The organism is Streptomyces sp. NPDC052042, from assembly GCF_044548345.1.
In the GTDB taxonomy this organism is placed as follows: Bacteria; Actinomycetota; Actinomycetes; order Streptomycetales; family Streptomycetaceae; genus Streptomyces.
In genome coordinates, this window is the sequence record NZ_JBIUBU010000011.1 from 1 (window position 1) to 114277 (window position 114277).

General features: G+C 72.0%; 99 protein-coding genes, 7 tRNA genes and 1 pseudogene (1 of these 107 cut by a window edge). 25 read left to right on the plus strand and 82 right to left on the minus strand.

The window, feature by feature from the left end; genetic code table 11:
- Positions 1–102 precede the first annotated feature (102 nt).
- The 3 genes from ACIHCL_RS19260 to ACIHCL_RS19270 all read left to right on the plus strand — a co-directional run bounded on the left by ACIHCL_RS19260 (position 103) and on the right by ACIHCL_RS19270 (position 3271).
- A complete protein-coding gene (locus ACIHCL_RS19260) occupies positions 103–1176 on the plus strand; it encodes a dihydrodipicolinate synthase family protein (RefSeq protein WP_399863228.1) in 1074 nt (357 codons plus the stop codon).
- Positions 1160–2209 carry a hydroxyacid dehydrogenase gene (locus ACIHCL_RS19265; protein ID WP_399863230.1) on the plus strand — a complete coding sequence of 350 codons (1050 nt, stop codon included), beginning with the start codon at positions 1160–1162 and terminating at the stop codon, positions 2207–2209. The genes ACIHCL_RS19260 and ACIHCL_RS19265 overlap by 17 nt, the downstream gene beginning before the upstream one ends.
- 213 nt (positions 2210–2422) lie before the next feature.
- On the plus strand, positions 2423–3271 hold the full coding sequence (locus ACIHCL_RS19270; RefSeq protein WP_399863234.1) for a fumarylacetoacetate hydrolase family protein: 849 nt from the start codon (positions 2423–2425) through the stop codon (positions 3269–3271).
- Between the two features lie 78 nt (positions 3272–3349).
- Here the strand turns inward: ACIHCL_RS19270 and ACIHCL_RS19275 are convergent, their stop codons facing one another.
- From ACIHCL_RS19275 to ACIHCL_RS19295, 5 genes are all read right to left on the minus strand, one after another.
- Positions 3350–5041, minus strand: a complete 1692-nt coding sequence (locus ACIHCL_RS19275) for a flavin monoamine oxidase family protein (protein ID WP_399863237.1) — start codon at positions 5039–5041, stop codon at positions 3350–3352.
- Between the two features lie 55 nt (positions 5042–5096).
- Positions 5097–5894 carry a carbon-nitrogen hydrolase family protein gene (locus tag ACIHCL_RS19280; RefSeq protein ID WP_399863240.1) on the minus strand — a complete coding sequence of 266 codons (798 nt, stop codon included), beginning with the start codon at positions 5892–5894 and terminating at the stop codon, positions 5097–5099.
- A gap of 200 nt (positions 5895–6094) precedes the next feature.
- A complete protein-coding gene (locus ACIHCL_RS19285; RefSeq protein ID WP_399863242.1) occupies positions 6095–6550 on the minus strand; it encodes an Lrp/AsnC family transcriptional regulator in 456 nt (151 codons plus the stop codon).
- 138 nt (positions 6551–6688) lie between these two features.
- The gene (locus tag ACIHCL_RS19290; RefSeq protein ID WP_399863245.1) at positions 6689–8146 is read right to left on the minus strand and encodes an aldehyde dehydrogenase family protein; all 1458 of its coding nucleotides are present in this window, start codon (positions 8144–8146) and stop codon (positions 6689–6691) included.
- Positions 8147–8337: 191 nt separating this feature from the next.
- Positions 8338–9804, minus strand: a complete 1467-nt coding sequence (locus ACIHCL_RS19295) for a GuaB1 family IMP dehydrogenase-related protein (protein ID WP_399863248.1) — start codon at positions 9802–9804, stop codon at positions 8338–8340.
- Between the two features lie 329 nt (positions 9805–10133).
- Between ACIHCL_RS19295 and ACIHCL_RS19300 the strand changes: the two genes are divergently transcribed.
- Positions 10134–11150: a terpene cyclase gene (locus ACIHCL_RS19300; protein WP_399863250.1), complete on the plus strand. Its 1017-nt coding sequence runs from the start codon at positions 10134–10136 to the stop codon at positions 11148–11150.
- Positions 11151–11371: 221 nt separating this feature from the next.
- Here ACIHCL_RS19300 and ACIHCL_RS19305 read toward each other — a convergent pair whose 3' ends face one another.
- From ACIHCL_RS19305 to fmt, 4 genes are all read right to left on the minus strand, one after another.
- On the minus strand, positions 11372–12388 hold the full coding sequence (locus tag ACIHCL_RS19305) for a sugar-binding transcriptional regulator (RefSeq protein WP_399863701.1): 1017 nt from the start codon (positions 12386–12388) through the stop codon (positions 11372–11374).
- Between the two features lie 161 nt (positions 12389–12549).
- Positions 12550–13233, minus strand: coding sequence for a ribulose-phosphate 3-epimerase (rpe, locus tag ACIHCL_RS19310; RefSeq protein ID WP_399863252.1), 684 nt, complete (start codon positions 13231–13233; stop codon positions 12550–12552).
- A gap of 166 nt (positions 13234–13399) precedes the next feature.
- The gene (locus ACIHCL_RS19315) at positions 13400–14833 is read right to left on the minus strand and encodes an RsmB/NOP family class I SAM-dependent RNA methyltransferase (RefSeq protein ID WP_399863254.1); all 1434 of its coding nucleotides are present in this window, start codon (positions 14831–14833) and stop codon (positions 13400–13402) included.
- A 75-nt stretch (positions 14834–14908) separates the two neighbouring features.
- Positions 14909–15841 carry a methionyl-tRNA formyltransferase gene (gene fmt, locus ACIHCL_RS19320; RefSeq protein ID WP_399863257.1) on the minus strand — a complete coding sequence of 311 codons (933 nt, stop codon included), beginning with the start codon at positions 15839–15841 and terminating at the stop codon, positions 14909–14911.
- 279 nt (positions 15842–16120) lie between these two features.
- Here fmt and ACIHCL_RS19325 point away from each other — a divergent pair, with 279 nt between their 5' ends.
- On the plus strand, positions 16121–16660 hold the full coding sequence (locus ACIHCL_RS19325; protein WP_399863260.1) for a hypothetical protein: 540 nt from the start codon (positions 16121–16123) through the stop codon (positions 16658–16660).
- A gap of 335 nt (positions 16661–16995) precedes the next feature.
- On the opposite strand, the gene ACIHCL_RS19330 is transcribed toward ACIHCL_RS19325, so the two are convergent.
- The 14 genes from ACIHCL_RS19330 to pyrR all read right to left on the minus strand — a co-directional run bounded on the left by ACIHCL_RS19330 (position 16996) and on the right by pyrR (position 34224).
- Positions 16996–19137: a primosomal protein N' gene (locus ACIHCL_RS19330; protein ID WP_399863262.1), complete on the minus strand. Its 2142-nt coding sequence runs from the start codon at positions 19135–19137 to the stop codon at positions 16996–16998.
- A 159-nt stretch (positions 19138–19296) separates the two neighbouring features.
- Positions 19297–20520, minus strand: coding sequence for a methionine adenosyltransferase (metK, locus tag ACIHCL_RS19335; RefSeq protein WP_399863264.1), 1224 nt, complete (start codon positions 20518–20520; stop codon positions 19297–19299).
- 253 nt (positions 20521–20773) lie between these two features.
- Positions 20774–21976 carry a bifunctional phosphopantothenoylcysteine decarboxylase/phosphopantothenate--cysteine ligase CoaBC gene (gene coaBC / locus ACIHCL_RS19340; RefSeq protein WP_399863266.1) on the minus strand — a complete coding sequence of 401 codons (1203 nt, stop codon included), beginning with the start codon at positions 21974–21976 and terminating at the stop codon, positions 20774–20776.
- 132 nt (positions 21977–22108) lie between these two features.
- A complete protein-coding gene (gene rpoZ / locus ACIHCL_RS19345) occupies positions 22109–22381 on the minus strand; it encodes a DNA-directed RNA polymerase subunit omega (RefSeq protein WP_018564174.1) in 273 nt (90 codons plus the stop codon).
- A 155-nt stretch (positions 22382–22536) separates the two neighbouring features.
- Positions 22537–23163 (minus strand): guanylate kinase, encoded by a 627-nt coding sequence (gene gmk, locus ACIHCL_RS19350; RefSeq protein ID WP_399863268.1) that lies wholly within the window; start codon positions 23161–23163, stop codon positions 22537–22539.
- Between the two features lie 38 nt (positions 23164–23201).
- Positions 23202–23525 (minus strand): integration host factor, encoded by a 324-nt coding sequence (locus ACIHCL_RS19355; RefSeq protein WP_014157387.1) that lies wholly within the window; start codon positions 23523–23525, stop codon positions 23202–23204.
- A 242-nt stretch (positions 23526–23767) separates the two neighbouring features.
- Positions 23768–24607 (minus strand): orotidine-5'-phosphate decarboxylase, encoded by an 840-nt coding sequence (pyrF, locus tag ACIHCL_RS19360; protein ID WP_399863271.1) that lies wholly within the window; start codon positions 24605–24607, stop codon positions 23768–23770.
- The gene (locus tag ACIHCL_RS19365) at positions 24604–25713 is read right to left on the minus strand and encodes a quinone-dependent dihydroorotate dehydrogenase (protein ID WP_399863273.1); all 1110 of its coding nucleotides are present in this window, start codon (positions 25711–25713) and stop codon (positions 24604–24606) included. Before ACIHCL_RS19365 ends, pyrF begins: the two co-directional genes overlap by 4 nt.
- A 530-nt stretch (positions 25714–26243) precedes the next feature.
- A complete protein-coding gene (gene carB / locus ACIHCL_RS19370; protein ID WP_399863276.1) occupies positions 26244–29552 on the minus strand; it encodes a carbamoyl-phosphate synthase large subunit in 3309 nt (1102 codons plus the stop codon).
- Positions 29545–30687, minus strand: coding sequence for a glutamine-hydrolyzing carbamoyl-phosphate synthase small subunit (gene carA, locus ACIHCL_RS19375; protein ID WP_399863278.1), 1143 nt, complete (start codon positions 30685–30687; stop codon positions 29545–29547). Before carA ends, carB begins: the two co-directional genes overlap by 8 nt.
- Positions 30684–31265 carry a hypothetical protein gene (locus ACIHCL_RS19380; RefSeq protein WP_399863280.1) on the minus strand — a complete coding sequence of 194 codons (582 nt, stop codon included), beginning with the start codon at positions 31263–31265 and terminating at the stop codon, positions 30684–30686. The genes carA and ACIHCL_RS19380 overlap by 4 nt, the downstream gene beginning before the upstream one ends.
- Complete coding sequence (locus tag ACIHCL_RS19385; RefSeq protein WP_399863282.1) at positions 31262–32548, minus strand: dihydroorotase; 1287 nt, start codon at positions 32546–32548, stop codon at positions 31262–31264. Before ACIHCL_RS19385 ends, ACIHCL_RS19380 begins: the two co-directional genes overlap by 4 nt.
- A gap of 2 nt (positions 32549–32550) precedes the next feature.
- On the minus strand, positions 32551–33549 hold the full coding sequence (locus ACIHCL_RS19390; protein ID WP_399863284.1) for an aspartate carbamoyltransferase catalytic subunit: 999 nt from the start codon (positions 33547–33549) through the stop codon (positions 32551–32553).
- A 90-nt stretch (positions 33550–33639) separates the two neighbouring features.
- The gene (pyrR, locus tag ACIHCL_RS19395) at positions 33640–34224 is read right to left on the minus strand and encodes a bifunctional pyr operon transcriptional regulator/uracil phosphoribosyltransferase PyrR (RefSeq protein WP_399863287.1); all 585 of its coding nucleotides are present in this window, start codon (positions 34222–34224) and stop codon (positions 33640–33642) included.
- Between the two features lie 220 nt (positions 34225–34444).
- Between pyrR and bldD the strand changes: the two genes are divergently transcribed.
- The gene (gene bldD / locus ACIHCL_RS19400) at positions 34445–34945 is read left to right on the plus strand and encodes a transcriptional regulator BldD (RefSeq protein ID WP_015032294.1); all 501 of its coding nucleotides are present in this window, start codon (positions 34445–34447) and stop codon (positions 34943–34945) included.
- 235 nt (positions 34946–35180) lie between these two features.
- On the opposite strand, the gene nusB is transcribed toward bldD, so the two are convergent.
- The 14 genes from nusB to ACIHCL_RS19470 form a co-directional block, all read right to left on the minus strand.
- Entirely contained in the window at positions 35181–35612 is a 432-nt protein-coding gene (gene nusB, locus ACIHCL_RS19405; RefSeq protein WP_399863289.1) for a transcription antitermination factor NusB, read from the minus strand.
- A gap of 2 nt (positions 35613–35614) precedes the next feature.
- Positions 35615–36181, minus strand: coding sequence for an elongation factor P (efp, locus tag ACIHCL_RS19410; RefSeq protein ID WP_399863291.1), 567 nt, complete (start codon positions 36179–36181; stop codon positions 35615–35617).
- 50 nt (positions 36182–36231) lie between these two features.
- The gene (locus tag ACIHCL_RS19415; protein ID WP_399863293.1) at positions 36232–37338 is read right to left on the minus strand and encodes an aminopeptidase P family protein; all 1107 of its coding nucleotides are present in this window, start codon (positions 37336–37338) and stop codon (positions 36232–36234) included.
- A gap of 148 nt (positions 37339–37486) precedes the next feature.
- Positions 37487–38293, minus strand: a complete 807-nt coding sequence (locus tag ACIHCL_RS19420; protein WP_399863295.1) for a Pro-rich N-terminal domain-containing protein — start codon at positions 38291–38293, stop codon at positions 37487–37489.
- 129 nt (positions 38294–38422) lie between these two features.
- Positions 38423–38863, minus strand: a complete 441-nt coding sequence (gene aroQ / locus ACIHCL_RS19425) for a type II 3-dehydroquinate dehydratase (protein WP_399863297.1) — start codon at positions 38861–38863, stop codon at positions 38423–38425.
- Entirely contained in the window at positions 38860–39951 is a 1092-nt protein-coding gene (gene aroB, locus ACIHCL_RS19430) for a 3-dehydroquinate synthase (protein WP_399863300.1), read from the minus strand. Before aroB ends, aroQ begins: the two co-directional genes overlap by 4 nt.
- 5 nt (positions 39952–39956) lie before the next feature.
- The gene (locus ACIHCL_RS19435) at positions 39957–40466 is read right to left on the minus strand and encodes a shikimate kinase (protein ID WP_399863302.1); all 510 of its coding nucleotides are present in this window, start codon (positions 40464–40466) and stop codon (positions 39957–39959) included.
- Positions 40463–41647 carry a chorismate synthase gene (gene aroC, locus ACIHCL_RS19440; RefSeq protein WP_399863304.1) on the minus strand — a complete coding sequence of 395 codons (1185 nt, stop codon included), beginning with the start codon at positions 41645–41647 and terminating at the stop codon, positions 40463–40465. Before aroC ends, ACIHCL_RS19435 begins: the two co-directional genes overlap by 4 nt.
- Before the next feature lie 145 nt (positions 41648–41792).
- Positions 41793–42626 (minus strand): shikimate dehydrogenase, encoded by an 834-nt coding sequence (locus tag ACIHCL_RS19445; RefSeq protein ID WP_399863306.1) that lies wholly within the window; start codon positions 42624–42626, stop codon positions 41793–41795.
- Complete coding sequence (gene mltG, locus ACIHCL_RS19450) at positions 42613–44418, minus strand: endolytic transglycosylase MltG (RefSeq protein WP_399863308.1); 1806 nt, start codon at positions 44416–44418, stop codon at positions 42613–42615. The genes ACIHCL_RS19445 and mltG overlap by 14 nt, the downstream gene beginning before the upstream one ends.
- Before the next feature lie 95 nt (positions 44419–44513).
- The gene (gene ruvX, locus ACIHCL_RS19455) at positions 44514–44978 is read right to left on the minus strand and encodes a Holliday junction resolvase RuvX (RefSeq protein ID WP_399863311.1); all 465 of its coding nucleotides are present in this window, start codon (positions 44976–44978) and stop codon (positions 44514–44516) included.
- Positions 44979–45004: 26 nt separating this feature from the next.
- Positions 45005–47674 carry an alanine--tRNA ligase gene (gene alaS, locus ACIHCL_RS19460; protein ID WP_399863313.1) on the minus strand — a complete coding sequence of 890 codons (2670 nt, stop codon included), beginning with the start codon at positions 47672–47674 and terminating at the stop codon, positions 45005–45007.
- Positions 47674–48054: a hypothetical protein gene (locus ACIHCL_RS19465; protein ID WP_399863316.1), complete on the minus strand. Its 381-nt coding sequence runs from the start codon at positions 48052–48054 to the stop codon at positions 47674–47676. Before ACIHCL_RS19465 ends, alaS begins: the two co-directional genes overlap by 1 nt.
- A 7-nt stretch (positions 48055–48061) precedes the next feature.
- Positions 48062–48511 carry a DUF948 domain-containing protein gene (locus tag ACIHCL_RS19470; RefSeq protein ID WP_399863319.1) on the minus strand — a complete coding sequence of 150 codons (450 nt, stop codon included), beginning with the start codon at positions 48509–48511 and terminating at the stop codon, positions 48062–48064.
- Between the two features lie 215 nt (positions 48512–48726).
- Here ACIHCL_RS19470 and ACIHCL_RS19475 point away from each other — a divergent pair, with 215 nt between their 5' ends.
- Positions 48727–50931 (plus strand): ATP-binding protein, encoded by a 2205-nt coding sequence (locus tag ACIHCL_RS19475; RefSeq protein ID WP_399863321.1) that lies wholly within the window; start codon positions 48727–48729, stop codon positions 50929–50931.
- Positions 50932–50946: 15 nt separating this feature from the next.
- Here the strand turns inward: ACIHCL_RS19475 and rpsD are convergent, their stop codons facing one another.
- On the minus strand, positions 50947–51561 hold the full coding sequence (gene rpsD / locus ACIHCL_RS19480; protein WP_399863323.1) for a 30S ribosomal protein S4: 615 nt from the start codon (positions 51559–51561) through the stop codon (positions 50947–50949).
- 188 nt (positions 51562–51749) lie between these two features.
- Here rpsD and ACIHCL_RS19485 point away from each other — a divergent pair, with 188 nt between their 5' ends.
- Positions 51750–52451 carry a DUF2470 domain-containing protein gene (locus ACIHCL_RS19485; RefSeq protein ID WP_399863325.1) on the plus strand — a complete coding sequence of 234 codons (702 nt, stop codon included), beginning with the start codon at positions 51750–51752 and terminating at the stop codon, positions 52449–52451.
- Positions 52452–52503: 52 nt separating this feature from the next.
- Here the strand turns inward: ACIHCL_RS19485 and ACIHCL_RS19490 are convergent, their stop codons facing one another.
- The 4 genes from ACIHCL_RS19490 to ACIHCL_RS19505 all read right to left on the minus strand — a co-directional run bounded on the left by ACIHCL_RS19490 (position 52504) and on the right by ACIHCL_RS19505 (position 57208).
- On the minus strand, positions 52504–53886 hold the full coding sequence (locus ACIHCL_RS19490) for a replication-associated recombination protein A (protein ID WP_399863327.1): 1383 nt from the start codon (positions 53884–53886) through the stop codon (positions 52504–52506).
- Positions 53887–53961: 75 nt separating this feature from the next.
- A complete protein-coding gene (locus ACIHCL_RS19495) occupies positions 53962–54597 on the minus strand; it encodes a vitamin K epoxide reductase family protein (RefSeq protein ID WP_399863329.1) in 636 nt (211 codons plus the stop codon).
- Positions 54598–55244: 647 nt separating this feature from the next.
- Positions 55245–56507: a histidine--tRNA ligase gene (hisS, locus tag ACIHCL_RS19500; RefSeq protein WP_399863331.1), complete on the minus strand. Its 1263-nt coding sequence runs from the start codon at positions 56505–56507 to the stop codon at positions 55245–55247.
- Between the two features lie 14 nt (positions 56508–56521).
- Complete coding sequence (locus ACIHCL_RS19505) at positions 56522–57208, minus strand: MBL fold metallo-hydrolase (RefSeq protein WP_399863333.1); 687 nt, start codon at positions 57206–57208, stop codon at positions 56522–56524.
- A gap of 148 nt (positions 57209–57356) precedes the next feature.
- On the opposite strand from ACIHCL_RS19505, the gene ACIHCL_RS19510 reads away from it, so the two are divergent.
- Positions 57357–58139 (plus strand): peptidylprolyl isomerase, encoded by a 783-nt coding sequence (locus ACIHCL_RS19510; RefSeq protein WP_399863334.1) that lies wholly within the window; start codon positions 57357–57359, stop codon positions 58137–58139.
- A gap of 200 nt (positions 58140–58339) precedes the next feature.
- Positions 58340–59569 carry a DUF349 domain-containing protein gene (locus tag ACIHCL_RS19515; protein WP_399863336.1) on the plus strand — a complete coding sequence of 410 codons (1230 nt, stop codon included), beginning with the start codon at positions 58340–58342 and terminating at the stop codon, positions 59567–59569.
- A gap of 90 nt (positions 59570–59659) precedes the next feature.
- On the opposite strand, the gene ACIHCL_RS19520 is transcribed toward ACIHCL_RS19515, so the two are convergent.
- The 15 genes from ACIHCL_RS19520 to pgsA form a co-directional block, all read right to left on the minus strand.
- On the minus strand, positions 59660–62233 hold the full coding sequence (locus tag ACIHCL_RS19520) for a RelA/SpoT family protein (protein WP_399863337.1): 2574 nt from the start codon (positions 62231–62233) through the stop codon (positions 59660–59662).
- Positions 62234–62514: 281 nt separating this feature from the next.
- Positions 62515–63069 (minus strand): adenine phosphoribosyltransferase, encoded by a 555-nt coding sequence (locus ACIHCL_RS19525; protein WP_399863339.1) that lies wholly within the window; start codon positions 63067–63069, stop codon positions 62515–62517.
- Positions 63066–64163 (minus strand): protein translocase subunit SecF, encoded by a 1098-nt coding sequence (gene secF / locus ACIHCL_RS19530; RefSeq protein ID WP_399863342.1) that lies wholly within the window; start codon positions 64161–64163, stop codon positions 63066–63068. The genes ACIHCL_RS19525 and secF overlap by 4 nt, the downstream gene beginning before the upstream one ends.
- Before the next feature lies 1 nt (position 64164).
- Complete coding sequence (gene secD, locus ACIHCL_RS19535; protein WP_399863344.1) at positions 64165–65910, minus strand: protein translocase subunit SecD; 1746 nt, start codon at positions 65908–65910, stop codon at positions 64165–64167.
- A 146-nt stretch (positions 65911–66056) separates the two neighbouring features.
- Entirely contained in the window at positions 66057–66539 is a 483-nt protein-coding gene (yajC, locus tag ACIHCL_RS19540) for a preprotein translocase subunit YajC (protein ID WP_399863346.1), read from the minus strand.
- A 164-nt stretch (positions 66540–66703) separates the two neighbouring features.
- Entirely contained in the window at positions 66704–67789 is a 1086-nt protein-coding gene (gene ruvB / locus ACIHCL_RS19545) for a Holliday junction branch migration DNA helicase RuvB (RefSeq protein WP_399863348.1), read from the minus strand.
- A gap of 79 nt (positions 67790–67868) precedes the next feature.
- Entirely contained in the window at positions 67869–68495 is a 627-nt protein-coding gene (gene ruvA, locus ACIHCL_RS19550) for a Holliday junction branch migration protein RuvA (RefSeq protein ID WP_399863351.1), read from the minus strand.
- Entirely contained in the window at positions 68492–69082 is a 591-nt protein-coding gene (gene ruvC, locus ACIHCL_RS19555; protein ID WP_399863354.1) for a crossover junction endodeoxyribonuclease RuvC, read from the minus strand. The genes ruvA and ruvC overlap by 4 nt, the downstream gene beginning before the upstream one ends.
- Before the next feature lie 144 nt (positions 69083–69226).
- Entirely contained in the window at positions 69227–69979 is a 753-nt protein-coding gene (locus ACIHCL_RS19560) for a YebC/PmpR family DNA-binding transcriptional regulator (protein WP_399863356.1), read from the minus strand.
- A gap of 62 nt (positions 69980–70041) precedes the next feature.
- Positions 70042–70635: a pyridoxal 5'-phosphate synthase glutaminase subunit PdxT gene (pdxT, locus tag ACIHCL_RS19565; protein WP_399863358.1), complete on the minus strand. Its 594-nt coding sequence runs from the start codon at positions 70633–70635 to the stop codon at positions 70042–70044.
- A 6-nt stretch (positions 70636–70641) separates the two neighbouring features.
- On the minus strand, positions 70642–71562 hold the full coding sequence (pdxS, locus tag ACIHCL_RS19570; protein ID WP_399863360.1) for a pyridoxal 5'-phosphate synthase lyase subunit PdxS: 921 nt from the start codon (positions 71560–71562) through the stop codon (positions 70642–70644).
- 169 nt (positions 71563–71731) lie between these two features.
- Positions 71732–72277, minus strand: a complete 546-nt coding sequence (locus tag ACIHCL_RS19575) for a hypothetical protein (protein ID WP_399863362.1) — start codon at positions 72275–72277, stop codon at positions 71732–71734.
- Positions 72278–72378: 101 nt separating this feature from the next.
- On the minus strand, positions 72379–73587 hold the full coding sequence (locus tag ACIHCL_RS19580; RefSeq protein ID WP_399863365.1) for a glycosyltransferase family 4 protein: 1209 nt from the start codon (positions 73585–73587) through the stop codon (positions 72379–72381).
- Positions 73584–74579 carry a phosphatidylinositol mannoside acyltransferase gene (locus ACIHCL_RS19585; RefSeq protein WP_399863367.1) on the minus strand — a complete coding sequence of 332 codons (996 nt, stop codon included), beginning with the start codon at positions 74577–74579 and terminating at the stop codon, positions 73584–73586. Before ACIHCL_RS19585 ends, ACIHCL_RS19580 begins: the two co-directional genes overlap by 4 nt.
- Entirely contained in the window at positions 74576–75244 is a 669-nt protein-coding gene (gene pgsA, locus ACIHCL_RS19590; RefSeq protein WP_399863704.1) for a phosphatidylinositol phosphate synthase, read from the minus strand. Before pgsA ends, ACIHCL_RS19585 begins: the two co-directional genes overlap by 4 nt.
- A gap of 368 nt (positions 75245–75612) precedes the next feature.
- Between pgsA and ACIHCL_RS19595 the strand changes: the two genes are divergently transcribed.
- Both ACIHCL_RS19595 and ACIHCL_RS19600 read left to right on the plus strand, forming a co-directional pair.
- Entirely contained in the window at positions 75613–77838 is a 2226-nt protein-coding gene (locus tag ACIHCL_RS19595; protein ID WP_399863706.1) for an elongation factor G-like protein EF-G2, read from the plus strand.
- 158 nt (positions 77839–77996) lie between these two features.
- Positions 77997–79667 (plus strand): hypothetical protein, encoded by a 1671-nt coding sequence (locus ACIHCL_RS19600; protein WP_399863369.1) that lies wholly within the window; start codon positions 77997–77999, stop codon positions 79665–79667.
- Between the two features lie 225 nt (positions 79668–79892).
- Here ACIHCL_RS19600 and ACIHCL_RS19605 read toward each other — a convergent pair whose 3' ends face one another.
- Together ACIHCL_RS19605 and thrS are read right to left on the minus strand one after the other, a co-directional pair.
- The gene (locus ACIHCL_RS19605; protein ID WP_399863371.1) at positions 79893–80453 is read right to left on the minus strand and encodes an HIT family protein; all 561 of its coding nucleotides are present in this window, start codon (positions 80451–80453) and stop codon (positions 79893–79895) included.
- 351 nt (positions 80454–80804) lie between these two features.
- Positions 80805–82790 (minus strand): threonine--tRNA ligase, encoded by a 1986-nt coding sequence (thrS, locus tag ACIHCL_RS19610; RefSeq protein ID WP_399863373.1) that lies wholly within the window; start codon positions 82788–82790, stop codon positions 80805–80807.
- A 488-nt stretch (positions 82791–83278) separates the two neighbouring features.
- Here thrS and ACIHCL_RS19615 point away from each other — a divergent pair, with 488 nt between their 5' ends.
- Positions 83279–83575: a hypothetical protein gene (locus ACIHCL_RS19615; protein WP_399863375.1), complete on the plus strand. Its 297-nt coding sequence runs from the start codon at positions 83279–83281 to the stop codon at positions 83573–83575.
- 49 nt (positions 83576–83624) lie between these two features.
- On the opposite strand, the gene ACIHCL_RS19620 is transcribed toward ACIHCL_RS19615, so the two are convergent.
- Together ACIHCL_RS19620 and ACIHCL_RS19625 are read right to left on the minus strand one after the other, a co-directional pair.
- Positions 83625–83696, minus strand: a tRNA-Val gene (locus tag ACIHCL_RS19620).
- Positions 83697–83735: 39 nt separating this feature from the next.
- On the minus strand, positions 83736–84182 hold the full coding sequence (locus tag ACIHCL_RS19625; protein ID WP_399863377.1) for an SRPBCC family protein: 447 nt from the start codon (positions 84180–84182) through the stop codon (positions 83736–83738).
- Between the two features lie 56 nt (positions 84183–84238).
- Here ACIHCL_RS19625 and ACIHCL_RS19630 point away from each other — a divergent pair, with 56 nt between their 5' ends.
- Positions 84239–86821: an SCO7613 C-terminal domain-containing membrane protein gene (locus tag ACIHCL_RS19630; protein ID WP_399863378.1), complete on the plus strand. Its 2583-nt coding sequence runs from the start codon at positions 84239–84241 to the stop codon at positions 86819–86821.
- A 509-nt stretch (positions 86822–87330) separates the two neighbouring features.
- Here ACIHCL_RS19630 and ACIHCL_RS19635 read toward each other — a convergent pair.
- Both ACIHCL_RS19635 and ACIHCL_RS19640 read right to left on the minus strand, forming a co-directional pair.
- Positions 87331–87402 (minus strand) — tRNA-Val (locus ACIHCL_RS19635).
- A gap of 53 nt (positions 87403–87455) precedes the next feature.
- Positions 87456–87938, minus strand: a complete 483-nt coding sequence (locus ACIHCL_RS19640) for a TIGR02611 family protein (RefSeq protein ID WP_399863381.1) — start codon at positions 87936–87938, stop codon at positions 87456–87458.
- A 191-nt stretch (positions 87939–88129) separates the two neighbouring features.
- Here ACIHCL_RS19640 and ACIHCL_RS19645 point away from each other — a divergent pair, with 191 nt between their 5' ends.
- Together ACIHCL_RS19645 and ACIHCL_RS19650 are read left to right on the plus strand one after the other, a co-directional pair.
- Complete coding sequence (locus ACIHCL_RS19645) at positions 88130–88543, plus strand: SsgA family sporulation/cell division regulator (RefSeq protein WP_003959770.1); 414 nt, start codon at positions 88130–88132, stop codon at positions 88541–88543.
- A gap of 376 nt (positions 88544–88919) precedes the next feature.
- Positions 88920–89492, plus strand: coding sequence for a CGNR zinc finger domain-containing protein (locus ACIHCL_RS19650; RefSeq protein WP_399863384.1), 573 nt, complete (start codon positions 88920–88922; stop codon positions 89490–89492).
- Positions 89493–89514: 22 nt separating this feature from the next.
- Here the strand turns inward: ACIHCL_RS19650 and ACIHCL_RS19655 are convergent, their stop codons facing one another.
- The 3 genes from ACIHCL_RS19655 to ACIHCL_RS19665 all read right to left on the minus strand — a co-directional run bounded on the left by ACIHCL_RS19655 (position 89515) and on the right by ACIHCL_RS19665 (position 91529).
- Positions 89515–89670 carry a hypothetical protein gene (locus tag ACIHCL_RS19655; RefSeq protein WP_399863386.1) on the minus strand — a complete coding sequence of 52 codons (156 nt, stop codon included), beginning with the start codon at positions 89668–89670 and terminating at the stop codon, positions 89515–89517.
- Between the two features lie 248 nt (positions 89671–89918).
- Positions 89919–90941 (minus strand): LacI family DNA-binding transcriptional regulator, encoded by a 1023-nt coding sequence (locus tag ACIHCL_RS19660; protein ID WP_399863388.1) that lies wholly within the window; start codon positions 90939–90941, stop codon positions 89919–89921.
- Between the two features lie 147 nt (positions 90942–91088).
- Entirely contained in the window at positions 91089–91529 is a 441-nt protein-coding gene (locus ACIHCL_RS19665; RefSeq protein ID WP_399863390.1) for a hypothetical protein, read from the minus strand.
- A gap of 306 nt (positions 91530–91835) precedes the next feature.
- Here ACIHCL_RS19665 and ACIHCL_RS19670 point away from each other — a divergent pair, with 306 nt between their 5' ends.
- Entirely contained in the window at positions 91836–92360 is a 525-nt protein-coding gene (locus tag ACIHCL_RS19670) for a DsbA family protein (protein ID WP_399863392.1), read from the plus strand.
- A gap of 74 nt (positions 92361–92434) precedes the next feature.
- On the opposite strand, the gene ACIHCL_RS19675 is transcribed toward ACIHCL_RS19670, so the two are convergent.
- The 3 genes from ACIHCL_RS19675 to ACIHCL_RS19685 all read right to left on the minus strand — a co-directional run bounded on the left by ACIHCL_RS19675 (position 92435) and on the right by ACIHCL_RS19685 (position 95250).
- Complete coding sequence (locus ACIHCL_RS19675; RefSeq protein WP_399863395.1) at positions 92435–93271, minus strand: GNAT family N-acetyltransferase; 837 nt, start codon at positions 93269–93271, stop codon at positions 92435–92437.
- Positions 93272–93394: 123 nt separating this feature from the next.
- A complete protein-coding gene (locus ACIHCL_RS19680) occupies positions 93395–94216 on the minus strand; it encodes an aminotransferase class IV (RefSeq protein ID WP_399863397.1) in 822 nt (273 codons plus the stop codon).
- Positions 94216–95250 (minus strand): chorismate-binding protein, encoded by a 1035-nt coding sequence (locus tag ACIHCL_RS19685; protein WP_399863709.1) that lies wholly within the window; start codon positions 95248–95250, stop codon positions 94216–94218. Before ACIHCL_RS19685 ends, ACIHCL_RS19680 begins: the two co-directional genes overlap by 1 nt.
- 325 nt (positions 95251–95575) lie before the next feature.
- On the opposite strand from ACIHCL_RS19685, the gene ACIHCL_RS19690 reads away from it, so the two are divergent.
- From ACIHCL_RS19690 to ACIHCL_RS19710, 5 genes are all read left to right on the plus strand, one after another.
- Positions 95576–95648: transfer RNA gene (locus ACIHCL_RS19690), tRNA-Gly, on the plus strand.
- Between the two features lie 38 nt (positions 95649–95686).
- Positions 95687–95760 (plus strand) — tRNA-Cys (locus ACIHCL_RS19695).
- A gap of 1 nt (position 95761) precedes the next feature.
- Positions 95762–95833, plus strand: a tRNA-Val gene (locus ACIHCL_RS19700).
- 19 nt (positions 95834–95852) lie between these two features.
- Positions 95853–95924: transfer RNA gene (locus tag ACIHCL_RS19705), tRNA-Val, on the plus strand.
- Positions 95925–95947: 23 nt separating this feature from the next.
- A tRNA-Val gene (locus ACIHCL_RS19710) sits at positions 95948–96022 on the plus strand.
- A 191-nt stretch (positions 96023–96213) separates the two neighbouring features.
- Here ACIHCL_RS19710 and ACIHCL_RS19715 read toward each other — a convergent pair.
- The 3 genes from ACIHCL_RS19715 to ACIHCL_RS19725 all read right to left on the minus strand — a co-directional run bounded on the left by ACIHCL_RS19715 (position 96214) and on the right by ACIHCL_RS19725 (position 97956).
- Entirely contained in the window at positions 96214–96486 is a 273-nt protein-coding gene (locus tag ACIHCL_RS19715; protein ID WP_399863398.1) for a zf-TFIIB domain-containing protein, read from the minus strand.
- Between the two features lie 71 nt (positions 96487–96557).
- A complete protein-coding gene (locus ACIHCL_RS19720; RefSeq protein ID WP_399863400.1) occupies positions 96558–97517 on the minus strand; it encodes a phosphotransferase in 960 nt (319 codons plus the stop codon).
- A 229-nt stretch (positions 97518–97746) separates the two neighbouring features.
- Complete coding sequence (locus ACIHCL_RS19725; protein WP_399863403.1) at positions 97747–97956, minus strand: hypothetical protein; 210 nt, start codon at positions 97954–97956, stop codon at positions 97747–97749.
- Positions 97957–98531: 575 nt separating this feature from the next.
- On the opposite strand from ACIHCL_RS19725, the gene ACIHCL_RS19730 reads away from it, so the two are divergent.
- Entirely contained in the window at positions 98532–99869 is a 1338-nt protein-coding gene (locus ACIHCL_RS19730) for a serine/threonine-protein kinase (protein ID WP_399863405.1), read from the plus strand.
- A gap of 54 nt (positions 99870–99923) precedes the next feature.
- Here the strand turns inward: ACIHCL_RS19730 and ACIHCL_RS19735 are convergent, their stop codons facing one another.
- The 8 genes from ACIHCL_RS19735 to ACIHCL_RS19770 all read right to left on the minus strand — a co-directional run bounded on the left by ACIHCL_RS19735 (position 99924) and on the right by ACIHCL_RS19770 (position 111771).
- Positions 99924–100742: a TrmH family RNA methyltransferase gene (locus ACIHCL_RS19735; RefSeq protein WP_399863407.1), complete on the minus strand. Its 819-nt coding sequence runs from the start codon at positions 100740–100742 to the stop codon at positions 99924–99926.
- Positions 100743–100841: 99 nt separating this feature from the next.
- Positions 100842–102104 carry a uroporphyrinogen-III C-methyltransferase gene (gene cobA, locus ACIHCL_RS19740; protein WP_399863409.1) on the minus strand — a complete coding sequence of 421 codons (1263 nt, stop codon included), beginning with the start codon at positions 102102–102104 and terminating at the stop codon, positions 100842–100844.
- A gap of 225 nt (positions 102105–102329) precedes the next feature.
- Positions 102330–106547: a nicotinate-nucleotide--dimethylbenzimidazole phosphoribosyltransferase gene (gene cobT, locus ACIHCL_RS19745; RefSeq protein ID WP_399863412.1), complete on the minus strand. Its 4218-nt coding sequence runs from the start codon at positions 106545–106547 to the stop codon at positions 102330–102332.
- Positions 106548–106885: 338 nt separating this feature from the next.
- Positions 106886–108133, minus strand: coding sequence for a precorrin-6y C5,15-methyltransferase (decarboxylating) subunit CbiE (cbiE, locus tag ACIHCL_RS19750; RefSeq protein WP_399863414.1), 1248 nt, complete (start codon positions 108131–108133; stop codon positions 106886–106888).
- Between the two features lie 115 nt (positions 108134–108248).
- On the minus strand, positions 108249–108926 hold the full coding sequence (locus tag ACIHCL_RS19755; RefSeq protein WP_399863416.1) for a GNAT family N-acetyltransferase: 678 nt from the start codon (positions 108924–108926) through the stop codon (positions 108249–108251).
- 154 nt (positions 108927–109080) lie between these two features.
- Complete coding sequence (locus tag ACIHCL_RS19760; RefSeq protein ID WP_399863417.1) at positions 109081–109941, minus strand: MetQ/NlpA family ABC transporter substrate-binding protein; 861 nt, start codon at positions 109939–109941, stop codon at positions 109081–109083.
- An 88-nt stretch (positions 109942–110029) separates the two neighbouring features.
- Complete coding sequence (locus ACIHCL_RS19765) at positions 110030–110701, minus strand: methionine ABC transporter permease (protein ID WP_399863420.1); 672 nt, start codon at positions 110699–110701, stop codon at positions 110030–110032.
- Positions 110698–111771, minus strand: coding sequence for a methionine ABC transporter ATP-binding protein (locus ACIHCL_RS19770; RefSeq protein ID WP_399863422.1), 1074 nt, complete (start codon positions 111769–111771; stop codon positions 110698–110700). Before ACIHCL_RS19770 ends, ACIHCL_RS19765 begins: the two co-directional genes overlap by 4 nt.
- A 641-nt stretch (positions 111772–112412) precedes the next feature.
- Between ACIHCL_RS19770 and ACIHCL_RS19775 the strand changes: the two genes are divergently transcribed.
- Entirely contained in the window at positions 112413–112772 is a 360-nt protein-coding gene (locus ACIHCL_RS19775) for a hypothetical protein (RefSeq protein ID WP_399863423.1), read from the plus strand.
- A 2-nt stretch (positions 112773–112774) separates the two neighbouring features.
- Positions 112775–113230: a hypothetical protein gene (locus tag ACIHCL_RS19780; protein WP_399863425.1), complete on the plus strand. Its 456-nt coding sequence runs from the start codon at positions 112775–112777 to the stop codon at positions 113228–113230.
- 112 nt (positions 113231–113342) lie between these two features.
- On the opposite strand, the gene ACIHCL_RS19785 is transcribed toward ACIHCL_RS19780, so the two are convergent.
- The gene (locus ACIHCL_RS19785) at positions 113343–113846 is read right to left on the minus strand and encodes a GNAT family N-acetyltransferase (RefSeq protein ID WP_399863711.1); all 504 of its coding nucleotides are present in this window, start codon (positions 113844–113846) and stop codon (positions 113343–113345) included.
- Between the two features lie 39 nt (positions 113847–113885).
- Positions 113886–114277: pseudogene (locus ACIHCL_RS19790) on the minus strand (RNA polymerase sigma factor) (its annotated part continues 151 nt past the right edge of the window); the annotation flags it as partial.

Consider the following 114277-nt stretch of genomic DNA (forward strand, 5'->3'; position numbering starts at 1 on the left):
CACCCTCATCGAATGGCAAGCCGACTGGCTGCGCCGCGGCCTGCCACTGTCCGGCAAGCCCACCAAGTTCCAGGTCCGCGACGGAAGGTTCTGATCCACCCCATGTCTCCCACTCCCCCCGCCCGGTCCGTTCCCGGCCCTTCCGCGTCCGCGCTGGAGGCACTCGCCCACGGCGCGGTGATCCCCGCCCATCCGCTGGCCCTGCACGCCGACGGTTCCTTCGACGAGCGACGGCAGCGGGCGCTCACCCGCTACTACCTGGCCTCGGGCGCGGGCGGCGTCGCCGTCGCCGTGCACACCACCCAGTTCGAGATCCGCGAACCGGAGGTCGGCCTGTTCCGGCCGGTCCTGGAGCTGGCCGCCGAGACGATCGACGCCGAGGCGGGCCGTCCGTTCGTCAAGGTGGCCGGGGCCTGCGGGTACACGGCGCAGGCCGTGGCCGAGGCCGAGACCGCCGCCGAGCTCGGCTACGACGCGGTGCTGCTCAGCCCGGCCGTGCCCGGGGCGGACGAGAAGGGCCTGCTGGACCGGGCGCGGGCGGTCGGCGAGGTGCTGCCGGTGATCGGCTTCTACCTCCAGGAGGCCGTCGGCGGCCGGTACCTGTCGCCGGGCTTCTGGTCCGCCTTCACCGACCTGCCGAACACGGCCGCGGTGAAGATCGCCCCGTTCGACCGGTACCGCACCGCCGACGTCGTACGGGCCGTCGCCGCCGCCGACCGCGCCGGCGAGGTGGCGCTGTACACCGGCAACGACGACGACATCATCGGCGACCTGCTCACCCCGTACGAGACGGCGGACGGCACCCGGCGCTGGTTCGCGGGCGGGCTGCTCGGCCAGTGGGCGGTGTGGACCACCTCCGCGGTCGCGCTCCTGGAGGACGTCCGCAGGGCGCGCGCGGGCGACCACGAGGCGATGGTGCGCTGCCTGACCCGCCGCCCGGAGCTGACCGACGCCAACAGCGCGGTCTTCGATGTGCGGGGCGCCTTCCGGGGCTGCATCGCCGGGGTCCACGAGGTCCTCCATCGCCAGGGCCTGCTGGCGAACATCCGGTGCCTGGACCCGGCCGAGACGCTCTCCCCCGGACAGGCCGAGGAGATCAGCCGGGTGGCCGCCGCCTATCCGTGGCTGACCGACGACGCGTTCGTCGCGGAGCACCTCGATGCCTGGCTGTCCTGAGCTGCCCGACCGCCCGCACCCCACCGGCGCCGGCGGCCGCGACCGGGTGGTCGTCGCCGTGCCGCCGCGCCTGCGGGAGCAGCTCTTCGCCGCGGACGTGTGGCGGGGGCTGGAGCGGGCGGCGCAGCTGACGGTCCTGGATGACCACACCGACCGGGCGGCACTCGCCGCCGCCCTGCCGGGCGCCCGCGCGCTGATCACCTCGTGGGGCGCGCCCCGGGTCGACGCCGGACTCCTGGCCTCGGCGGACCGGCTGGAGCTGGTGGCGCACACCGGTTCGGCGGTGGCCCCGTACGTCACCGAGGACGTGTTCCGGCGGGGCATCGCGGTCACCCAGGCCGGGGACGCGATGGCCCGCCCGGTCGCCGAGGTCGCGCTCGCGTTCACGCTCGCGCTGCTGCACCGCGTCCACCGCTTCGACCACGCCCTGCGCGGCGGGGCCGAGTGGGCGGCGGCGAGCGAGGCCCCGCCGCGCCACGAGATCCACGGCAGCGACATCGGGGTGATCGGCGCCTCCCGCACCGGCCGCTCCTACATCGCCCTGGTCCGGGCCATGGGGGCGCGAGTGAGCGTCACCGACCCGTACCTGTCCGAGGCGGACGCCGAGGCGCTCGGCGTCACGCCCGTCCCGCTGGAAACGCTGCTCACCCGCAGCCGTGTGGTGGCCGTGCACGCACCGGTCACCGAGGAGACCCATCGGATGATCGGCGCCGCGCAACTCGCGCTGATGCCGGACGGGGCGGGTCTGGTCAACACCGCAAGGTCGTGGCTGGTCGACGAGGACGCGCTCCTGGCCGAGCTGTCGTCGGGCCGGCTGGACGCGGCGATCGACGTCTTCGACGCGGAGCCGCTGCCCGTGGACCACCCGCTGCGCTCCCTGCCGAATGCCCTGCTGACACCGCACCAGGCGGCCGGTACCGTCGAGTGCCGTCGGCGGCTCGGTGCGAGCGCCGCCGACGAGGTGCTGCGGCTGCTCTCCGGGCGACCCCCGGAACACGCCGTCGCCGCCGACGCCCTCGCCCGCCTGCACTAGTGCCGTGACCGGCCTCGTCCGCCCGGCAGGAGCGTCGTCCGGTGCCCGCGACCGCAGGGCGGAGGACCGTCCTCGCAGTGGGCGCGCGAGGAAGACTCCGACGACGCGGCGAGCACACGCCGTCCGCCGCGCGGCGGACCGCGGTTGGAAGACACGGCCCAGGCCCCGCCTTCCGAACCCCCGACACCCCTACCCTCAGGAGAGTTCACCTCCATGCGACTGATGCGCATCGGCGAGCCGGGCCGCGAACGCCCCGTCCTCGCCCACTCCGACGGCCGTCACTACGACCTGTCCGGGATCACCGACGACATCGACGGCACGTTCCTCGCCGCGCTCGCCGACGACCCGAACCTGGTCCCCGCCGTGTCGGCGCTCCCCGAGACCGACATCAGCGGCGAGCGGATCGGCGCCCCGGTGGCCCGTCCGTCCGCGCTGCTCTGCATCGGACAGAACTACGCGGCGCACGCGGCGGAGTCCGGCAGCGAACCGCCCGAACAGCCCATCCTCTTCTACAAGTCGCCGAACACGGTCGTCGGGCCGTACGACGACGTGCTGATCCCGCGCGGTTCGAAGAAGACCGACTGGGAGGTGGAGCTGGCCGTCGTCATCGGCCGCCGCGCCTCCTACCTGGACTCCCCCGCCGACGCCGCCGCGCACATCGCGGGCTACGCGGTCAGCAACGACGTCTCCGAACGCGCCTTCCAGCTGGAGGAGTCGGGCGGCCAGTGGTCCAAGGGCAAGAGCTGCGCCACGTTCAATCCGCTGGGCCCGGTGCTGGTGACCGCCGACGAGGTCGGCGATCCGCAGCAGCTGCGGCTGCGCAGCTTCGTCAACGACGAACCGCGGCAGGATTCCAGCACCGCGGACATGATCTTCGACGTGGCGCACCTGGTGCACCATCTCTCGCAGTACCTGGTGCTGGAGCCCGGTGACATCGTCAACACCGGCACCCCGCAGGGCGTGGCGCTCTCCGGCCGCTTCCCCTACCTGGGGCCGGACGATGTGATGGAGGTCGAGATCTCGGGCCTGGGACGTCAGCGCAGCGTCTGCCGTCCCGCCTGACGCCGACCGGACACGAGCGGCCCGTCCCGCCGGGGCGGGCCGCTCCGCCCGCGGACCCCGCCCCGGTCCGGACCGGCCTCAGTCCTCGGGGAGTTCGACCGGGGCGATGTCGTCGAAGACGTCCCCGGGGCCGGGGTTCGTCGGGTCGGTCGCACCACCGAGCCGGGTCATCACACCCCAGACGGCGTTGAGCGCGGTCTGCACGGCGCCCTCGGCCCAGCCGGCCGTCCAGGAGATGTCGTCGCCCGCGAGGAAGATGCCCTGCCGGTCGGCGGGCAGCCGATCCTGCATGAAGTGGGTGAACAGCCGCCGCTGGTACCGGTAGTGGCCCGGCAGGTTGGCCTTGAACGCCCCCATGAAGTACGGCTCGTTCTCCCACGAGACGGTCGCCGGGTTGCCGATGATGTGCTTCCTGATGTCGACGTCCGGGTAGATCTCGCCGAGCGACTTCAGCATGACCTCCATGCGCTCGTTCGCGGTCAGCGGCAGCCACTTCAGGCTGTCGTCGCACCAGGTGTACGAGAGGCAGATGACGGCGGGCCCGTCGGGGCCGTTGTCCAGGAGGTACGTCCCCCGGGTCATCCGGTCGGTGAGCGTCATCGACATGCGGTCCCGCCCGGTCGTCTCGTCCTTGTCCAGCCAGAACGGCCGGTCGACGGGGACGAACAGCTTGGACGACTCCATGTAGTGGGTGCGCTCCATCGCCGTCCAGTGGTCGATCGGGAAGAGCGCGTCGTCGCAGTCGATCTTCGAGAGCAGCAGCCAGGACTGTCCGGTGAAGATGACGGCCGGGTAGGTGCGGACGTCGCCGGTGGCGTCGGTGACGGTGATCCGGTTCCCGGCGGTACGGTGCAGCCGGGTGACCGCGGGGCGCGGCTCGCCGCCGTGCAGCGAGGACAGCGAGGTACCGAGCGGCCAGTGGACGATCTTGCGCGGTTCGCGTTCCCAGAGCCGCAGCGGGAGCTGCTGGCTGCCGCCCACGATGGAGCGGTGGTGGTCGTCCGCCTCGGCGTAGACGACGCGCAGGATCTCCAGGATGGAGTTGGGGAAGTCGGTGTCCCAGCCGCCGGTGCCGAATCCGACCTGGCCGAAGATCTCGCGGTGCTTGAACGACGCGAATGCCTCGGATGCGCAGAGGAATCCGTAGAAGGTCTGGTTGTCGAGTTCGCGGACCAGCCTCGACCAGAGCTCCCGGATGCGCGGCACGTCGCGTTCCCGCATCGCGCGGTTCATGTCCGAGAAGTCGGCGTCCTCCTCCAGGCACCGGTTCCAGGCGTCCATCACGTCGCGGTACACCTGCGGCAGGTCGTCGATGGTGCGCGCGTAGTGGGACTCGCCCTTGAGATCGACGACGGTCGACGGGGTGGCCGGGGAGAGCGGGTTGGGGAACGGCCTGGTCTCCAGGCCCACCAGGTCGATGTAGTGCTGGAGCGCGGTGGAGGAGGGCGGGAAGCGCATCGCGCCCATTTCCGCGGTGAGCGCGGGGTCGCAGCCCTCGAAGCCGACCGTGCGCAGCCGCCCGCCGATCCGGTCGGCCTCGTAGACCACGGGCCGCAGGCCCATCTTCATCAGCTCGTACGCGGCGACGACGCCGGAGAGCCCGCCGCCGATGACGGCGACCTCGGAGCCGTGCTCGGTGGCCGGAATCTGCCCGATCCCCGCGGGGTGCGCCAGGTAGTCGTCGTACGCGTACGGGAAGTCCGGTCCGAACATGGTGATGGGCTCGGCCGCTTCGGTGTGCTGGGCGGCGTTGGGCACCGTGGACGTCATGGGGTACGGACTCCTTGCACGGGAACGAGAGGTGGGACGGGGAGGGGCGGCCGGCTCAGGCGAGGGTGCCGTACAGGCCGGGGCGGCGGTCGCGCAGATACGGGTTGGTCTCGCGCGAGGCGCCCAGGAGCGCGGTGTCGACGTCGCCGACGATCAGTTCCTCGCCGCGTCCGGCACGGGCGCGGACGGTGCCGTCGGGGCCGGCCAGGCAGCTCAGTCCGACGAACTCGAACGCGCCCTCCGGGCCCGTGCGGTCGGCGTAGGCCACGTACATCTGGCTCTCGAAGGCCCGGACCGGGACGAGCGATTCGGCGACGAACTGGAACGGGTGCATGAGTGCCGTGGGCACCAGCAGCAGGTCGGTGCCCGCGAGGGCGTGCGCGCGGACGTTCTCCGGGAATTCGACGTCGTAGCAGATCAGGATTCCGAGGCGGACGCCGTCCAGCTCGGCCTGGACGACGGGCTGCTCGCCCGGGGTGAACCACTCCTGCTCGAAGTCGCCGAAGAGATGGGTCTTGCGGTAGTCGGCGAGCGCGGCCCCGTCCGGGCCGACGAGCCGTGCGGTGTTGAAGACCCGCTCGCCCGAACGCTCCGGGTAGCCGTACAGGACGGCGAGCCCGTGCCGGGCGGCGATCGCGGCGACCGCGTCGGCGGAGGGTCCGTCGGCCGGCTCGGCCAGCCGGGCCACATCGGCGCCGATCGCGTAGCCGGTCAGGAACAGTTCGGGGCAGACCATCAGCCGGGCCCCGGCGTCCGCGGCGCGCCGGGCCGCGGCGTCGAGCGCCGCCAGGTTCGTGTCCACGTGCCCGGGGCGTCCGGAGCTCTGAAGCAGGGCGGTGCGCAACGACGGCATGGCTGACCTCGGGCGATGGGGCGGGACGGGACGTATCGACCGTACGGTCCGCCGCTCGGGACGGACAAGGCGCGACCGTTGCGCATCGACCCTTGATCCATTGCGCACCCGGGCGCGACTGCGGCGATTCGTTGCACGGCACGTCTTCCTGGCCCCGCCGGGTGGCGCGGGTCCCGGCCGGCGGCCCGGGCGGCACCCGCCTACTGCGGCGACCCCGACGAGTACCGTCGCAGCAGCGGCGACAGCACCAGCACGGACTTGGTGCGCTCCACGTACGGCTCGCCCGCGATCCGTTCGAGCACCTGCTCGAAGTGGCGCATGTCCGCGGCGAAGACCTGCACCAGCGCGTCGGCCTCGCCTGTCACCGTGGACGCCGACGCGACCTCCGGATAGCGCTCCAGCCCCTGCTTGATCGCCTCCGGGGAGGTGTTGCGGCTGCAGTAGATCTCGATGTAGCCCTCGGTCTCCCATCCCAGCGCCGCCGGATCGACCCGCACCGTGAAGCCGGTGATCGCCCCTTCGGCCCGCAGCCGGTCCACACGGCGTTTCACCGCGGGGGCGGAGAGGCCGACGAGCGCGCCGATGTCCGCGTAGGAGCGCCGGGCGTCTTCGGCGAGGGCGTGGACGATGCGTTCGTCGAGGTCGTTCAGGCGCACTTCGGGCGGTTCACTTCTCTGCGATGGCCGGTTCGGGGGCGGCACCGGGCCGCCCTCCGAAGTAGACCACGCCGCCGCCCCGCCGGGCGCACCCGGCGGGGCGGCGGGAACGGGTACCGCGCCGGAAGCGCGGACTCGTCAGAACGGGAACTGCGAGCGGCCGTACTGCACCGAGATCCACTTCTGGGTGGTGAACGCCTCGACCATCGAGTCGCCGTTCAAGCGGCCGAGACCGGAGCTCTTCTCCCCGCCGAACGGGACGATGGGCTCGTCGTGGACCGTGCCGTCGTTGATGTGGATCATGCCGGTGTGGACGCGCTGCCCGATCCGCACGCCGCGCTCGATGTTGCTGGTGTGCACCGCGCCGCTCAGCCCGTACGGGGTGTCGTTGGCGATGCGCACCGCCTCGTCCTCGCCGTCGAACGGCACGATGAGCGCGACCGGTCCGAACAGTTCCTGGGACAGGACGGGGGAACCGGCGGGCAGGTCGGTCAGCACGGACGGGCTCACCAGGTTGCCCTCGGCCCGGCCGTGCAGCAGGGCGGTCGCCCCGTCCTCCACCGCCTGGTCGACGAGCGAGGTGATCGCCTCGGCCTGGGTGGCGTTGATCAGCGGGCCGATCACGGTGTCCGGGGCCGCCGGGTCGCCGACCGGCAGGGACGCGACCTTGGCGACGAACTTCTCGGTGAACTCCTTCTCCACCGCCCGGTCGACGAGGATGCGGTTCGCGGCCATGCAGACCTGGCCCTGGTGCACGTAGCGGCTGAAGACGGCCGCGTCCACGGCGTAGTCCAGATCGGCGTCGTCGAGGACGATCAGCGCGCTGTTCCCGCCGAGTTCCAGCACGGCCCGCTTGAGGTGGGCCGCGCACACGGTGGCGACGTGCCGCCCCACCTTGTCGGAGCCGGTGAAGGAGATGACCTGCGGGATGGGGTGCTCCAGCAGCGTGTCGCCGATCTCGGCGATGTCGGTGACCACCACGTTGAGGAGCCCGGCCGGCAGCCCCGCGTCCTCGAACACCTTCGCCACCAGCGTGCCACCGCAGACCGGGGTGTTCTGGTGCGGTTTGAGCACCACGGCATTGCCCAGCGCCAGGGCGGGGGCGACCGACTTGAGCGACAGCAGGAACGGGAAGTTGAAGGGGCTGATCACGCCGACGACGCCGACCGGCACCCGGTAGACGCGGTTCTCCTTGCCCTCGGTCGGCGAGGGCAGGATCTGCCCGGCGGGCCGCAGCGCGAGCTGGATCGACTCCCGCAGGAACTCCTTGGCGAGATGCAGTTCGAAGGCGGCCTTGAGCCGGGTGCCGCCGAGTTCCGCGACGATCGCGTCGCTGATCTCCTCTTCGCGCTCCTCGACGATGCGCAGCGCCCGCTCCAGCACCATGCGCCGCGCGTACGGGTTGGTGTCGCCCCAGGCGCGCTGGGCGATCTCGGCGGAGCGGAACGCCTGGTCCACCTCGTCGGCCGTGGCGACCGTGATCGAGGCGAGCTTCTCCCCGTTGTACGGATTGAAGTCGATGATGTCCCAGGACCCCTTGCCCGGCCTCCACTCTCCGTCGATGTACTGGTGGGCCAGGTCAGTGAAGAAGGACATGAGATCCCTTACCGCAGAGAGGCGGACAGCTGATTACCGTTCATACTACTGAGGGGCTCGGGAAGTTGGAGCTGCCGACCACGCCACCGGGCCGCAATCGGACAACCGCGCCCGCGGTGTCCGCCGGAAGACAATCGCCCCCCACGGCGTGAACGGCCGTGAGGGGCAACGGTGTTGCAAATGACGCCTGATCAACTCCAGCTGGCGTGCAGCGGCTTGCCCTCGGCGTACCCGGCGGCGCTCTGCACCCCGACGACCGCCCTCTCGGCGAACTCCTCCAGGGACGCCGCACCGGCGTAGGTGCAGGAGGAGCGGACGCCCGCGATGATCGAGTCGATCAGGTCCTCCACGCCGGGCCGGGCCGGATCCAGGAACATCCGCGAGGTCGAGATGCCCTCCTCGAAGAGCGCCTTGCGGGCCCGGTCGTACGCCGACTCGTCCGAGGTGCGGTTCTTCACGGCGCGCGCGGAGGCCATGCCGAAGGACTCCTTGTAGAAGCGCCCGTCGGCGGACTGCTGGAGGTCGCCGGGCGATTCGTACGTCCCGGCGAACCACGAGCCGACCATCACGTTGGACGCGCCCGCCGCGAGCGCCATCGCGACATCGCGCGGGTGGCGGACGCCGCCGTCGGCCCACACGTGCTTGCCGTACTTCTTCGCCTCGGCGGCGCATTCGAGGACGGCGGAGAACTGCGGCCGGCCCACCCCGGTCATCATCCGGGTGGTGCACATGGCGCCGGGCCCCACACCGACCTTGACGATGTCCGCGCCGGCCTCGACGAGGTCGCGCACCCCCGCGGCGGCGACGACGTTGCCCGCGACGAGCGGCACCTGCGGTCCGAGCGCCCGGACCGCCCGGACCGCGTTGATCATGGACTCCTGGTGGCCGTGGGCGGTGTCCACCACAAGCGTGTCGACGCCGGCGTCGAGCAGCTGCTTGGCCTTGCCCGCGACATCGCCGTTGATCCCGACCGCGGCGGCGATCCGCAGCCGCCCGGCGGCGTCGGTGGCGGGGGTGTACAGGGTGGCACGCAGCGCGCCCTTGCGGGTGAGGATGCCGACGAGCCTGCCGTCCGCGTCGACGGCAGGGGCCAACTTGCGGTGGGCCCCGTCGAGTTCGTGGAACGCGTCGCGCGGTTCCATGTCCGCGTCGATCAGCTTCAGGTCCCTGGACATGACCTCGGAGAGCTGGGTGAAGCGGTCGACGCCACCGAGGTCGTGTTCGGTGACCACACCGACGGGCCGGTGCTCCGCATCCACGACGACACCCGCGCCGTGCGCGCGCTTGGGCAGCAGGAACAGCGCGTCGGCCACCGTCTGGCCGGGCGTCAGCACGATCGGCGTGTCGAGGACCAGGTGGCGTGTCTTCACCCAGGAGACGACATCGGTGACGACATCGATCGGGATGTCCTGCGGGACGACGACGAGTCCGCCTCGACGGGCGACCGTTTCGGCCATCCGGCGGCCCGCGATAGCCGTCATGTTCGCCACGACCAACGGGATGGTGGTGCCGGTGCCGTCGGGTGAGGAGAGGTCGACACCCTGGCGGGAACCGACCGCCGAGCGGCCCGGGACCATGAAGACGTCGTCGTAGGTGAGGTCGTACGGGACCGAGGGGGACTCTGTGTAGCGACCGGTGCCGGGCTCAAGAAAACGCATGATGCTCATTTTTTCACACGAAACGGCGCAGGTCGCCTCCCCGAAGGCACAGCAAATCACCTCCGCGCTCGTATGTTCCTCCAAAAAAAGGGGATGCGGAGGTTTCGGACGGAACGGATCCGCCCGCTCACACAGTGTGCCCGTTGGCGAGCGGATCATGCCTGGTGCTGTCCGGAATGATTCACGATCATCATCCCTGGACCTGGCGACAAGCGGTCGGGTAGCTTCAAAACCCGCAGGTCCCGTGGGTCACCACGACGCCCGGAGGAGAAGACGGAGGCGCCACAACTTCCGTCAGAGGTACGACCGGAGAGGATCAGGACCCAGCCGTGGACAGTGAACTGCCGGACATCTACTGCCCGTTCCCCCAGCGCACGAATCCGCACGTCCCACACACCCGGGCTCATCTCAACGCCTGGATCCGCAACACCGGCCTCGTGCACCGGGATTCAGCCAGGGAGCGTTTCGAGCAGGCGGACTTCGGGGCCTTCGTCGGCATGGTGTATCCGACCGCCGACGCCGAGAAACTCGACCTCGTCGCCGACTGGTTCGTGTGGCTGTTCCTCGTCGACGACCAGCTCGACGACGGCCATCTCGGCCGCAGCCCGGAGCGGGTGCGCGACGTGGTGGCCATGATGAGGTCCGTGATCGACGGCGCGGGCGCCGCGCCGTCCGGGGAGCTCCCCGCCGCCGTGGTCGCCCTGGTCGACCTGTGGGAACGTACGACTCCGCAGACCGCCGCGCACTGGCGCGCGCGGTTCTGCTGGCACCTGACCAAGTACCTCACGACCACCACCACCTGGGAAGCCGGGAACCGCGCCGCCGGTGTGGTGCCGTCCGAGGAGACCTACATCGCCCAGAGGCGCCACACCGGGGCGATCCACGTCTGCATGGACCTCATAGAGATCGTCGCCGGGATCGAGGCTCCCGAGTCGATCCACAACGACTCCCGGTTCATCACCGCGCTGGAAGCCGCGTGCAACGTCGTGTGCTGGGCCAACGACGTGTACTCGTACGAGAAGGAGCAGGTCCTCGGCGAGATCCACAACCTCGTCCACCTGGTCCGGCACCACCGCGGGTACGGCAAGCACCAGGCGCTGGAACACGTCTGCGCCGAGACCGACAGGGAGACCCGGCGGTTCCTGGCCGCGGAGGCCGAGCTGCTGAGTTCGTACCCACAGCTGTCCGGGATGCTCCTGCCGTACCTGGACGGGATGCGGAGCTGGATGCGCGGCAACCTGGACTGGTCGCGCCAGACCCCCCGCTACAACCCGGCCGACGTGGGCCAGTACGAGGCGCCGGAGCAGTACCTGGAGGCGACGGTCCTGGGCGTCGCCAAGGACTGACCTCCCCGCGGACCGCCGACCGCGTCGGTTGCTCGGCGACTTGCGGTCCGCAGGCGCGGTGGTACGGGTTCGGCGCCGACCCCACGCGGGACCGCTCCCGGCATGACCGGCCGGCCGCGCCGGGGCACCGTGCCGCTGGTGGCGCCCCGGCGGCCGGACCCCGGCCCGACCGGGCGGCACCGGTGACGATCGCCCCACCCGCGCCGTCCGGTCCGCGCCGTTCAGGCCCCGTCGGGGTCAGCCCGCTCCAGCGCCGGACGCCGCGGCGCCGCCGACTCGGTCAGCAGGTAGTCGGCCGCCGCCGTGTCCGTCACCAGGCTGGTGACCAGGCCGGAGCGCAGCACCGCCCCGATCGCGGCGGCCTTGCGCCGACCGCCCGCGATCGCCACCACCTCGGGGATCCGGCGCAGCCGGTCGGCCTCGACCGTGATGCACCGCTCCCCCAGGTCCCGGCCGACCCGGCGCCCCTCCGTGTCGAAGAGGTGGGCGGACATCTCGGCGGCGGCGCCGAGCGAGGCGTAGTGCGCGCGCTCCTCGTCCGTGAGCATGTCGTGGACGGTGGAGATGCCCGGCTCCCAGGAGCCGATGGACACCGCGGCGACCGTCACCTTGTCGAAGTACTCGAAGGCCCGGGCGATACCCGTCTGGTGGCGCAGGGCGGCGGCCGTGGCCGGGTCGGGGAGCAGCATCGGCGCGTAGATCGGATGTGCCTCGCCGCCCGCCACCTGGGCGGCCCGCCGGACCGCCTCGACCGAGCCCCGTTCGGCGGTCCCGGCGTCGTACACGCCGGTGAGCTGCACGACGGTGCACGGGGGCAGCCGGTCGAGGGCGGCGGCCATGTGGATCGTGGACCGGCCCCAGGCGAGGCCGAGCACATCGCCCTCGGTCACCAGTTCGCCGAGCAGATCGGCCGCGACCTCGCCGAGGTTCTCCGGGTCGGGTGCGTCGTCCGGCTCCTCCGCGGGCGATTCGACGACCACCGCGTGCCGCAGTCCGTAGCGGGCCCGGAGCGCATCGGAACGTTCGGCGTCCAGTTCGGCGGGGACACGGATCTCGATGCGCACGAGGTCGCGTTCGAGCGCCGTCTCCAGGACCCGGGCCACCTTGAAGCGGCTGACACCGAACTCCTCGGCGATCTGGATCTTCGACTTTCCCTCGAGGTAGAAGCGACGGGCCATGGCCGCCGCCTGCACCAGCTCCGCGGGCCCCATCCGCAGGGCGGACCGTCCCGCCGACATTGCAGACACCGCGTTCTCCTCACTGCTCTTCACTCTCTCGATACGCCGTTCATCCTGTCAGATTCGGCGATCCCTGCTCGGTCCCGTCGGACCGCGTTCATCCGCCCTTGGCCGGGCGGACTTCCGTTCGGGGCCGGAGCGTTCTCCGGCCGTGGCCCGGATCAGTGGTGGCAGGCCCAGGCGGCCGAGGCGGTGGCCGTCTCGGCCTGGGCGCGCAGGGCGCGCACGGCCTCGGCGGGGTCCTGGGCCCCGTACACCGCCGAGCCGGCGACGAAGACGTCCGCGCCCGCCTCGGCGCACCGCTCGATGGTGGATCCGGAGACGCCGCCGTCGACCTGGAGCCAGAGTTCGAGCCCGTGCTTGGAGATCAGCTCACGGGTGCGGCGGATCTTCGGCAGCATGATGTCGAGGAACGCCTGACCGCCGAAGCCCGGCTCCACGGTCATGATCAGCAGCATGTCGAGTTCGGGGAGCAGGTCCTCGTACGGCTCGATGGGCGTCGCGGGCTTGAGCGCCATGGAGGCGCGGGCGCCCTTGGCCCGGATCTCGCGCGCCAGCCGCACGGGGGCGGCGGCGGCCTCCACGTGGAAGGTGACGGAACCGGCTCCCGCCTCGACGTACTGCGGCGCCCACCGGTCGGCGTCCTCGATCATCAGATGGCAGTCCAGCGGGGTGTCCGTGGCGCGGCTGAGCGATTCCACGACCGGGACGCCGAGGGTCAGGTTGGGGACGAAGTGGTTGTCCATCACGTCGACGTGGAGCCAGTCGGCGCCTTCGACCGCCTTCGCCTCCTCGGCGAGACGGGCGAAGTCGGCGGACAGGATGCTGGGGTTGATCTGGGCCATGTGCCAAGCCTGCCATGCTCCGCGCCGGTTGCCCGCCCCTGCGCGGGCCAAAGCCTCACGGGATCGTTACGGTTCGCGGGCTCCGAGCGACACCATCCGCCCGATCCGGACGATTCGGCCTTCGGCAGCGGCCCGCCCGGGGTCCGCTGCCGACGGCCGCCGCGCATCAGCCGGTGCGCCGCAGCAGTGCCAGGTACATCGCGTCCGTGCCGTGCAGATGCGGCCACAGCTGGACATCGGGGCCCTCCCCGAGATCGGGCACCCCCGGCATCAGCGGGCGGGCGTCGATCCACTCCGCCCGGACCGGCCGGCCGCCGCGCCCCTTGAGCACGTCCTCGACGACGACCCGGGTCTCGGCGAGATGCGGCGAGCAGGTCGCGTATCCGACGACCCCGCCGACCCGTACCGCCGCCAACGCCTCGCGCAGCAGACCGCGTTGCAGCGGCGCGAAGCTCTCCAGGTCCTCCGGGCGGCGGCGCCAGCGCGCCTCCGGGCGGCGCCGCAGCGCGCCGAGGCCCGAGCACGGCACGTCCATCAGGATCCGGTCGAAGGTGCCCGGCCGCCACGGCGGGCGGGTGCCGTCGGCGACGACCACCTGGTACGGGCCGGGGTTGCCGGTCAGCGCGCGCTCGACGAGCCGGGCCCGGTGCGGCTGCTTCTCGGCGGCGACCAGGGCGGCGCCGCGTTCGGCGGCGAGCGCACCGAGCAGGGCGGCCTTGCCCCCGGGCCCCGCGCAGCCGTCGAGCCACCGGGCGTCGCGGCCCTCCAGCGGTGCGTGGGCGAGGGCGGCGGCCACCAGCTGGCTGCCCTCGTCCTGGACCCCGGCGCGGCCGTCCCGCACCGCCTCCAGGGCGCCCGGCTCCCCGCCCTCCGCCATCCGCACGGCATGGGGCGACCAGCGGCCGGGCCGGCCGTTCTCCTCCCCGAGGGCGCTGAGGAGCTCCCCGGTGGTGGCGCGGCCGGGGCGGGCGACGAGCGTGACCTCGGGCCGTTCGTTGTCCGCCTCCAGAAGGCGCTCGATCCCGGCCCGGCCGCCGCCCAGCGCGTCCCAGAGCGCGGAGACGACCCAGCGCGGATGCGAGTGCACGACCGCGAGATGGTCCTCGGGGTCCTCGTCGTAGGGCGGGGCGACGCGCGCCACCCAGCCGTCGAGGTCGTCCGCGGCGACCTTCCGCAGGACGGCGTTGACGAACTTGGCCCGCCCCTCGCCGAGCACCACCCGGGCCAGCTCGACGCTGGCGGAGACCGCGGCGTGGGTGGGGATGCGGGTGCCGAGCAGCTGGTGCACGCCCATGTCGAGCACGTCGAGGACCGGCGGGTCGACCTCGCGCAGCGGCCGGTCGATGCAGGCGGCGACGATCGCGTCGTACGTCCCCTGGCGGCGCAGCGTCCCGTAGACCAGCTCGGTCGCCAGCGCCGCGTCCCGGTCGTCGAAGCCGCCCGCGGCGCGGGCCTTCCTCAGCAGCGGGGGCAGGGCGAGGTTGGCGTACGCGTCGCGTTCGTCGACGGCCCTGAGCGCCTCGAAGGCGAGGAACCGGACGGGGTCCTTCTTCGGGCGGCGATGCGGCTTGGCGGGACGGCGACGCTGCTGGTCGTTCACGTGAAAGGTGCTCCGCTGGCGGTGAGGGGAACGAACCCTCCAAGCCTACGTCGCCGTGCCCGGCCGTCCGGTCCGTCAGGTGCCCAGCAGCTCGCCGTGGGCGATCCGCACCCCGCGGGCCCAGTCCGCGCCCCGCATCGGCTTCTTGCCCTGCGGCTGGACCCAGAGCAGTTCGACGGCGTGCGACCCGGTGCCCACGTACACGTTGTTCTTCGCCGCCGACAGTTCGCCGGGCGCCAGGTCCGCGCGGTCGATCACCGGCGTCACCTGGACCAGCTTCAGGCGCTCGCCGCGGAACACCGTCCACGCACCGGGAGCGGGGGTGCAGCCGCGCACCACCCGGTCGACCCGCAGGGCGGGCTCGGACCACCGCACCTGGGCGTTCTCGACGGTGATCTTCGGGGCGAGGCTGACGCCGCCGTCGGGCTGCGGCACGGCGTGCAGGGTGCCGTCCTCGATGCCGTCCATGGTCGCGGCGAGCAGCCCCGACCCGGCGAACGCCAGGCGGGTGAGCAGGTCGCCGCTGGTGTCGGTGGGACGCACCTCCTCGGTGAGGACCCCGTACACCGGGCCGGAGTCCAGACCCTCCTCGATCAGGAAGGTCGACGCGCCGGTCACCTCGTCCCCGGCCATGATCGCGTGCTGGACGGGGGCCGCGCCGCGCCAGGCGGGCAGCAGCGAGAAGTGCAGGTTGACCCAGCCGTGGGCGGGCACGTCGAGCGCGTCCCTGGGCAGCAGCGCCCCGTAGGCGACGACCGGGCAGCAGTCCGGTGCGATCTCCCGCAGCCGCGCCAGGAAGTCCTCGTCGCTCGGCCGGGCGGGCTTGAGCACCTCGATCCCGGCCTCCTCGGCACGCTCCGCGACGGGGCTGGCGACCAGCCTGCGGCCCCGCCCGGCCGGTGCGTCGGGCCGGGTGACGACGGCCGCCACCTCGTGCCGGTCGGAGGCGATCAGGGCGTCCAGGGCGGGAACGGCGACCTCGGGGGTGCCTGCGAAGACGAGCTTCATGGGTGGCTGACTGCCTCTCGGCCGGAACGTACGGTGAAGGTCGGTGCGTGGTCGACCGGGACCGGGGGACGGCGTCTTCCCCGCTCTCCGGTCGGGCCCTCAAGTCTATGGGCCCGGCGCTCGGGGGGCGTACGCGTGACCGTGCGCCCCTCGGGGATGCGCTCGCGCCCCTGCACGTGACCAGATCAGCGACTGCCGCGTTGGTCAAGAGAGATTGACCGAAGCGGGCCGCCACGGTGCGGCCCGATCCCTTTCAACGCCGGTTCGAGAGGCTTCTTCATGGCCGACCACGCAACCCACGACGCCCAAGCGCGGGCCAGTCTGCATCTGTTGGTGCGGGACATCGAGCGGGTCCGGCGGCAGGTGGACGCGCTGCGCACGCTCACCGCCCAACTGGGCAACGTCTACCGACCGCGCCGCTCCGGCCCGTCCACGGGCTTCGTCGTCTACGGCAGGGCCCCGGCCCCCACCGTCAGACTGGCCCAGGAACTGCGCGACAGCGTCGAGACCCTGGTCACCGCGGCGGTGGACTTCGACCGCTCACTGGGTTTCTCCTGGGACGCGGTGGGCTCCGCCCTCGGGGTCACCAAGCAGGCGGTGCACCGCCGCTACGGCGCTCGCCGCAACGCCCGGCCGACGGGGGCGGCCGAGGCCGCGGCGGACACGCCCGTGCCACGCCCGATGCCCTTGGCCCCCGGCGCGGGCGGCGCACCGTCCGTGCCCGCCGCCCGTTCCATGCCCCCGCAGCCCTCGGTGGACCGCCAGGTCCTGCGCGACGACCTGCGCCCGGGGGTCTTCCCCGGCCCGCGCAACGGCTGACCCCGTCCACTGCCCCGCCGCGCCCGACGCACGGCGGGGCAGCCGCGCGTCCACCGCCGTACGCCGCGCGCCCGGCTCCGGAATCCGCGTCGCTCGCCGGCATGGCGGGCACCGGCCCGCGGGGGTGCCGAGCGCCCGCGAGGCGTGCGGCCCGGAAGCCGTCATCGGCCGATCGTGGCGGGCACCGGCCGAGCGCCCGGAAGCCCGCCCGGCCCGGACGCCGCCGCTCCCCGGCCCGTGCCGGCTCGCGGATGGGCCCGCACTGCCCCGCGGACCGGGCGTTCCCGGACCGGCACCGTCGCGGCGCGGGCACGCCCCGCACCGGCTCCGGGCCGTCAGCCGATGTCCGGCGGGTCCACCCTGATCCGGGCCTGCTCGCCGCCCCGGGAGAGCCGGGCCGCCTGCGCGGTCTTGAACGCGGCGGCCAGGGCCGCTCCGCTCCCCGGCGGAACCCTGACCAGGGCCCGCTCCCAGTGCTCCCCCGGCGGTGCGTCCCCCGGCCTGCGCGGCCTGCCCGGCTCGGCGCGCGGGAGCGGGACCGGGCCCAGCACCTCGGCCTCGGGCGGCAGTGCGGCGGCGGCGAAGAACGCGGCGAGCACGTCAGGCGAGCCCGTCACCGAGGCCATCCGGGACACCGGCGGAAAACCCAGTTCGGCCCGCTCCGCCAGCTCGCGGCGGGCATGGCCGACCGGATCCCAGCGCACCAGCGCCTGCACGGGCCGCAGCGTCGGCTCGGCGACGATCACCACCGTGCCGCCCTCCGGCCTGCCCCGTACCAGCGAGGCGGCGGCCGTCCACCGCCGCAGCGCCTCCTCCCCGGCCCGCAGGTCGGGACGCCCGACCAGCGCCCAGCCGTCCAGCAGCAGCGCCGCCGCGTAGCCGTCTTCGGCCACGGGTTCGGCGCCGGGGGTGCTGACCACGAGCGCCGGCGCGTTGGGCACCGATTCCAGGATGTGGTCGCGGCCGGAGGTGCGGACCGGCACGGCGGGGAACGCCCGGCCGAGTTCCTCCGCGGTCCTGCGGGCGCCGACGATCTGTGCCCGCAGCCCGGTGAAGCCGCAGGCGACGCAGCGCCAGTCGGTCTCGGCGTGCCCGCACCAGGCGCATTCGAGGTCCCGCCGGTCCGGCGCCTGGAGCGGCCCGGAGCAGTGGCGGCACCGGGCCGGTTCGCGGCAGCGTTCGCAGGCCAGCCGCGGTGCGTAACCGCGGCGCGGCACCTGGACCAGCACGGGACCGCCGCGCAGCCCGTCGCGCACCGTCCGCCAGGCCAGGCTGGGGAGCCGCGCCGCCCGTGCGGCCTCGTCGTCCGCCAGTTCCCCGTCGCCCACGGTGCGGACCAGGGGCGCCGCGATCCGCAGCTGCTCGCGGTCCGCGCTCAGCGGCAGTGCCCAGCCGCTCTCCACCAACTGGGCGGCCTCCACGGTGCAGCTCGTACCCCCGAGGAGGAAGGCGCACCGGGTGTGCGCCGCTCGCAGTTCGAGCACCTCGCGGACGTGCGGGAAGGGGGCGTTGTCGTCGCTGTGGCTGGAGTCGCCGTCGTCCCAGACGGCCACCAGGCCCAGGTCAGCGACGGGGGCGAACATCGCGGCCCTCGTCCCCACGACCGCCCCGACGGAGCCGCGCCGCACCGCGAGCCACTCCCGGTAGCGCTTCTCGGGCCCGGAGTCGGCGGTCAGCAGGGCGTGGCGGCCCTCGCCGAGCAGCCCGGTGAGGGCCGCGTCCACCCGGCCCGCGCTCCGTCCGTCCGGGACGACGACGAGGGCACCCCGGCCGGAGGCGAGCGTCGCGGCCACGGCCACGGCGATCTCGCCCGGCCAGTGCGGTCCCGGCAGCGCCGTCCACACGGCCCGGGGCGCACCGCCCTCGGCCAGGGCCCGCAGGAACGCGGGCCCCTGTGCGTACCGCTCCCAGCTCCCCGGGGCCGGCGGGGGCGGCGGGGGCAGGGGGGCGGGCGAGGGCCTGGACTCGGCCCTGCCGTTGCGTGGCGGCACGGCCAGTTGCAGCACGTCGGCGAGGCTGCCCGCGTACCGGTCGGCGACGGCCCGCGCGAGTGCCAGCAGTTCCGGGCTCAGCACGGGTTCGGGGGACACCACATAGGCGAGCGCGGCGAGCGCCCCCGGGTAGTCGGATTCGGCGAGCCGCTCGACGAGGAAGCCGTCGACCAGTCCCCCGCCCTCGCGCCGGCCGCCGCGGATGTGGCGGGTCCCCGCCCCGAACCGCACCCGCACCCGCACCCCCGGCCGGGCGTCGGCGTCGAGTTCCTCGGGCACGGCGTAGTCGAAGTACTGGTCGAGGTGGAGCGCGCCCCTGTTGACCAGGACCCGGGCGACGGGCAGTTCCCTGGCGAGCGCGGCGTCGCGCCAGGTCCGCGGCTTGGCCCGCGGCACCTTCGCCTTCCGCACGGTCTCCCGGATCAGCGCCAGCTGCTCGGGGGCCCCGCGGCCGGGGTCGCCGGATCGCTCGTCGTCGCTGCTCACAGCCACATTCCTACCAGACCCCACGGACAGCGCACCCCGGCCGAATCCCGCCTCGGGCGGCGACGCACCGGGGAACGTCCGGGGAACGCGCCGGGGCCCGGCCACCGCGTGCGGTGGCCGGGCCCCGGCGTACGGACGAAGGGCTGCTCCCGGGCGCGCTTACAGCCCGGCGGCCTTCCGCAGCGCGTCCACGCGGTCCGTGCGCTCCCAGGTGAAGTCGGGGAGCTCACGGCCGAAGTGGCCGTAGGCCGCGGTCTGCGCGTAGATCGGACGCAGCAGGTTGAGGTCGCGGATGATCGCGGCCGGGCGGAGGTCGAAGACCTCGCCGATGGCGTTCTCGATCTTCTCGGTCTCGACCGTGGCGGTGCCGAAGGTCTCGACGAACAGGCCGACCGGCTCGGCCTTGCCGATGGCGTAGGCGACCTGGACCTCGCAGCGGGAGGCGAGGCCCGCGGCGACGACGTTCTTGGCGACCCAGCGCATGGCGTACGCGGCCGAGCGGTCCACCTTGGACGGGTCCTTGCCCGAGAAGGCGCCGCCGCCGTGGCGGGCCATGCCGCCGTAGGTGTCGATGATGATCTTGCGGCCGGTCAGGCCGGCGTCGCCCATCGGGCCGCCGATCTCGAAGCGGCCGGTCGGATTGACCAGCAGCCGGTAACCGTCGGTGTCCAGCTTGATGCCGTCCTCGACGACCTGCGCCAGCACGTGCTCGACGACGAACTCACGGATGTCGGGCGCCAGCAGCGAGTCGAGGTCGATGTCGCTGGCGTGCTGCGAGGACACGACGACCGTGTCGAGGCGGACCGCCTTGTCGCCGTCGTACTCGATGGTGACCTGGGTCTTGCCGTCGGGGCGCAGGTAGGGGATGGTGCCGTTCTTGCGGACCTCGGAGAGCCTGCGCGAGAGCCGGTGGGCGAGGTAGATCGGGAGCGGCATCAGCTCGGGCGTCTCGTCGCACGCGTAGCCGAACATCAGGCCCTGGTCACCGGCGCCCTGCTTGTCCAGGTCGTCGCTCTCCCCGCCCGCGGTGGAACCCTCGACCCGCGTCTCGTAGGCGGTGTCGACGCCCTGCGCGATGTCGGGCGACTGGGCGCCGATGGAGACGGAGACGCCGCAGGAAGCGCCGTCGAAGCCCTTCTTGGAGGAGTCGTAGCCGATCTCCAGGACCTTGTTGCGCACGAGCGTCGGGATGTCGGCGTAGGCCTTGGTCGTGACCTCACCCGCAACATGCACCAGACCGGTGGTGATCAGGGTCTCGACGGCGACGCGCGAGGTGGGGTCCTCGCGGAGCAGGGCGTCGAGGATGGTGTCGCTGATCTGGTCAGCGATCTTGTCGGGGTGGCCCTCGGTGACGGACTCCGAGGTGAAGAGACGGCGGGACACATCGCTCCCTGGGGTTGCAGCGGCTGCTGGCTGATCATTTGGCGGACGGCCGGGAGCTGCGCCCGGCACGGTCCGCGGACAGTTTATCGGTCACTTTCGTCCGGCGGACAGCGTGTCTCGCTCCTTGGGAGTTCCGATGTGACAGAAACGGCTCGTCAAGGGCTCGAACCAGCCTCTCCGCCATGCCATTCACGCCCGACTTTCCGGGAGTTTCGGGCGTGCGGGAGCAGCGGCGGCACATCGAACGAGATCTTCATCGCAGCCGCGGCGACACGAGGTCCCAGACCGTGTCGGCGAGGGCCTCCTTGGGTCCGTACGGCACCGGCGTCTCGGTGCCGTCGGCCGCGAGCACCACCGCCTCGTTGTCCTCGGAGCCGAAGGTCCTGCGCTCCCCCACCTCGTTGACGACGAGGAGGTCGCAGCCCTTGCGGCGGAGCTTGGCGCGGCCGTTGGCGAGGACGTCGTCGGTCTCGGCGGCGAAGCCGACGACGATCCGGTCCGGCCGGGCACGTTCGGCGGAGACCTCGGCGAGGATGTCCGGATTACGAACGAGCGCGATGGGCGCCGGCTCCTGGCCGTCCTTCTTCTTGATCTTGCCCTGCGCGTAAGCGGCGGGGCGGAAGTCGGCGACCGCGGCAGCCATCACGACCACGTCCGCGTCCGCGGCGGCCTTCAGCACCGCCTCGCGCAGCTGCACGGCGGTCCCCACCCGCACGACGTCGGCGCCCGCGGGGTCGGACAGGCCGGTGTTGGCCTCGATCAGGGTGACCCGGGCGCCGCGGGCGAGCGCGGTGCGGGCCAGGGCGTATCCCTGCTTGCCGGAGGAGCGGTTGCCGAGGTAGCGCACCGGGTCGAGGGGCTCGCGCGTGCCGCCCGCGCTGATCACGACGTGCCGGCCGGCCAGGTCCGGTTCGGCCGCGCCGCGGGCCAGCACCCGGCGGCAGACCTCGAAGATCTCCCCGGGGTCCGGCAGCCGGCCCTTGCCGGTGTCGGCTCCGGTGAGTCGGCCGATCGCGGGCTCGATCACGACGGCGCCGCGGCGGCGCAGCGTGGCGACGTTCTCGCGAGTGGCGGGGTGCTCCCACATCTCGGTGTGCATGGCGGGGGCGAAGACGACCGGACAGCGGGCGGTGAGGAGCGTGTTGGTGAGCAGGTCGTCGGCGAGACCGTGGGCGGCCCGGGCGAGTGTGTCCGCGGTGGCGGGCGCGACGACGACGAGGTCCGCGCCCTGCCCGATCCGGACGTGCGGGACCTCGTGGACGTCGTTCCAGACCTCTGTCGCGACCGGGTGGCCCGAAAGGGCCGACCAGGTGGCCGCCCCCACGAAGTTCAGCGCGGACTCGGTCGGGACGACGCGTACGTCGTGACCGGACTCCGTCAACCGGCGCAGGAGTTCGCACGCCTTGTACGCGGCGATGCCTCCGCTGACCCCAAGAACGACCTTCGGCTTGTCCACTGCGTCTCCCCGCACTCGGATTCGGACACCCCCATGCTGCCGCACCGCGGCCGGTCCGACGCCGCCGCCCCGGACACGTCACAGGCCCGGCGGCCGTGGCCGCCGGGCCTGTGACGAAGGCGCGTCTCCTGCTTACTGCACGGGGCCCTCGACGGCCTCGGAGGTGAGCAGGCCCGCGTTGATCTCGCGCAGCGCGATCGAGAGCGGCTTCTCGTGCACGTGGGTGTCGACGAGCGGACCGACGTACTCCAGGAGGCCCTCGCCGAGCTGCGAGTAGTACGCGTTGATCTGGCGGGCGCGCTTGGCCGCGTAGATCACGAGGCTGTACTTCGAGTCGGTGGCCTCGAGGAGCTCATCAATCGGCGGGTTGATGATGCCCTCGGGCGTGGTGATGGAAGAGGACACTCTCTGCCTTCCGAAGGGGGTGAGGATCAAAGAAACCTTTGACGGTGCGAGGCTCCGCGAGGGTGACGGTTTCGACGTGCCCGTCTCTCACACATGTCGCACTGTCACATGTGTCACACACGATCGTGTCGCATGCGCCACACATGTCGTGTGAGTCAGTCGCTGCCGCCCGTGCCGTGACTGCGGCCGGAAGCCTCCAGCATCAAGGCTAGCAGCTCGCGCGCCACGTCCTGGACGGAGGTGTTGACCAGCGTCGTATCGAACTCGGGTTCGGCGGCCAGCTCGACCTTGGCGGCGGCGAGCCGGCGCTCGATCACCTCGGCCGACTCCGTCCCTCGCCCGGTGAGCCGGCGGACCAGCTCCTCCCAGCTCGGCGGGGCCAGGAAGACGAGCCGGGCGTCCGGCATCGACTGCCGGACCAGCCGGGCGCCCTGGAGGTCGATCTCCAGCAGTACCGGCTCGCCGGCCTCCAGGCGTTCGAGCACGGCCCGGCGCGGTGTGCCGTACCGGTTGCCCGCGAACTCGGCCCACTCCAGCAGCTCGCCATTGGCGATCAGCTTGTCGAACCCGTCGTTGTCCACGAAGAAGTAGTGGACGCCGTCCCGCTCGCCGGGGCGCGGCTTGCGGGTCGTCGCCGAAACCGAGAGCCACACCTCGGGGTGGGCCTTGCGCATATGAGCGACGACCGTGCTCTTGCCGACCCCGGAGGGGCCGGAGAGCACGGTCAGCCGCGGACGTACGTCCGGGGGTACGGGGGACGTCCCCCGGGATGTTGCAGCCATGGAGCGATTATCCAGGTTCTCAGGGGTACCCGAGAACGTCAGGCGGCGCTGCCGCCGAACTCGCGCTCCAGGGATGCGATCTGGTTCGAGCCGAGACCCCGGACCCGGCGACTCTCGGAGATGCCGAGCCGCTCCATGATCTGCTTGGCGCGGACCTTGCCCACGCCGGGCAGGGACTCCAGGAGGGCGGAGACCTTCATCTTCCCGATGACGTCGTTCTCCTGGCCCTGCTTGATGACCTCGTGGAGGGAGGCGCCGGAGTGCTTGAGTCGATTTTTGACCTCGGCCCGCTCCCGGCGAGCCGCGGCGGCCTTTTCGAGCGCGGCTGCGCGCTGTTCAGGGGTAAGGGGCGGAAGAGCCACGCCTACGTCACCTCGGATGTCGATCTGTCGGATACGGACCGGTGAGGAAGCTGCCTCCCACACCAGGTGAGCGACGCACCACGCGTGCGCATCGGCTCTCGACGGAGACTAGCGGCCCAGGCCGCCGGAGTCAGCGAGAACCAACGAAAAGTCCTGGTCAGCCTCTACCGACCAGGACATTTCAGACAAAATATCCGAGTTTTTCGTTCAGGATTCAGCCAACGCCGTGCTGTCTGGCATGGTCATGCACTCGCAAGGGCCGTCCGGACCTCGTCCGTGAACCGCTCGGCGGCCTCCCGCAGCCCCGCCGCGTCCGGTCCCCGGCGCAGCACACCGCGGCTCACGCTGGGCAGCACATCGCCCACCGCGGCGCCGAAGACCCCGGGCAGATCCGCAGGGGTCGCGCCCTGGGCCCCGATGCCCGGCGCGAGCAGCGGGCCGTTGATCGACAGGTTCACCCCCGCGTCGCCGAGCGTGGCACCGACGACGGCGCCGACGGAACCCAACGGCTCGGCGCCCTCGTTCTCGGCGGCCAGGTGGTCGAGCATCACCTGGGCCAGCGGGCGGCCGTCGGCGACGGTGGCGCGTTGCACCTCGGCCCCCTCGGGATTGGAGGTGAGGGCGAGCACGAAGACGCCCGAGCCGGAGAGGACCGCCGCGTCGAGCGCCGGACGCAGCGAGCCGAAGCCCAGGTAGGGGGAGACGGTGACCGCGTCCGAGAACAGCGGCGACCCGGGGTCCAGGTAGGTCGCCGCGTAGGCGCCCATGGTCGAGCCGATGTCGCCGCGCTTGGCGTCCATCAGGACCAGCGCGCCCGCTGCGCGCGCCTCCTCGACGGCCTTCTCCAGCACGGCGACGCCGCGCGAGCCGAAGCGCTCGAAGAACGCGGACTGCGGCTTGAGCACGGCGACCCGGTCGGCCAGCGCCTCGACGGCGGTCCGGGTGAACCGCTCCAGGCCCGCGACGTCGTCGTTCAGTCCCCAGGCGGTGAGCAGCGAGGCGTGCGGGTCGATGCCGACGCAGAGCGGCCCGCGTGTGTCCATGGCGCGGCGCAGACGTGCGCCGAACGGTTCCGTGGTCATGCCGTGGCCTTCCTGGTCTCCGCGCCGACCGCGTCGGCGAGCGTGGCGTACGGGGAGGCGGCCAGGCGCGCGGCCAGGCCCTTGTGGATCGCCCGGGCGTAGAACGGGCCCTGGTAGATGAAGGCGCTGTAGCCCTGGACGAGGGTGGCTCCGGCGAGGACGCGCTGCCAGGCGTCCTCGGCGTCCTCCACGCCGCCGACGCCGACCAGGGTGATCCGGTCCCCCACCCGCGCGTACAGGCGGCTGAGGACCTCCAGGGAGCGCGCCTTGAGCGGGGCTCCGGACAGCCCGCCGGTCTCACCGGTGAGGGTGTGGGGGGACTTCAGGCCGAGGCCGTCCCGGGCGATGGTGGTGTTGGTCGCGATGATGCCGTCGAGCCCCAGATCGACCGCGAGATCGGCGACCGCGTCGATGTCCTCGTCGGCGAGGTCCGGGGCGATCTTCACGAGCAGCGGGACGCGCCGCCCGGTGACGGTGCGGTCGGCTGCCTCGCGCACGGCGGCCAGCAGGGGGCGCAGCGCCTCGGTGGCCTGGAGGTTGCGCAGGCCCGGGGTGTTGGGCGAGGAGACGTTGACGACGAGGTAGTCGGCGTGGGCGGCGAGCCGTTCGGTGGACTTCACGTAGTCGCCGACGGCCTCGGCCTCCGGCACGGCCTTCGTCTTGCCGATGTTGACGCCGACGGTGGTCCTGAAGACCGGTGTGCGGGCCGCGAGCCGCCGGGCCACGGCCGCCGAGCCCTCGTTGTTGAAGCCCATGCGGTTGATCAGCGCGCGGTCCGCGACGAGGCGGAAGAGGCGCTTCCTGGGGTTGCCGGGCTGCGGTTCGCCGGTGACGGTGCCGATCTCGACGTGGTCGAAGCCGAGCATCGCCATGCCGTCGATCCCGACGGCGTTCTTGTCGAAGCCGGCGGCGAGGCCGAACGGGCCGTGCATCCGCAGGCCGAACGCCTCGGTGCGCAGTTCCTTGTACCGGGGGGCGAACACGGCGGCGACGAAGGTGCGCAGCACCGGCACGCCGGCCGCGAGGCGGATCCAGCCGAAGGCGAGGTGGTGCGCCCGCTCGGTGTCCATCCGCGTGAAGAACAGTCGGAAGAAGAGTCTGTACATCGGGGTGTCCTCGGTGTGCTCACGGAGAGGGGGACACCGTTTCCGGTGTCCCCCTCTCCGCCCGCTGGTGCGGGAGGGGCACCAGGCCCCGCCCTGCGGGCGACGGCGGTGTGTGTCGGACGCGGCCTCGTGCCGTGACCGGCAAGGTCTGCCCGGCAAGGAGCGTCGTCAGGTGCTTCCGGCCGCGCGAGGCGGCCGGAAGCCCTCGGACGGGGCCCCTCCCCCGCTCGGACGAGGCCGAGCGCTCGTGGGAAGGGGCTACGTGGGCCCCTGGCCGACGCCGCGGGCGGGGCCTTCCCCACCCGGACGGAGCCGGAGGCTCGGGGAAGCGCCGGGCGCGGCGACGGGGCGGACGTTGCCGGTCATGGCACTAGGCGGCAGGCAACGTTTGCCCGTCAAGGAGCCCGTCCGGTACGTGCTCTCGGTGTGCCGGCCGGAAACCCTCGTACTGGACGTACTCGGGTTTTCGGCCGGTGCGGCGAGAGGGCGTGCCGGACGTCGCGACGGGGCGAACGTTGCCTGATGCGGCACTAGTCGCGGGCCGCGGTCAGGTACCGCGCGTGCTCCTGGAGGGAGCGGACACCGACGTCTCCGTGGGTGAGCGCGTCGATGCCCTGAACGGCGGCGGCGAGCGCCTGGACCGTCGTCAGGCACGGCACGGACCGGGCCACGGCGGCGGTACGGATCTCGTAGCCGTCGAGCCGGCCGCCGGTGCCGTACGGCGTGTTGACGATCAGGTCGACATCGCCGTCGTGGATCAGCTGGACGATGGTCCGCTCGCCGTTGGGCCCGGGGCCCTCGGACTGCTTGCGCACGACCGTGGCACTGATGCCGTTGCGCTTGAGGACCTCGGCGGTTCCGGAGGTGGCGAGCAGCTCGAAGCCGTGGGCGACGAGTTCGCGCGCCGGGAAGATCATCGAGCGCTTGTCGCGGTTGGCCACCGAGATGAACGCGCGGCCCTTGGTGGGCAGCGGTCCGTAGGCGCCGGACTGCGACTTGGCGTAGGCCGTGCCGAAGGCCGAGTCGATGCCCATGACCTCGCCGGTGGAGCGCATCTCCGGGCCGAGGACGGTGTCGACGCCGCGGCCGTGGATGTCGCGGAAGCGCGACCACGGCAGGACGGCCTCCTTGACGGAGATCGGCGCGTCGAGCGGCAGGGTGCCGCCGTCGCCGTGCGCGGGCAGCAGCCCCTCCGCGCGCAGTTCGGCGACGGTCGCGCCCAGCGAGATCCGGGCGGCGGCCTTGGCCAGCGGGACCGCGGTCGCCTTCGAGGTGAAGGGAACGGTGCGCGAGGCCCGCGGGTTGGCCTCCAGGACGTACAGGATGTCGCCGGAGAGCGCGAACTGGATGTTGATCAGTCCGCGGACGCCGACGCCCTTGGCGATGCCCTCGGTGGAGACCCGCAGCCGCTTGATGTCGAAGCCGCCGAGGGTGATCGGGGGCAGCGCGCAGGCGGAGTCGCCGGAGTGGATGCCGGCCTCCTCGATGTGCTCCATGACGCCCCCGAGGTAGAGCTCGGTGCCGTCGTAGAGGGCGTCGACATCGATCTCGATGGCGTCGTCGAGGAAGCGGTCGACCAGGACCGGCCGGGTGGGGCTGATCTCGGTGGACTCGGCGATGTACGCGGAGAGCCGGGCCTCGTCGTAGACGATCTCCATGCCGCGCCCGCCGAGCACGTACGAGGGCCGGACGAGGACGGGGTAGCCGATCTCGTCGGCGATGGCCTTGGCCTCGCCGAACGTGGTGGCCGTGCCGTGCTTCGGCGCGGGCAGCCCGGCCTCGGCCAGGACGCGGCCGAAGGCGCCGCGGTCCTCGGCGGCGTGGATGGCCTCCGGCGGCGTGCCGACGACGGGGACGCCGTTGTCCTTGAGCGCCTGCGCCAGACCGAGCGGGGTCTGGCCGCCGAGCTGGACGATGACGCCGGCGACCGGGCCCGCGAGGGTCTCCGCGTGCACGATCTCCAGCACGTCCTCCAGCGTCAGCGGCTCGAAGTACAGCCGGTCGGAGGTGTCGTAGTCGGTGGAGACGGTCTCCGGGTTGCAGTTGACCATCACGGTCTCGTAACCCGCGTCGCTCAGCGCGAAGGAGGCGTGGACGCAGGAGTAGTCGAACTCGATGCCCTGACCGATGCGGTTGGGGCCGGAGCCGAGGATGATGACCGCGGGCTTCTCGCGCGGGGCGACCTCGGTCTCCTCGTCGTAGGACGAGTAGAAGTACGGCGTCCTCGCCGCGAACTCGGCGGCGCAGGTGTCGACCGTCTTGTACACCGGGCGCACGCCCAGCGCGTGCCGCACCTCGCGGACCACGTCCTCGCGCAGTCCGCGGATCTCGCCGATCTGCTGGTCGGAGAAGCCGTGGCGCTTGGCCTCCGCGAGCAGTTCGGGGACGAGTTTCTCGGCGCCGGCCAGTTCGTCGGCGATCTCCTTGAGCAGGAAGAGCTGGTCGACGAACCAGGGGTCGATCCCGGTGGCCTCGAAGACCTCCTGCCCGGTGGCGCCGGCCCGGATCGCCTGCATGACGGCGTTGATCCGGCCGTCGGTCGGGCGGACCGCCTCGGCGAGCAGTTCGTCCTTGTCGCCGGGGTCTGCGACGAAGGAGAACTGGGAGCCCTTCTTCTCCAGGGAGCGCAGCGCCTTCTGGAGCGCCTCGGTGAAGTTGCGGCCGATCGCCATGGCCTCGCCCACCGACTTCATGGTGGTGGTGAGGGTGGAGTCGGCGGAGGGGAACTTCTCGAAGGCGAACCGGGGGGCCTTGACCACGACGTAGTCGAGGGTCGGCTCGAAGGAGGCCGGGGTCTGCTCGGTGATGTCGTTGGGGATCTCGTCGAGCGTGTAGCCGACGGCCAGCTTGGCGGCGATCTTGGCGATCGGGAAGCCGGTGGCCTTGGAGGCGAGCGCCGAGGAGCGGGAGACCCGGGGGTTCATCTCGATGACGATGATCCGGCCGTCGGCCGGGTCGACGGCGAACTGGATGTTGCAGCCGCCGGTGTCGACGCCGACCTCGCGGATGATCGCGATGCCGATGTCGCGCAGCCGCTGGTACTCGCGGTCGGTGAGTGTCATCGCCGGGGCGACGGTGATCGAGTCACCGGTGTGGACGCCCATCGGGTCGAAGTTCTCGATGGAGCAGACGACCACGACGTTGTCGTTCTTGTCGCGCATCAGCTCCAGCTCGTACTCCTTCCAGCCGAGGATGGACTCCTCCAGGAGCACCTCGGTGGTCGGGGAGAGCGTCAGGCCCTGGCCGGCGATGCGGCGCAGTTCCTCCTCGTCGTGCGCGAAGCCGGAGCCGGCGCCGCCCATGGTGAAGGAGGGGCGGACCACCACGGGGTAGCCCCCGAGCGTCTCGACCCCCGCCAGGACCTCGTCCATGGAGTGGCAGATGACCGAGCGGGCGGACTCGCCGTGGCCGGTCCTGGTGCGGACCGCCTCGACGACCCCCTTGAAGAGGTCGCGGTCCTCGCCCTTGTGGATGGCCTCGACGTTGGCGCCGATCAGCTCGACGCCGTACTTCTCCAGGACACCGTTCTCGTGCATGGAGATCGCGGTGTTGAGCGCGGTCTGGCCGCCCAGGGTGGGAAGGAGCGCGTCGGGGCGCTCCTTGGCGATGATCTTCTCGACGAACTCGGGGGTGATCGGCTCGACGTACGTGGCGTCGGCGATCTCCGGGTCGGTCATGATCGTGGCCGGGTTGGAGTTGACCAGGATGACGCGCAGGCCCTCGGCCTTGAGGACGCGGCATGCCTGGGTGCCGGAGTAGTCGAACTCGGCGGCCTGCCCGATGACGATCGGGCCGGAGCCGATGACCAGGACGGACTGGATGTCGGAGCGCTTAGGCACGCCGGTCCTCCATCAGGGAGATGAAACGGTCGAAGAGGTACGCGGCGTCGTGCGGGCCGGCGGCCGCCTCGGGGTGGTACTGGACGCTGAAGGCGGGCCGGTCGAGGAGCCGGAGTCCCTCGACGACCTGGTCGTTCAGGCAGACGTGGGAGACCTCGGCGCGGCCGAACTCGGTGTCGGAGACCGTGTCGAGGGGGGCGTCGACGGCGAAGCCGTGGTTGTGCGTGGTGATCTCGACCTTGCCGGTCGTGCGGTCCTGCACGGGCTGGTTGATGCCGCGGTGGCCGTACTTCAGCTTGTACGTGCCGAAGCCGAGGGCACGGCCCAGGATCTGGTTGCCGAAGCAGATGCCGAAGAGCGGGGTGCCGCGTTCCAGGACGCCGCGCATGATGGAGACCGGGTGGTCGGCGGTGGCCGGGTCGCCGGGGCCGTTGGAGAAGAACACGCCGTCGGGCTCGACCGCGTACACGTCCTCCAGCGTGGCCGTGGCGGGCAGCACGTGCACCTCCACGCCGCGCTCGGCCAGTCGGTTCGCGGTCATGCCCTTTATGCCGAGGTCGATCGCGGCGACGGTGAACCTCTTGGTGCCGATCGCGGGGACGACGTACGGCTCCTTGGTGGCGACCTCGGCGGAGAGGTCGGCGCCCGCCATCTCCGGCACCTCCTGGACGCGGGCCAGGAGCGTGGCCTCGTCGGCCAGCGCGTCGCCGGAGAAGATCCCGACACGCATGGCGCCGCGCTCGCGCAGGTGGCGGGTGAGGGCGCGGGTGTCGATGCCGCTGATGCCGACGACGCCCTGGCTCTCCAGTTCCTCGTCGAGCGAGCGCCGCGCGCGCCAGTTGGACGGTATCCGGGCGGGGTCGCGGACGACGTAGCCGGAGACCCAGATCCGCTTCGACTCGGGGTCGTCGTCGTTGACGCCGGTGTTGCCGACGTGCGGAGTGGTCATCACGACCACCTGGCGGTGGTAGGAGGGGTCGGTCAGCGTCTCCTGGTAGCCGGTCATGCCGGTGGAGAACACCGCCTCGCCGAAGGTCTCCCCCACGGCCCCGTAGGCACGGCCGCGGAAGGTGCGGCCGTCCTCCAGGACGAGTACGGCGGGAGCTCTGCCGGCTCCCCGGGCGGAGATCGTCATCGTGCGGTGCCTTCCGTAGTGCTGGTGAGTTGGTCGACGGCCTCGACCCAGGCGGCGTGTTCGGCCGAGTGGTCGGAGCGGAATCCGGAGTCGATCAGCCGGTCGCCGTGCGCCCAGGTGATGATCAGCAGACCGCCCTCGGGGAGGACCTTGCCCGCGATGCCCTGGTCGAGCCGGGCCCCGCGCAGTGCGGCGGCGGGGACGAAGAAGTCGGCCGCGCCGGGGCGCACGACGTCCAGTCCCTGGTCGGTCAGGGTGAGCTCGACCCGGCTGCGGGTGCCGAGACCGCGGGCGACGATCCGGTCGAGCCACTGTCCGGCGGTCGTCGAGGCGTGGTACCGGCCGGTGAGCGTCAGCGCCTCGCCGCCGCCGGCGAACCCTTCCGGCCTGGCCGGGAGCTCCGGCAGATCGGACTGGAGGCTGCCGCGCCACTTCCACCCCTGGCGCATGAGCCAGTAGACGAAGGCGATGAAAACGAGCAGTCCGACGACCCAGCTGATGCGAGCGGGCCAGTCGGTCACCTCGGCCGACTTCTGCTCGGCGGCGAGCCGGAGGTACAGGGGGGTGAGTGATGTCACGCGAGCTTCCCGTCGACGACCGTGGCGCGGCCCCGCAGGAAGGTGTGGGTGACTCGGCCCGGCAGCTCACGCCCCTCGTACGGAGTGTTGCGGCTGCGGGAGGCGAAGCCCGCGGGGTCCACCACACCACGGTATGCCGGATCGACCAGGGTCAGGTTGGCCGGCTCACCGGCCGAGACGGGACGGCCGTGTCCCGCCAGCCGGCCGATGGCGGCCGGGCGGAACGACATCCGGTCCGCGACGCCCGCCCAGTCGAGCAGGCCGGTGTCCACCATGGTCTGCTGGACGACGGAGAGCGCGGTCTCCAGACCCACCATGCCCATGGCGGCGGCGGCCCACTCGCAGTCCTTGTCCTCGTGCGGGTGCGGGGCGTGGTCGGTGGCGACGCAGTCGATGGTGCCGTCGGCGAGCGCCTCGCGCAGGGCCGTCACATCGGCCTCGGTGCGCAGCGGCGGGTTCACCTTGTAGACCGGGTCGTAGGTCCGCACGAGCTCGTCGGTGAGGAGCAGGTGGTGCGGGGTGACCTCGGCGGTGACGTTCCAGCCCTTGGACTTGGCCCAGCGGACGATCTCGACGGAACCGGCGGTCGAGAGGTGGCAGATGTGCACCCGGGAGCCGACGTGGGCGGCGAGCAGCACGTCGCGGGCGATGATCGACTCCTCGGCGACGGCCGGCCAGCCGCCGAGACCCAGTTCGGCGGAGACGACGCCCTCGTTCATCTGGGCGCCCTCGGTGAGGCGCGGCTCCTGGGCGTGCTGGGCGACGACCCCGTCGAACGCCTTCACGTACTCCAGCGCGCGGCGCATGATCACCGCGTCGTCGACGCACTTGCCGTCGTCGGAGAAGACCTTCACCCCGGCGGCCGAGTCGTGCATGGCTCCGAGTTCGGCGAGCTTCCTGCCCTCCAGGCCGACGGTGACGGCGCCGACGGGCTGCACATCGCAGTAGCCGGACTCCTTGCCGAGCCGCCAGACCTGCTCGACGACGCCGGCGGTGTCGGCGACCGGGAAGGTGTTCGCCATGGCGTGCACGGCGGTGAAGCCGCCGACGGCCGCGGCCTTCGTGCCGGTGAGCACCGTCTCGGAGTCCTCGCGGCCGGGCTCGCGCAGGTGGGTGTGGAGGTCGACGAGACCGGGCAGCAGGATCAGGCCCGCCGCGTCGACGACGGTGGCGTCACCGGCGTCGAGACCGGTGCCGACCGCGGCGATGGTCTCGCCGTCGATCAGGACGTCCCGGACCTCGCCGCCGAGGATCTTCGCACCACGGATCAGGGTCTTGCTCATGGTCACTGGTTCTCCTCGGTACGGGCGGGGGCGGGCGACTGGGGGGCCGGGACGGCGGGCTGGGCGCCGCCCAGCAGCAGATAGAGGACGGCCATGCGGATCGAGACGCCGTTGGCGACCTGCTCGACGGCCGTGCACCGCTCGGAGTCGGCGACCTCCGCGGTGATCTCCATGCCGCGGACCATCGGGCCGGGGTGCATGACGACGGCGTGCTCGGGCATCTTCGCCATCCGGTCGGCGTCCAGGCCGTAGCGGCGGGAGTACTCGCGCTCGGTCGGGAAGAACGCGGCGTTCATCCGCTCGCTCTGCACCCGCAGCATCATCACCGCGTCGGACTTCGACAGCACCTCGTCGAGGCCGTAGCTGACCTCGCACGGCCAGCGCTCGACGCCGATCGGGACGAGGGTCGGCGGGGCCACGAGGGTGACCTGGGCGCCGAGCGTGGTCAGCAGGTGGACGTTGGAGCGCGCGACGCGGCTGTGCAGGATGTCGCCGACGATGGTGATCCGCCGGCCCTCCAGGTCCCGGCCCAGGCCGCTGTCGGCGCCGACCAGGCGGCGGCGCATCGTGAAGGCGTCCAGCAGGGCCTGGGTGGGGTGCTCGTGGGTGCCGTCGCCGGCGTTGACGACGGCACCGTCGATCCAGCCGGAGGTGGCGAGCCGGTACGCGGCGCCGGCGGCGCCGTGGCGGATGACGACGGCGTCGGCGCCCATCGCCTCCAGGGTCAGCGCGGTGTCCTTGAGCGACTCGCCCTTGGAGACGGACGAGCCCTTCGCGGAGAAGTTGATGACATCGGCGGAGAGGCGCTTGGCGGCCGCCTCGAAGGAGATGCGGGTGCGCGTCGAGTCCTCGAAGAAGAGGTTGACGACGGTGCGTCCGCGCAGGGTGGGGAGCTTCTTGATCGGCCGGTCCGCGACCCGGGCCATCTCCTCGGCGGTGTCGAGGATCAGGACGGCGTCGTCGCGGGTGAGGTCGGCGGCCGAGATGAGGTGACGCTTCATCTGGGGTGTTCTCCGAAGGAGGTTTCGGGCATGCGGGCGTGCGGAAGCGGCCGTACGGGCACAGGTGTCCTCCGTACGGGTGAAGTGCGGCTACTGCTCGCCGGCCAGGGCGGTCCGCCGCACGCCGAGCAGCACGGCATCGCGGCCGTCCTCCTCGGAGAGCTGGACCTTGACCGTCTCCCGCAGCGACGTGGGGAGGTTCTTGCCGACGTAGTCGGCGCGGATCGGGAGCTCGCGGTGGCCGCGGTCGACGAGGACCGCGAGCTGCACGGCTCGGGGGCGGCCGATGTCGCCCAGCGCGTCGAGCGCGGCACGGATCGTGCGGCCCGAGAAGAGGACGTCGTCCACCAGGACCACCAGGCGGCCCTCGATGCCTTCCCCGGGGATCTCGGTGCGGGCCAGGGCCCGCGCCGGGCGCAGCCGCAGATCGTCGCGGTACATGGTGATGTCGAGGGAGCCGACCGGCATCTCCCGGCCGGTGATCTCCTGGAGTTTTTCGGCCAGCCGACGGGCGATGAAGACACCTCGTGTCGGGATGCCGAGGAGCACCACGTCGTCGGCGCCCTTGGCGCGTTCGACGATCTCGTGGGCGATCCGGGTCAGCGCCCGGGAGACGTCGGGGGCCTCCAGAACGGGGCGTGCCGCATTGCCGGGCGGTTCATGCTGTGCGTCCATAAGAAACGGACCTCCTTCTCCGCCTCACGGGACGGACGTTAAAGGACGTCGAATTTGCGTCATCCACGGTAGCAGGGCTTGTACCGGGTTCCGATCGCACCCCCGTGGGTGTCGGTCCGGACCATTCGGCTTGACGCAGCCAAGTAACGCTGCGTAACCTCACAGTGAGTCACCAGCAACGCGGCGGAGCCGCGCATTGTTCCAGCGTCCGGGGAGCCTTATGTCCAGCGAATACGCCAAACAGCTCGGGGCCAAACTCCGCGCCATCCGCACCCAGCAGGGCCTCTCCCTCCACGGCGTGGAGGAGAAGTCGCAGGGCCGCTGGAAGGCCGTCGTGGTCGGTTCGTACGAGCGCGGCGACCGTGCCGTGACCGTGCAGCGCCTCGCCGAGCTCGCGGACTTCTACGGGGTCCCGGTGCAGGAGCTCCTGCCCGGCACGACGCCCGGCGGGGCCGCCGAGCCGCCGCCGAAGCTCGTTCTGGACCTGGAGCGCCTGGCCCATGTCCCGCAGGAGAAGGCCGGGCCGCTCCAGCGCTACGCCGCGACGATCCAGAGCCAGCGCGGTGACTACAACGGCAAGGTGCTCTCGATCCGCCAGGACGACCTGCGCACCCTGGCGGTGATCTACGACCAGTCGCCGTCCGTGCTCACGGAGCAGCTGATCAGCTGGGGCGTGCTCGACGCGGACGCGCGCCGTGCCGTCGCCCACGAGGAGAACTGAGCTCTTCCCCCGCAGAAACGTGTCGCCGTGCCGACGCGGGCCTCCCCTCCGGGTGACCCGTCGGCACGGCTCTTTGCGTCGTGCGCGGCTCGTGCCGGCACGGCTTCCGCGTCGCCCCCTGGGCTGTCACCGGGCCCCACCGAAGCCGCCGGGGTCACAAATCCCTCCCGAACGTCGTGGAGCCCGCGGTCCGAGGACCGCGGGCTCCACGACTGCCGAAGGACGGCTCCGGGGGCTACTGCTCCCGGCGGAGCTTCGGCTTCAGGTCCTTGAAGCGGGCCAGCAGCCCGTTCACGAAGGACGGGGAGTCATCGGTGGAGAACTCCTTGGCGAGCTGAACCGCCTCGTCGATCACCACCGCGTCCGGGGTCTCGTCGACCCATATCAGCTCGTACGCGCAGAGCCGCAGGATGTTCCGGTCGACGACCGGCATGCGGTCGATCTCCCAGTCCACCGCGTAGGTCGCGATGAGCTCGTCGATACGGTCCGCGTGTCGCGCGTACCCCTCGACGAGTTCCATCGTGTACTCGGTGACCGGCGGCTGACGGTGGTCGGCCCGCGAGTGCCGCACCCAGTCCGCCAGGACCGTCTGCACGGGGGCGCCGCGCTGGTCGGCCTCGAAGAGGATCTGGAAGGCGCGCTTACGGGCCTTGGTCCGGGCGGCCACGGTCAGCTGTTCACCCGACCGAGGTAGTCGCCCGTGCGGGTGTCGACCTTGATCTTCTCACCCGTGGTGATGAAGAGCGGGACACCGATCTCGTATCCGGTCTCCAGCGTGGCGGGCTTGCTGCCACCGGTGGAACGGTCGCCCTGGACGCCCGGCTCGGTGTGCTGGACGGTCAGTTCGACGGCGGCGGGCAGCTCGACATAGAGCACTTCGCCCTGGTACTGGGCGACGGAGGCGGTGAAGCCCTCGACAAGGAAGTTGGCGGCGTCGCCGACGACCTTGCGGTCGACCAGGAGCTGGTCGTAGGTGTCCATGTCCATGAAGACGAAGTAGTCGCCGTCCATGTACGAGAACTGCATGTCGCTGCGGTCGATGGTGGCCGTCTCGACCTTCACGCCGGCGTTGAACGTCTTGTCGACGATCTTTCCGGAAAGCACGTTCTTGAGCTTGGTGCGCACGAAGGCCGGTCCCTTGCCGGGCTTGACGTGCTGGAACTCGACGACGGACCAGAGCTGGCCTCCGTCGAGCTTGAGCACCAGGCCGTTCTTGAGGTCGTTCGTGGATGCCACGGTTGCGGAATCTCCTGGACTGAAGCTGGTTGAACGACCGAGGAAACGCGTCAGAGCGCGAGCAGCTCCTTGGTCGTGATGGTGAGTAGCTCGGGTCCGCCGTCCGCCTCGGGGCGCACGACGAGCGTGTCATCGATCCGGACTCCGCCCCGGCCCGGGAGGTGGACCCCGGGTTCGACGGTGACCGGCACGCAAGCGTCCAGTTTACCCATGGACGCGGGTGCCAGTTGCGGGTCCTCGTCGATTTCGAGTCCCACCCCGTGACCGGTGCACGGCGCGAGACCTCCTCCGTGCCCCGCCGAATCCAGCAGACAGCGGGCCGCGCGGTCCACGTCACGGTAGGCGGCGCCGGGGACGAGAGCCTCGCGCCCGGCCCGCTGAGCGGCGAAGACCAGGTCGTACAGCTCGATCTGCCAGTCGGCGGGGGCCGTGCCGATCACGAAGGTGCGGCCGATCTCGCAACGATAGCCCCGGTAGCTGGCGCCGAGGCAGACGGACAGGAAGTCCCCCTCCTCCACCCGGCGGTCCGAGGGGCGGTGGCGGCCCCGGCCCGAGTTCGGCCCGGTGGCCACGGAGGTGGGGAAGGCCGGGCCGTCGGCCCCGTGGTCCACCAGCCGGCGTTCCAGCTCCAGGGCGAGGTGCCGCTCGGTGCGGCCGACCAGGATGGACTCCAGGAGTTCACCGAGAGCCTGATCGGTGATCTCGGCGGCGATCCGCAGGCAGGCGATCTCCTCCTCGTCCTTGACCACCCGCAGCTGCTCGACGGTGGGGCCGAGACCGGCCAGCCGGAGCCGCGGGGCGACCGAGCCCATGGCGCGGTGGCGGGAGACCGTCAGGTGGTGCTCCTCGACGGCCAGTGACTCCGCGCCCGACGTGGCGGCCCGTTCGGCGGCGGCCACCACCGGATCCCCGTCGGCGGCCGACAGGGACATCGTCCTCAACCGGTCGTCGGGGCGCCCGTCCCCCGGTTCGACGACCGCGTCGCGGGGGCGGAGCAGGACGTCCTCGCCGGGGCCGAGCAGCAGCACGGCGCCGGGGGGCGCTCCGCCCGCGAGGTAACGGACGTTGGCGGGACGGGAGACCAGCGCGGCCGCGGATCCGACGGCGGCGCACCGGTCGCGGAGCAGCCCGCGACGGACGGCGTACACGTCTGACATGCCACGAGCCTACGAGGGGTGGCCCGGACCCGCTCGGTCAGCGCGTCCGACCGGACCGCTCCCGGGCCCGTCGGCGTTCCGGGAACGCTGTCCGCTCATACCGCACGGACCGCTTCATACCGCACGGAGGGTGCCCCCGGGGCGCTGTTCACCAGGAGGGCGGGCTGCTGATGGCGCGGGCGAGCACGTCGTCCAGGACCCGGGCCGTGGTCTCCACGTCGTACGTCGAGTTGTCGATGATCGGCAGCCCGGAGCCGTACCAGCCCGCCATCCGGCCGTGGATGCGGGCGACCTCCTCGTCGGCGAGACGGCGGTTCCCGCTGCGGGCGGCATTGCGCTCCAGCACGACCTCCAGGCCGGGCAGCAGGACGACGGGCAGCAGCCCGGGGCCGACGTGGCGCTTCCAGCCGCCGAGGCCGACGACGGGCCGGTCCGGGAAGACGGCGTCGTCCAGGATGCAGGAGATGCCGTTGGCCAGAAAATTGCGGGCGGCGAAACCGCAGGTGCGGCGGGCGAGGCGGTACTGGGCCTCGGAGTGCTCGTTCCACCCCGACTGCGGGTCGGCGAAGCCGGAGCAGACCCATTCGCGGACGTCGTCGAGGCTGATGTGGGCCGTGGGGACGCGACGGCGGCCGGCCCAGAGCCTGGCCACGGTGGTCTTGCCCGCCCCCGCCGGGCCGATCAGCAGGACGGCGAGGGTCGCGGCGCCGGTGCCGGGCTCGGCGGGCGGCGCGGGCAGTGCGACGGGCCCGCCGGGCGGCAGCGGGACGCGCCCGGTGGTCTCCCTGGCGGGGGGTGCGGAGACGTGCTGCGGAGCCGGTCCGCTCCAGCTCCCGGCAGCGGGCGGGGCCGGGGGGCCGGGATGGCCCGGTTGCCCGGCCTGGTGCGTCCAGCCGGCGGTTCCGCCCGCCGGACCCCTGGGCGGTGGCGGCGGGGCTCCCATCGCGTGCTGCATCCGGTGCCACTCCGTCTCGTACAGGCAACTGGGGCTGGTGCGACGGCAACGGTACCGTCCCCGGCCGCCACCGGGTGAACGGACGGGGACGGCCGTCAGTGCCCGGCGGCCGTCGGACGTGCCGATCCGTCAGCCGGTCATCTCGTCCGCGAGGGCACGCAGGGCGAGACGGTAGGAACCGATACCGAATCCGGCCACGGTCCCGGTGGCGACCGGCGCGACCACGGAGGTGTGACGGAACTCCTCGCGCGCGTACGGGTTCGAGATGTGCACCTCGATCAGCGGGGCGGTGCGCTGGGCCGCCGCGTCCCGCATCCCGTACGAGTAGTGGGTGAAGGCGCCCGGGTTGAGGACGACCGGGATCGATCCGTCCGCGGCCTCGTGGAGCCAGCGGATCAGCTCCCCCTCGTCGTTGGTCTCCCGGACCTCGACCGCCAGGCCCAGTTCCTCGCCGACGGCCCGGCAGGTCTCGACGAGTCCGGCGTACGAGGTGGAGCCGTACACGTCGGGTTCGCGGGATCCGAGACGGCCGAGGTTCGGCCCGTTGAGGACGAGGACCCGGCGGCTCACGCCGACACCTCCCCGAAGGCGGCGAGCAGGACGGCCGGGTCGGGGCCCTCCAGCACGGCGGGCTTGCCGAGGCCGTCGAGGACGATGAAGCGCAGCAGGTCGCCGCGGGACTTCTTGTCGACCTTCATCGTCTCCAGCAGCCGGGGCCACTGGTCGCCACGGTAGGTGAGGGGCAGCCCGACGGATTCCAGGACGGCGCGGTGCCGCTCGGCGGTGGCGTCGTCGAGGCGTCCGGCCAGCCGGCCCAGCTCGGCCGCGAAGACCATGCCGACCGAGACGGCCGCGCCGTGCCGCCACTTGTAGCGCTCGTTCTTCTCGATGGCGTGGGCCAGGGTGTGGCCGTAGTTGAGGATCTCGCGCCGCCCGGACTCCTTGAGGTCGCCGGAGACGACGTCGGCCTTGACCCTGATGGAACGTTCGAGCAGTTCGGCGGTGTGCGGTCCGGCGGGCGTGCGGGCGCCCTCCGGGTCCGCCTCGATCAGGTCGAGGATGACCGGGTCCGCGATGAACCCGGCCTTGATGATCTCGGCCAGGCCGCTGACGTAGTCGTGGACGGGCAGCGAGTCCAGGGCGGCGAGGTCGCACAGGACCCCGGCGGGCGGGTGGAAGGCTCCGACGAGGTTCTTGCCCTCGGCGGTGTTGATGCCGGTCTTGCCGCCCACGGCCGCGTCGACCATGGCGAGCACGGTCGTGGGCACCGCGATCCAGCGCACCCCGCGCAGCCACGTCGCGGCGACGAAGCCGGCGAGGTCGGTGGTGGCCCCGCCGCCGACGCCGACGATGACGTCGGAACGCGTGAAGTGGGACTGGCCCAGGGCCTTCCAGCAGTACGCGGCGACCTCGGCGGTCTTGGCCTCCTCCGCGTTGGGCACCTGGACGGCGATGGCCTCGTAGCCCTGCTCGGCGAGGTCCTGGCGGACCGCGTCACCGGTCTCGGCCAGTGCCTCGGGATGCAGCACCGCGACGCGCCGGGCCCGGTCGCCGATGAGCGCGGGCAGCTCGCCGAGGAGCTGGCGTCCGATCAGCACGTCGTACGGGTCGGTGCCCGCGCTGCCCGCGACATGGATGCGGGTCACTGCGTCCGTCATGTCTCCTACTTCAACTCCAGTGCGTCGAGGACCGCTTGGGCGACCTCTTCGGGGGTGCGGCCGTCGGTGGCGACGGTCACGCGCGCCACCTCGGTGTACAGGGGGCGGCGGGCCTCCATCAGCTCGCGCCACTGCTTGCGCGGGTTGACGGCCAGCAGCGGCCGGGCGACGTTGAGGCCGGTGCGCCGGACCGCCTCCTCGACGTCCATCGAGAGATAGGCGACGGGCAGTGGGGACAGCAACTCCCGTGTCCCCGCGTCGAGGACCGCGCCGCCGCCGAGGGCGAGGACGCCCTCGTGTTCGGCGACGGCGGCCCGTACGGCCCGCCGCTCCAGCTCGCGGAAGTGCGGCTCGCCGTCGTCGACGAAGATGTCCGAGATCTCCCGGCCCTCGGCCGCCACGATGTCCGCGTCGGTGTCCCGGTACACGGCGCCGAGCCGTTCGGCCAGCAACTGCCCGACGGTGGACTTGCCGACGCCCATCGGGCCGACGAGGACGACCAGCGGGCCGCTCATCGAATCCTCAGCTGCTCAAGGTACGACCGCACGTTGCGCCGGGTTTCGGTGACGCTGTCGCCGCCGAACTTCTCCGCGACGGCGTCGGCCAGGACCAGGGCGACCATCGCCTCGGCGACGATGCCCGCGGCCGGGACGGCGCAGACGTCGGAGCGCTGGTGGTGGGCCTTGGCGGGCTCGCCGGTGGTGACGTCGACGGTGGCGAGCGCGCGCGGCACGGTTGCGATGGGCTTCATCGCGGCGCGGACCCGCAGCAGCTCGCCGGTGCTCAGTCCGCCCTCGGTGCCGCCGGAGCGGCCGGTGGCGCGGCGGATCCCGTCCTCGGTGACCAGGATCTCGTCGTGCGCCTTCGAGCCGGGGACACGGGCCAGGTCGAAGCCGTCGCCGACCTCGACGCCCTTGATGGCCTGAATGCCCATCAGCGCCGCGGCGAGCCGGGCGTCGAGACGGCGGTCCCAGTGGACGTGCGAGCCGAGGCCGACGGGCACCCCGTACGCCAGCACCTCGACGACGCCGCCGAGGGTGTCGCCCTCCTTGTGGGCCCGGTCGATCTCGGCGACCATCGCCGCGCTGGCGTCGGCGTCGAAGCAGCGCACGGGGTCGGCGTCGAGCCGCCCGACGTCGGCGGGCGTCGGGACGACACCGCGGGGCGCCTTGGCCGCGGCCAGTTCGACGACGTGGCTGACGATCTCGATGCCGGCGGTCTCCTCCAGGTACGACCGGGCGACGGTGCCGAGCGCGACCCGGGCCGCGGTCTCCCGGGCGCTGGCGCGCTCCAGGATCGGCCGGGCCTCGTCGAAGTCGTACTTCTGCATGCCGGCCAGGTCGGCGTGGCCGGGGCGCGGCCGGGTGAGCGGGGCGTTGCGGGCCAGCTCGGCGAGCACCTCGGGGTCGACCGGGTCGGCCGACATGACCTGCTCCCACTTGGGCCACTCGGTGTTGCCCACCATCACGGCGACCGGGGAACCCAGGGTGAGCCCGTGGCGCACCCCGCCGAGGAAGGTGACCTCGTCCTTCTCGAACTTCATCCGCGCCCCTCGGCCGTAACCGAGCCGTCGCCGCGCCAGCGCGTCCGCCACCATCTGCGTGGTGATCGGGACGCCGGCGGGGAGACCCTCCAGCGTCGCCACGAGTGCGGGGCCGTGCGACTCCCCCGCGGTCAGCCAGCGCAACCTGCTCAACGGTGCTCCTCATGCTCGCGCCTGCAACTGCGACGGCGCGACCGGGTGCGCGGCCCCGGCCCGCCGCCACGATCCTCCCACGTCCGGGGGCGTGCACCGGCCGCGGTCCAGCAGGCGGACGTCCGCTCCCCGCCCTCAGCGGGGGTCAGCGGGCGGCGAGCGCCGCCTCCCCGGCCCGTCGCATGGCCGCGAGCGGCGCCGGGACGCGGCCGGTCATCAGCTCGACCTGGAGCACCGCCTGGTGCACCAGGAGGTCGAGTCCCCCGACGACCGAGCCGCCGCGGGCCGTCCACGCGGCGGCCAGCGCGGTCGGCCAGGGCTCGTACAGCACGTCGAAGAGCGTGCCGGGCCGCTCCGGTACGGCGCCGGTCAGCGCGTCGGTGGTGCCGGCCGGAGTAGTGGCGATGACCAGGGGGGCGTGCAGCGCCTCGTCGGCCCGTGCCCAGTCGGCGGTCCTGACGTCGACGCCGAGGCGCTCGCCCCAGCCGAGCATCTCCCGGCCGCGTTCCGCACTGCGGACGTACGCCGTGACCGGCCCCGCGCAGACCTCGGACAGGGCGGCGAGCGCCGAGGAGGCGGTCGCCCCGGCACCGAGGACGGCAGCCGATTCGACCTTCTCGACGCCGCGTTCCCGCAGGGCGGCGATCATGCCGGGGATGTCGGTGTTGTCGCCGGTGCGCCGGCCCTCCTCGGTGAACACGACCGTGTTGACGGCCTCCACCGACGAGGCGGTCTCGCTGACGGAGTCCAGCAGCGGGATGACCACGCGCTTGAGCGGCATGGTCAGGGACAGTCCGGCCCAGGAGGAGTCGAGTCCATCGACGAAGCCGGGCAGTGCCTGCTCGTCGATCTCGAACCGGTCGTACGTCCAGTGAGCGAGGCCGAGTTCCGCGTACGCGGCCCGGTGCAGGACCGGGGAGAGCGAGTGGGCGATGGGCGAGCCGAGGACGGCCGCGCGGCGCCGGTCATTCGAGGGCATCGAACTTTTCCTTGAGTTTCAGGAAGTCGTCGTAGTTCTTGGCGAATTCGGTCTTGCTGTTTCCGTCGGTCGCCACGAAGTAGATCCAGCCGTCCGAGGTCGGTTTCAGCACGGCGGCCAGCGCCTCCGCCCCGGGATTTCCGATCGGACCGGGCGTCAGACCCTTCTGGGTGTACGTGTTGTACGGGTCCTGGTTCTTCTTGATCTCCTGTTCACCGATCTTGATCTCGCTCTGGCCCTTGAGATAGTTGTACGTCGAGTCGAACTGCAGATAGCGGTTCGTCTCGGTATTCGTCACCTTGAGGCGGTTGTAGACGACCTCGGCCATCTTCCGGAAGTCGTCGTGCGTCTTGCCCTCGGCCTGGACCAGGCTAGCGGTGGTGAGCAGTTCCCAGGCACCGTTCAGATCGTGCTTCTTGGCATTGCCTTCGAGATCGAGTTTCTTGTACTCGGAATTCGCCCGGTCGACCATCATCTTGAGGACGGTCTCGGGCTTCATCCCCTTGGTGACCGGATATCCCGCCGGATAGAGGAATCCTTCCAGCGGGTCCTTGAGTTTCTCGTGCCCCTGCGCCCAGGCCGGCAGTCCGAGCCGGCCCGTGTCGTTCACGGCGACGTCCTTGGTCGTTCCGGACTTGACCCCGAGCCGTTTGTCGATCATCGCGTAGACCGCGCCGTTGCGCGTTCCCTCGGGGATGATCAGCAGGTTCTGGTTCTTCGGGTCGACCATCATCTTGACGGCCTCGGCCGCGGACATCTTCTCGCGGAGCAGATAGACGCCGGCCTGGATCTGCCCGCCGCTGGGGTTCTCCTTCTGCGCGGCGACGAACGCGTCGACGCTCTTGACGACCCCCTTCTTCTTCAGGATGTTGCCGATGTCGTAGCCGTAGGCGCCCTTCTCGATCTCGACCTCGACCTGGCCGGTGCCCTGTCCGACGTAGTCCGGCGGGGCACCGAACTTGTCCTGCCAGAACGAGTAGCCGAGGTACGCCGCTCCCCCGGCACCGCCGATCAGGACCACCGCGACGCCCAGACAGGCGCAGCCGTTGCGGCTCTTCTTCTTGCCCTTGCCCCGGCGCTCGCCGCCACCGCGCGCGGTCCGGCGCGACGCGGGCGGATCGTCGTCGTACGCGTCGTCCTCGTCCCCGTGGTCGTCCTTGCCGCCCGGGGCGTCGGTGCCGGTGAAGAAGGGATGGGTCTCTTCCGGCTGGTCCTCCGGGTCCCAGTCCGGGTGCTTCGCCTGGGCCGGTCCGGGGGTCGGTCCGGGGGCGGCGTCACGGCCGGCCGGGGGCTGCGGCGGCGGATAGGCGCCCTGCGTGCCGTACGGGTCGGGCGTCTCGCCGTAGCCGCCCTGCCGACCGCCGTACGGGTCGGCCGCGTGGGGGTCGTGCGGCTGCTGCCCCGTGTCCCAGCCGCCGTCGCCGTACGGGGGCTGCTGGGCCTGCGGGGGCTGCTGCTGCGCGTACGGGTCCTGCGGGGTTCCGTACGGGGGCTGCTGCAGGTGGTACTGCTGCCCGTACGGATCGGACGGGTGCGGGTGCTGCGCGTACGGGTCCTGGTGCGGCTGCTGCGCGTAGGGGTCCTGGTGCGGCTGCTGTGCATGGCCGTCCTGGCCGTACGGACCCTGGTGGTAGGGGTCCTGCTGGTAGGGGTCCTGAGGGTAGGGCTGCTGCCCGCCGCCGTACTGGTTCCGGCCGTGGGCGGACTGCTGTCCTCCCCATCCCTGGTCCCCGTACAAGGGGTCCTCGGGATGCCACGGTTCGGAGCCGGGACCCCGGCCATACTCAGTCATCGATCCCCTAGAGCCGCGAGACGGTGTTCCGTCTCTTCGCTGTGCGGTGCTTGTTCGAACACCGCCGCATCGCGCGGAACGTTACCGTATCGCGATCAGCGGGCCATTTCGACGCCTTCGCCCGGCGCTCTGCCGGACGCCCGTTCGGACTCCAGGGCGTTCTGGAGGATCACCACGGCCGCCGCCTGATCGATGACGGAACGGCCCTTCTTCGACTTCACGCCCGAGGCGCGCAGTCCCTGACTGGCCGTCACCGTGGTCATCCGCTCGTCCACCAGCCGCACCGGAATGGGTGCGACGGAGCGGGCCACCTCCTGGGCGAAGACCCGGATCTTGGCGGCGGCCGGCCCTTCGCCGCCGCCGAGGGAACGCGGCAGGCCGATGATGATCTCGATGGGCTCGTACTCCTCGACGATCTGCCTCAGCCGCCGGTGGGCCGCCGGGACGTCGCGTCCCGGCACGGTCTCCACCGGCGTGGCGAGGATCCCGTCGGGGTCGCACGAGGCGACCCCGATCCGGGCGTCTCCGACGTCGATCGCGAGACGGCGGCCGCGGCGCATCCCCGTCGCTCCCGTCACGTCCGCCGTCACGCCGTCTCGGCGACGAGGCGTTCGACGGCGGCCACGGCCTCGCCGACGGCCTCGGGGTTCTGGCCGCCACCCTGCGCGACGTCCGGCTTGCCGCCGCCTCCGCCGCCGAGGGTCTTGGCGGCCGTGCGGACCAGGTCGCCCGCCTTGAGACCGCGTTCACGGGCGGCCTCGTTGGTGGCGATCACGGTCAGCGGGCGCCCGTTCGCCGTGGTGAACAGGGCCACGACGGCCGGACGGCCGCCCTGGATGCGTCCGCGCACGTCGAAGACCAGCTTGCGCAGGTCGTCGGCCGAGGTGCCGTCCGGGACCTGTCCGGTGACCAGGGCCACGCCCCGGACGTCCTCGGCGGACTCGGCGAGCCCGGCGGCGGCCTGGAGGACCTTCTCCGCGCGGAACTTCTCGATCTCCTTCTCTGCGTCCCTCAGCTTGCCGAGCATGCCCGCGATCTTCTCCGGAAGCTCCTCGGGACGTCCCTTGACCAGCTCCTGGAGCTGGGCGACGACCGTGTGCTCGCGGGCGAGGAAGTTGTACGCGTCGACGCCGACGAGGGCCTCGATGCGGCGCACACCGGAACCGATGGACGATTCGCCGAGCAGCTTCACCAGACCGAGCTGGGCGGTGTTGTGGACGTGCGTGCCGCCGCACAGCTCCTTGGAGAAGTCCCCGATGGTGACGACCCGGACCTGCTCGCCGTACTTCTCGCCGAACTCGGCGATGGCGCCCTGCTTCTTGGCCTCGTCGATCGGCATGACCTCGGCGTGCACGTCGAGGTCGCGGGACAGGACCTCGTTGATCTTCTGCTCGACGTCGGTGAGGACCGTGCCCGGCACGGCCGACGGCGAACCGAAGTCGAAGCGGAAGCGGCCCGGCGAGTTCTCCGAACCGGCCTGGGCGGCCGTCGGGCCCAGCGCGTCGCGCAGCGCCTGGTGCGTGAGGTGCGTGGCGCTGTGGGCGCGGGCGATGGCGCGGCGGCGGGTGGTGTCGATGGCGGCGTGGGCCGCGGCGCCCACGGTCACCTCGCCGACCTGGACCGAGCCCTTGTGGACGGAGACGCCGGGCACGGGCTGCTGGACGTCGCGGACCTGGATGACGGCCCCGCTGTCCAGCCGGATCCGGCCCTGGTCGGCCAGCTGGCCGCCGCCCTCGGCGTAGAACGGGGTGCGGTCCAGGACGACCTCGACCTCGTCGCCCTCGGAGGCGGCGGGCGAGGGCACGCCGTCGACGAGCAGGCCGACGACGGTGGACTCGCCCTCGGTGGTGGTGTAGCCGGTGAACTCGGTGGTGCCGGAGCTGTCCGCGACCGTGCGGTAGGCGGACAGGTCGGCGTGGCCGGTCTTCTTGGCCTTGGCGTCGGCCTTGGCCCGCTCCCGCTGCTCCTTCATCAGGCGGCGGAAGCCGTCCTCGTCCACGGACAGGCCCTGCTCGGCGGCCATCTCCAGGGTGAGGTCGACCGGGAAGCCCCAGGTGTCGTGGAGCAGGAACGCCTTGTCGCCGGAGAGGACCCTGCCGCCGACGGCCTTGGTCTCGGTGACGGCGGTGTCGAGGATGTTGGTGCCGGCCTTCAGCGTCTTGAGGAAGGCGGCCTCCTCGGCGAGGGCGACGGTCTCGATCCGCTTGCGGTCGGTGACCAGCTCCGGGTACTGCTGCCCCATCGTGTCGACCACGACGTCGACCAGGTCCTTGACGACCGGCCCGGTGGCGCCCAGCAGCCGCATGTTGCGGATGGCACGGCGCATGATGCGGCGCAGCACGTAGCCCCGGCCCTCGTTGCCGGGGGTGACGCCGTCGCCGACGAGCATCACGGAGGTGCGGATGTGGTCGGCGACCACACGCAGCGAGACGTCGCTGTCGTGGGCCTTGCCGTAGGCGACGCCGGTGAGCTCGGTGCCCTTGTCGATGACGGCCTGGAGCGTGTCCGTCTCGTACATGTTCTGGACGCCCTGCAGGATCATGGCGAGGCGTTCCAGGCCGAGGCCCGTGTCGATGTTCTTCGACGGCAGGTCGCCGAGGATCGGGAAGTCCTCCTTGCCGTCACCGGCGCCGCGCTCGTACTGCATGAAGACCAGGTTCCAGATCTCCACGTAGCGCTCGTCGTTGACGGCCGGGCCGCCCTCGGGGCCGAACTCGGGGCCGCGGTCGTAGTTGATCTCGGAACAGGGACCGCAGGGTCCGGGGACGCCCATGGACCAGAAGTTGTCCTTCTTGCCCAGGCGCTGGATGCGCTCGGCCGGCACGCCGATCTTGTCGCGCCAGATCTGCTCGGCCTCGTCGTCGTCGAGGTAGACCGTGATCCACAGCCGCTCGGGGTCGAGGCCGTAGCCACCGTCCGCCACGGAGCTGGTGAGCAGCTCCCAGGCGAGCGAGATGGCGCCCTCCTTGAAGTAGTCCCCGAAGGAGAAGTTGCCGCACATCTGGAAGAACGTGCCGTGCCGGGTGGTCTTGCCGACCTCCTCGATGTCCGGCGTGCGCACGCACTTCTGCACGCTGGTGACACGCGGGGCGGGCGGCTTGACCTCACCGAGGAAGTACGGCTTGAAGGGCACCATGCCCGCGGGGACCAGCAGCAGAGTCGGGTCGTCCGCGATGAGCGACGCCGAAGGGACGACGGTGTGACCGCGCTCCTCGAAGAAGCTCAGCCAGCGGCGACGAATTTCAGCCGACTCCATCAGTGGTCCTCATTCCGGTTGTGCGAGTTGGGGGTGTACGGGCTGCCGGGAGGCGTGCGGCGATCACTGGCCGCGAGGGACCGGTGCGGTCCGACGGGCTCGGCCGCCTCGACGACGGCGAAGCGGGGCCGCGCCGGGGACTCGAGGTCGACCGGTGCCTCCAGGCCCAGCGCCTCGCCGAGTTCCGCCTCGCGCCGCGCCATGGACTCACGGACGTCCAGGGCGAAGTCCTTGATCTTGTGACCGGCCTCGACGGCCCGGTCGGCGGCCTGTGCCGCGAGGCTCTCGGGGGTCAGCTGCCGGAGCTTGCGGTTGACCTTGGCGGTGGCCCACACACCGGCTGCCGCGCCGGCGGTGAACCAGAACGTGCGGCGGAACATCGCTGCGTCAGTCCTTCGGTCCGCGGGGGTTTCTGCCGGTGCGCTTCCCACCGCGCGCGGGGGGCACGGCTCGGCCGACGATCACCGTGCGCCGGGGCGTCCGGCGGGCGGCTTCCGGTTCGGCTCCGGACCGGCGGCCGATGGCCTGCCGGACCCCGTACCCGAACGCGGCCACCTTGACGAGCGGTCCGCCGAAGGTCGAGGCGACGGTGGTGGAGAGCGCCGAGGCGTTCGAGGTGACTTCCTGGACGTCCGTCGCGATCGCGTCGACCCGGTCGAGCTGGCTCTGCGCGGAGCGCACGGCGGCGGAGGCGTCCGCGAGCAGCGGAACGGCCTGTTCGGTCACGTCCGCCACGAGTTCGGTGGTCGCCCTGAGCGTCTGGGCCAGCCTCACCAGTACGACGGCGAGGAACGAAACCAGGATCGCCCAGAAGACGGCCACCAGGATCCCGGCCACCTCTCCACCGGACACTGCGCACCGCTCTCTGGATAGTCGCTGTCTTTGTACTGCCTCTTCTTCGGTACCGACGCCCTCCACCACGAAGGCGAGTCGTCGTCTCCCGAGCCTATCGCGCCGGTGGTCGCACTCCGTACCGCTTTCCCGGAGGACAGACGTGCGATCCCATCAGGTGATTGTACGGAGAGCACCCGAACAAGTACTGTGCGTGTTTCATGCGACCCCCTCAACGTCCCCTCGGGCTTCCCCACGGCCCGAGCACCCCCACCGCTGTCGGCAACCTCCCGGCGGAACTCAGCGAATTCGTGGGGCGGGAGGCCGAACTCGCCGCGCTCGGCCGCCTGATGGACCGGGTGCGGCTCGTCACCGTGTCCGGCGCGGGCGGGGTGGGCAAGACCCGCTGCGCCCTCAAGGTCGCCACGTTCTTGGAGAAACGGTACTGCGGCGATGTCCGCGTGGTGGAGCTGTCCACCGTCCACGACCCCGAACTGCTCGATCACGCCGTGGTCGACGCCCTGGGCCTCAGCGACCACACCGGCCGACCGCCCCGCACGATCCTCCGCGACGAGCTCACCGGGCGCCGGCTCCTCCTGGTGATCGACGGCTTCGAGCATCTGGTGGACGCCTGCGCCGGTCTGGTGGGCGAACTGCTGCGGCGGCACCCGCGGCTGCGGGTGCTGGCCGCCGGCCGGCTTCCGCTGGACGTGGACGGCGAGCACGTCTTCCCGCTCGCGCCGATGACGGACGAGGACGCGCTGCGGCTCTTCACGGAGCGCGCCGCGGCGGTGCGGCCGGGCTTCCGGCTGACCGAGCGCAACCGGGCGGCCGTGCGGGAGCTGTGCCGCCGCCTCGACGGCATCCCGCTCGCGCTGGAACTCGCCGCGGAGCGGCTGCGCGCCCTGTCCGTCGAGGAGGTGCTGCGCCGCCTGGACGACCGGTTCCGGCTGCTGGCCGGCTCCAGCCGCAGCGCGCTGCCGCGCCACCGCACGCTGCGGACGGCCATCGGCTGGAGCCACGAGCTCTGCACTCCGGAGCAGCGTCTGCTGTGGGCGAGGCTCTCGGTGTTCGCCGGGCAGTTCGACCTGGAGGCGGCCGAGTACGTCTGCGGCGGCGCCGGTCTGCCGGCCGACTCGGTGCTCGAAGCGCTGGGCGGGCTGCTGGCGCGGTCGGTCGTGGTACGTGAGGAGCCGGCGGCCGGCAGCCGGTACCGGATGCTGGACACGATGCGCGAGTACGGCGCCGAGTGGCTGGAGGCCGCGGGCGACACCGACCGGCTGCGCCGCCGCCACCGCGACTGGTTCGTCGGGCTCGCGACCTGGTGCGAGCTGGACTGGTTCGGCCCCCGGCAGCACCAGGTGGCCGCCCGGGCGGCGAGCGAGCTGCCGAACCTGCGGCAGGCGATGGAGTGTTCGCTGGAGATCCCGGGCGAGGCCCATCTCGCGCAGTACCTGGCGGGCACCCTCTGGTTTCTCTGGGTGGGCTGCGGGCGCCTCGCGGAGGGCAGGCGCTGGCTGGAACACGTGCTGGAGGAGGAGTCGCCGTACGACTCCTCGCGGCTGAAGGCGCTGTGGGTGCTCGGACAGGTCGCCGTGGTGCAGGGCGACCCGGTGGGTGCGATCGCCGCGCTCCACGAGTGCCGGGAGGAGGCGGACCGGGCGGGCGACGCCACGGCCACGGCGTACGCGGTGCACCGGCTGGGCTGCCTGGCACTCGTCACGGACGACATCGCCAGGGCGCGGGAGCTGCTGACCGAGGCCCTCGGCCGCTACTGGGAGCTGGGCGAGCTGAACAGCAACGTGCTGATGGCCCGGGTCGAACTCGCGATGGCGGTCGCGTTCTGCGGGGATCTCGACGAGGCGATGGCGATCTGCGAGGAGGTCACGGAGGTCTGCGACGACCTCGGGGAGCGGTGGGCCCTCTCGTACGCCCTGAACGTCCGGGCCTTCGCCGCATTGCAGGAGGGGCGGCCGGGCCGGGCCCGGGCACTTCTCGGGGAGTCCCTGACCGATGCGCACACCTTCCACGACCTGGTGGGCTCGGCGCTCGCCCTGGAGCTGCTGGCCCTGGTCACGGTGGTCGAGGGGGACGCGGCGGAGGCCGCGCTGCTGCGGGGGGCCGCCGACCGGATCTGGGCGTCGGTGGGACCGCCCCTGTTCGGTTCGGCGTACTTCGGGCGGTCGCGGGCACGCTGCGAGCGCCTGGCGCGACGGGAGCTGGGCGATGGGCCGTACGAGGCGGGGCTGCGCGCGGGCGCCCGGCTGGACCTGGACGCGGTGGTGGCGAGGGTGCTGGCGAGCGGACCCGCCGACGGACGCCGGGCACCCGGCCGTCCCCGCGGGACGGTGCCGGGTCCCGGAAAAGCACTGGGGCCCGCTCCGTCCCCCATTCCGGGGGCGGGCGGGCCCGAGCGCGAACCGTGAGCTACCGCACGCGGATCAGCGGGCGTAGTACTCGACGACGAGCTGCTCGTCGCAGATGACCGGGATCTCCTTGCGGTTCGGGTCCCGGTCGAGACGGAAGGCCAGGGCCTTCAGGTTCACCTGCAGGTAGCGCGGGGTCTCGCCGTCGGTGGCGTAGCCACCCTCACGGGCCACCTGGAAGGGGTGCTTGTCGCGGCTGCGCTCGCGAACCGTCACGACGCTGTCGGGGCGGACGCGGAAGGACGGCTTGTCGACCTTGCGGCCGTCGACCTCGATGTGACCGTGCACGACCATCTGGCGCGCCTGGTAGATGGTGCGGGCGAGGCCCGAACGCAGCACCAGGGCGTCGAGACGGCGCTCCAGCTCGACGACGAGCGCCTCGCCCGTCTTGCCCTCGGTCTTCTTGGCGCGCTCGTAGGCGCGGACCATCTGCCGCTCGCTGATGTCGTACTGGGCACGCAGACGCTGCTTCTCCAGCAGACGGACCTTGTAGTCCGAGTTCTGCTTGCGGCCACGGCCGTGCTCACCCGGCGGGTAAGGACGGGCCTCGAAGTACTTGACGGCCTTCGGCGTCAGCGCGATACCGAGCGCGCGGCTCTTCTTGACCTTGGGACGCGACTGGTTAGGCACGTTCTCCAGACCTCCGTTGTAGGTTAGGTTAGGCTGACCTTACTTGAGGAGATCGCATGTCTCGCCCGGGGAACACCACGCACATCACGGACAGCACTGACAGCGTCGACACCTCTGAAGGTGCCGATACGACGGAGGGCCGATCAGATCGTGGCCAGCCGCGTCCCGGCGGGCTTGAGACCGCTCGGATGCCGTCAGCAGCCGAGCGCACACGAACTCTCCTACAGAATACCTGCTCGGCGGCACTGCTCGTGCCCGGGCTGCGGACGGCCTGCTGGGACGAGCTGACGCCGTCGTCCAGGAGCGTGGGCCCCGACGGCGATCTGTTCCTCGAACTGCCCGCCGCCTCCCGCGCCGCACGGGCCGCGGCGCACGCCCAGGACGACGAACTCGCCGCGGTGCTGGAGCTCACGGACGTCGCCCCGGTCGCCGTACCGCACCGGATCCGTGCCCGCGCCCGGGTCTCGGGGTGGCTCACGACCGTGCCGGGCCTGTCGGGACCCGGCCGGACGACGCTGCGGCTGGAGACGGCCGAGGCCCATGTCGACGACCTGTGGGGCGCCGAGGCGGTCGGGGCCGACGCCTTCCGGGACGCGGCGCCCGATCCGCTCGCCGGTCACGAGGCGGAGCTGCTCCAGCATCTGCACGCGGCCCACGGGGAGCAGCTGGACACGCTGGGCGCGCTGCTGGGCGGGCGGGCGGAGGAGCGCCGCGCGGCCCACCGCCTGCGCATCGTCCCGCTGGCGCTCGACCGGTACGGGCTGCGGGTACGCGTGTGCGAGGACCGCGAGCTCTGCTTCGACGCGCGCTTCGAGTTCCCCGAGCCCGTGCGCGATCTCGCCGGACTGCGCCGGGCCATGTACACGCTCTTCGAGGCGGCGGCGCGCTGAACCGGGCCGCGCCGCGCCGACGCATGGGCTCCCGTGCACCCGCCGACCGTGCTCAGTCGCCGGACGGGGTCGCCTCGCCGTCCGAGCCGGTGCGGCCGAGCCGCTCACGGACCCGCTCGGCCACGTCTGCGTACCGCGCCTCCGCGCCGTAGCGCGTGGGACGGTAGTACCGCCGGTCGCGGACCGCGTCCGGGGCGTACTGCTGGGCGGCGATGCCACCGGGGACGTCGTGCGGGTACACATAGCCCTGGGCGTGGCCCAGCTTGGCGGCGCCCTGGTAGTGGCCGTCGCGCAGATGGGCCGGAACGGGGCCCGCCAGTCCCTTGTGCACGTCCTCCCGGGCCGCGGCGATCGCGAGCGTCGCGGCGTTGGACTTGGGTGCCAGGGCCAGGGCTATCGTGGCGTGGCTCAGGGTGAGAGCCGCCTCCGGGAAACCGATCATGGCGACCGCCTGCGCGGCGGCGACCGCGGTGGGCAGCGCCGTGGGGTCGGCGAGACCGATGTCCTCGCTGGCCGAGATCATCAGCCGTCGGGCGATGAACCGGGGGTCCTCCCCCGCCTCGATCATCCGGGCCAGATAGTGCAGTGCGGCATCGACGTCGGACCCCCGGATGGACTTGATGAGCGCGCTCGCCACGTCGTAGTGCTGGTCGCCGTCCCGGTCGTACTTCACGGCGGCGCGGTCGACGGTCTCCTCCAGGGTGCGGAGGGTGATCTCCCGCTCCTCCTTGTCCAGTGCGGCGCCGGCCGCCGCCTCCAGCGCGGTGAGCACCCGGCGGGCGTCACCGCCGGCGATGCGCAGCAGATGCTCCTCGGCGTCCTGCGGCAGGGTCACCGCGCCGCCGAGTCCGCGCTCGTCGGTCAGGGCGCGGTGGAGCAAGCCGCGCAGATCGTCGTCCGTGAGCGGTTCCAGGGTGAGCAGCAGCGAGCGCGACAGGAGCGGCGAGATGACGGAGAAGTAGGGGTTCTCCGTGGTCGCGGCGATCAGGGTGACCCAGCGGTTCTCCACGGCGGGCAGCAGCGAGTCCTGCTGCGCCTTGGAGAAGCGGTGGATCTCGTCGAGGAAGAGGACGGTCTCCTTGCCGTAGCCCCCGGTGGCGCGGCGGGCGCCATCGATGACGGCCCGCACCTCCTTGACGCCCGCGGTGATCGCGGAGAGTTCGACGAAACGCTTGTTGGTGGCCTTGCTGACCACGTACGCCAGTGTCGTCTTCCCGATGCCGGGCGGGCCCCACAGGAGCACGGACGACGGGCCCGCCGGCCCGCCGCTGCGCTCGCCGACGAGGCGGCGCAGCGGGGAGCCCGGCTTGAGCAGATGCTGCTGCCCGACGACCTCGTCGAGGGTACGGGGGCGCATCCGGACAGCCAGCGGGCTGCTGGACGGATCGCTCTCCTGGCGGTCTTCGGCGGCGGCGGTAAAGAGGTCGGGCTCCACGTCCTGAAGCCTATGCCACGGCGCCGACACCCGGCCGGGCGAACGGCCCGGCGGGGGTGTCGGCGGGGTGGCGGATCAGCTGGTCCAGAAGTCCCACCAGCGGGTCAGGATCAGCATGCCGATGACTCCGGTCCACAGGACCGGCGGCACCCAGTGGAACTCCGTCAGTCCGCTGCGCAGCCAGCTCGGCGCGGGGATGATCCGGTGCTCGATGTTGTGCTTGGTCACGTAGCAGAACATGACGATCGTGGCGACCCAGGCCAGGCAGCACCACAGGCAGAGCGAGTTGATGTTGTACAGCGACTGGTACTGGAGCCAGGTGCAGAAGCCGACGCCGAACAGCGTTCCGGCGTTCATCCCCAGCCAGTACCAGCGGCGGAAGCGGGCACCCGAGAGCAGCGCCAGGCCGATGCCGATGATCACCGGGTAGGTGGCCAGGCCGAGCATCGGGTTCGGGAAGCCGAAGGCGGACGCCTGCTCGCTCTTCATGATGTTGCCGCAGGCGACGACCGGGTTGAGGCTGCACCCCGGCGTGAAGCTGGGGTCCTCCAGCAGCTTGAACTTGTCGATCGTGATGATCCAGGCGGCGAAGAGCCCGGCGGCACCCGTGATCACCAGCAGCAGCGCGAACGCCCGGCCGGCGCCGAAGGAGCTCTCCACCTCCTTCTCGTCCTGGCCGGATGAGGGGCGGTCAACCGCTGCAGTCGTCATATCGCCGTTCCATCAGTGAGTGGCCTGCTGGGCACGGTCATTGTGCCGTACCCCTCCGCCGCCCCTCTGTTCGATGGACATAAATGTGTGCGCCGGGTGCCGCGTGTGGCCGGTGGGCGGCATCGCGGGTTCCCGGTCGTTCCGGGCCGCGGCCGGGGGCACGCCGGAGGCACGGCGCCCACCGGGACGCCACCCCTGTCCAGCCGCTCCGACCTGCGGTTCCGGCCGGACGGGACCGCCCATCCGGATCGGACGGACGGTTCCGGAGCAGGCTCGGCGCCGCGCCCCGCCGGGTCGGAACCCCCGCGGGGGCATATGCACGCGATGGCCGGAAAGGATCCGTTTCCCCTGGGCATGTGCGAGAGGAATCGCCCCGTAGGGCGACTATTCGCTCATGATTCTGACGGTATGTGCGGCTGGATCCGGACAACCCGCCGGGGCCGGAAACGAGGCCGTGCCGGGCGTACCGCTCCGAGGTGCGCGGGCGGGCGGCGGCCCGGGCCGGCCCAGGTCCGAACGGCACCAGGACGCTTCTTCACCGGGGCGGCGTTCGGCCGGAGGCGGGGCTGTACGGCGTCCGGCGCGTGCGATCGCACGGCGGAGGGTCGTCCTCGTACTCGGACGTACGAGGACGACCCGGACAGCCCTTAGGCCAAGCGCTCACGGACGGCGTCGGCCGCGTCCGCCAACGGGACCGCCGTCTGCTCGCCGGACTCCATGTCCTTGAGCTGGACGACGCCCTCGGCCAGATCGCGTTCGCCGGCGACGAGCGCGAGCCGCGCGCCCGATCGGTTCGCGCTCTTCATCGCGCCCTTGAGGCCGCGGTTCCCGTACGCGAAGTCCGCCGCGACGCCCTCCCGGCGCAGCTCCGTCACGACCCCGAAGAGCACCCGTCGGGCCTCCTCACCGAGCGGCACCGCGAAGACGCTGGTGGCCGTGGGCAGTTCGAGCTCGATGCCCTCCGCCTCCAGGGCGAGCACCGTGCGGTCCACGCCGAGCGCCCAGCCGACCGACGGGAGTGCCGGACCGCCGATCATCTCGGACAGCCCGTCGTATCGGCCGCCGCCGCCCACCGCGGACTGCGCGCCGAGTCCGTCGTGGACGAACTCGAAGGTGGTGCGGGTGTAGTAGTCGAGGCCGCGGACGAGCTTCTCGTCGTCCTCGAACGCCACGCCCGCCGCGGAGAGCAGGTCGCGGACCTCCTCGTGGTACGCCTTGCAGGCGTCGCACAGGTAGTCGCGCAGCACCGGCACGCCGACCAACTGCTTCTGGACCTCGGGCCGCTTGTCGTCGAGGACCCGCAGCGGGTTGATCTCGATGCGGCCACGGGTCTCCTCGTCCAGGTCGAGCCCGCGCAGGAAGCCCTGGAGCGCGTCCCGGTAGACGGGGCGGCACACGCGGTCGCCCAGCGAGTTGAGCAGGATGCGGAAGTTCCGCAGGCCCAGCGCGCGGTACGCCTGGTCGGCCAGGATGATCAGCTCGGCGTCCAGCGCCGGGTCCTCGGCACCGATCGCCTCGGCGCCCACCTGGGAGAAGTGCCGGTAACGGCCCTTCTGCGGGCGCTCGTAGCGGTAGTACGAGCCGGAATACCACAGCTTCACGGGCAGGTTGCCCAGCTTGTGGAGGTTGGCCTCCAGCGCCGCGCGCAGCACGGAGGCGGTGCCCTCGGGGCGCAGCGCCAGCTGGGAGCCGCCCTTGGTGGTGAGGGTGTACATCTCCTTGGTCACGATGTCGGTGGACTCACCGACTCCGCGGGAGAAGAGGGCGACGTCCTCGAAGCCGGGCGTCTCGATGTATCCGTAGCCGGAGTTCTTCAGGGGTGCGGCGATCGCCTCGCGCACCGCGAGGTACTTCGCGGAGTCGGGCGGGGTCAGGTCGTACGTGCCCTTGGGGGCCTTGAAGGTGCTCACGGTCTTCGCTCTCGTCACATTCCTCGTCGGGGCGCGTCCATACCGTGCAGATACGGATTGGTGGCGCGCTCGCGGCCGATGGTCGTCTGGGGGCCGTGGCCCGACAGCACCACCGTCGAGTCGTCGAGCGGCAGGCACACACGGGCCAGCGACTCGAGGAGCTCGGCGTGGTCGCCGCCGGGCAGGTCGGTGCGTCCGACGGAGCCGGCGAAGATCAGGTCGCCCGAGAAGAAGATCTGCGGAACGTCCGCGGCCTCGGGCATCCGATACGTCACCGACCCCTTGGTATGGCCGGGCGCGTGCGCGACGTGGAACTCCAGACCGGCCAGCTCCAGCGGGACGCCATCGGTCAGCTCCTTGAGGTCGTCCGGCTCCCCCACCGTCAGCTCGCCCATGAGCGGCATCCCGATGGAGCGGCCGAGGGCCTTCTCCGGGTCGCTCATCATGTACCGGTCCTCGGGGTGGATCCAGGCGGGGATGTCGTGCGCGCCGCACACCGGGACGACCGAGGCGACGTGATCGATGTGTCCGTGGGTCAGAACGACGGCGACGGGCTTCAGCCGGTGCTTCTTCAGCGTCTCCTCGACCCCCGCGGCGGCCTGGTGGCCCGGGTCGATGATGACGCACTCCTCGCCTGCGGCCGGGGCGACCAGGTAGCAGTTGGTCCCCCAGGCTCCTGCGGGGAAACCGGCGATGAGCACGATCGTCCTTCCTGTCGTCCTGCGGCGGAATTGCGACTGAGAAGGTCGCGGCAGTACCAGAGCCTACCGGTGCTCCTCATCACACAGCCAACCCAGATACGGTACGGGCAGCCCAGGCCCCACCAACGACCTACAAGGAGATCACCCCGTGGTCAGCAGCGATCAGCGGCGACGGCAGCTCGCCCGGGAGAAGTTCGAGCGGCAGCAGCGGCGGCGGGAGGAGGCCCGCCGCAGGTCGAAGCGGCTCACGATCGCCGTCGCTGCGGCGGTGGCCGTGGTGGTGGCCGGCGGGGCGGGCGCGTACCTCACGCTCGGCGGCGACGACAAGAAGGACCAGAGCGACGCGGCGGCGAGTGCCTCTCCCTCGCCGTCGGAGAGCGAGAGCAGCACGCCCGAGCCCCCGATGGCGATCGACAAGAAGGCGAAGTACGCGATGTCGCTGAAGACCAGCGCGGGCGACATCGCGTTCACCATGGAGGCGGCGAAGACCCCGCGCACCACGAACTCGTTCAAGGCGCTGGCCGACAAGGGTTTCTTCGACGGTACGAAGTGCCACCGGCTGACCACGCAGGGCATCTTCGTGCTGCAGTGCGGTGACCCCGAGGGCACCAGCGGGGGCGGCCCCGGCTACACGATCCCGGACGAGAACCTGACCGCGCTGGGCAAGGCGGGCGAGGACGGCACGGTGACGTATCCGGCGGGCACGGTGGCGATGGCGAACACCGGTCAGCCGCACTCCGGCGGCAGCCAGTTCTTCCTGGTGTACAAGGACAGCAAGCTGCCGCCCACCTACACCCCGTTCGGCACCATGGACGCCGCCTCGCTGAAGGCCGTCGAGAAGATCGGCGCTGCGGGCGTGGCAGGCGGTGCGGGCGACGGTGCGCCGAAGACGCCGGTGAACGTCTCGAAGCTCACCGTCGACAAGGCGTGAGACGGCCCACCGGCCGCGCCGCTCCGGCCGGTGGGGACGGCCTCGGCGGGAGCGGATTATTTTCGGCCCCGCCGAGTGCGGACAGCCGGGCTGCCGGTCGCCTAGATTGGCGTTGTGCAGGGCGGGTGCTGCCCGCCCGAGGAAACTGTGGACGATGCCAGGGGGCGAACCTCCCGCGGGCATCAGGTGGAGGAGGCGCTGTGAGCAGCGACCCGTGGGGCCGCGTCGACGAGACGGGCACCGTGTACGTGCGGACGGCCGACGGCGAGAAGGTCGTCGGATCGTGGCAGGCGGGTTCCCCCGAGGAGGCACTGGCCTACTTCGAGCGCAAGTACGAGGGCATGGTGGTCGAGATCGGCCTCCTCGAACGTCGGGTGAAGACCACCGACCTGTCGGCGAAGGATGCCACGGCCGCCATCGAGCATCTGCGGCTGCAGGTGGACGAGCATCACGCCGTCGGCGACCTCGACGCGCTGCGCAAGCGGCTCGACGCCCTGGTGAAGGTGGTCGAGGCGCGGCGCGAGGAGCGCAAGGCCCAGAAGGCGCGTCAGTCCGACGAGGCGCGGCGGGCCAAGGAGGCCCTGGTGGTCGAGGCGGAGGAGCTGGCACGGAGCGAGCAGTGGCGCTCCGCGGGCGAGCGGTTGCGGGCACTCGTCGACACGTGGAAGGGCCTGCCGAGGCTCGATCGCAAGTCCGACGACGAGCTGTGGCACCGCTTCTCGCACGCCCGGTCGGCGTTCTCCAAGCGCCGCAAGGCCCACTTCGCCGCGCTGGACGCGCAGCGCGAGGAGGCCCGCAAGAGCAAGGAGAAGCTGGTCGCGGAGGCGGAGTCGCTCTCCGGTTCCACGGACTGGGGAGGCACGGCCGCCCGCTACCGCGAGCTGATGGCGGAGTGGAAGGCCGCGGGCCGTGCTCAGCGCGAGGCCGAGGACGATCTGTGGAACCGCTTCCGCGGGGCCCAGGATGTCTTCTTCGCGGCCCGCGGCGAGGTCTTCGCCGAGCGGGACGCGGAGCAGGCCGAGAATCTCAAGCTGAAGGAGGATCTCGCCGTCGAGGCCGAGACGCTGGTGCCGGTGAAGGACCTGAAGGCGGCCCGTGCCGCGTTCCGGGGCATCAACGAGCGCTGGGAGGCCATCGGCCATGTGCCGCGTGACGCCCGTTCGAAGGTCGAGGGACGGATGCACGCGGTGGAGCGGGCGCTCCAGGAGGCCGAGGAGGCCGAGTGGCGCCGGACGAACCCGGAGGCGCGTGCCCGTGCCGAGGGTCTGACCGGTCAGCTGCAGGCCGCCGTCGACAAGCTGCGCGGGCAGATCGACGCGGCCCGCGCGTCGGGGAACAACGCCCGCGCCGACAAACTGGCCAAGGAGCTCGAAGGCCGCCAGGCGCTGCTGGACCAGGCGCTGAAGGGGCTTCAGGAGTTCGGCGGCTGATCCCCGTCCCCCGTCGAGGCCCCCTGTGCCCGTCCCTCCGGACGGGCACAGGGGGCCTCGCCCTTGTGCGCCCTGACCGCCGTGCCGCGGTCAGGGCCGGCGTGCCGAGGTCACCCGGTAGACGTCGTAGACGCCCTCCACGCCCCGCACCGCCTTGAGCACGTGCCCGAGGTGCTTGGGGTCGCCCATCTCGAAGGTGAAGCGCGAGGTGGCCACCCGGTCCCGGGAGGTCTGCACGGCCGCCGACAGGATGTTGACGTGCTGGTCGGACAGGACGCGGGTGACGTCCGAGAGCAGCCGGGAGCGGTCCAGGGCCTCCACCTGGATGGCGACCAGGAAGACCGAGGACTGGGTCGGCGCCCACTCCACGTCCAGGATGCGTTCCGGCTGCTGCGACAACGAGTCGACGTTGACGCAGTCGGCACGGTGCACGGAGACGCCGCTGCCGCGGGTGACGAACCCGATGATCGGGTCGCCGGGCACGGGGGTGCAGCAGCGGGCCAGTTTGACCCAGACGTCCTCGACGCCCTTGACCACGACTCCGGGGTCCGCCTTGGAACGGCGCTTGCTGCGGCCGCGCGAGGGCGGCGCGCTCTCGGCGATGTCCTCGTTGGCCGCGTCCTCGCCGCCGAGCGCCTGGACCAGCTTCTGCACGACGCCGGCGGCGGCCACATGGCCCTCGCCGATGGCGGCGTACAGGGACGAGATGTCGGGGTAACGCATCTCGTGCGCGAGGGTGACCAGGGAGTCGCCGGTGAGGATGCGCTGGATGGGCAGGTTCTGCTTGCGCATGGCGCGCGCGATGGCGTCCTTGCCCTGCTCGATCGCCTCGTCTCGACGCTCCTTGGAGAACCAGGCGCGGATCTTGTTGCGGGCGCGGGGCGACTTGACGAAGCCCAGCCAGTCGCGGGAGGGCCCGGCGCCGGCCGCCTTGGAGGTGAAGACCTCCACCAGGTCGCCGTTGTCGAGGGTCGATTCGAGCGGTACGAGCCGCCCGTTGACCCGGGCCCCTATGGTCCGGTGGCCGACCTCGGTGTGCACCGCGTACGCGAAGTCGACCGGGGTCGCGCCCGCGGGGAGCGCTATGACGTCGCCCTTGGGTGTGAAGACGAAGACCTCGTTGCGGGAGAGGTCGAAGCGCAGGGACTCCAGGAACTCGCCCGGGTCCTCGGTCTCCTTCTGCCAGTCCAGGAGCTGTCGCAGCCAGGCCATGTCGTTGACGGTGTCCTGGCGTGCGCCCTTGCCGGTGGCCTTCGGGACGTCGGTGCGCACCTTGGAGGCGCCCGCGACGGCCTCCTGCTTGTACTTCCAGTGGGCCGCGATGCCGTACTCGGCGCGCCGGTGCATGTCGAACGTGCGGATCTGGAGTTCGACGGGCTTGCCGTTGGGACCGATCACCGTGGTGTGCAGCGACTGGTACATGTTGAACTTGGGCATCGCGATGTAGTCCTTGAACCGGCCGGGGACCGGATTCCATCGCGCGTGGACGGTGCCGAGCGCCGCGTAGCAGTCACGGACGGTGTCGACGAGGACCCGGATGCCCACCAGGTCGTAGATCTCGGCGAAGTCCCGGCCGCGCACGATCATCTTCTGGTAGACGCTGTAGTAGTGCTTCGGCCGCCCGGTGACGGTGGCCTTGATCCGGGCGGCACGCAGGTCGGCCTGGACCTCGTCGGTCACGATGGCGAGGTACTCGTCGCGTTTGGGGGCCCGTTCGGCGACGAGACGGACGATCTCGTCGTACATCTTGGGGTAGAGGATCGCGAAGGCGAGGTCCTCCAGCTCCCATTTGATGGTGTTCATGCCCAGGCGGTGAGCCAGGGGCGCGTAGATCTCCAGCGTCTCGCGGGCCTTCTTCTCCTGCTTCTCCCGCTTGAGGTAGCGCATGGTGCGCATGTTGTGGAGCCGGTCGGCCAGCTTGATGACCAGGACCCGTGGGTCCTTGGCCATGGCGACGACCATCTTGCGTACGGTCTCGGCCTGCGCGGCCTCGCCGAACTTGACCTTGTCCAGCTTGGTGACGCCGTCGACGAGCAGGGCGACCTGGTCGCCGAAGTCCTGGCGCAGGGTCTCCAGGCCGTACTCGGTGTCCTCGACCGTGTCGTGCAGGAGTCCGGCCATCAGGGTCGCGGGGTCCATGCCGAGTTCGGCGAGGATCGTGGTGACGGCGAGCGGATGGGTGATGTAGGGGTCGCCGCTCTTGCGCTTCTGGCCGCGGTGCCAGCGTTCGGCGACCTGGTAGGCGCGCTCGACCTGGCGGAGCGTGGCGGTCTCGATCTTGGGGTCGTTGCCGCGGACGATGCGCAGCAGCGGTTCGAGCACCGGGTTGTACGGGCTGGAGCGCTGCACGCCCAGGCGCGCGAGGCGGGCCCGTACGCGGTTGGAGGAGCCTCCGGAGCGCGAGGCGGAAGCCGCCGGGACGACGTGCCTGGTGGCGGGTTTCGCCGGGGGCTTCGGTGTGGAGGCGGCCGGTGAGGCGGGCGCGGCCGGCTGCACGGGCGAGGTGGGCCTCAGCGTCGGGGCCGCGGACCGTTCCGGTCCTGTCCCGGGCTCGGGCGCGGGGGGCTTCGGCCGCTGCACGGACTGCTTCTTCCCGGGCACGGCTGGGACCGCCGCGGGCTCGTCGGGCTGCGGGGCGGCGACTGGCTGGGCCTCGTCTGGCAAGAGCGCTCCTCGTGCGGGTCCGGACTCCCGGAAAGGCCATCGTATCGAGCCGGTGGGGACTCCTCCCCCGGGGACGGTGAGACCCCTCACAACGACGGACCGGTGCCCGGTTGTTCCCGTACCCGTTCCGCATGCGGGTGCGGCGGCTCCCCCGGGGTCCTGTACCGGGCCCATCGGCCCTGTTCCGAGGCCCCTCGGCGGTGCCGGACACACAAGGGAATCGGGTGACCGGAAGACTCCGGTCACCCGATTCACGTCCGCGGTCGCTCGCGCACGGCCGCTCACACGTGGATGAGGGCCTCCAGTGGCGCGCCCGCCAGTCCCCGTTCCAGCCGGGCTCGTCCGCCGAGGAAGCCGAGCTCCATGAGGACCGCGACGCCCGCGACACCGGCACCGGCCCGCCGGATCAGCTCCAGCGACGCCTCGGCGGTGCCCCCGGTCGCGAGGATGTCGTCGATGACCATGATCCGGTCGTCGGTGGACAGGTCCTCCGCGTGGATCTCGATCTCGGCGGTGCCGTACTCCAGCTCGTATCCCTGGCTGAGGGTGGCTCCGGGGAGCTTGCCGGCCTTGCGGACGGGCACGAAGCCGAGACCGGCCCGTACCGCGACCGGAGCGGCCAGGATGAAGCCGCGCGCCTCAAGCCCGACGATCTTCGTGGCACCGTGCCGCAGGCACAGCTCCGCGAGGGTGTCGGTGAGGGCCGCGAACGCCGTCGGGTCCGCGAGCAGCGGTGTGATGTCCTTGAAGACCACACCCGGCTTCGGGTGGTCGGGGATGTCACGGATCCGGCTGAGCAGGAGCTCCCGGACGCTTTCGGTTCCGGTGCTGGTCATCGGTGCCTCTCCGAGGTTCGGCCGCGGCCCCCGGGGGGCTGCTGGCGCTGGCCGACGACCGCGACGGCGGGCGCGGTACGCGATGGGAAGCCGTCGTCCGGCAGGCCGGCGGACTCGTCCTTGGCGGCGGCCGCCGCCCGCTTGGCGAGGACCCGCTTCTTCAACGCCTTGATCTGCGGATCACGCGCCTTGAGGTCGGCGACGAACGGGGTGGCGATGAAGATCGAGGAGTACGCACCGGCGGCGAGACCGACGAACAGCGACAGCGAGATGTCGTTCAGCATGCCGGCGCCGAGGACACCGCCGCCGATGAACAGCAGGCCGGCGACCGGGAGCAGGGCCACGACGGTGGTGTTGATCGAGCGGACCAGGGTGGCGTTGATCGAGCGGTTGGCGATCTCGCCGTACGTCCAGCGGGTCTGCTTGGTGACGTCCACGGTGCTCTCCTTGAGGCTGTCGAAGACGACGACCGTGTCGTACAGCGAGTAGCCGAGGATGGTGAGCAGACCGATGACGGTGCCCGGGGTGACCTCGAAGCCGACCAGGGCATAGACGCCGACGGTGATGGTGAGGTCGTGGATCAGCGCGACCAGGGCCGCGATGGCCATGCGCCATTCGAACGCGATGGCCAGATAGATCACCACGAGGACCATGAAGACGCCGAGGCCGGTCCACGCCTTGTTGGCGATCTGCTCGCCCCAGCTGGGGCCGACCAGGTCGGCGGCGATCTTCTCCTGCTGGACGGAGAGGTCCTTTGCGAGCAGTTCCTTGATCTGGTCGGACTTCGCGGTGTCGACCTCGGTGATCTGGATGCGCAGGCCGCCGTTGCCGAGCTTCTGGACGATCGCCTGGTGGCCGGACGCCTCGGTCGCGATGTCCTCGGCCTCGGCGACGGTCACGCTCGTCTTCGGTGTGGTGAAGACGGCGCCGCCCTTGAACTCGATGCCCATGTTGAGGCCGCTGACCGCCAGGCCGACGATGGCCGTGATGGTGATCAGGATCGAGACGCCGTACCAGATCCTGCGCTTGCCGATGAAGTCGTAACCGACTTCGCCACGGTAGAGACGGGCGCCGAGATTGCCGAATCGCGACATCTCACGCCTCCTTCGGGTGGTCGGTGCGTACGACACGCCGCGAGCGGCGCAGGGGCGGCATGGCGCCGAGGCGCTTGGGATCCAGACCGGACCACGGGTGACCGCTGGAGAAGAACTTCGTGCGCGCCAGCATCGTCATGACCGGCTTGGTGAAGAGGAACACCACGACCACGTCGAGCAGGGTGGTGAGCCCCAGCGTGAACGCGAAGCCCTGGACCTTGCCGACCGTGACGACGAAGAGCACCGCCGCGGCGAGGAACGACACGAAGTCGGAGACCAGGATGGTGCGCCGGGCGCGCGGCCAGGCCCGCTCGACGGCGGGCCGCAGCGTGCGGCCCTCGCGGATCTCGTCGCGGATCCTCTCGAAGTACACGATGAAGGAGTCCGCGGTGATGCCGATGGCCACGATGGCACCGCAGACCGCCGGGAGGTTCAGCGCGAACCCGATGGCCGGGCCGAGCAGCGACATGAGCGTGTAGGTGAGGACGCCGGAGGCCATCAGGCTGAGCAGCGCGATGAACGCCAGTCCGCGGTAGTAGGTCACCAGGTACACGACGACCAGCGCCAGACCGATGGCGCCGGCGATCAGCCCCGCCTGGAGCTGCTCACCGCCGAGGGCGGCGGTGACGGTGGTGACGGTCTGCTCCTTGAAGCTGAGCGGCAGGGCGCCGTAGGAGAGCACGTTGGCGAGGTCCTCGGCGGACTGCTGGTCGAAGCTGCCGGAGATCTCGGCGCTGGCGCTCAGCGCCGTGCGCACGTAGGGGGCCGAGACGACCTCGCCGTCGAGCACGATGGCGAACTGGTTCTGCGGCGACGGCTGCTGTGCGAGCCGGCTGGTGATCGTCTGGAACTTGTGCGCACCGCCCTCGGTGAACTCCATCTGGACGATCCACTGGCTGGTCTGCTGGTTGAACGCGCCCTTGGCGCTGTCCACGTCCGTGCCGGAGACCTCGGCCGGGCCGAGGATGTACTTGGCCTCGCCCGTGGAGTCGCAGGCGATGGTGGGGTCGGTGGGCTTCACGCCGGAGCCGGCCGAAGCGCGGCCCTCTTTGGTGGAGCAGTCCAGCGCGGCGAACTTCTTCTCCAGTGCGCTGCCGGGCTGATCGGCGGGGGCCGAGGGGGTCGTGGACGCCTTCGGCTCGTGGGAGGCTTTGGGGCTGGGCGAGGCGTCCTCGGTCAGTCCCCCGGTGACGGCACGTCCCTGGGTGGTCGCGGCGGCCGACGGTGTGGCCGGGGAGCCGGACGTCGCTTCGCCGGGGGCCTTGTCACCGGCGGACTCGCTCGGCTTCGGCGAGCCGGAGGGCGAGGGGCTGGTGGTTTCCTTGGACGTCGGCGTGCCCGCGGCGAGGCTGAGCACCGGCCGGAAGTAGAGCTGGGCGGTCGTACCGACCTGGTCCCGGGCCTGCTGCGAGTCCGTCCCTTTGGGAATGTTGACGACGATGTTGTCCCGGCCCTGGGTCTGGACCTCGGCCTCCGAGACACCCAGACCGTTGACACGGCGCTCGATGATGCCGGCCGCGGTGTCCATGTTCGTCTGGTTGATCGCGTCCGGCTTGCCAGGCTGGTTCTGCGCCTTCAGCGTGATGGACGTGCCGCCCGCCAGATCGATACCCAGTCGTGGCGTCGGCTGACCGGCCAGGAACATGCCCCCGGTGAGGGCGACCATGGCAATCAGGATCAGAGCCAGGGAACGCCCTGGCCTGCCTTGACCGCCGGCGGGTTCCCGGCTCTTCTTAGGTGCTGGCACCTTCTTGTTTCTCCCTGTCCAACCGCCCAACGCCGGGTACGCGCCTGGGCGGCCACGAAGTGTAGTGGGGACCCACCCCCGAAAATCCGCACGAACCGGGGAGTGCCGGACACCTGTGGGCTCACGGCATCCCCGGTTCGCACGAACTACTTCGCGTCGGCCTCGCCGTTGGTCTCGCCCTCGGACTTCTTGCCGGATCCGGCATCCTTCGTCTCGGCGTCCTCGGCCTTCTTGCCCAGGTCGATCCCGGACTTGTCCGAGGTGCTCGCGGTGGCGTCAGCCTCGGTGAGCGAGGAGGCGTCGTCGGGCACGACGGTGCCGTCGAGGTCGAGGGACTCCTCGTCGTCGCCGTGGACGATGCGGTTGTACTCGACCGGGTCGAGAACGGCACCGATGGCGTTCTTCGCGTAGATGGCGTGGACGCCGGGGGCGACCTCCAGGAGGACCGTGTCGTCGTGGACCTCCTTGACCGTGGCGTACATGCCCCCGATCGTCCGGACACCGGCGCCGGGCTGCATCTCGTCGCGCATCTGGACGGCGGCCGCCTGCTTCTTCTTGGCAGACCGCGTCATCAGGAACATGGCCCCGATGAGCACGACGAAGGGGAGGAGAGACACGAGTGATTTCACGGGACGAGTTTCCTTCACACGACCGCGCTGAAAGGCAGCCTGATCTTCGGGGGTGGGCACACCGACCCATTGGGGCGGCATCGGCGGAGTCTAGGCGAGTCCGCATCGTCGGAACAACGCCCGACGCCGCCGATTGGTTCCTTTCCGGGTGAACCTGTGACGCGTCACGCCCCGAACAAACCCTGTTGTCCCTTTCCACCGTGCTGAGGGGGGACGAGACCGAGATGGGCCCAGGCCGCGGGGGTCGCAACGCGCCCGCGGGGCGTTCTGGCCAGCAGTCCTTCCCTCACCAGGAACGGCTCGGCGACCTCCTCGACCGTTTCGCGTTCCTCGCCCACGGCGACCGCCAGGGTGGACAGTCCCACCGGTCCGCCGCCGAACAGCGTGAGCAGGGCGTGGAGCACCGCCCGGTCCAGCCGGTCGAGACCGCGGGCGTCGACCTCGTACACGTCGAGGGCCGCGCAGGCGACCGGGCGGTCGATCCTGCCGTCGGCCTTGACCTGGGCGTAGTCACGCACGCGGCGCAGCAGTCGGTTGGCGATGCGGGGTGTGCCGCGGGAGCGCCCTGCGATCTCGGCGGCGCCGTCCTCGTCTATCGCCACGTCGAGGAGGCGGGCCGAGCGCCGGATGACGCGCTCCAGTTCGGCGGGGGCGTAGAACTCCATGTGGCCGGTGAAGCCGAAGCGGTCGCGCAGCGGGGGCGGCAGCAGGCCGGCCCTGGTCGTGGCGCCGACCAGCGTGAAGGGCGGGAGTTCCAGGGGAATGGCGGTGGCCCCGGGGCCCTTTCCGACGATGACGTCGACCCGGAAGTCCTCCATCGCCATGTACAGCATCTCCTCGGCGGGCCGCGACATGCGGTGGATCTCATCGAGGAAGAGGACCTCGCCCTCCTGGAGCGAGGAGAGGATGGCGGCGAGGTCGCCCGCGTGCTGGATGGCGGGGCCCGACGTGATCCGGATGGGGGCGCCCATCTCGGCCGCGATGATCATGGAGAGGCTGGTCTTGCCGAGGCCGGGGGCGCCGGAGAGCAGGACGTGGTCGGCGGTCGCGCCGCGGGCCCTGGCGGCCTTGAGGACCAGGTCCAGTTGTTCGCGCACCTTCTCCTGGCCGACGAATTCGCCGAGGTCCTTCGGCCGCAGCGCGGCTTCGACCGCGGTGTCCTCGCCGTCCGCGCCGGCGTCGACGAGGCGCTCGTCGAAACGCGTGTCGAGCCGCTCGCCGGTGTCGGGTCCGGTCTCGTCCCAGTTCATTCAGTCTGTCCCGCCTCGGGTGTTTCGGTGCCGTGCGGTGCCCGGCCCGGCGTCGGGGTGTGCCTGGTGCGCGCTGCGGTCAGCGCGCGCGGTTGAGGGTCTGGAGCGCGGCCCGCAGCAGCTGCGGCACGGGGGCCTGCCCGCTCTCGGCGAGGGCCGCCTCGGCCTGCGGGGTCACGGCGGCGACCGCGTCGTCGGCCTCCCGGGTGGCGTAGCCGAGGCCGATCAGCGCGGCGTGGAGCTGATCGCGCCAGGCCGGGGTGACCGCGGCGCCCGCGCCCTGCCGGCCGATGCGGGCGCCGACAGGCTCGCCGAGCCTGTCCTTCAGTTCGAGAAGGAGTTTCTGCGCGCCCTTCTTGCCGATGCCGGAGACGGCCGTGAGCGCCTTCTCGTCGCCGGTGGCGACGGCGATCCGCAGGGCGTCGGGGCTGTGCGTGGCGAGCATGGCCTGGGCCAGGCGCGGCCCGACCCCGCTGGCGGTCTGGAGGAGTTCGAAGACCTGCCGCTCGTCGTCGTCGGCGAAGCCGTACAGGGTGAGCGAATCCTCCCGGACGACGAGGGAGGTGGCGAGTCTGGTCTCCTCGCCGATCCGGAGGCCGGCGAGGGTGCTCGGGGTGCACTGGACGGCCATGCCGACCCCGCCGACCTCGATCACGGCCGTGGTCGGGGCGAGCGCGGCGACGGGGCCGCTGACGAAGGCGATCATCGGGAGACCTTCCGGACATGGGCCGCGGGTGTGCGGACCGCGGGGGTACGGGGGGCGCGCGCGGCGCGGGCCGCGACGGCCGCCGCAGCCTGCGCCTGTTGGAGGCGGTTGACGGCGGGGGCACGCCAGATGTGGCAGATGGCGAGCGCGAGGGCGTCGGCCGCGTCGGCCGGTCTCGGCGGGGCGTCGAGTCTCAGCAGCCGGGTGACCATGGCGCCGACCTGGGCCTTGTCGGCGCGCCCGCTGCCGGTCACGGCCGCCTTGACCTCGCTCGGGGTGTGCAGCGCGACGGGTATGCCGCGCCGGGACGCGCAGAGCATGGCGACCGCGCTGGCCTGGGCGGTGCCCATCACCGTCCGGACGTTGTGCTGGCTGAACACGCGTTCCACGGCGACGACCTCGGGCCGGTGCTCGTCGAGCCACTCCTCGATGCCGCGTTCGATGGCGACCAGGCGGTGGCCGAGCTCCGCGTCGGCCGGGGTGCGCACGACGCCGACGCCGAGCATGGCCAGATTCCGGCCGGCCACGCCCTCGACGACGCCGACACCGCACCGGGTCAGCCCCGGGTCGACGCCGAGTACCCGCATGGGTCATCCCCCTCCGTACCGATCGGTCACCTGTTCCCGCAGGCTATCGGCTCCCACTGACAATGCGTCGGGCAACGCGACGGGCCGACGGGGCGTGTTCCCCGTCGGCCCGTGAAGGCGGTGCCGCAGCGTGCCGGGCCCGGCTCAGGCGTCCACCTTCTCCATGACCTCGTCCGAGACGTCGAAGTTGGCGAAGACGTTCTGGACGTCGTCGCTGTCCTCCAGCGCGTCGATCAGCTTGAAGATCCTGCGCGCGCCCTCCTCGTCCAACTCGACCTGCATGGTGGGCAGGAAGCTGGCCTCGGCGGAGTCGTAGTCGATGCCGGCCTCCTGGAGGGCGGTACGGACCCCGACCAGGTCGGTGGCCTCGCTGACGACCTCGTAGTTCTCCCCGAGGTCGTTGACCTCCTCGGCGCCCGCGTCGAGCACGGCTCCGAGGACGTCGTCCTCGGCCAGCTCGCCCTTGGGGACGATGACGACGCCCTTGCGGTTGAAGAGGTACGAGACCGAGCCGGGGTCGGCCATCGAACCGCCGTTGCGGGTCATCGCGACACGGACGTCCGAGGCGGCGCGGTTCCGGTTGTCGGTGAGGCACTCGATGAGCATCGCGACGCCGTTCGGGCCGTAACCCTCGTACATGATCGTCTGGTAATCGACGCCGCCCGCTTCGAGACCACCGCCGCGCTTGACCGCGGAATCGATGTTCTTGTTCGGTACGGAGCTCTTCTTCGCCTTCTGGATCGCGTCCACAAGGGTCGGGTTTCCATCGGGGTCCACACCGCCGGTGCGGGCCGCGACCTCGATGTTCTTGATCAGCTTCGCGAAGAGCTTGCCGCGCTTGGCATCGATCACGGCCTTCTTGTGCTTCGTCGTAGCCCATTTAGAGTGGCCGGACATCTGCCTTCTCCTTCGCGTCACCAAAAAACGATCCGAACCCGAAAGATCCTACCGGGATCGGATCAGCCCGCCGCTCGCACCATGTCCACGAACAGGGCGTGAACACGGTGGTCCCCGGTCAATTCCGGGTGGAATGACGTCGCCAGCGCATTTCCCTGGCGCACGGCGACGATGTGGCCGCCGTGCTCGGCCAGCACCTCGACGCGAGCGCCGGCCGATTCCACCCAGGGGGCGCGGATGAAGACGCCCTCGACCGGGCCGTCCTCGATCCCGGCGACCTCCACGGCCGCCTCGAAGGACTCGTTCTGGCGCCCGAAGGCGTTGCGGCGCACGATCATGTCGATCCCGCCCACCGTCTCCTGTCCGGAGCGCGGGTCGAGGATCTTGTCGGCGAGGAGGATCATCCCGGCGCAGGTGCCGTAGACGGGCATCCCGTCCCGTATCCGCTCGCGCAGCGGTTCCAGCACGCCGAACAGCGAGGCCAGCTTGGACATCGTGGTGGACTCGCCGCCGGGGACGACCAGGCCGTCCAGCTCGGCGAGTTCCTCGGGGCGCCGGACCGGCCTGGCCTGGGCGTCCGCCGCGGCCAGGGCGATCAGGTGCTCCCGCACGTCGCCCTGGAGAGCCAGGACTCCGATCACGGGTGTGTCGCTCATCGGTGGTTACCAGCCGCGGTTCGCGTAGCGCTCGGCCTCGGGCAGGGTGTCGCAGTTGATGCCGACCATGGCCTCGCCCAGGTTGCGGGACGCGTCCGCGATGACCTTCGGGTCGTCGTAGAAGGTGGTGGCCTTCACGATGGCGGCGGCACGCTTGGCCGGGTCGCCGGACTTGAAGATGCCGGAGCCCACGAAGACGCCCTCCGCGCCGAGCTGGCGCATCAGCGCCGCGTCGGCGGGCGTGGCCACGCCGCCCGCGGAGAACAGTACGACGGGCAGCTTGCCGAGCTCCGCGACCTCCTTGACCAGCTCGTACGGGGCGCGGAGCTCCTTGGCGGCGGCGTACAGCTCATTGCTGTCGTAGCCGCGCAGGCGGGCGATCTCGTTCTTGATCTGACGCAGGTGGCGCACCGCCTCGACGACGTTCCCGGTGCCGGCCTCGCCCTTCGAGCGGATCATGGCCGCGCCCTCGGCGATGCGGCGCAGGGCCTCGCCGAGGTTGGTGGCGCCGCACACGAAGGGGGTGGTGAACGCGAACTTGTCGCTGTGGTTGACCTCGTCGGCCGGGGTGAGGACCTCGGACTCGTCGATGTAGTCGACCCCGAGGGCCTGGAGGACCTGGGCCTCGACGAAGTGGCCGATGCGGGACTTGGCCATCACCGGGATGGAGACGGCCTCCATGATCTCCTCGATCATGTTCGGATCGGACATCCGGGCCACGCCGCCGTCCTTGCGGATGTCGGCCGGCACCCGCTCCAGGGCCATGACGGCCACGGCGCCCGCGTCCTCGGCGATCTTCGCCTGCTCGGCGTCGACGACATCCATGATCACGCCGCCCTTGAGCTGCTCGGCCATGCCGCGCTTGACGCGGGCGGTGCCGGTGGCCGGGGAGTCGGCGTACTGCGGGGTGGTGGGAAGCGTGGACACGGATCGACCTCACTCGGAGAAAAGTCGCTGAAAAGCGCTGATTGGTGCAGTGCTGAGCAAACTCTCCGGGAGCGGTCCACTTCAAGGGCCAATATCAGGCCGGTGGATCATTTTTGAACGTGTAGGAGGCGCCCTATGCGTCCGGTCGGGCGCGGGGAGTGGTCGCGGTTCAGCCGGCGGAGCGGTCCGCCAGGGCGGCCGGCGGTTCGTCGTCCATCTCGAAGGCCAGCGGGAACGGGGCGTGCCCGGCCAGGCGGAACCAGCGCACCTTGCGGTGCCGCCGCAGGGCGCGTGCCGCGCGCACGGCGTCGTTGTGGAAGCGCCGTGCCATCGGGACCCGGCGTACGGCCGCGGCGAGTTCGAGGGCTGCCTCCTGGCCGCCGGGGATCTCGCGCACGGCCTCCACCTGCGCCGCCTCGCCGAACACCGCGCGCAGCGCGGCGCTCAGCTCGCTCTCCGCGACCTCGCGGTGTTCCTCCTCCGCCTGGCGGGCGGCGTGCGCCGCCTCGTACAGCACGATGGAGGCGGCGGGATCGAGCATGCCCGACGTCGCCAGTTCCTGGGTCACCGAGGCGCGTCGCAGGAGCTGTGCGTCGAGGGCGGCGCGGGCGGCGTCGATCCGGGTGTGCAGCCGGTCCAGCCGTCCCGCGGTCCAACTGAGGTACATACCGATCGCGACGAGCCCGACGACGATCCAGATGAGGGTTTCGATCACGGGCGGCAAGGCTACCGCCGGGGCGTGCGTGGCGGGGCCGCCCGGTCCCCGGAACGCGGCTCCAGGGGCGTTCCGGCAGCCGGTCCGCCCGCGGGGGCCGGTCAGTCCCGCGCGAGGCCGAAGCGCGCGCGCAGGCCCGTGCGCTCGTCCGTCGCCACCGACGCGGCGCCGTCCGTCACCGTCTCGTACACCGCGAGGATGTCGGCACCGACCGTCGACCAGTCGAAGCGCCGCACGTGTGCCGAGCCCCGCTCGCGCAGTTCCGCACGCCGCTCCGGGTCGCCGAGCAGCCGGATCGCGGCCGCCGCCAGCGCTTCGGCGTCCTCGTTGGCGAAGAGTTCGCCCGCCGCTCCCTGGTCCAGGACCTGGGCGAACGCGTCCAGGTTGCTGGCGAGGACCGGTGCGCCGGCCGACATCGCCTCGACCAGGATGATCCCGAAGCTCTCGCCGCCGGTGTTGGGGGCGACGTACACGTCGACGCTGCGCAGCAGCCGTGCCTTGTCCTCGTCGCTCACCATGCCGAGGAACTCGACCCGCCCGCGCATCTCCGGGGGCAGTGAGGCGACGGCCTCCTCCTCGTCGCCCCGGCCCGCCACCAGCAGCCGGGTGTCCGGGCGCGCGGCGAGGATCTCGGGCAGGGCCCGCATCAGGACGGGCAGTCCCTTGCGGGGTTCGTCGATGCGTCCGATGAACCCGATCGTGCCGCCCCCCGGGCTTTCCCCACCGCCCTCGGCGGCGCCCCGCGCCGCGTCCGACTGCCACTCGGGCCGCGGTTCGGCGGAGGCGAAGAAGTCGACGTCGACGCCGTTCGGGATGACGACCGCGTCGCCGCCGAGGTGCTCGACCAGGGTGCGGCGCGCGTACTCGCTCACCGCGATGCGCGCGCTGATCTTCTCCAGCGCGGGCTGCAGGATCGGGTACGCGGCGATCATGGCCCGGGAACGCGGGTTGGAGGTGTGGAAGGTGGCGACGATCGGCCCCTGCGCGGCCCAGCAGGCCAACAGCCCCAGCGACGGCGAGGTGGGCTCGTGGATGTGGATGACGTCGAAGGTGCCGTCGTGCAGCCAGCGGCGCACCCGCGCCGCGGAGAGGAAGCCGAAGTTCAGCCGGGCCACGGAGCCGTTGTACGGCACGGGCACGGCCCGGCCCGCCGAGACCACGTACGGCGGCAGCGGCGTCCCGTCGTCGGCGGGTGCCAGCACCGACACCCGGTGCCCGAGCCGGATCAGGTGCTCGGCCAGGTCCCGGATGTGGAACTGCACACCGCCGGGCACGTCCCAGGAGTACGGGCACACGATGCCGATCTTCACGAACGCGCCTCCCCGGTCCTCAGGTCCTTCGTGCTCCCCCGGTTTCCGCCGTCCCCGCGGACCTCGTCCTCGCGGTTCTCCAGATCCGCGAGCCAGAGCCGTTGCAGCATGTGCCAGTCCTCCGGACGATCGGCGATCCCGACGGCGAAGGCATCGGCCAGCGCCTGTGTCATCGAGGACGTCTTCTCCGCCCGGGTGCCTGACTCGGGCACCGGGACCGGGGCGTGGATCCGCGCCTTCATCACGGGCGTGTCGTCGTAGCCGAGCGTCACCGGCAGCAGCAGCGCGCCGGTCTGCTGGGCGAGCAGCGCGGGTCCGGCGGGCATCCGCGCGGTCTCGCCGAAGAACGTCACCTCGACCCCGGAGGAGGACAGGTCGCGGTCGGCGACCAGGCAGACCAGGCCGCCCGCGCGCAGCCGCCGGGCCAGGGTGCCGAAGGCAGCGCCGCCGCTGTGCGGGAGCACCTCCATGCCGAGTCCCTCGCGGTAGGCCACGAACCTGTCGTACAGCGTCTCGGGCTTCAGCCGCTCGGCGACCGTGGTGAAGGGGACCTTGAGGTCGGTGGTGACCCAGGCGCCCGCCAGGTCCCAGTTCGCCAGGTGCGGCAGGGCGAGCACGACGCCGCGGCCGGCGTCGAGGCCCTCGGTCAGCCGGTGCGCGTCGGCGACCTCTATGGACGCCTTGATCCGTGCCGGGCTCCAGGTGGGCAGCCGGAACGACTCCATCCAGTAGCGCATGTACGAACGCATCCCGGCCTTGGAGAGTTCGGCGAGCCGGGCGGGCGACGCCCCGGGCACGACCCGCGCCAGGTTCGCCTCCAGCCGGAGCACCCCCTTGCCCCGCCGCTTCCACGTCCGGTCGGCGAGGGTGCGGAAGAGACCGCGGGCGACCGGCTCGGGGAGCTTCTTGACCGCGCCCCAGCCGAGCCCGTACAGGCCGTCGGTCAGCCGGTCCCGCAGGCCGCCGCGCGTGTCGTTCTTCGCCCCGCTCACCGGGCCACCCCGCTCCCCTGCCCGGCGGCATCGGCCGCGTCGGCCTCGGCGGACTCGCGGCGCACGGTCACGACCCGCTGCACGAGCGTCACCAGGCTGCCCGCGGCGACGATCCACAGCGCGATCGGCAGCAGCACCTGCACACCGGGGACACCGAAGGCGTGAAGGCCCGAGACGCCTGCGGCGACCAGCGAGATCACCAGCCGCTCGGCACGCTCCACGAGCCCGTTGACCGCGACCGGAAGCCCGATCGACTCGCCGCGCGCCTTCGTGTACGAGACCACCTGGCCGCTCGCCAGGCAGAAGATGGCGACCGCGCACAGCAGGTCGTTGTCGCCCCGGCCCGCGTACCAGAGCGCGAATCCGCCGAAGATCGCGCTGTCGGCGACCCGGTCGAGGGTCGAGTCGAGGAACGCCCCCCAGCGGCTGGAGATACCGGCCTGCCGGGCCATGTTGCCGTCGACGAGGTCGGAGAAGACGAAGACCGTGATGACGATCGTGCCCCAGAAGAACTCCCCCATCGGGAAGAAGACCAGCGCACCTGCCACCACCCCGGCCGTACCGATCAGGGTGACCGCGTCGGGACTCACGCCGAGACGGAGCAGCAGTGCGGCGAACGGTGTGAGGACACGCGTGAAAAAGGCACGCGCGTACTTGTTCAGCATGGCCTTCCCGAGGGTCTGTGAGCCGGGCGGCCCCTTCGGCCCCGGCTGGCCCATCGTAGTCACGCCCGCCGGACTCCACCCTCCGGGCATCCGGCGCGCGCCGGGCACGGACCGTGCCGACGGCGGCCCCGCCGCTCCCCCCACACGCCCCGGCGGCGTACCCGCGCGGCGCGTCGGCCCGCGCGCACGGCCGCCGCGCGCGGGGGCGGTGCGGCGACGGATGGACGCGCCCCGGCCCGAGTGGAAAGCTCGAATTACCGCGGGCGTCGCAGTGGCCGCCGCGGCGGCTCCCCCGTGCCCGTGCACCCTTGCCCACAACGCTCCGGTTCCCCTTCGCGATCCGGGCCATCACCTGGGAGGCACGCATCATGGGCGACAGGACACAGGCACTCACCGGGGCCGCCGGCGGGGCGACGACGGCCGGCCGGCCCCGGTCCATCCGGAACGTGGTGCTGGTCGGCCACAGCGGCTCCGGCAAGACCACACTCGTCGAGGCCCTGGCGCTGACGGCGGGGGCGGTCAACCGGGCGGGCCGGGTCGAGGACGGCGCCACCCTCTCCGACTACGACGAGATCGAACGGCGCCGGCAGCGCTCCGTGCAGCTCTCGGTGGTCCCCGTGGAATGGGGCGGGTACCGGATCAACCTGCTGGACACCCCCGGGTACGCCGATTTCGTCGGGGAACTCCGGGCCGGTCTGCGGGCGGCGGACGCGGCCCTGTTCGTCGTCTCGGCCGCTCAGGAGGCCGACGCCGTGGCCGGTTCCTCCCGGGCCGCGTGGGACGAGTGCGCCGCCGTCGGCATACCGCGCGCCATCGTCGTCACACACCTGGACACCGCGCGCACGCCGTTCGACGAGATGACCCGGATCTGCGGTGAAATCCTCGGCGGCGACGATCCCGACGCCGTGCTCCCGCTCTACCTCCCGGTCCACGGCCCCGCCGGTGCGGACGGGCACGCCCCGCTCACGGGGCTCACCGGCCTGCTCACCGGCCGCGTCCTCGACTACTCCTCGGGGGAACGCCGGGAGAAGCCCCCCGACGAGGACGGACGAGCGCGGCTCCGGGAGGCCCGGGACCGCCTCATCGAGGGCATCATCGCGGAGAGCGAGGACGAGACCTTGATGGACCGCTATCTGGGCGGCGCCGAGATCGACCTCGCGACGCTCGTCGGCGACCTGGAACGCGCCGTCGCGCGCGGCGCTTTCCACCCCGTCCTCACCGCGGCCCCCGCCGCCGAAGGGGCCCGCCAGGGCGTCGGCACCGTCGAACTCCTGGACCTGATCACCGGCGGCCTCCCCACCCCGCCGGAACGCCCGCTGCCCGGGGTCACCCCGCTGCACGGCGCCCGGTCGCCGGCTCTGAACTGCGACCCGGAGGGCCCGCTCCTCGCCGAAGTGGTCAAGACGGCCTCCGACCCGTATGTGGGCCGGATGTCGCTCGTACGCGTCTTCTCCGGCACCCTGCGCCCCGACGACACCGTCCACGTCTTCGGCCACGGTCTGACCGAACCCGGCCGGGAGACCCGCCCCTTCCACGAGTCCGAGGTGCGTGTCGGGGCGCTCTCCTCCCCCTTCGGCGCACAGCAGCGCCCGCTCACCGCGTGCGTCGCCGGTGATCTGGCCTGCGTCGCCAAGCTGGGGGACGCCGAGACCGGGGACACCCTCTCCAGCACGGACCTGCCACTGCTGATGGAGCCCTGGACGGCGCCCGACCCGCTGCTGCCGCTGGCCGTCCGGGCACACGGCAAGGCCGACGAGGACCGGCTCTCCCAGGGGCTCGCACGGCTCGTCGCGGAGGATCCGACCCTCCGCCTCGAACAGAACCAGGACACCCGTCAGGTGGTCCTGTGGTGTCTCGGCGAGGCCCATCAGGACGTCGCGCTCGACCGGCTGCGCAGTCGCTACGGCGTCCGGGTCGACGCCGTGCCGCACAAGGTGGCGCTGCGCGAGACCTTCGCCGCGCCCGCCTCCGGGCGCGGCCGGCACGTGAAGCAGTCCGGCGGACACGGTCAGTACGCCATCTGCGAGATCGACGTGGAACCGCTGTCCCCGGGGGCAGGCGTCGAGTTCGTCGACAAGGTCGTCGGCGGGGCGGTGCCGCGCCAGTTCATCCCGTCCGTGGAGAAGGGGGTGCGCGCTCAGGCGGCCCGCGGGGTGGCGGCCGGATATCCGCTCGTCGACATACGCGTCACGCTGCGGGACGGGAAGGCCCACTCGGTGGACTCCTCCGACGCCGCGTTCCAGACCGCGGGCGCGCTGGCGCTGCGCGAGGCGGCCTCGGAGACCCGTGTACGGCTCCTCGAACCGGTCGCCGAGGTCCAGGTCCTGGTGCCCGACGAATACGTGGGACCGGTGATGAGCGATCTGTCCGGGCGGCGCGGCCGGGTCGTCGGCACCGAACAGTCGGGCCCAGGACGAACACTCATTCGAGCCGAGGTGCCGGAGCTGGAGATCGGACGGTACGCCGTCGATCTGCGCTCCCTCTCCCACGGCACCGGCCGGTTCGACCGGACGTACGTCCGGCACGAGCCGATGCCCCCACGGCTCGCGGAGCACGTCCGCGAGCAGCAGGAAACCAGCCCCGCCGGCGTGTAGTCGCCCGCGTCGCCGTTCCCCGCCCACCGTTTGTCCACAGCGGCGGACGGCGCGGGGGTCTGGACGATACCCTGTGGTCCCAGCTCAGAAGGTGTGCGGGGCACGGCAGTTGGGAAACAGCCGCAGGAGTGGTTCCTCGGCGGTGAGTGGGGGCGACGGTGGCCAACGAAGGATTCGATTTCTCTCCCGGAGCGCAGATCCCGATCCAGGGCTCGGGCGGAGCGGCGGTGGCGACGAACGCCCTCGCCTCCGCCGCGTATCGCGACAGCCCGGTGGAGACGATCCTCAACGCCAACAACGAGTGGCACAAGTCGGAGGTGAAGGCGGGTCGTTCGAAGTTCTTCAAGTCCGACTACTTCAAGCCCAACCTCGGTGAGGCGTTCTCGCGCGCCGTGCAGGAACGGACCCTGGGCGGGGCCCGCAAGGCGCTCATCCAGTCGTTCGGGAGCGACCCGCGGATGGTCGTCGAGCACTGCCTGTCCGCGACGCGTCTGCGCAGGGCCCGCGACATCAAACTGAGCGCCGTCACCGTCCTGTTCGGCGTTCTCTTCCTGCCCGGAATGCTCCTGTGGGTCATCGCCTTCCGGCTGCGCGACGGGCTCGGCAGGACGAAGGACAAGGCACTCTCCTCACTGGGCAATGTCCTGCTGCCGGTCGTCGGCATCGTGGCGCTGCTCCTCCTGCTCAATCTGCCTCTCACCGGATTCCTGGCGATCTACGCGCGGGCGGTGATCGTCGCTCCCGTCATCGGCTGGTACGTCGCCAAACGGATCGCCGAGTCCACCGCCAAGGACCTGCGCGCCCACTGGGAAGCACTCCTCTCCGGCGGTGGAGTCATCGCCAAGGTCCCCGAGGCCTCGCCGAAGAACCCCAGCGAGACCTCCCGCGAGGCACTCCGCCAGAGTCTGGAGAAGCTCTCCGCGGAGCAGCAGTCCAACTCGGTCTTCTACGCGGGCCCCAAGGGCATCCTCGGCATGGGCACCCGGTGGGGAAGCTGGCAGCTCGCCGAGGAACTCGTCTCCAAGGACCCGGACAAGGAGTTCAACCGCTTCCGCAGTTGGGATCTGATACGAGCCATCCACGACCAGCTCAAGCAGTTGGAGCGCGGACCGCTGAACACCGGTGGGTTCCCCAAGCCGTCCGTCACCCACTGGATCGTCTCGCCCGTCGGTGAGAACGCCGACTCGGTGTCCCGTCCCGACGGCGAGGACGTCGCCACGTTCCAGATCAAGCCGCACGAGATCCAGCGGGTCTGCAACCACCAGCAGTTCGGCGGCGGCGACCGGCATTACCTGGGCGTCCAGTTCGTCCTCTGGGACGGCCAGTTGGTCATCACGATGATGATCACGGTCACGGTGCTCTACGAGACTCTGCGCATCGAGGTCACCGGCCACGCCCTGGGCCCGGTCCATTCGCTCTTCACGTCCAAGCCCTCGGCGAAGACGAAGACGGTCAACAAGACCGTCCGGTTCTGGGAGACGCGGGACATCACACTCCCGCTGGTCGACGCCTCGGAGGTCGTCCGCCTCGCCCTGCGCGCGCCGCTGACCTGGTATCCGCCGTTGCTCGACTACCTGGGTGGCAAGATCGCCCTGCCCGAGCCATTCGGCCTGCGTCACGCCTGGGCCGAGAAGCCGTGGCGCCACCGCTTCATGGCGGACGACGCCATGCGGGCGGCCACTCCCGTGCTGCGTGCCGTGCACAGCGCCGCCCTGCGCGTCCTGGACGAGAACGGCGTCGACACGGAGCGCTTCGACAACCGCTCGATGGTGTTGAGCGGAATGGTGCAGGACCCGACGCCGCGCAAGGCCGACGTGTACGACGCGTAGGCGAAGGCCGCCCCGTGGCCTCTTCGGACGGGGCGGCCTCCGCACGGGCCACGGCCGCTCCTGGCCGGTCGGCCGGGTCGGCCCCGACGGCGGGGCCCGGGGCGACGTGCGGTCCCGGGCACCGCCGACCGGCTGCGCCCACGGGTCGGAGCGGCGCCACCAACCGGTCCCGGTCCGCCGCCCCGGGCTCCGGGGCGGCCCCGCTCCCTCTGCCGCCCGCCGGGCTCAGTCCACCGGCCAGGCGGCGGCCAGCATCGCGCGGGTGTCGGCGAGCAACTGCGGCAGCACCTTCGTGTGACCGATCACCGGCATGAAGTTGGTGTCACCGCCCCAGCGCGGCACCAGGTGCTGGTGCAGATGCGCGGCGATGCCGGCCCCCGCGGAGGCACCCTGGTTCATCCCGATGTTGAAACCGTGCGCACCGGACGCCGTCCGCAGGGCGACCATCGCCCGCTTGGTGAAGTCCGCCAGCTCCACGGTCTCCGGGCCGTCCAGCTCCGTGTAGTCCGCCACATGCCGGTACGGCACCACCATCAGGTGCCCGCCGTTGTACGGGTAGAGGTTCAGCACCGCATAGACGCTTCTGCCGCGTGCGACGACAAGCCCGTCCTCGTCCGATTTCGACGGGATCGCACAGAACGGACAGCCGTCACCGGCCTCCGAACCGGTCGGCTTGTTCTCGCCCTGGATGTAGGCCATCCGGTGGGGCGTCCACAGGCGCTGAAAGGCGTCGGGAGTCCCCACTCCGATCTGCTGCTCCGGCTCACTCGTCATGCCGATCAGCATATTGCTTCGCTCCGCGGCGGCGTGTCGCCGGGGCCGCACCCATGGGCACGGGGCGGTGCCGAGGCGCTGGGCGGCCGGCCGTTGGCCGTCGCCTCCTCGACTCCGGCCACGGGGGCGGTGCGCGGAGCGCCACTTCCCGGCGCTGTTCGCCACTCCTCTCCGCCCCCGGCGCCTCGCCGCCGCTCGGCCCGCAGGCGGCTGTGCCCGCGGAGGAACAGGCGGCTGTTCTCACGGAGGAACGAGGAACGAAGAAGCCCCTCCGAGAACCTTCGGCTCTCGGAGGGGCTCGCGCCGAGCGTTCCCCGTTCCGTCCCGTGTCCGGCCGGACACGGGACGGAACGGGACCGGAGATCACACCTGCACGCGGCGCTCCACCACGTCGACCAGCTTGGCGATCGCCTCGTCACGGGCGATGCCGTTCTCCTGCGAGCCGTCGCGGTACCGGAACGACACCGTGCCCGCGTTCATGTCCTCGTCCCCGACGATGATCATGAACGGCGTCTTGGCCTTCTGCGCGTTGCGGATCTTCTTCTGCATGCGGTCGGACGAGGAGTCCACCTCGACCCGCAGACCCCGCTTGCGGGCCTGGGCCGCAAACTCCTGGAGGTAGGGGACGTGAGCGTCGCCGATCGGGATGCCCACCGCCTGCACCGGGGCCAGCCACACCGGGAACGCGCCCGCGTAGTGCTCCAGGAGCACCGCGAAGAAGCGCTCGATGGAGCCGAACAGGGCTCGGTGGATCATGACGGGACGCTGCTTGGAGCCGTCCGGGCCGGTGTACTCCAGGTCGAAGCGCTCGGGCAGGTTGAAGTCGAGCTGCACGGTCGACATCTGCCAGGTGCGGCCGATCGCGTCCCGCGCCTGCACGGAGATCTTCGGGCCGTAGAAGGCCGCGCCGCCCGGGTCCGGGACCAGCGGCAGCCCCTGCTTCTCGGCGACCTGGCGCAGGGTCTCGGTGGCCTCCTCCCACACCTCGTCGGAGCCGACGAACTTCTCCGGGTCCTTGGTGGAAAGCTCCAGGTAGAAGTCGGTCAGACCGTAGTCGCGCAGCAGGTTGAGCACGAAGGTGAGCGTGCGGTCGAGCTCCTCGGCCATCTGCTCCTTGGTGCAGTAGATGTGCGCGTCGTCCTGCGTGAAGCCGCGCGAGCGGGTCAGGCCGTGCACCACGCCGGACTTCTCGTACCGGTACACCGTGCCGAACTCGAAGAGGCGGAGCGGCAGTTCGCGGTACGAACGCCCCCGCGCGTCGAAGATCAGGTTGTGCATCGGGCAGTTCATCGGCTTGAGGTAGTAGTCCACCCCGTCGTCGAGCTGCATGGGCGGGTACATGCCTTCGGCGTACCAGTCCAGGTGGCCCGACTTCTCGAAGAGCTTGCCCTTGGTGGCGTGAGGCGAGTAGACGAACTCGTAGCCCTCCTCCTCGTGCCGCCGCCGCGAGTAGTCCTCCATGGCGCGGCGGACGATGCCACCCTTGGGGTGGAAGACCGCGAGGCCGGGGCCGATCTCGTCCGGGAAGGAGAAGAGGTCCAGCTCGTTGCCGAGCTTGCGGTGGTCGCGCTTGGCGGCCTCCTCCAGGAACTCCAGGTGCGCCTTCAGCTCCTCCTTGGTGGGCCAGGCGGTGCCGTAGACGCGCTGGAGCATGGGGTTCTTCTCGCTGCCCCGCCAGTACGCCGCGGCGTTCCGCATCAGCTTGAACGCCGGGATGTACCGGGTGGTCGGCAGGTGCGGACCGCGGCAGAGGTCCTTCCAGCACAGCTCGCCGGACTTCGGGTCGAGGTTGTCGTAGATGGTCAGCTCGCCGCCGCCCACCTCGACGTCCGCGCCGTCGCCCGCGCTCTCGACGGCACCGGATCCCTTGATGCCGATGAGTTCCAGCTTGTACGGCTCGTCGGCCAGCTCCTCGCGGGCCGCCTCGTCCGTCACGACCCGGCGGGAGAACCGCTGCCCCCGCTTCTGGATCTCCTGCATCTTCTTCTCGATGGCCTTGAGATCCTCGGGGGTGAACGGCTTCTCGACGTCGAAGTCGTAGTAGAAGCCGTCCTTGACCGGCGGGCCGATGCCCAGCTTGGCCTCCGGGAAGAGCTGCTGCACCGCCTGCGCCATGACGTGCGCGGTCGAGTGCCGCAGGATGTTCAGGCCGTCCTCGGAGGAGATCTCGACCGGCTCGACGACCTCGCCGTCGGCGACGACGTGCGCGAGGTCCTTCAGCTCATCGGCGATCCGGGCGGCGACGACGGTGCGCTCGCCGGAGAAGAGTTCGGCCGCCGTAGTGCCCGTCGTCACCACGCGCTCTTCCCGCTCGGAATCGCGTTGGATGATCACACGGACGTCTGACACCGGTCTCTCCTGACTCAGGGGGTACGCACGCTCTCGTGTCTGCGCGTGCGATACGAATCGTACCGAGCCGCGGGCCCCCTCCGCGAAACGGTTTGGTGGCGGACCCCGGTCCGCACCCCCCGGGGCCGGCCGACCCCCGGGAGGGCGCGGCTCTTCGATCCGGGACGCCGCCTCCGTCTTCGGCCGTGCCCGGGGGCCTCGGGCTGGCCGGCCCCCTCGGCCGTGCGGCGCCGGTGATCCGGACGGACACGGTGGGCCCGCCCCCGGATGCGGCGGGCACCGAACCGGGGCAGGGCGGACGGGTCCCGGGCTGCCCGGGAGCCGGCCGTTCGGTCGAAGCAGCGCGACGTGGAGCGACGAGGACGGCGGGGCTGTCCGGGCCGGGGATCCCGGTACCGGCCCCCGCGATCGGGGTCCATGGCCTGACGGGGGATCACCTCCGGCGCACCGGCCGCCGGCCGGTGCCGGTGTTGGAGGAGCCGGCCCACGTGCCGGCCGAGCAGTGTGCGGCCGGGCGGCCGATCGTCGTGATGAACGCCCCGTTCGACCTGCCGCTGCCGGACCGGGAGTTGCGGAGGTACCAGGCGCTCTCGTCGGCCGCCCGGCTGCAGAACGTGCCGCTGTGTGTGCTGGACCCGCGCGTGCTCGACAAGCATCTGGACCGTTGCCGCGAGGGGCGGCGAGGCGGTGGATCCCGCGGGGCCGCTGCGCCCGGCGTTGCCCACCGCGGCGTGAGCGACGCGGGTGCGGTCGCGGCACACGCGTCGCGGATGGCGGCGGTCTGACGACGAAGGCCGGTCCGTCACTTTCTCCTGACGGACCGGCCTCTCCCGGTGGGCGATACTGGGTTCGAACCAGTGACCTCTTCGGTGTGAACGAAGCGCTCTCCCACTGAGCTAATCGCCCGGGAACGGGTTGAACCATACAGGGCTCGGCGGGTCGGGTTCAAACCGCTTCCAGCCGGGCCGCGAGGCCCCGGCGCCCGGCGCGCATCATCAGCGCGTGGTTGGCCCGGAACGCGGCTCGCCCCGGTACGGCGAGCAGCCGCATCAGCCGCCTGCGCACCTCCACCTCCTGCTCGTAGACGACCCGGCTGCCCGTGCCGTGCGAGGTGACCGTCCACCGGGCCCAGCCCTCCAGATCGCCACTGATCACCGCCTCCAGCACCCCGGCCCGGGGGTCGTGGCGGCGTTCACGCATGGTCATGACGAGGTCGTACGGGAGGACGGAGCGGATGCGGGCGGCGCGTGTGGCGGCGTCGACCCAGGTGACCTCGCGGACCTGCCGCCACCAGCGGGGGTACTCGTCGGCCCGTTCGAGGATCGCGTACACGGCCGCGGGCGGTCCGGGCAGTTCCCAGACGCTCACGAAGCGGTAGTGGTTCCAGTCCATGCCCCCAGTCTCCGGGGACTCCACGTACTCATACGGGGAACTGAGTATGCGCACGCATGTCCGATGCTGTGGCCCCGACCACACTGTCGTTCATGGAACATGTGCCGCCACCCGCCGAGGAACTGGTGCTCCTCGATCACGAGTTGGCCCGGCTGGACGCCCGCAGGTCCCAGCTGCTCGCCCGCCGCGCCTGGCTCGTGAGCGTGCTGGCTCGACCCGCCGCGCCGCTCGCGCCGCCGTACCCCGCTCCGTTCGGGCCGCCTCCCGCCCGTCCTCCGGCCCCGTTCCCGGCCCCGCCGGGGGCGCCCGCCGCACCGGCCGGACAGCGCGGCGTACGGAACGTGCTGCTCACCCTGGGCGGACTGCTGCTGACCGTCGCGGCAATCGCGTTCACCCTGGTCAGTTGGGGCGAGATGGGCATCGCCGGCCGTTCGGCCGTGCTCGCCGTGGTGACGGTCGCGGCCCTGGGCGTGCCTGCCGTGCTGCTGCGGCGCGGCCTGCCCGCGACGGCGGAATCGGTCGCCGCCCTGGCGTCGGTGCTGATGGTGCTGGACGCCTACGCGCTGCACCGGGTGGCGGTGCCGGACGTCGGCGGCCTCGGCTTCGCCGCGGTGGCCTCGGCGGTCCTGGCCGCACTCTGGGCCGGGTACGGCCTGCTGCTGGGCCGCTTGCGGCTGCCGCTGCCCCTGGCGGTGGTGAGCGCGCAACTGCCACTGCCGCTGTGGGCGTGGTCGGAGGGGGCCGGGGCCTCGGCCTTCGCCTGGGCGCTGCTGGTCACGGCGGCGCTGGACGGCGCGATCGCGCTGTGGGGCAGGGGCCTCGGGGTACGCGTGACGGCCTGCGCCGCATGCTGGGTGACGGGCCCGGTGGCACTGGCCCTGGGTCTGGCCCTGTCCGTGTCCGCCGATACGGCGTGGGACGCGTCGGCTCCGGCGGCGCTGCTGCTCGCGGGCGCGGCGGTCGCGGTGGCGGCGGCGTGGCGGGCGCCGACGGGGTTCGCGACGGCCGGTGGGCTGGTGGCCGGTTGGTGCGGGGTGGCCGCGGTGGGCGGCGTGCTGCGGACCGGGGCGCCCTGGAGCTGGTCGGTGCTCGTCTACCTGCTGTGCGGGCTGGCGCTGGCGGCGGTGGTGCGGGCGCCGCTGCCCCACCGGGTCCGGCAGGGGGTGGCGTGGTCCTCCGCGTCGGTGGTGGCCGCGGCGGTGCTGACCTCGGTCCCACCGGTCGTCCTGTCGCTGGCGGGTGCGGTGTCGCAGTTGGGGCGGGTGTGGGAGGGCGTACCGGCCGGGGGCGCCCGGGGAGCGTCGGGCGCGGTGGACCTGGCGTGGTCGCAGATGGCCTCGACGCCGGTGGTGCTGGTGCTGGTGGCCGTTCTGTCGGGAGTGGTGCACCGGTGGTGGGCGTGGTCGGTGCGGATGGCAGGTCTGGTGGAGGCACCGGGCGCGGCGTGGCGGGGCGCGGCGGGAGCCGTGGCGGTGGTGCTGGGCTCGGCCGGGCTGCTGGTGACGCCCGCCGTGCTGGGGCTGCCGTACGCGGCGGCCGTGTCGGTGTGGCTGGTGACGGCCGTCATGCTGTTCGCGTGGGCGGTCCGCGCGCTGCTCCGGGGCACCGTCATGGTGGGGGCCGCCGCGCTGGTGTGCGGCTTGGCCGGTGCGGCGGGTGCGGGGCTGCTGTCACTCGCGACGCAGGCCGCCACGTACATGGTGTCCGGGGTGCTGCTGCTGGCGTTCGGGACGGTCGCGGTGGCGCTCGGGGATACGGCGGGGGCCCGGGAGCTCCCCTCGGCGCCTGCGGGCCGGACGGCGCCTCGGGTGGGCGCCTCGCGGATCGCACAGGCGGTGGTGGCATGCGGTGCGGTGGCGTGCGCGACGGTGCTGGCCCTCGCGGCCGGCGCCTCCGCGGGGCTCTCCGGGCACCGGGCGGCCCCGGTGGTGCTCGTGGTGCCCGCGCTGACGGTGCTGCTCGGGGCGTGGCTGCGCGGTCGGCCGCCGACGATCGCGGTGGAGTCGGCCGGGGCCGTGGCCGCGGTGGTGGCGGTCTGCATGGCGGTGCCGGACCGGCCGTTCCTGGCCCTGGTGCTGGCGCTGTGCGGGGTACTGGCGGCGGGGACCGCCCTGCGGCCCGAGCGGCGACCGGCGGCGGGGTATGCGGCGACGGCGTTGTTCGTCCTGTCGGCGTGGCTGAGACTGTCGGCCTCCGGCGTCTCGGCCCCCGAGGCGTACACGCTGCCGGTGACGGTACCCGCCCTGGTGGTCGGCGTGCTGCGCCGCCGTCGTGATCCGGAGGCGTCGTCGTGGACGGCGTACGGCGCGGGGCTCGCGGCCACGCTGGTGCCGAGCCTCCTCGCGGCGTGGGCCGATCCGCACTGGGTACGGCCGCTGGTGCTCGGCACGGCGGCGCTGGCGATCACGCTGACGGGGGCGCGGCTGCGGCTCCAGGCACTGCTGCTGCTCGGTGGCGCTGTGCTGGCCCTGGACGCCGTGCACGAGCTCGCGCCGTACGTGGTGCAGGTCGTCGGCGCGCTGCCGCGCTGGCTGCCGCCCGCGCTGGCCGGCGTGCTGCTCCTGACGGTCGGCGCCACCTACGAGCAGCGGCTGCGCGATGCGCGGCGCCTCAAGGAGGCTCTGGGCCGCATGCGTTGACGATCCAACACCAGGGCCGGCCCGGTCGCCCCCCGGGTCGGCCCTGGTGCCGGTCACGGCACCTTCGCCCGTCCGTGCGCCCGCGGGGGTCCGCCCGCGAATGCACCGGTGTACGAGCAGTCGGTACGGCCGAACTGTCCCTGCCCTGAACGCGATCCAGCGAATTCCTTCGTATCCGACGGGAATTGCGGAGGAGTTCGGGAAGCCGCCGGGAACCCCCGCCGCACGGTCCCGCGGGCGGAACTCCCGGCGGTCGCGCGTGCCGAACTCCCGGGAATTCCGCTTCCCCGGAAGGCCATTCCGGAGGCGGCGCGAGGGAAATGCGGACAAGGGGCGCCGGAAGCCACCTCGACTCGATATTTCGAACAGCAGTTCATGAGGGAGGGATTCCCTCGCCATCCACCGCGACGAACGGCGCAGGATATTCACACGCGCGCGGAGCCCGGCGTTCCGGACGACGCGGAGGGGCCCATGAGACTCTTCCGTCTCATGGGCCCCTCCGACCCGGGTGGGCGATACTGGGTTCGAACCAGTGACCTCTTCGGTGTGAACGAAGCGCTCTCCCACTGAGCTAATCGCCCGGGCGCAGACGAAACATTACCGCATGTGAGCGACACCCATGACCATCCCCGGATCACTCGTGGATCTTCCAGGGCATCGTGATGCCGAACTTCCAGACGTACACCCCCACCAGTACCGCGACGACCACCAGACCGGTCACGGTGAGGATGACGTTGCGCCGCCGTACCTTGGGGTCGAGGGCCCGCTGAGCGGCCTCGGTGACCTTGCGCCGGGTCCAGTGCAGCACGAACTGCGCCCAGACGAACTCGGTCGCCCAGATGGCCATGCCACCGAAGATCACCAACCAGCCGGGGCCAGGCAGCGGCAGCATGATCACCCCGGCCACGACCACCGCGAGACCGACCATGAAGACGCCGACCTGCCAGCTCAGGTGGAGGGCCCTGGACGCCTTGATGAAACCGGGCGCCCGGGAACCGAACGCGCGACCCTCCCTGGAGACACCGTCCGGGGCGGCGCCTTCACCCACGTCCCCCGCGACAGGTCGGGGTTTCGCCGATCCGGCGTCGCCACTCCGCCCGCCGCTCTCCTCATTCACGGCAGCCAACCTACCGGAACCGACCCCCATCACCGGAATGGCCGTATAACTCGAAGTTACACACGCCCGTACGAGCGACCTGAAGGAACACAAAAAGGTCAGAGGGGTTTACAACGCCACCGTAGGTGGCATGTCGATTTCGCCGACGTGCGAATCCCCGAGCGCACACTGAGCGAAAGGCCCTGGCGCTTATGAACACCACGGTCAGCTGCGAGCTGCACCTGCGCCTCGTTGTGTCGAGCGAGTCATCACTGCCTGTACCAGCGGGCCTGCGGTATGACACGGCCGATCCTTATGCCGTGCACGCCACCTTCCACACCGGAGCGGAGGAAACGGTCGAATGGGTTTTCGCCCGTGATCTCCTCGCCGAAGGGCTGCACCGGCCCACCGGCACCGGAGACGTCCGCGTCTGGCCATCGCGTAGCCATGGTCAGGGCGTCGTCTGCATCGCGCTGAGCTCCCCGGAGGGCGAAGCCCTGCTCGAGGCCCCGGCAAGAGCCCTGGAGTCGTTCCTGAAGAGGACCGACGCCGCGGTTCCGCCGGGCACCGAGCATCGCCACTTCGATCTCGACACGGAGCTCTCGCACATCCTGGCCGAGAGCTGAGCCAGGCCGAGAGCTGCACGGCGCCGTCCGACTCGGGGAGACGGCGCCGCGCGGAAAACCACACAGGGTGACGTCGAGGCCGTCATCACGGAATCCACCGTGGTGACGGCATCGGCGTGCGCTCCCTGCCGTCCGGTGACAGCCCGGCGCACCGCGAAATCCCTCTCCCGGCACCACGGCACCTTCTCCCGGCCCGTGGGCGCCCGCCCCGGTCCGAAGACGCATCCGCCAGTTCCGGAAAGCCCGCCTGTGGCCGGTATGCGCTCATCGGACCGCCCAGGGGCCCTCTCGGCCCTCCGCGCGCCGACACCGAGCCAGTAGAGTCAGCCGGCATCGGCTGCGGGCAACCGCCCGCCGGAGGCCAGGGAGCGAATGCGTGCTGATCCCACACGACACCCGGATCGCCCTCGACACGGTGGTCGATCTGCTGAACACCGCTCCGGCGAGCGGACGGCCGGAGGGCGAGCAGGCCGATGGCCTCCCGGACATCGAGGCGCTCCACGACTTCGCACGACGCCATCGCATGAGCGGCGTGGGCAAGCTGCACGAGAAGGACCTGCAAGCCGTACGGGACGTACGGACACGCTTCGCCGCGATCTTCGCGACCACCGACGCGGAGACCGCCGCCCGCCTCGTCAACGCCCTCGTCGCGGCCGCCGGCACCACACCGCAGCTCAGCAACCACGACGGCTACGACTGGCATGTGCACTACTTCGCGCCGGGCGCCTCGATCGCCGACCATCTCGCGGCCGACTGCGGCATGGCGCTGGCCTTCATCGTGGTGGCGGGCGAACAGGAGCGGCTGCGCCGCTGCGAGGCCCCCGACTGCCGGCACGCCTTCGTCGACCTCTCCCGCAACCGCTCGCGCCGCTACTGCTCGAGCCGCACCTGCGGCAACCGTCTGCACGTGGCCGCGTACCGGGCACGCCGCAAGGAAGCGGCCGGCTGACCGTTCACGGCGAACCATCGGTTCACAGCAGGAAGAGATCGTGCAGCGCGGCCATCAGCAGCAGGCTGCCGATCACCCCGAGGAAGATCATCAAGGGGGGCTGGGAGAGCGCGAACAGGCAGCCGCGCGGCTCTTCGTCGGGGCTTGCGGGGGCATCGCCCCGGGAAGTGTCGACCATCTCAAGACGATCATGACTCACCACGGACCCTGCTCATGACCAACCAGGTGCCCGAAAGGGGGAGTTCACCCGCTTCGGGGACGTCCGCGTTCGCTTCCCAGTCCGATCCCTGGCCAGCCATTCGGCCCGACACCCTTTCCCCGAGGGTTCGTTGACGCGGAAACGTACCAACTCGGCACTCGTGGAACCGAATTGGTGTACGCAGGAAAGACGTCCGACCGGGACGGCCCAGGCCGGCGACGCCTCGCTCAGCGCGGCGGCGGTGTGCTGGAGGCACGCACCACGAGTTCCGGCCTGAGCACCACACTGCGGTGCTCGTGCGTGCGGTTCCCGCCGTCGGCCTCCTCCAGCAGCAGTTCCGCGGCCATCCGCCCCATCACGGCCGCGGGACGGCGGACCGAGGTGAGCGGTACGGCAGCGGCGGCGGCGAACTCGATGTCGTCGTAGCCGACGAGCGAGACGTCGTGCGGCACCCGTACACCCGCCGCGTAGAGCGCCTGGAGCACACCGAGGGCGAGCAGGTCATTGGCGCAGAACACCGCGGTCGGCCGCGGCACCAGGCCGAGGAGGCGGGCCCCGGCGTCCCGGCCCGCCGCCACGTCCAGCCGGTCGCAGGGGATCTCGACGAGGGCCTCGGGCGGCAGTCCGGCGTCGGTGAGCGCGGACAGCGCGCCCTCGCGCCGGTCCCTGATCTGGTGCAGGTCGCCGGGACCGCTGACGTAGGCCACCGAGCGGTGCCCGGAGAAGAGCAGATGGCCGACTGCGAGGGCGCCGCCGCGCACGTCGTCGACGGAGACCGCGCAGGTGCCCGCGCCGGGCGCCACCCGGTCCACCAGGACGAAGGGGATGCGGTGGCGGCGCAGGGTGTCCAGGTTGCGGCCGGTCGGGTCGGCCGGGGTGACCAGCACCCCGCACACCCGCTGCTCGGCGAAGAGCCCCAGGTACTCGGCCTCCTCCGCCGGGCTCTGGTCACTGTTGCAGACCATCACCCCCAGGCCGGCGTCACGGGCGGCGCGCTCGGCGCCGCGCGCCACGTCGACGAAGAACGGGTTGCCCATGTCCAGGACGAGCAGGGCCACGAGCCGACTGCGGCCCGCCCTCAACTGTCGGGCCGACTCGCTGCGCACATAGCCGAGGTCCTCGATGGTGGCCAGCACCCGGGCCCGGGTCTCCGGCGACACCGCCTCGGGCCGGTTGATCACATTGGACACGGTGCCCACGGAGACCCCGGCCCGCCGGGCCACATCCTTGATCCCTGCCACGCGCGCCACTCGCCCTGCCCCACTGCTGCCCTCGGCCGCGCCGGTACGCGGCGTCGTCCCATCGTACGGACGCGGTCGCGGGGAACCCGCGCCGCGGCCCCGGCGGGGCCGAGCGCGGCAGGGGCGGGTGCCGTTCGGACGCGGTGGCGACCGGGATCAGATGCCGTGCTTCTTCAGGATCGCCTCGATGTCGCTGAAGTCGTCGCCCGACGACGCGGACGGCCGCCGCGTCTTGGCACCGGACTGCGGACGGGTGGCCGGAAGCCCGGACGCGGCCCCGGGCTCGATGGCGCCGCCGCGCGCCGCCCGTTCGGTCGCCGCGCCTTCCCTGCGGGTGCCCAGGCCCCGGCGTTCGACGGCCCGTGTCGTCATGAACAGCAGCCAGGCCGCGCCGAGCAGCCCGAAGCCGAGCCAGACGGTCGGCTTGTAGACGATTCCGGCGACCCACGCCACGGCACCGGTCAGGACCAGCCCGACCGGGACCAGGGAGTAGGCGGCGATCCGGGTGGCGGCGAGGAAGCGCTTCCGGTACGCGGTGACGGCGGCGATGCCCAGGCCCGCCGCGGACACCGCGGAGCAAATGGTCTCGGCAAGCATCGGAGCCTCCAGGTACGGGGAAACGTTCTGACGCCTCCGGGGAGAAACGTCCCTTCCATCCTGCACCGGCCGACGGCCGGTCGGCCATGGCCGCGGATCACTTCAGGGTGATCTCAGGGCCGGAATCCTCCCCAAGTGCCGATCCGGGACCGTTCCGGGATCGTTCCGGGACTCTCCGAAGGCGTTCCGGGGCTGTCGAGGAGTGATCCACCGGCCGGTACCGGTCCGCCGCCCCGTGGCCCCGGTGCGGCCCGGCCGGCCGGAAGCCGATTGGGTCACCGGGACGGCCCCTGCGAGACTGACCGCATGAACGCTTCGACCTCCGCCGCCCCCCTCGTCCTCGACGTCTGGTGCGAACTCCAGTGCCCCGACTGCCACCGCGCCCTCACCGATCTGCGCGCCCTGCAGGACCGGTACGGAGACCGACTCGACGTGCGGCTGCGGCACTTCCCGCTGGAGAGGCACAAGCACGCCCACGCCGCCGCTCAGGCCGCCGAGGAGGCCGCGGCCCAGGGAAGCGGCTGGGCATATGTGGAAGCGGTCCTCGCCCGCTGCGCCGACCTCGATCGCCTCGGCGAGCCGCTGCTGTTCGAGGTGGCGCGCGAACTCGGCCTGGATGCCGAGGAGATGGACACCGCGCTGATCGACGGACGCCACATTCTGATCGTCGACGCCGACGAGGCGGAGGGCAGGGCGATCGGGGTCACCGGCACGCCGACCTATGTGATCGGCGGCGAGCGGCTGGACGGCGGCAAGAGCCAGGACGGGCTCCGCGAGCGGATCGAGGAGATCGCCGACCGGCTGCTCTCCGAAGCGGCCGAACAGGACTGAGCCCCCTCCGCACCGCCCCGGCCGCCGGCCGGTCCGCAGCGGTACGGGCAGGCCGGGGGACGGCTCGGCCGGGTTCAGAGCCGCTTGACCAGGTTGTACTGCGTGGTCCGGTAGCCGAGTGACTCGTACAGCCGCAGCGCCGGCGTGTTCTCGGCGAAGACGTGCAGCCCGAGGCTGCGGGCTCCCGCCCCCAGGGCGACACGTTCCGCCTCCAGCATCAGGGCGCGTCCGAAACCCCGGCCCCGGTGCCCCTCGCCCACCTCGACGTCGAGGACGTACCCGGTCCTCCCGCTCTCGGCGGTATCGCGCAGCGCCACCCAGACATGCCCGACGGCCACGCCGTCGTGGACGAGGACGCGGAAGTGCGCCCCCTCGGTGCGCAGGCCGTCCGGTAGGTGCCGGGCGTGGTCGGACCGGGACTTCCGCATCGCCTCCTCGGCCGGGACCCCACGGTCGGCCCAGGAGCGCGCGTACTCCTCGATACTGGCCTCGCTCCAGCGCGCGAACTCCTCGGGCGCCATCGGCCGGGCGGCGAGGCCCTCGGGGAGAGCGGGCGCGGCCGGGCCGAGGTCCTTGGCCATGTTGCGGCTGCGTTCGGTGTAGCCGAGGGCGGCGGCCAGCCGGCCGGCCGCCTCATTGCCCTCGGGCAACCCGGCGGAGACCTGGGTGCAGCCCCATCCGCGCAGCACCTCCTCGGCGGCGAGCGCGGCGATGGCACCGCGCCCGCGCCGCCGCTCCGCCTCGGCGATGCTCAGGGAGCGCAGCACACCGGCTGTCGTACCGAACGCCGGATCCGTACCGATCTCGACGGCCCCGACCGGCCGTCCGTTGTCGCACACGTCGTACGCGCGCCTCTTCGCACCATCGGTGCCTTCCTGAATCGGCCCGGTCGGCCGGAGGGTCGTGGTCATCGGTGTTGTTCTATCCGCCGGGGCCCGGCTCGTCACGCCGTTTTACGGCTTCGTTCGCGAGTTCGGTCCCGTTTCCCGGATCCGGTCCTGCGGATCAGCACCGGGGTGCCACGCGGGTGTCCGTCACGGGTCGAGGTCGTTGCCGGCCCGTTCGCCGAAGATCCGCATGGCCTTCGCGGTCACCGGTCCGGGAGCGCCCGGCAGTTTCCGGCCGTCCACCCGGTGCACGGCCTGCACATCGCGCAGGGTGGAGGTCAGGAAGATCTCATCGGCCCGTTCCAGCACGTCGAACGGCAGGTCGGTCTCCTGGGCCCCCGTCCACTCCACGGCCAGAGCACGGGTGATTCCGGCGAGGCAGCCGGAGGCGACGGGCGGGGTGTGCAGCTGCCCGTCGAGCACGACGAAGACGTTGGACCCGGTCCCCTCGCAGAGCCGTCCGACCGTGTTGGCGAAGAGGGCCTCCGAGGCCCCGTGCTCGTGGGCGCGGGCGAGCGCCACCACGTTCTCGGCGTACGACGTGGTCTTGAGCCCGACCAGCGCGCCGCGCTCGTTGCGCGTCCAGGGAACGGTGATCACCGCGGTGCTGTCGGGGCGCCGGGACACCTCCCCCAGGGCGACGTAGAGACCCGGCCCCGCGTCTCCGCGGTCGGAGCCGAGCGGCGAGAGCCCTCCGGTGTACGTGATGCGCAACCGGCCCAGCGGCATCGGGTTGGCGTCGAGGACGGCGGCGCAGGCGCGGCGCACCTCGTCGAGGTCGGGTTCGGGAAGTCCGAGGCCGCGGGCCGAGCGTGCCAGGCGGTCGAGGTGACGGGTGAGGGCGAAGAGCCTGCCGTCGACGGCCCTGACCGTCTCGAAGACGCCGTCGCCCACGGTCAGGCCGTGGTCGAGCACGGACACCCGGGCGTCGTCGGCGTCCCGCAGTCCGCCGTTGACCCACATCCTCATCACGCCATTCCTCCAGTCGCTTCGTGGTCGCCCGACGCCACGGCGAGCAGCCGCGACGCCTTCAGTTCGGTCTCGTCCCATTCGCGTTCGGGGTCCGAGCCCCAGGTGATGCCCGCCCCGGTGCCGAACCGGAGGACCGGCACGGCCTCCGTCCGGTCGATCCAGAACGTCCGTATGCCGACGGCCAGGGAGGCCGTGCGGCGATCGGCGTCGACCCAGCCGATGCCGCCGCAGTAGGGGCCGCGCGGCGCGGTCTCCAGTTCCTCGATGATGCCGAGGGCGCTGGACTTGGGTGCCCCGGTGACGGAGCCGGGCGGGAAGGCGGCGTCGAGGAGTTCGGGCCATCCGGCTCCCTCGGCCAGCTCCCCGCGCACGGTGGAGACGAGGTGGACGAGGCCGGGGTGCTTCTCCACCGCGCAGAGATCGGGGACCGTGACCGATCCGGCGGCGCAGACCCGGCCGAGGTCGTTGCGGACCAGGTCGACGATCATCACGTTCTCGGCTCGGTCCTTGTCCAGCAGGTCCTCCTCCGTCCGTCCGGTGCCCTTGATGGGCCCCGACTCGACGGTCCGGCCATTGCGGCTGAGGAAGAGTTCGGGGGAGGCGGTGGCGATCTCCACGCCGTGCCCGGGCAGCCGGATCGTCCCGGCGTAGGGGGCGGGGTTGCCGCGCGCCAGCAGCGCGGTGAGCGCGTCCACGTCCGCGGCGGCCGGGTCGGGCAGGGGCGCGGTCAGCACCCGGCAGAGGTTGGCCTGGTAGACCTCGCCCGCCGCGATGTGCGCGCGGATCCGGCGTACGCCCGCGAGGTACGCGGCGCGGTCGAGGGACGAGGTCCATGCGTCGACGGCGGGTCCGCGCCAGGCTCCGCGCACCGGCGCGGGCACCTCCCGCGTACGCACCGTGTCGAAGCGCGCGCAGACGAGACGGCCCTCGAAGTCGGCGGAGACGGCCCAGAAGCCGGACGATTCGAGGGCCGAGGGATCATCGGTCACGTCCCGCAGGCCGGACGCGACGAGACCGCCGAAGCGGGCCATGGGAGCGAGAGCGTGCACGCCGCCGAGTCTAATGGCGTGACCAGCGGTGTTTGCCCGGAATGAGCGTCGGGCCCGGCGTGCGTTCGCACGGCTGCCGCACACCCCGGCGGCGGGGCCGCCCGGGCTCCCGGCCGGCGCCGTGAGCGCACGCGCCGGCCGGTGTGACGGGGAGAACGGCGCCGATGAGGAGCGCCCGGACGGCCGCCCGGCCCGTGCCGGGACGGGCTCGCCCCAGCACGCTGTGCAAACGCGTTTTTGTACTGGCCCGGGAATCCGCTAAAGTTCAACACGTCGCCGGGACGCGGATGCGGATCGGGAATGACAAGCGGACGTAGCTCAGTTGGTAGAGCGCAACCTTGCCAAGGTTGAGGTCGCCAGTTCGAACCTGGTCGTCCGCTCGTAGCAAGGTGGGGGATCTTCCCGAACCCTCACTCCTGGTGGAGTGGCCGAGAGGCGAGGCAACGGCCTGCAAAGCCGTCTACACGGGTTCAAATCCCGTCTCCACCTCCAAGGACGATTAGCTCAGCGGGAGAGCGCTTCCCTGACACGGAAGAGGTCACTGGTTCAATCCCAGTATCGTCCACTGGTCCGCGAGGACCCCTGCGCGATTAGCTCAGCGGGAGAGCGCTTCCCTGACACGGAAGAGGTCACTGGTTCAATCCCAGTATCGCGCACGCAGTACACGCAGGTTCACCCTGCGCGATTAGCTCAGCGGGAGAGCGCTTCCCTGACACGGAAGAGGTCACTGGTTCAATCCCAGTATCGCGCACCAGCGAAATCCCCGGTCGTCTCGGCGACCGGGGATTTTTCGTCTCCTCCTCATGGCCTCGCCCGCCCATGGCCTCACCGGTGGACTACGGTGGCGTGGGTCGGGAACGCGGCACGGGCCCGGGACAGATGGTGTCCGGGCCCGCGGTGGCGCTTCGGCTGGTGACCGCCGCTCGGAGAGCGGCGCCCACGCGCTCAGGACGAGAAGAGCATGCGACCGAAGCTCCTGTGCCGGTAGTGACCGCCGTGGTGCTGCGGGGCGCCCCAGGCGGGGGCCGGCGCCGCCGGGTACGCCTGCGGGGCGGGCGGCGCGGGCGGGACCTGCTGCGCCCACTGCGCCTCGATGCGGGTCAGGGTCTCCAGCTCACCGTAGTCGAGGAAGATCCCCCGGCAGCCGCTGCACTGCTCGATCTGTATGCCGTTGCGGTTGTACGTGTGCATGGGCGCGTGGCACTTGGGACACTGCATGATTCGGCTCTCAGCTCCTCGCCATCGGATGGCCGCCGCCGGGAGACCTGCCCGCCGACGACCGGCACAGCCTACGACGAATCTCCGGCCGCCAACTCGGTTGGGAGAGAAGCGATTCGGACACAGGCATCGATCATCGTCCGCTCCACCTCGTCCACGGCCCGGCCCTGCGCCGCAGATTTGGCGTAGGCCAGCGCGGCGCTCTGCACCGTCAGGGCCCGGGCCGGGACGTCGAGTTCGGGCCAGGGATCGCCCTCGGCGGGTGCGGCGGGTCCGCCGGCCGCCCGGTAGGCGTCCAGGAAGCACCGCCAGATGTCGGAGGGCAGCAGCCCGGCCGCGTACCAGGCGGCCGGACGGGCGAGGTCCCAGGCAGGGTCGCCGAGTCCCGCGTCGTCGACGTCGATGAGGGTCCAGGGTCCGTGCGGCGCGGGGTGGCGGACGAGTTGGCCGAGATGAAGATCGCCGTGGCAGAGGAAGCGGGAGCGGCGCGCGGGCGGCGGGGCCTCGTCGCGGGCCCACGCGGGCAGGCGGCGCCAGGCCGCGAGCACGGGGGCGGTGGCCGGGTCGCCGGGCCGGGCGGCGCGCATCCGGGCCACGGCGAGCGCCGCTTTGGCGGGGCCCCGCATGGGTGGGAGGGCCAGGGAGGGAGGGGGCGGGGTGCGGTGGAGTCCGGCGAGCAGCACGGCTGCCTCCGCCCAGGGAGCCGCGTCGGGGTCGTCCGCGTCGACGGGCTCGCCGTGCGGCCACAGGGTGACGGCGCGACCGTGGAGGGCGACGGGCCGGGGCCGCAGCGGGGCGAGCAGGATACCGGCCAGCCGGGGGTGGTCCGCGAGGGCGATACGGGTGAGCAGGTCGGGGACGGGCGTGCCGGGGGCGTGGGCCTTGGCGACGACCTGGCCGCTGCGGACCACCGTGCCGTCCGCCCGGTCGGCGAGCGTGACCGGCGGCGGGCAGACGCAGGCCGTGCCGGACGGCGGATGGGCGGCCCGGTGGGCGAGGGCGCCCAGCGCGCGTACGGCTGCGGTGGTCACGGTCTCCCCCGGTGACGGTCGATGCGGAGCGGTCCGTACCGGGACCGGTGGCGGACGGGTGCGGGGCCGGCGACGAGCGTACGCGGACCGGAATGGTCCCGGGCAGCGCGATGTCCGGTCAGCTCCCCAGCTGACCGGACAAACGCTGCCGTCCGCCGCACCCCCGTCCCCACGGGGTTGTTGGGCCGATGTCCGAGTCCGGACCGCTCTTCCGGACCCGGGGCGCCGCTCAGCGCCCCAGCATCACACCCACGGACGACGCCTGTGTGACCACCGCGTCCCAGCCGCCGAAGACGACCACGAGCAGGGTCGCCAGGGGAAGAACCATCGCCGTCGCCACCAGCGGATGGCGCCGGCCGGACGACGGGCGGCGGTGGAACGGGGCGTAGAACCTGTTTCCCCGTGCGCGGATGATGATCCGCGATGCCGTGTCCGCCATGGTTCCTCTCCTGACCGATGTGGGGGCGGCGGGCGTGTGACCTCGGGGGACGAGTGCCGCCCGCCGCTTGACCCCAAGACTAGGGACGCGTGAGGGGGACGGCGTCATGCCCGCGTACCGAATGCCGGGCCTCCCGGAGTAGGAGCCCCTCGCGGTCGGTGTACTCCCCTGGGTGGAGATCCACCGCCCGGTCCCCCCCAGGGGATGATCCCGGGGACGTGCGCGGGGTGCGGTGGGCCGGCCCCGCGGGCGTGATGTCACTCACGCGTCCCGCGCGGAACACGGCAGTCCGTCGGTCCGCCGCGCGGTCGCCGCGTCCGGGCCACGACGGGCCCGGCACACCGGCGTCCGGCTCGCGCGGACGGCGTTCGCGCCGCCAACGCCGCACGGCCGCACCCCTTTTGATGCCCTCTCCCGTGCGATGCGCAAACCGTTACGCGCCCACACACCGTCATGACCGGTGCCGCGCACCGGCAAACGATCGGTGGGCGAGGGCGCGGCCTCTGAGCGCCCCGGGCGCCGGGTACGTAAGCTGTGCTCGTCAGGCGTACCAGGGCAGCGGGGATGGGCAGAACATGGCGATGATGCGGCTCCGGCGCGAGGACCCGCGTGTCGTCGGCTCGTTCAGGTTGCACCGGCGGCTCGGTGCGGGCGGCATGGGTGTCGTCTACCTGGGTTCGGACCGGCGGGGGCAGCGGGTGGCGCTCAAGGTGATCCGGCCGGATCTGGCGGAGGACCAGGAATTCCGTTCGCGGTTCGCGCGCGAGGTGTCCGCCGCGCGGCGGATCCGCGGCGGCTGCACGGCCCGACTGGTGGCCGCCGATCTGGAGGCGGACCGTCCGTGGTTCGCCACGCAGTACGTGCCGGGGCCCTCGCTGCACGACAGGGTGGCCGAGGAGGGCCCGCTGTCGGTGGCCGAGGTGGCCTCGATCGGGGCGGCGCTCTCCGAGGGCCTGGTGGCGGTGCACGAGGCCGGGGTCGTCCACCGTGACCTGAAGCCGTCGAACATCCTCCTCTCCCCCAAGGGTCCGCGGATCATCGACTTCGGGATCGCCTGGGCGACCGGGGCCTCCACGCTCACCCATGTCGGCACGGCCGTCGGCTCGCCCGGCTTCCTGGCCCCCGAGCAGGTGCGCGGCGCGGCCGTGACCCCGGCGACGGACGTGTTCGCGCTCGGCGCCACGCTGGCGTACGCGGCGACGGCGGACTCGCCCTTCGGGCACGGCAGTTCCGAGGTGATGCTGTACCGCGTGGTGCACGAGGAACCGCAGTTGCACGATGTGCACGACGCGCTGGCACCGTTGGTGAGCGCCTGTCTGGCGAAGGACCCCCAGGACCGCCCGAGCACGCTCCAACTTTCCATGCGGCTCAAGGAGATCGCCGCGCGGGAGGCACAGGGGCTGCACGAGAGCCGCCCTCCGGTGCAGCGTTCGGCGCGGGAGCCGGACCGGCCGACGAGCCGGGCCGGGGGCCCGTACGCCGAGCAGCGGACCCGGCGGACGGCTCCGCCGACGCCCCGGCGGCCACAGCAGCAGCGGCAGTCGCAGAGCGGTCGGCAGATGGCTCCGTCGCGTCCCGGGGCACCCCGTACGGGGGGTTCGCGCCCCCAGCGGCGTCAGCCGGCGCCCAACACCACGCGGTCCGGCAGGCGTCCGGCGAGCACGCACGGGACGAACGGCCGGCCGGGCACGCGGCCCGGTGTCCGTACGACCTCGACGGGCCGCCGTCCCGCCAATCCGCGGCTGCTGCGGCAGCGGCTCGTCGTCTTCGTCGTGGTGACCCTGCTGGTCGCGCTGGGCATCGCGGTGGCGCAGGGCTGCCAGGGGCCGGCCCGGGGACTGGGCACGGAACACACGCGGGTCGAGCCCGGGTGGAACGACGGGAGCGGCATCCGGGCCCCGGGGCCCCAGTAGGGGGCCGGGTCGGGAGTGGCGGCTCCGGGTCGGCCCGGGGCTCCGATGGCCGGTTCAGGTCCGCGGGCGTCCCGATGCCACGGCGTAGAACGCGACCGCGGCGGCCGCTCCCACGTTCAGCGAGTCGACGCCGTGCGCCATGGGGATGCGGACCCACCGGTCGGCGGCGACGAGGGCCCGGGTGGACAACCCCTCGCCCTCGGCACCGAGCATCAGCGCCACCCGGTCCATGCGGTGCGGTGCCACCCGGTCGATGCTGTCGGCCTTCTCGTCCGGGGTCAGCGCGAGGAGTTCGAACCCGGCCTCCCGCACCGCCTCCAGGCTCTTGGGCCAGGTGTCGAGGCGGGCGTAGGGGACGGAGAAGACCGCGCCCATCGAGACCTTGACGGAACGCCGGTAGAGCGGATCGGCGCAGTCCGGGGAGAGCAGGACGGCGTCCATGCCCAGGGCGGCGGCACTGCGGAAGATCGCCCCGATGTTGGTGTGGTCGTTGACGGCTTCCATGACCGCCACCCGGCGGGCCGTCGCCAGCAGTTCCCCGGCGGTCGGCAGCGGCTTGCGCTGCATGGAGGCGAGGGCACCACGATGGACGTGGTAGCCGGTGACGCGTTCGGCGAGCTCGGGGCTGACCGCGTACACGGGGGCGGGGACCTCGTCGATGACGTCGCGCATCAGGTCGATCCACTTCGCGGAGAGCAGCATCGACCGCATCTCGTACCCGGCGTGCCGGGCACGCCGGATCACCTTCTCGCCCTCCGCGATGAAGAGGCCCTCGGCGGGCTCCCTTCGGCGCCGGAGTTCGACGTCGGTGAGTCCGGTGTAGTCGCGCAGGCGGGGGTCGTCGGGGTCGTCGATGGTGATGAGGTCGGCCACGGGTTCGATACTGCCTTGTCCGGTGTGTGGTGCCAACGGCTTGACGGAAGTTCTGTTACCGCTGGTTACGCCCGGCGGGGCGGGCGATGCGGGTGGCGGTCATTCGCCGTGGGGCGGCGCGGTGTCCGTGCCGACCTCCACGACGTCGCCGATGACGATGACAGCGGGGGGACGGACGTCCTCGGCGGCGGCGCGTGCGGCGACGGTCGCGAGGGTCGCGTCGACCCGGCGTTGTGCGGCGGTGGTGCCCTCCTGGACCACGGCGACGGGGGTCCCGGGCTCCTTGCCGTGGGCGATGAGGGTACGGGCGATGGCGCCGATCTTGTCGACGGCCATCAGCAGCACGAGCGTGCCGCGCAGCTTGGCGAGGGCCTGCCAGTCGACCAGGGAGCGTGCGTCGTCGGGGGCGACATGGCCGCTGACGACGGTGAACTCATGGGCGACGCCCCGGTGGGTGACAGGGATTCCGGCCGCGCCCGGCACGGAGATGGAGCTGGAGATGCCGGGGACGACCGAGCAGGGGATGCCCTCGGCGGCCAGCGCCAGGGCCTCCTCCATACCGCGGCCGAAGACGAAGGGGTCGCCGCCCTTGAGCCGCACGACGGCCTTGCCCGCCTTGGCGTGCTCGATGAGCGCCTGGTTGATCGCCTCCTGGGCCATGGCCCGGCCGTACGGGATCTTCGCGGCGTCGATCACCTCGACGTGCGGGGGGAGTTCGTCGAGCAGGTCGCGCGGGCCGAGCCGGTCGGCGATCACGACGTCCGCCTCGGCGAGGAGGCGGCGTCCGCGCACCGTGATCAGGTCGGGGTCGCCGGGGCCGCCGCCGACCAGGGAGACGCCGGGGGTGCGGGTGCGGTGGTGGGGCGCGGCGATGCTGCCGTCGCGCAGCCCTTCGACGATGGCGTCGCGGACGGCGGCGGAGTGGCGCGGGTCGCGGCCGTGGGTGTCGGTGGTGAGGACGGCGACGGTGACCCCTTCGCCGCGGCCGGTGGCCGGGGTCCAGGCGGTGGCCGCGTCGGCGTCGTCGCTGCGGACGCACCAGGTGCGGTTGCGTTCGGCTTCGGCGGAGGCGGTGTCATTGGCCGTGGTGTCGTCGGAGGCGATCAGGACGTACCAGGCTTCGGCCAGGTCCCCTTCGGCGTACCGGCGGCGCTCCCAGCGGATCTCCCCGGCGTCGGCCATCGCCTCGACGGACGGGGTCGCGGTCGGCGAGACGAGGACGATGTCGGCGCCCGCCGCGATGAGCGCGGGAAGGCGGCGCTGGGCGACCTGGCCACCGCCGACCACGACGACGCGGCGTCCGCCGAGACGCAGTCCGACGGGGTACGCGGGGTGATCGGCGCGGTCTGCGTGCTCGGCCATGGCGGTGCGGGCTCCTCGTGCGGGAATCGGAGTGCGGCGGGCCGCTGCGGCGGTGAAGCGGCGCTGACGTGGGGATACGCGGGTCTCCCGGGGTGGGTCCACGATACGTGGTGGGCACGGGCGGGGGTGGCGCGGCGGTCCCCCGGCACGAGCGCGTCTCCCGGCCCCCGGCCCCCGGGGTCCGGGGTCCGGGAGACGTATCCAGGGGCCGGGAGACGCGCCGGGCTACTTCTCCGTGACGCCGGCCGCGTCGAACGTCGCCACCTCGTGCATCGCCCGCGCCGCGCTCTGCACGATCGGCAGCGCCAGCAGCGCGCCCGTGCCCTCGCCGAGGCGGAGGTCGAGGTCGACGAGCGGACGCAGCCCCAGCTTGTTGAGCGCGGCGACATGGCCGGGCTCGGCGCTGCGGTGACCGGCGATGCAGGCCGCGAGGGCCTCGGGGGCGATCGCCCGGGCGACGAGGGCCGCGGCGCCCGCGCTGACCCCGTCGAGGATGACGGGCGTACGGAGCGAGGCCCCGCCCAGCAGGAAGCCGGCCATCGCGGCGTGTTCGAGGCCGCCGACCGCCGCCAGGACACCGATCGGGTCGGCCGGGTCGGGCTGGTGGAGTTCGAGGGCGCGGCGGACGACGTCGACCTTGCGGGCGTGCATCTCGTCGGTGATGCCGGTGCCGCGTCCGGTGACCTCGGCCGGGTCCGTGCCGGTGTACACGCTGATCAGCGCGGCCGAGGCGGTTGTGTTGGCGATGCCCATCTCACCGGTCAGCAGTCCCTTGTTGCCCGCCGCGACCAGATCGCGGGCGGTCTCGATGCCGACCTCGACGGCAGCGAGGACCTCTTCGCGGGTGAGGGCGGGACCGGTGGTGAAATCGGCCGTTCCGGGGCGCACCTTGCGGGGAAGGAGCCCGGGCGTCGCGGGCAGGTCCATCGCCACACCCACGTCGACCACGCAGACCTCGGCACCGACCTGCGCCGCGAACGCGTTGCAGACCGCGCCCCCGTCGAGGAAGTTGGCGACCATCTGGCCGGTGACCTCCTGCGGCCAGGCGGTGACCCCCTGGGCGTGCACTCCGTGGTCGCCCGCGAAGACCGCGACGGCCGCGGGCTCGGGGATCGGCGGCGGGCACACCCGGGAGAGCCCGGAGAGCTGCGCGGAGATGATCTCCAGCATGCCAAGCGCACCCGCGGGCTTGGTCATCCGCTTCTGGCGCTCCCACGCCTCGCCGAGCGCCTTGGCGTCCAGCGGGCGGATGTTGGCGATGGTCTCCTGGAGCAGGTCGTGCGGCTCCTCGCCGGGCAGGGCACGGCGGCCGTACGTCTCCTCGTGGACGACCCAGGACAGCGGGCGACGCCTGGACCAGCCCGCCTGCATCAGTTCGGGCTCCTCGGGGAACTCGTCGACGTATCCGACACACAGGTAGGCGACGATTTCGAGGTGCTCGGGCAGGCCGAGGGCACGGACCATCTCGCGCTCGTCGAAGAAGCTCACCCAACCGACGCCGAGGCCCTCGGCGCGCGCGGCGAGCCACAGGTTCTCGACGGCGAGCGCCGAGGAGTACGGGGCCATCTGCGGCTGGGTGTGCCGACCGAGGGTGTGCCGTCCGCCGCGGGTGGGGTCGGCGGTGACGACGATGTTGACCGGGGTGTCGAGGATGGCCTCGATCTTGAGTTCCTTGAACTGCTTGGCCCGGCCCTTGGGCAACGACTTGGCGTAGGCGTCGCGCTGGCGCTGTGCCAGTTCGTGCATGGAGCGCCGCGTCTCCGCCGAGCGGATGACGACGAAGTCCCAGGGCTGCGAGTGGCCGACGCTGGGTGCCGTGTGCGCGGCTTCCAGGACGCGGAGCAGTACCTCGTGCGGGATCGGGTCGCTGCGGAAGCCGTTGCGGATGTCGCGGCGCTCGCGCATGACGCGGAGCACGGCCTCGCGCTCGGCGTCGTCGTACCCGGGAGCGGGCGGGGTGGTCGGTGCGGCGGCTGCCTCGGGCGCGGCGGCCGTCCCGGGCGCGGGCTCTGCGGCAGCCTCGGAAACGGCCGGTGTGACCTCGTCGGACACGGTCGCCGCGGGCGTCTCGGCCTCCTCGGCAGGGTGCTGGGGGACCTCCCCGGGGCCGGTGTGGCTCTCCGGTTCCGGCTGCTGCTCGGCGGGCACCGCTTCCTCGGACAGGGCCCCGGTGGGCGCCCCGGAGGGTTCGGGGGCCGCCGGCACGGGCTCCGGTTCCGGCTCCGACGCGACGGCTCCCGCCGATTCCTCGGCGTCGGCCCCAGCCGCCCGCCCGGGTTCAGAGGCCGCCGGTACCGGATCGGGGGTCTCCGCGGCAGGCTCGGGGGCCACCGGCACGGCCTCCGGTTCCGGCTCCGACGCGACGGCTCCCGCCGATTCCTCGGCGTCGGCCCCAGCCGCCCGCGCGGGCTCGGAGGCCGCCGGTACCGGATCGGGGGTCTCTGCGGCAGGCTCGACGTGTACGAGCACCGGAGAGGGCTCGGATGCCTGAGCGGCCTCGGGGGTCGGGACAGCCTCGGGGGCCTGAGCAGCCTCGGAGGTCGGGACAGCCTCGGGGACCTGAGCAGCCTCAGATGTCGGGGCGGCCTCGGGGACCTGAGCAGCCTCGTGGGTTGGGTCGGCCTCGGGGACCTGAGCAGCCTCGTGGGTTGGGTCGGCCGGGGCGACGGCTCCGTCCTCGGCACTCGCGGGCTCCACGGGCGCGGCCGGGACCGCCTCCGCGGCGGGCGCCGCGCCGTCCGGCTCCGCCGCGACCGCCTCCGCCCCGACCGGCATCGGGGCCGGGTGCACCGGAACCGAGCCCTCCGTGGGCACCTGCGGGACCACCGGAGCGGCGCCTGCGGCGGCCTCAACGGCCCCCGGCCGCGCCTCCTCCTCCGCCGCCGCCGCGACGGCGGCTTCGACGGCCTCGACGGGCCCCGGCATCCCGACCACGGCCTGCGGTGCCGCACTTGACGGCGCCTCGTTCTCCGCCGACACGACCGTGTCGGTGTCCGCAGCGTCAGCCACCGCATCGGCCGCCGGCCCGGCGGCGTCCGCCCGCTCCTCGGCAGGGGCCTCGGCGACAGCGGCGGTCAAGACCTCCGGAGCCGTGTCGGCCACCGGAGCACCCACGGCCTCCGGAACAGCCGCGTCGGCCACCGGGGCGCTCACGACTTCCGGGGCAGCCTCGGCGACCACCGGAGCACTCACGGTCTCCGGACCGTTCGCCGTTCCCGGAACGCTCACCGTCTCCGTCCCCGCAGCCTGTTCCGGGGCTGCCGGTACGGGCTGAGCCGTGGGTGCGGGCTCGGCAACGGTCTCGGCGACCGGCTCCGGAGCCGCCGCTTCCGGGGTGGCGCCTTCCGCGACGCCCGCGACCTCGACCGGAGCCTCGGCAACGCCCGCGACCTCGACCGAAGCCTCGGCAACCCCCGCAACCTCGACCGAAGCCTCGGCAACCCCCGCGTCCGCGACCGCGGCCTCGGCGACCGCAGCTTCCGGGGCAACCGCCGCCGGAGCAGTGGATTCGGGAGTGGCGCCTTCCGGAGCAGCGGCCTCCGCAACCGCGGCCTCCGTCACCGGCGTTCCGGGAACGACGGCATCCGCCGCCACCGGGGCGGCGGAAGGCTGCGGAGCGGGAGCGGCCCACGGGGTCCCGCCCTGCGGCAGGATCTGGCCCAGCTGCGGACCGGGCAGAATGGACGAGCCGTCACCCGGCACTCGGAGGTACTCGGGTCCGCCGACGGGCGGCCCGGCCTGCGGCGCGGGGGCCTGGGGCTGGGGTACGGGCTGCGGCTGGGGCGCGCCCGCGGGGCCGCGGTCGGCGAGCGAACGGACCACACCACCGGTCGGTGGGCCGCCGTAGGAGGGCCCGTCGGCCGTGATCGGCCCATGGTGCAGCGGCCGGCGTGCGGCGGCCCGGGGGTTCGGCCGGGGCGTCGCCGCGGGGGGCGGGGTGGGCGCGGGGATGTGTACGCCCCCGAGGTCGACGGAACCGGTGTCGTGGCCACCGATCCCCGGCGTCCCGTGACCGGCCCCGGGCAACGGCTCGGCCACCGGCCGCTGTCCGACGTACGCGTCCGGGGCCGGCGTCGGCGCCGGCGCCGGCGCCTGCGCCGACGCCTGAACGGGCTGCTGCGTCAGGGCGGGTTCCTGGACCAGGGGCCCCTGCGGCTGCGTGGGAGCCTCACCACCCGCCTGGGGGTACGCCGCATGGCCACCCTGTGCGGGCACCGACGCGTGCAGGGTGGCGGCGTCGGGGTACGGGCCGGGAGCCGGCACCGTCTGCGGGTCGCTCCAAGCGCCCTGCGGGCTCGGCATCAGCAGAAGGTCGTCGTCCTCGGGTACGTACTCGGAGGGAGCGAGGTAGGTGTAGTCATCCGCGGCGGCGATGCCCGGCTGCTCCACCGTGCCCGCGCTCTCCGGCAGTCCCTCACCCGGGATCTGGCCGGTGTCACTCATGCGTACCCCTCGCCCATCGTCAGTGCTTCTTCGCTTCTTCGGCCCTTCGTCCGGGACGCCCGACCGCACCGCGCCGACGCTCGTCGGTGACGAGCGGACGCGCCGCGCGGCTCGGGAGAGTCGCGGACATACCGCATTCTCCCGGCCGTTCGCCACCGTGGCAGCTCATTTCGCCACGGTCCGCTGTGGACTGCGCCACGTCGTGCGTCCCCCGGTCCTGCCGTACCACAAGGAGGACCAAAACAGTCCTCTTTTCCGGACATTGACGAACGAAGCGACGAACGCCCAGCCGCGGTGCAACGATCGGCCAGCCTACCTCGCACCGGGCTCCGACCTGGTCAGGGGGCGAGGTCGGAACGGACCGCCGAAAGCAGGAAGACGACCGAGCGTTCGCGCTCCGACCAGGCGGACGTGTCGAGTTCGACGGACTGGAGGAGCGAGCACCGGACGGTGTATCCGTGCCCGGTGAGTGCCGCGCCGAGCGCCTCGGCCTCGTCGCGTGTCGACGCGTGGGTCACGACGCGCTCCGGCCGCCGTTCGGTGACGGCGGTGACGACGGCGACGCCGCCTCCCCCGATCCGTACGATGTCGGGTTCCGGCAGCGGCTCCAGCACCTGTGGGGCCCGGCCCTCGACGACCTGGACCTGCACCCCGTAGGCACGGGCCGCGGCCGCCGTCCGGGCGCAGGCGGCCGGATCGCTGTCGACCGCGAGCACCGCCGCCCCGAAGCGCGCGGCCTCCACGGCCAGGGCTCCGCCCCCCGAGCCGATGTCCCACAGGAGGTCCCCGGTACGGGGGCCCAGCAGGGCCAGTTGGGCGGCCCGCAGCCCCGGGGACTCGCCCTCGCGGCTCTCGCCCCGGGCGCCCCCCGCGGCGCGCGGGTCGGCCGGGTACGCCTCGGAGGGCAGCGCCCAGCCGCGTACGCCACGGGGCCCGCCGGGGGCGTGGCCGGCGATCCAGGCGCCCGCGGCCTGCGGTTCGGAGCCGCCGCCGATGACGATCACCACGTTGGGATCGCGCCAGACGTGGTCGGCGGCCCGATCCGAGGTGACGATGCTGACCTGTTCGCGCGCGGTGCCGAGTTCCTCGCAGACGACGAAGGTGCGGTGGACTCCTTCGAGGAGCAGGGCCAGTTCGGCGGGGCCGGCGCCGGGCGAGGTGAGGACGGCGACCTTGTGGTGGGCGCGGCAGACGTTCACGGCGCGGCGCAGGGTGCGGGGGTGGGCGACGACGATCCGGGCGTCCTCCCACGGCATTCCGGCGCGGGCGAACGCGGTGGCGACGGACGACACCGCGGGCACCACCTCGACTTCCAGCCCGTACACGGGCGCGCGGAGGTTGCGCACGACTCCGAAGAAGCCGGGGTCTCCGTCGGCGAGGACGACGGCGCTGCCGCGGTGTCCGGCGATGCGGCGGGCGGCCAGGTCGATGGAGCCGAGACGGATGCGCTCGGCGTGCTCGGGGACTTCGGGGAGGGCGAGGTGGTGGGCGGCTCCGGCGACGAGCGTTGCGGCCGAGAGCGCGGCCGTGGCCGCTCCGGTCAGAGGCGAACCGTCCCAGCCGATCACGGTGACCCGATCGGCCATCTGTCGTCAGTCTCCTGGAGTTGTCGCAGGTCAAAAGTGGGCGGACCTGTATGTGAGGGGGCAGGGGGAGAGTACCCGGTCCGACCCGGTGCGGGCCCGCAGCCCCTGGGAACGGTCAGTTCCAGTCGCTGTGGGCGCCGTAGCCGCCGGCGTCGGCGAGCTGCTCGGCGACGCCTTCGAGGTCCTCGGGGAGCAGCCCCCACACGATCAGGTCGGTCCTGATGTCGGTCCAGCCCCCGTCCTCCGTGCGGGTGCGGGCTATCCGGGCGTTGCGCAGGACTCCCTCGCTGATACAGCCCAGTTTCTGGGCGACCTGCTGGGCGGCGGTGTCGCCCGCGGGGGTGCGCAGTTCCATGCGTTCGAAGCCCTGGTCGCGGAAGAGCCACTGGGCGAGCGCGAGGACGGCCTCGGTGGCGTAGCCCTCACCGCGCGCCCAGGGAGCGGTGATGTACTCGGCCTCCGTGGCCAGGGTGCGCCGGTCGGTGTGGAGCAGGCGGACCGAGCCGACGAGCCGCTGGGTGAGGAACTCGGTGACGGCGAGGACGATGCCGTCACCGTTGGTGCGCTGTGCGGGGGCGATCCGTCGCACCCAGCGTTCGGCGTCGATCCGGGTGAAGGGGTGGGGGGCGTCGGTCCAGGCGGTGACCAGCTCGTCGTTCATCATCTCGATGTACGCGGGGACGTCCACCATGTCGAACGGGCGCAGCACCAACCGGTCCGTGCTGATGGAGATGTCCGGGAAGGTGGAAGTCATGCGCAGCTCCATGCCGAAGACCGTGTAAAGGCACAGCATGGCGCATCGGGTCGGCGTCGCGCATGGGCGGGTCGGTTACGAGGGAGCCCCGCACACCCGGTGGTACGGGGTACGGCGGAGCCCCGCACACCCGGTGGTACGGGGTGCGCGGGGCTCCGTCCGGCGGCCGGTGCGGCGGCCGGGTGCGCGAAGGTCAGGAGGAGGCGCCGAAGGCCGGGACGACCGAGCCCTGGTAGGTGTCCTCGATGAACTTCTTGACCTCGTCGGAGTGCAGGAGCTTCAGGAGCTTCTCGACGCGGGGGTCCTTCTCGGCGCCCTTCTTCACGGCGATGATGTTGGCGTACGGGTTGCCGTCGGCCTTCTCCAGCGCCAGGGCGTCCTTGGCGGGCTTCAGCTTCGCCTCGATGGCGTAGTTGCCGTTGATGACGGCGGCGTCGACGTCGTTCAGGGCGCGGGGCACGGTCGCGGCCTCCAGCTCCTTGAACTCCAGCCCCTTCTTGTCGGTGATGTCGCTGAGCTTGGCGTCGGTGCCGACGCCCGCCTTCAGCTCGATCAGGCCGTTCTCGGCGAGGAGGTGGAGGGCACGGCCTTCGTTGGTGGTGTCGTTGGGCACCGCGATGGTCTGGCCGGACTTGATCGCGTCGAGGGACTTGATCTTCTTGGAGTAGAGGCCGAGAGGCTCCAGGTGGACGGTGCCGACGGAGACGAGGTGGGTGTTCTTCTTCTTGTTGAAGTCGTCGAGGTACGGCTGGTGCTGGAAGAAGTTGGCGTCGACCTGGCCGCTCTCGGTGGCGGTGTTCGGCAGGACGTAGTCGGTGAACTCCTTGATGTCCAGCTTGAGGCCCGCCTTCTCCGCCAGGTTCTTCTTGACGAAGTCCAGGATGTCGGCGTGCGGGGTCGGGGAGGCCGCGACGACGAGCGCCTTGGAGGTGTCGGCCTTGGCGCCGCCCTCGCTCTTGGACGCGGGATCGGAGTCCGTGCCGCAGGCGCTGAGGCCGAGGGCCAGGGCTGCGGTGGCGGCGGCTGCTGCGGTGATCTTGATGCTCTTACGCACGAAAAGTGCCTCTTTCTGGTGATGAGGGTGATGCGCCCGGACAAGGAGTTCGGGCTTGGGAGGAAGGGAAGTCTCGGGTGGCGGCGTATCAGGTGGTGGCGCGGCCCCGCCGGGCCAGCAGCCTCACCGCCAGGTCGCCGATCAGCTGGATCACGCTCACGATGACGACGAGCAGCACGACGGTGATGAGCATGAACTGGTTGTCGAAGCGCAGGTATCCGTAGGTCACGGCCTTGGAGCCGAGCCCTTCGCCACCGACAGCGCCGGCCATCGCGGAGTAGCCGACGAGCACGATGACCGTGGTGGTGACGGCGGAGACGAGCGAGGGCAGTGCCTGCGGCAGCAGTACCTTGCGCACGATCGTCGGGATGGATCCCCCCATGGACTGGACGGCCTCGACGAGCCCGTGGTCGACCTCCCGGACGGCGGTCTCGACGAGCCTGGCGAAGAACGGGATGGCACCGACGGAGAGCGGCACGATCATCGCGGTGGGGCCGATGAAGGTGCCGACGACCCAGGTGGTGAAGGGGATCAGGGCGATCAGCAGGATCATGAACGGCAGCGAGCGGCCGATGTTCACGATCACGCCGACGATCTTGTTCACCGCGGCGTTCCGGAGCAGTCCGCCCTTGTCGGTCAGGACGAGCAGGATGCCGAGCGGCAGTCCGACGAGGACGGTGACGACGGTGGACCAGAGCACCATGTAGAGGGTGTCGACGGTCCCCTGGGCCAGCAGCGGCTGCATGTCCGACCAGGTCACTTCGCCACCTCCTTGGTGAACGGGGCGGGGGTCTGTGCGGGGGCGTCCCCGGCGGCTCCCTCGGCGCCGTCGGTCACGGCCTCCGCCTGGAGGCCCTGCTCGCGCAGGAAGCCGATGGGGACGACGTTCTCGTCGAAGCCGCCGGGCAGTTCGATGCGCATCCGGCCGATCTGCTTGCCGCCGACGGTGTCCATCGCGGCGCCCAGGATCGAGATGTCGATGTTGTACGTGCGCGAGAGCTGGGAGATCACCGGCTGGGTGGCGGACTCGCCGTGGAAGGTGACGTCGACGACCGTGCGGCCGGGGCCGGAGGGCGTGCCGCCGACCGGGAACAGTTCGCGGGCCAGTTCGGAGCCGGGGGTGGCGAGCAGGCCGGCGACGGTGCCGGACTCGACGACGCGCCCCTTCCGCATGAGCGCGGCGGAGTCGCAGACCGTCTTGACGACGTCCATCTCGTGGGTGATGAGGAGCACGGTCAGGCCCAGCTGCTGGTTGAGGTCGCGCAGCAGTTGGAGGATGGAGCGGGTGGTCTCGGGGTCGAGCGCGGACGTGGCCTCGTCGGAGAGCAGCACCTTGGGGTCTGCCGCCAGGGCGCGGGCGATGCCGACGCGCTGCTTCTGGCCACCGGAGAGCTGGCCGGGGTACGCCTTGGCCTTGTCGGCGAGGCCGACCAGGTCGAGGAGTTCGAGGGCCTTGCGGGACCGGTCCCCGGCTCCGACGCCGAGGATCTCCAGCGGCAGTTCGACGTTGGCCTGGACCGTGCGGGAGTCCAGCAGGTTGAAGTGCTGGAAGACCATGCCGATACGGCTGCGCGCCTCGCGCAGTTCCTTTCCGGCCCGCCGGCCCCGGCCGGCGAGGGCGGTGAGGTCCCGGCCGGCCACGGTCACGGTGCCGGACGTGGGGCGTTCCAGGAGGTTGACGCAGCGGATGAGGGACGACTTTCCGGCGCCGCTCTGCCCGATGACGCCAAACACCTCGCCCTCCCGGACGTGCAGGTCGACGCCGTCCAGGGCGGTGACCTCACGGCCGCGCGACTGATAGACCTTCGTGAGGCCCGTAGTGGTGATCACAGGGTTTCCGTCACTGTCGAGTGCGCGGCGCGGTGTCCGCCGGGCACGGGGCATTCGTCTGATGGAGACTCTTCGAACGTTTCGATCGGACGTACCGAGTCGGGTCCGGCACGGTCGCGGGGCACGTGGTGGCCGGGGCGAGGCACGCGGAAGGGCTCGTTCCGCCGGGTGCGGACGGCATGGGCTCGGTTTCGCTTCGGGGCGCGAGGATCGGGCGGGGGCCCTCAGAAGGTGCGCATTCGACACATACGACGAGCACCGGGCGTCATGTTCGCCTCGGTCGCAGGGGTGCGGTTGCTCGTCGTGGTCATGCCCCCCAGTAAAACAGACGCCGCGTTCCGCCCCAGCCGAGTGTCCGGATGACGGACAGCCGTGGACAGGGTTGGCGGCCCAGTTCCGCACCGGCCACTCTTCCCTACTTCAGGGCTGTGACCTGCATAAACGTGATCAAGCAGCCGCTCTTTCCGCCGACGGTCACGGATCCGTCGCGGTCGCGCGCTGTGGCCAAGGCCACGGTGTGGGAGAGGATTCCGCTTCGGCCGGGCGTCCGGCGCGGCGAAGCGGGCGGCGGCGTCCCGGTCCGATCGGCGCCGGACGGGGGTGCACGCGGAGCTCCTTCTCCCCCGTAATACCCTCGCCTCATGCTTGACGCCCTGACGGTCGCGGTCGCCGTGACCGCGCTCGCCCTCGCAGCCTGGTGCGGACTGGCCGCGTACCGGGACCAGCCGACCAAGGACTGGCACTTCATCGGGATGGCCGTGGTCCTGCTGCTGGCCCTTGCCCAGCTGGTGGTCGGCATCGTGCGGCTGGCCCGCGGCGAACGGCCGGAGCAGGGCACGGCGATCTTCATCGCCTACCTGGCGGGGGCCTTCCTCGCCGTGCCGGCGGCCGGATTCCTGTCGCTCAGCGAGCGGACCCGGTGGGGTTCGCTGACGGTGTCGGCGGGGGCGGTCGTGCTGGCCGTCCTCGAAGTACGCCTCTACGACATCTGGGGGAACTGACCGTGGCCGACACCGAGCGCACCCCCGTCGCCGGCCGAACCCCCGCGGCGGACACCGGCGAGAAGCGGCCCTTCGACCTCGGCACCGGCCCCGGCCGGGTACTGCTCTGGTTCTACGGGGTCTTCACCGTCGCGGCGGCGTCCCGCTCGATCGTGCAGGTCATCGTGGACTTCGACAAGGCACCGCTCGCCTACGCGCTGTCGGCCCTCGCCGCCGTGGTGTACGGATTCATCACGTACTCGCTGGCGCGCGGCGGCGAGAGGGCGCGCAGGTCGGCGATGGTGTGCTGCGCCGCCGAGCTGCTGGGCGTGCTGGTCGTGGGGACGTGGACGGTGGTGGCGCCCTCGGAGTTCCCGGACGCGACCGTCTGGTCCGACTTCGGCATGGGCTACCTGTTCATTCCCGTGATCCTGCCCATCACCGGGATGATCTGGCTGCGTCGCGCAAGGAACGCGTGAGCGCGGTGCGCGCCGGGTGCAACCGGTGCGCACCACCTCACCCCCCCGCGTCCCTGTCGCGTACGCCCCCGAGGTGGGCACGAGCGGACCCGGCGAGGTCTTCAGGGGTCCTCTAGGCGCTGGCCACGTACGCGGGCGCGGTCGCGTCCTTCTCCAGCAGGACCATCCGGACGCCGTCCCGTCCGGTCTCGTCGCCCACGGTGGCGTATCCCGCCCGCTGGTACAGCCGGAGGTTGTTCTCGCTGCGGTGCCCGGCGCACAGCCGGAAGCGGGTGGCCGAACGCTCGTCGACGAGTGCCGACTCCGCCGCGCGCAGCAGCCGGGCACCGAGGCCGTGCCCCTGGAGCCGGGGGTGGACGCAGAGCCTGCCGATCTGCCCGGTGCCGTCCTGGTCGGTGAAGCCGCGCACCGAACCGACGACCTCCTCCCCCAGCCGCGCCACGAACACCAGCTGTGTGGAGATCTCGTCGCGCACGGAGTCGAGCGTCTGGACGAGCGGATCGATCCGGTAGTTGCCGTACAGCTCCGCCTCGCCCTGGAAGCAGAGGTACTGAAGTTTCAAGACCTCTTCGGCGTCCCGCGCCGTCGCCGCCGAGATGATCACACTCATGCCCATGTGTGCATGCCTCCGCCCACCTGATCCTCCGGTTGTCTCACGCTCCCTTTCCCGGGGGCGAGGAACGACAACCTCCGCCGCGAGCATTCTGCGCAGACATCCAAGGCATCGGGAACGGATCGGCCCCAAACTCCCCTGTGACATACCCAACTTCCCTGCGATTTCCCGGTAGGTCGGGTCGCCCGGGGCGAGCATCGCCGCCAGCAACCGGGAGCAGCGGCCGGGCAGCCGGCCGACCGCGGCGCGCAGCGCCCGGCGTTCGTCGGCACCGAGGACGGTCCGTTCGGGGCCGTCGGACGGATCCGCGGAGATCTCGTCGCGGTAGGGGAGTTCGCGCCGGGCGGCACGCCGGGCCCTGCGGGCCTCCGCCCGTACGGTGTCGCGCACCCAGCGGCCGGCGTCGGCCGGTGGCCGGTTCCGGGCGAGCCGCT

Coding starts and splice junctions, on each gene's coding strand:
- ruvA (WP_399863351.1), bottom strand. CDS start 68,495: ATGATCGCCTTCGTCAGCGGCCCCGTCGCCGCGCTCGCCCCGACCACG.
- ruvX (WP_399863311.1), bottom strand. CDS start 44,978: ATGCGCCGCGGCCGCCGTCTCGCGATCGACGTCGGAGACGCCCGGATC.
- aroB (WP_399863300.1), bottom strand. CDS start 39,951: ATGACGGACGCAGTGACCCGCATCCATGTCGCGGGCAGCGCGGGCACC.
- fmt (WP_399863257.1), bottom strand. CDS start 15,841: ATGAAGCTCGTCTTCGCAGGCACCCCCGAGGTCGCCGTTCCCGCCCTG.
- cobA (WP_399863409.1), bottom strand. CDS start 102,104: ATGGCCGAGCACGCAGACCGCGCCGATCACCCCGCGTACCCCGTCGGA.
- secF (WP_399863342.1), bottom strand. CDS start 64,163: ATGTCGCGATTCGGCAATCTCGGCGCCCGTCTCTACCGTGGCGAAGTC.
- ACIHCL_RS19415 (WP_399863293.1), bottom strand. CDS start 37,338: ATGTCAGACGTGTACGCCGTCCGTCGCGGGCTGCTCCGCGACCGGTGC.
- ACIHCL_RS19665 (WP_399863390.1), bottom strand. CDS start 91,529: ATGCTTGCCGAGACCATTTGCTCCGCGGTGTCCGCGGCGGGCCTGGGC.
- ACIHCL_RS19715 (WP_399863398.1), bottom strand. CDS start 96,486: ATGCAGTGTCCCAAGTGCCACGCGCCCATGCACACGTACAACCGCAAC.
- ACIHCL_RS19605 (WP_399863371.1), bottom strand. CDS start 80,453: ATGCTGATCGGCATGACGAGTGAGCCGGAGCAGCAGATCGGAGTGGGG.
- ACIHCL_RS19685 (WP_399863709.1), bottom strand. CDS start 95,250: ATGGCCCGCTTCGGCGGTCTCGTCGCGTCCGGCCTGCGGGACGTGACC.
- ACIHCL_RS19670 (WP_399863392.1), top strand. CDS start 91,836: ATGAACGCTTCGACCTCCGCCGCCCCCCTCGTCCTCGACGTCTGGTGC.
- ACIHCL_RS19560 (WP_399863356.1), bottom strand. CDS start 69,979: ATGTCCGGCCACTCTAAATGGGCTACGACGAAGCACAAGAAGGCCGTG.
- pyrR (WP_399863287.1), bottom strand. CDS start 34,224: ATGGACGCACAGCATGAACCGCCCGGCAATGCGGCACGCCCCGTTCTG.
- ACIHCL_RS19525 (WP_399863339.1), bottom strand. CDS start 63,069: ATGACCAGCACCGGAACCGAAAGCGTCCGGGAGCTCCTGCTCAGCCGG.
- ACIHCL_RS19475 (WP_399863321.1), top strand. CDS start 48,727: ATGCGACCCCCTCAACGTCCCCTCGGGCTTCCCCACGGCCCGAGCACC.
- ACIHCL_RS19465 (WP_399863316.1), bottom strand. CDS start 48,054: ATGTTCCGCCGCACGTTCTGGTTCACCGCCGGCGCGGCAGCCGGTGTG.
- ACIHCL_RS19625 (WP_399863377.1), bottom strand. CDS start 84,182: ATGGACTGGAACCACTACCGCTTCGTGAGCGTCTGGGAACTGCCCGGA.
- ACIHCL_RS19775 (WP_399863423.1), top strand. CDS start 112,413: ATGCTTGACGCCCTGACGGTCGCGGTCGCCGTGACCGCGCTCGCCCTC.
- ACIHCL_RS19290 (WP_399863245.1), bottom strand. CDS start 8,146: ATGTCCTTCTTCACTGACCTGGCCCACCAGTACATCGACGGAGAGTGG.
- pgsA (WP_399863704.1), bottom strand. CDS start 75,244: ATGCTGAACAAGTACGCGCGTGCCTTTTTCACGCGTGTCCTCACACCG.
- ACIHCL_RS19655 (WP_399863386.1), bottom strand. CDS start 89,670: ATGGTCGACACTTCCCGGGGCGATGCCCCCGCAAGCCCCGACGAAGAG.
- mltG (WP_399863308.1), bottom strand. CDS start 44,418: ATGACTGAGTATGGCCGGGGTCCCGGCTCCGAACCGTGGCATCCCGAG.
- ACIHCL_RS19675 (WP_399863395.1), bottom strand. CDS start 93,271: ATGACCACGACCCTCCGGCCGACCGGGCCGATTCAGGAAGGCACCGAT.
- gmk (WP_399863268.1), bottom strand. CDS start 23,163: ATGGCTGCAACATCCCGGGGGACGTCCCCCGTACCCCCGGACGTACGT.
- ACIHCL_RS19445 (WP_399863306.1), bottom strand. CDS start 42,626: ATGCCCTCGAATGACCGGCGCCGCGCGGCCGTCCTCGGCTCGCCCATC.
- ACIHCL_RS19325 (WP_399863260.1), top strand. CDS start 16,121: ATGGCCGACCACGCAACCCACGACGCCCAAGCGCGGGCCAGTCTGCAT.
- ACIHCL_RS19390 (WP_399863284.1), bottom strand. CDS start 33,549: ATGAAGCGTCACCTCATCTCGGCCGCCGACCTCACCCGCGACGACGCC.
- bldD (WP_015032294.1), top strand. CDS start 34,445: ATGTCCAGCGAATACGCCAAACAGCTCGGGGCCAAACTCCGCGCCATC.
- ACIHCL_RS19680 (WP_399863397.1), bottom strand. CDS start 94,216: ATGAGGATGTGGGTCAACGGCGGACTGCGGGACGCCGACGACGCCCGG.
- ruvC (WP_399863354.1), bottom strand. CDS start 69,082: ATGCGGGTACTCGGCGTCGACCCGGGGCTGACCCGGTGCGGTGTCGGC.
- alaS (WP_399863313.1), bottom strand. CDS start 47,674: ATGGAGTCGGCTGAAATTCGTCGCCGCTGGCTGAGCTTCTTCGAGGAG.
- ACIHCL_RS19385 (WP_399863282.1), bottom strand. CDS start 32,548: ATGAGCAAGACCCTGATCCGTGGTGCGAAGATCCTCGGCGGCGAGGTC.
- ACIHCL_RS19595 (WP_399863706.1), top strand. CDS start 75,613: ATGGGCGACAGGACACAGGCACTCACCGGGGCCGCCGGCGGGGCGACG.
- ACIHCL_RS19420 (WP_399863295.1), bottom strand. CDS start 38,293: ATGCAGCACGCGATGGGAGCCCCGCCGCCACCGCCCAGGGGTCCGGCG.
- ACIHCL_RS19785 (WP_399863711.1), bottom strand. CDS start 113,846: ATGGGCATGAGTGTGATCATCTCGGCGGCGACGGCGCGGGACGCCGAA.
- pyrF (WP_399863271.1), bottom strand. CDS start 24,607: ATGACCACGGAACCGTTCGGCGCACGTCTGCGCCGCGCCATGGACACA.
- cobT (WP_399863412.1), bottom strand. CDS start 106,547: ATGAGTGACACCGGCCAGATCCCGGGTGAGGGACTGCCGGAGAGCGCG.
- ACIHCL_RS19495 (WP_399863329.1), bottom strand. CDS start 54,597: ATGACGACTGCAGCGGTTGACCGCCCCTCATCCGGCCAGGACGAGAAG.
- ACIHCL_RS19725 (WP_399863403.1), bottom strand. CDS start 97,956: ATGGCGGACACGGCATCGCGGATCATCATCCGCGCACGGGGAAACAGG.
- ACIHCL_RS19270 (WP_399863234.1), top strand. CDS start 2,423: ATGCGACTGATGCGCATCGGCGAGCCGGGCCGCGAACGCCCCGTCCTC.
- ACIHCL_RS19275 (WP_399863237.1), bottom strand. CDS start 5,041: ATGACGTCCACGGTGCCCAACGCCGCCCAGCACACCGAAGCGGCCGAG.
- ACIHCL_RS19365 (WP_399863273.1), bottom strand. CDS start 25,713: ATGTACAGACTCTTCTTCCGACTGTTCTTCACGCGGATGGACACCGAG.
- ACIHCL_RS19645 (WP_003959770.1), top strand. CDS start 88,130: ATGAACACCACGGTCAGCTGCGAGCTGCACCTGCGCCTCGTTGTGTCG.
- ACIHCL_RS19630 (WP_399863378.1), top strand. CDS start 84,239: ATGTCCGATGCTGTGGCCCCGACCACACTGTCGTTCATGGAACATGTG.
- ACIHCL_RS19755 (WP_399863416.1), bottom strand. CDS start 108,926: ATGCTGTGCCTTTACACGGTCTTCGGCATGGAGCTGCGCATGACTTCC.
- ACIHCL_RS19305 (WP_399863701.1), bottom strand. CDS start 12,388: ATGTCGGCGGGACGGTCCGCCCTGCGGATGGGGCCCGCGGAGCTGGTG.
- ruvB (WP_399863348.1), bottom strand. CDS start 67,789: ATGAACTGGGACGAGACCGGACCCGACACCGGCGAGCGGCTCGACACG.
- ACIHCL_RS19295 (WP_399863248.1), bottom strand. CDS start 9,804: ATGCGTTTTCTTGAGCCCGGCACCGGTCGCTACACAGAGTCCCCCTCG.
- ACIHCL_RS19260 (WP_399863228.1), top strand. CDS start 103: ATGTCTCCCACTCCCCCCGCCCGGTCCGTTCCCGGCCCTTCCGCGTCC.
- ACIHCL_RS19485 (WP_399863325.1), top strand. CDS start 51,750: ATGCCGTCAGCAGCCGAGCGCACACGAACTCTCCTACAGAATACCTGC.
- ACIHCL_RS19730 (WP_399863405.1), top strand. CDS start 98,532: ATGGCGATGATGCGGCTCCGGCGCGAGGACCCGCGTGTCGTCGGCTCG.
- ACIHCL_RS19265 (WP_399863230.1), top strand. CDS start 1,160: ATGCCTGGCTGTCCTGAGCTGCCCGACCGCCCGCACCCCACCGGCGCC.
- rpe (WP_399863252.1), bottom strand. CDS start 13,233: ATGGCCCAGATCAACCCCAGCATCCTGTCCGCCGACTTCGCCCGTCTC.
- ACIHCL_RS19280 (WP_399863240.1), bottom strand. CDS start 5,894: ATGCCGTCGTTGCGCACCGCCCTGCTTCAGAGCTCCGGACGCCCCGGG.
- pdxT (WP_399863358.1), bottom strand. CDS start 70,635: ATGAGCGACACACCCGTGATCGGAGTCCTGGCTCTCCAGGGCGACGTG.
- cbiE (WP_399863414.1), bottom strand. CDS start 108,133: ATGGCCGATCGGGTCACCGTGATCGGCTGGGACGGTTCGCCTCTGACC.
- ACIHCL_RS19435 (WP_399863302.1), bottom strand. CDS start 40,466: ATGAGCGGCCCGCTGGTCGTCCTCGTCGGCCCGATGGGCGTCGGCAAG.
- carA (WP_399863278.1), bottom strand. CDS start 30,687: ATGACGATCTCCGCCCGGGGAGCCGGCAGAGCTCCCGCCGTACTCGTC.